Source organism: Vibrio sp. 1CM8B (assembly GCF_023161685.1).
GTDB lineage: Bacteria > Pseudomonadota > Gammaproteobacteria > Enterobacterales > Vibrionaceae > Vibrio > Vibrio coralliirubri.
In genome coordinates this window covers 403,700-519,042 of the sequence record NZ_JALNTU010000003.1, presented here as the reverse complement: position 1 = coordinate 519,042, position 115,343 = coordinate 403,700, and the positions used below count along the sequence as shown (strand labels likewise).

The window sequence follows — 115,343 nt, the reverse complement described above, 5'->3', positions numbered from 1 at the left end:
GACTTTAGTGAAAGCAATGTCTACTTAACCGAAATGCTGGTGACGATTCAAGTGGGCATTTGGGGAACCGTGTTATCGATTCTGTTAGCGATTCCATTCGGCATTCTGAGTGCTGAAAACCTGATGCCGAGCTGGGTGACATTTCCAATTCGTCGATTGATGGACTGTTTACGCGCTATCAATGAAATGGTGTTTGCAATGCTGTTTGTCGTGGTTGTCGGATTAGGGCCATTTGCAGGCGTGATGGCGCTGTTCATTCACACAACGGGCGTGCTTGCCAAGCTCTTTGCCGAAGCGATTGAAGCGATTGAACCCGGACCGATGGAAGGTGTGAAAGCGACAGGCGCGAATCCTATCGAAGTGATTCTTTACGGCGTGATTCCACAGGTGTTGCCACTTTGGATTTCGTACTCACTGTACCGCTTGGAGTCGAACATTCGCTCGGCAACGGTTGTCGGCATGGTTGGCGCGGGCGGTATCGGTGTATTGCTTTGGCAATCTATCTCAGGTTTCCAGTTGCAACAAACTGCCGCAATTATGGCGATTGTTATCGTGACGGTAAGCATTATCGACTTCGTTTCTCAAATCATTCGTAAGAAGTTTATTTAGGCATCTTAGATGTCTATTTAAAAGAACTTGTCTAGATAAGTGATTGAATTTTAGGAAAGGAAACCCTTATGCCCGTTTACTTAGATATTGCCTCAGAGCTGGAAAAGGAAGTCAAAGACCACTTTGTGCCGGGTGACTACTTACCACCTGAATCCAAATTGGCTGAACGCTTTGCTGTGAATCGTCACACGCTTCGCCGCGCAGTCGATGAACTGGTGTCAACGGGCCTGATTCAACGCCATCAAGGCAAAGGCAACATGGTGATTCGTCAGCCAAGTGAGTATCGACTTCACTCGGGCGCACATTTCACCAAGAACCTGATTGAGCAAGGCGCAATGCCAAGATGTGAGGTGCTTCAGTCTCGCCTTATCAATGTATCCCCCAAGATTGCGGGTTACTTGAAGGTGGAAGAAGGGAGCAAGGTTATTCATATCCGTACCCTGCGAAAAACCGGAGATACGCCGAGAACCATCATCGACCACTACCTACCGAACTTGGAGTGGTGGCCGATTCTCAAAAACTTCACCAACGGTTCATTGCACCAATTTATTCAGCGTGGTTTGGAGACTGATTTAGAGCGAAAAGAGACTCGAGTGGGCGCGAAAATCCCAACCAATGAAGAGTGTCGTTTATTGCAAATCAGCACCAGTACACCGCTACTCAAAATTAAAACCACCAACGTAATCAAAGGCACGCAAGTGATAGCGGAATTTTCAAGTTCCAATACCCGTGCCGACGCAACCGAAATAGTAATGGAGCACTAAATGACAGCTTTGAAAGAGCGACAAAAGTGGATGTCAGTACTTGCGCAGAGCCAGTTCTCAGAATTGAAAACGCGCTGGGAAGCATTAGGGCTAGACGCAGAATACGCAATGGTTCGCCAACCAGAGATTGGTTTAGCGCAAGTGCGTGCGCGTATGGGCTCAACAGGCCGCCAGTTCAACATGGGGGATGTCACGATTACTCGCGCAGTCATCAAGTTAACAAGTGGAGAACTTGGTTACAGCTACCTACAGGGGCGAAGTAAGCCTCATGCAGAGCTAGCTGCTGTCGTTGATGCCTTGATGCAAAACGGGCAACAAGCCGAGGTGATTAACGCGCAACTGATTGAGCCGTTGGCTGCGATGAAGCACGAACGAGACAGTCAACGTCGCCAAGAAGTGGCTTCAAGCAAAGTGGACTTTTTTACCATGGTTCGTGGTGAAGACTAGGTTCGAGGTGAAGCTTGCTTTATAGAGAAGAACAGCTTCGCAGGTAAGCAAAAGAACCACAGGTCATTCAAGAATAAGATTAACGAATTAAACAGGTTAGAACGAATTCAATGAGTATGATTTCTCCTGCATTTCAAGATGCAGTTCATGACAGCCAGCAGTGCTTTCGATTGCTGCTCAAGGCGATGTCTGAACCCGGTACCGTCGTAACACTAAATCGTTGCGAAGGCTTTGGTTCAATGATGAGTGCAGCCGCTCAAACGCTACTTTCCATGGCCGACAATGCAACGCCAATCTGGCTATCTTCGACATTAAAAGCTGATCACGCTGTGACTGAAAACATCAAGTTTCACATTGGCGCACCGATTGTCGAACAGACTCAACAAGCGAGCTTTGCTGCGATTTCGGCGCAAGATCTACAGGGTGTTGATTGGTCAGAACTGACATTCAATCTCGGTAACGAAGAGTACCCAGATACCTCAACAACAGTTGTGATAGAGGTTGATAGCTTAACGTCGGGAACTGAACTGTCTCTGAGTGGCCCGGGTATTCAAAGTGAACAAGCTGCGTTTTTTAGCGGATTGCCGGCGGGCTTTATTGCTCACCTTAAAGAACGTCAATCATTGGTGAAGTTCCCATTAGGTGTCGACTTTATCTTTGTGGCGAACCAGCAAGTGCTGTGTTTGCCTCGTACAACTAAAGTGGAGGCGACAACATGTACGTTGCTGTAAAAGGTGGTGAAAAGGCCATTAGTCTTGCGCACCAACTGCAAGCGAAGAAGCGTCGCGGCAATCCTGAATTACCAGAATTAAGCGTTGAACAGATTCAAGAGCAGCTGTCAGGTTCGGTGGACCGAGTGATGACGGAAGGCGGAATTTATGACAAACAACTCGCGGCATTAGCCATCAAACAAGCGGCTGGCGATTTGGTTGAAGCTATCTTCTTGTTGCGTGCTTATCGCACCACGTTACCTCGCCTGATCACTGCGCAACCCGTTGATACCAATACAATGCGAATTGAACGTCGTATTTCAGCAACCTATAAAGATTTACCGGGTGGTCAGATCTTAGGCCCAACCTACGATTACACTCACCGCTTATTAGATTTCAGCCTGCTTGCCGAAGGTGAAACGCCGCAGATCCCTACGCAAGATGTGACTGACTCTGAACCTTGCCCTCAGGTGCTGGGCATTCTCGAAAACCTCAACATGATGTTGACCGAAGAAGATGACCAACAAGTACCAGAAGACATCACCATGAATCCGGTGAACTACCCATGTAACCGCAGCGCACGCCTACAAAACTTGGTGCGCGGCGATGAAGGTTTCTTATTGGCACTGAGCTATTCAACCCAACGTGGCTATGGTCGTAATCACCCATTCGCTGGCGAGATTCGTACGGGCTTTTCAACGCTATCGATTGAGCCTGAAGAGTTAGGTTTCAGTATCGATATTGGTGAAATTGAACTGACAGAGTGCCAGATGATCAATGGCTTTGTTGGTAATAAACAACAGAAAGCCAAACTGACTCGCGGCTACGGCTTAACATTTGGTGCGACTGAGCGTAAAGCAATGTCGATGGCATTGGTTGACCGTTCTTTGCAAGGCGCAGAATACGATGAGCCTGTCGATGGCCCAGCTCAAGATGAAGAGTTTGTGCTTTCTCACTCAGACAACGTAGAAGCCGCAGGCTTTGTCTCTCACCTTAAACTTCCTCACTACGTCGATTTCCAAGCAGAACTGGAACTGCTGAGAAAAATGCATAAAGAGCACGATGAATTGATGGCTCAGCCAGGTAATGACGAACAAGGAGAGCAGTCATGAACACAGCAACGCTTAATGCACCGGTAGGTAACGCTTCAGCGCCATTCAATGCTGAAGAAACAGCATCTCAGAGCCCAGTAGGTGCGACGGGTTACAACTACGGTTACCTTGATGAGCAAACCAAGCGCATGATTCGCCGTGCTTTACTTAAAGCGGTTTCTATTCCGGGTTATCAAGTGCCTTTTGGTGGTCGCGAAATGCCTATGCCTTACGGTTGGGGAACGGGTGGTGTGCAGATCACCGCTGCAATAATCGGCCAACCTGACACGCTAAAAGTGATCGACCAAGGTGCAGATGACACAACAAACGCCGTGTCGATTCGTGAGTTCTTCAAGTCCATCGCCAGTGCAAATACGACTGATAAAACGACGGAAGCGAGCATTATTCAGACTCGCCACCGTATTCCTGAAGTTGATCTTCAAGAAGATCAGATCTTGGTGTATCAGGTGCCGATCCCAGAGCCGCTGCGCTTTATTGAACCACGTGAAACTGAGACTCGTAAAATGCATGCACTGCAAGAGTACGGAATCATGCACGTCAAACTGTATGAAGACATCGCTCGTTTTGGCCACATCTCAACAGCTTACGCTTACCCAGTGCGAGTAAACGATCGCTACATCATGGATCCATCGCCAATTCCTAAATTCGATAATCCAAAAATGGACAATATGGCCGCATTGCAATTGTTTGGCGCGGGTCGTGAAAAGCGTATTTACGCCGTTCCTCCTTACACCAAGGTTCAAAGCCTAGATTTTGAAGATCACCCATTTGAGATTCAACAATGGGACGAGCCATGTGCGATTTGTGGTTCGACGGATACTTTCCTTGATGAAGTCGTTATGGATGACCAAGGCTCACATATGTTCGTGTGTTCAGACACGGATTACTGTCGCGAACAACAGGAGAACAACGCATGAACGCTGTGACGAATATGAAACACGAATGGAACCAGTCAGAGCAGCCTCTGTTGTCTGTCTCTAATCTCACTAAGCTTTATGCGCCGGGTAAGGGCTTTCAGAACGTATCTTTTGACCTTTTCCCTGGAGAAGTGTTGGGCATTGTGGGTGAGTCGGGGTCGGGTAAAAGTACCTTATTGAAGTCGCTTTCTGGCCGTCAAACACCAGACAGCGGTGAAGTGATTTACTTGCGTGGTGACGCGGATAAGCAAATCTCACAACTGGAAGATTTATACCAAATGGCAGAAAGCCAGCGTCGTCACTTGCTGCGTACCGAGTGGGGCGTGGTGCACCAACACCCAATGGATGGCTTACGCGGCCGAGTATCGGCGGGCGGCAACATTGGTGAGCGCTTGATGGCCGTAGGCGAACGTAACTATGGCGAAATTCGTGAGAAATCCGCGAAATGGCTCAGTGATGTTGAGATCCCAACGGATCGAATGGACGACATGCCGACGACTTTCTCTGGCGGCATGCAACAGCGATTACAGATCGCTCGCAACCTTGTGACTCACCCTAAGTTGATCTTTATGGATGAGCCGACTGGTGGTTTGGATGTATCGGTACAAGCTAAGTTGCTCGATCTTCTTCGCCGCTTGGTGACAGAGCTTGAACTGGCCGTGGTGATCGTAACCCACGATCTTGCTGTAGCTCGCTTGCTTGCCCATCGACTCATGGTGATGCGCCGCAGTGAAGTAGTAGAAAGCGGCCTTACTGATCAAGTGCTTGATGATCCTCAACATCCATACACACAACTGCTAGTTTCTTCTGTATTGCAGAATTAAGGACGATGACATGAATACCAAATTAACTGTAAACAACGTCAGCAAAACCTTTGTGCTGCACAATCAAAACGGCGTTGAACTGCCAGTATTAACAGGCGCTAACTTCTCAGTAGACAGTGGTGAATGTGTGGTTTTACACGGTCACTCAGGTTCTGGTAAATCAACGCTGTTACGTGCGCTTTATGCCAACTACCTAGTGGACTCTGGCTCAATTAACGTTGTACACCAAGGCAGCATGCTCGACCTTGCGAAAGCGACACCAAGAGAAATCATCAACGTACGTAAACACACCATAGGTTGGGTGAGCCAGTTCTTACGTGTCATTCCACGTATCAGTGCACTGGAAGTAGTGATGCAACCTATGTTGGAAATGGGTGGCTGCGCGCAAGAAGCACAAGAGAGAGCTAAGTTACTGCTGACTCGCTTAAACGTACCTGAGCATTTGTGGCACTTAGCGCCTGCAACCTTTTCAGGCGGTGAACAGCAGCGTGTAAACATCGCACGTGGTTTTATTGTTGATTACCCAATCCTACTGCTTGATGAGCCAACGGCTTCGCTTGATGCAACCAACAGTGCGGTAGTCGTGAGTTTGATTGAAGAAGCCAAAGCAGGCGGCGCTGCAATCATCGGTATCTTCCATGATGAAGCAACGCGAGATTTGGTCGCTGACCGACTGTATGACGTGAAGCTACAAAAAGACATTTCACCAAAACAACTCACAACAGCGTGTGCGTAAAGGGAGCTGACGCAAATGATTATTACCAACGTAAATCTGGTGCTTGAAAATGAAGTTGTACGTGGCTCGGTTGAGTTGCGAGACGGCGTGATTGCCAACATGTCTGACTCTACTAGCCAGCTTCCGGGTGCCTTTGATGGTGAAAATGGCTTCTTGATGCCGGGCTTGATTGAACTGCATACCGACAATCTAGAGAAGTACTTCACGCCAAGACCAAAGGTAAACTGGCCACCGCTTTCAGCGATGAGCGCTCATGATACTCAGCTGATTGGATCAGGCATCACTACTGTGCTTGATGCGGTTGCTTTAGGTGACTATCGAGATGGCAATCGCCAAGAGAATCTCGACCAGTTTATTAATACCGTAGCCGAGAGCCAGAAACGTGGTTTAACCCGTGCCGAGCACCGCATCCACTTGCGCTGTGAAGTGCCGCACTCGACTACTGTTGGCTTGTTTGAGCGTTACGTGAATATGCCAGAAGTCCAGTTGGTGTCCTTGATGGATCACGCGCCGGGTCAGCGTCAATTTGTGAACATTGATAAGTACCGTACTTACTATCAGGGCAAGTACAACATGACGGATGCCGAAATGGCGGCCTACGAAAAAGACCAAGTTGCTCAGTCACAGCGTTGGTCGAAACAGAATCGTGATGAGATCACCCGTCAGTGCCGTGATTTGAATATTCCAACCGCAAGCCATGACGATGCAACCAGCGCACATGTGACGGAATCTAAAGAGTTGGGCATGGTCATCGCAGAGTTTCCAACCACAGTTGAAGCTGCAAAGCGTTCTCATGAATTGGGCTTGAAGGTAATGATGGGTGCGCCAAACGTGATTCGTGGCGGTTCGCACTCGGGCAACGTCGCAGCGCATGAACTGGCATCTTTGGGCGTGTTAGATATTTTGTCTTCTGATTACTACCCAGTGAGCTTGTTAGACGCGGTATTTACGCTAGTGAATGATGAGCGCAATAACCTCGATGTAGCACAGGCGGTGCAATTGGCGACATTGAACCCAGCACAAGCTCTTGGCTTAACTGACCGTGGTGTCATCGCGGAAGGTAAGCGTGCCGATCTGGTATTAGCGCATCGTTTGGATGATCACCAGCTAGTATCTCGTGTGTGGCGTGAAGGCAAGAAGGTATTCTAATCCATGTCTAAAGGTCATTCATTTGATGTGAATGGGGTGGTGAACGCTGCCCCTAAAGCTGACAAACCGGGTCAGCTTTATTACGTAATTGGTCCTTCTGGGGCGGGGAAAGATTCAATTATCTCAGCGCTACGAGAGCAATTTGTTGAAGACTTGGTGGTCGCTCATCGCTACATCACACGTGCGGCCGATGCTGGTGGCGAAAACCACGTAGAGCTCAGTGATGATGAATTCTTCATTCGCTATTCACGCAATATGTTCGCGATGAGTTGGCAAGCGCACGGCATGAGTTACGGCATTGGCCAAGAAGTGTATCAGTGGATGGATGCCGGTTTGAGTGTCGTGGTTAATGGCTCACGTGCGTATTTGGATGCGGCAAGAGAGTTGTTTGGCGAACGATTAGTCCCTGTTGTGGTGAGTGTTAACCCTGAGGTGCTAGAAGCACGCTTGCGAGTTCGCGGACGAGAGAGTGAAGCGCAGATAGCCCTTCGCTTACAACGCGCGGTAGACTATTGTATCGATTCAGCATCAGGCTCATCGGCTCTCAATAATACGCTGTGTATTGATAATAGCGGCACGCTTGAGCAGAGCATTGCGCAGTTTGCCCGTTTAAAAGAACAAGCTGAAAGGCTCGCAGAACCCATAGGTGGTGTCGCATGAAGCTAACCATGTTAGGCACAGCCAACAGTGCGATGGTACCGGTTTATGGGTGTGATTGTTCGGTGTGTGTTTCTGCCCTTGAAGAACCAAGTTTAAGACGAGAAAAGTCATCAGCGTTCCTGGAACATAATGGCAAGTTTCTGCTGTTGGATGCCAATGTTCCTGATCTTATGTGCCGTTTTCCTGCGGGCTCGATAGACAAGATCTTATTGACCCATTACCACATGGATCATGTCCATAGTTTGTTTGATCTTCGCTGGGGCGCTGGCGATAAGATCTCGGTGATTTCACCGGGTGACCCGCTTGGCTGCGACGATCTTTATAAACATCCAGGTATCTTGGACTTTTCCCTGCGAGCACAAGCATTTAAATCATTTGATTGGCAGGGAATCACCATCACGCCTGTGCCACTCAATCACTCTAAACTTTGTCTTGGTTATTGCTTTGAATTTGATGGCAAGCGCTTGGCTTATTTAACCGACACGGTAGGGCTGCCAAAACAAACTGAGCGTTGGCTGAAAGAGTTTCCTGTTGATTGGTTAATTACCGATTGTAATTACCCGCCAATTGAAGACCCTCAAGCTCGAGCCAGCCTAAACCACAACGACTTCCACCATATTTTAGACATCGATGAAACTTGTCGCCCCACAAATCTTGGCCTGATTCACGTCAGCCACCACATGCTTGGCTGGGCTGCACAACATCCACAAGCCTTTTCAGAGCGACTGCGCATTCTCAACGATGGCGAGGAGATAACCCTATGAGTCAACCTCTTTCCCCTACCTTAAACAGCGAACCTAGCGTTGCTGAAAGTAGTAAGTTACACAACGTTGAACTTGGGCGTTGGATTGAAATCGCCGACCGTTGCGTGCTAAATAACGTGCAAGTCGGAGACTACAGCTACATCCAAAACGACTGTAACCTGATGTTTACCGAGATAGGTAAATTCACATCGATTGCTGCGGCGGTTCGCTTGAACCCGAGCAACCATCCGTGGTGGCGTCCAACGTTGCATCATTTCACTTATCGTCCGGGCAAGTATCAACTAGGTGAAGACCCTACTTCATTGGACGATGAGGTGTTCTCGTGGCGTGAGGAAGACAAAGTGCATGTTGGACATGATGTGTGGATTGGTCACGGCGTGATTGTTCTTCCGGGTATTACGATTGGCAATGGTTCGATCGTTGGCGCGGGTAGCGTGGTGACCAAGGACGTACCGCCATACTCGATTGTGGTTGGTAACCCTGCCAAAGTGCTGCGCCCTCGGTTTGACGACCCTAGCTATGCCGAGCGGTTAGAAAGCCTTGAGTGGTGGCATTGGGACGATGAAAAGCTCGCGGAGGCTTTGCCACTTTTCCAAAAAGATTGCGGCGAATTTTTGAGTCACTTTGAGCAAGCTTAAACTCGATACCCTTTAAATCTGAAAACGAAAAAGCAGCCTAAGTGGCTGCTTTTTGTTTACGATGGAAAGTGAAAATTTTGATTGATTCAAGTAATCAGTTCTTTGATGCTCAATGTTTCGCCAATAAGAAATCTTTAAAATGAATAGCAACGGCGGATGCGGTTGTGGCTGGTTGGTAGTACATATTTAGGCTCCAAATACTGGTGTCATAGCATTCAAAAATAGGCACTAGTGTTTTGTCATTGATGTGATTTTCTACCAAAAATTGCGGTAGATAAGCGATACCAGTTCCGTTAAGCGCGGCTTGAAGCAGTAGATCACTATCATTAACTTCCAACGACTTAGGGATTTTAATTATCTGGCACTCATTGTCCTTAGTGAATACCCAGTCATTACTTCCGGTGAGTGTCGTTGCAAACAGGCATAAATGAGTTTTTAATTCAGAAGGGCTTTGTGGGGTATTGTTTCTAGCAAGATATTCTGGAGAAGCGACGACGACAAAGGGGCTCTGCATTATTTCACGACGAACTAGGTGTAAGTCTTTTTCTCGATAGCCTTGATAGGATGCGTTCGCACTGATCGTAATATCACTGTCGGCGGCATGATCAAGTGCCCATGGTGAAATGTTGAGATTAAAAGTGACCTCTGGGTTAGTGCTGAGATATTCGCTAATGTGATTCATTAAAAAATGATTGGCGTAAACTGGGGTGCAAATTACATCAATATGACCTTTATCGTGTTTTTGATAGTCTTGCATGGTACGCATGATGGTTTCAGATTGGTCAACGAGCACTGAAAACTCATCAAATAAGGTTTGACCCGCAGGGGTGGGCTTTAACAAGCGGTTGTTACGTCGATACAGTGGCATTCCAAATTTTTGCTCAAGTTCCTGAAGCCAGCGGCTACCTGCTGATACTGATATGTTGAGCTTGCGAGCTGCGGCTGAAATTGACCCTGTGCGTACAACGTAAATAAAAAATGCCATTTTATCTAACATCAAAATCTCCTAGATCGAGTCAACGAAAAGGCAGGCAATGTTTAAAAATGCCTGCCTTTAATACTATTTACACCGTTGCTTCTGCTGTTTTGCTTGGAACTTTTTTACCTAATTTTTTAGCCATTACTTTTTCCATGTCTTCAAGGGCAACTCCTTTCGTCTCTGGAACGTACTTAACAACGACTACCATACAAATCAGGGACAACGCTGCGAATACCCAAAAGGCGAAAGCGCCGTTAAAGTTTTCTTTCAGATATGGGTTTTCGTTAAGCATTGGGAAGCTTTGAGTCACAATAAATCCTGTAAACCATTGTGCACCCACGGCGATAGCCATTGCTCTTGAACGAATACTGTTTGGGAAGATTTCTGAGATCATCGTCCAACATGCACAGCCCCAGGATGTGGCATAAGCGACTACATACAAACACAGTGCAAACAGTGCTGCGTAACCTTCCGTTCCGGTATAGAGCACATATCCGACGATTGTCATGCCGAGTGCACAGCCCAAAGTTCCGTATTTCATGAGCGGTAGGCGACCAACTTTGTCGATTAAGTACATACCTAATCCGTTACCAAGAATGAACACCACACCTACAAATGTTGTTTGGAACAACGCGTTCTCGGTACCACCCGCAATAGGTTTTAGAATTTCTGGTGTGTAATACATAATGACGTTGATACCAGTAAGTTGCTGAGCTGCCGCAACAAATGTACCGATGACAAGAATGGAAAAAAGAAGGGGAGAGCGTAAGCTTATTTTACTGTTTTTTGATGCATTTGCAGGGACTAAAGATTTTTGGATCTCGAGGATAACTCTGTCTGCATGTTCTGGGTTGGAAATTCGAGAGAGTGTTTCTTTTGCCTTACCAATTTGTCCCTTGAGTACTAGCCAGCGCGGGGATTCTGGAATCATGATTAATAGACAGCCGAACAGTGTCGCTGGCAATACTTCAGAAGCGAGCATCCAACGCCATCCAACATCAACCAACCAGGCTTCAGACATCCCTTTCGCAATTAGGTAGTTAACGTAGAACACACCAGTTTGGCCTATAACCGCTGATTGTTGAAACATACTGACTGCTCGACCGCGAAAATCTTTTGGTGCAACCTCAGACATGTACATTGGGGACACCACACAAGCGATACCAACTGCCACACCGCCGATGATTCTGAGTAACACATAGATGGTAAATGTAGGTGCGATAGCGGAACCGATGGCGGAGATGATAAACAATACAGCAGACAAAAAGAGTGCACTTCGACGACCGTATTTGAGGGCAACGGTTCCTGCGGATACAGCTCCGATAATACTTCCTAAAACTACGCTAGATACTGCCCAACCCGTTTGAGCGGGTGTTAAACCAAAGTGATCTCTGATTGGCCCAATTGCTCCGGATATTACGGCAGTATCGTAGCCGAGTAGGATCCCCCCTAGCGCGGCGATACAACAAATTCTAACTATGTAAGCGATATTATGTTTGTGAGACTGTGTCCCATTATTAGGTGACATTACATACTCCTTTGTATTGTCCATACACTCTCTTAACCATCAAATAAGTTAGTGCTGGGCGATTATTCGATACTCGGTGAATGTAGGGTTAGAGTATCGAATTAATAACTCGCCAATGAATTTAGTAATAATAATAAATAGATTTGATAAATATTTTTCATTCTAGCGACGTTGAGAATCATAATAGCTCAGAATGACTACGGCTATTAAATTAATGTCTCTTCGGTCAATAATGTTAACCTGATCAAGGTGTGGAAAATATTTTTCAAATGATTGTATTTGTATAACATCTTGTTTTTATTAATATTAATTAAGTGTGATCTGTGCCATTCTTTTTCTTAATCCCCCGTCAATGCTAGCTTTTTCCATATATTTTGAAAAATGGAAAGTTAATTTTTCAAAATGAAAAATATTTTTCATTTGGTTTGGTTTGGATTATATTGAATCTCAGTGAAGCAAACCTGTATGGTCAAATTTTCAAACAGATGCAGTGATACGATCTAATTGAAATTTCATTGGCCTAAGTACATTAAATATAAAAATTTTGGAGTACGACCATGAGCAAAGTTCAATACGGAATTAGCCCTTTAACTTGGACAAACGATGACATGCCAGAACTGGGTGGTGAGATCCCGTTGGAGACATGTTTGAGTGAAATGTCTGAGTCTGGCTTTACTGGTACCGAGCTAGGCACTAAATACCCGAGAGATCCGGAAACTCTTATTCCTTTGTTGAAAAATCACAACCTAGTATTGGCATCTGGTTGGTTCAGCGGAAATTTGATGACATCAACTGCAGAAGAAGAAATTGCAGAAATGCAAGGTCATATCTTGCTGCTTAAAGCTGCTGGTTGCAAAGCGATGGTTTACGGCGAAGTGAGTAATACAGTGCATGGCGACATCAGCAAGCCGTTATCATCTCGCGTGATTTTGACTGAGGAAGAGTGGAAAACTTACGCTGAAAAATTAACTACTGTTGCTGATTATCTGTTGAATAAACATGACATCAAGCTTTCCTTCCACCATCACGTAGGAACGATTGTTGAGACAGAAGAAGATATCAATCGTTTGATGGAAGCTACAGGTGATTCTGTTTATCTGACACTTGATACAGGCCACATTACTTATGGTGGTGGCAACCCTGTCAATGTTATTGAGCGTTGGGGTCATCGTATCGGTCATATGCATTTTAAAGACCTTCGTATTGAAGTTATGAACGCAGCTCGTGATGCTGATAAATCATTTTTAAACGCAGTGCTTGATGGGGTATTCACTGTTCCTGGTACTGGTGATGTGAATTATGACGACGTGTTTGCTGCACTAAAAGCGCGTAATTATGAAGGCTGGCTACTGGTAGAAGCGGAGCAAGATCCTGCTAAAGCACACCCACTTACGTTTGCTAAAACGGCTTACGAGAACATCACGGGTTACGCAAATAAATACGGCTTGTAATAACAAATGGCTTATTGAGGGGCTATCTCCCCAATAAGCCAGAGTCGACACATGGACAATACGTAGTTGGCAAGGTAACTCGGCAATTACGTATCAGAAAGATCGAGGAAGAAGATGAAAACTGTACGCCTAACCGTTGCTGAAGCCTTAGCTAAATATCTTGCAGCGCAGAAAATTGTAGTCGATGGAAAAGAAGAGCAATTATTTGGTGCTGCTTTCGCCATTTTTGGTCACGGTAATGTGACATGTTTTGGTCAACAGCTAAAAAATATCGAAGAAAAAATCCCAACGTGGCGTGGTCAAAATGAGCAATCAATGGCTACGGCTGCCATCGCTTATGCAAAAGCGAATAAGCGTCAACGTATAGGTATTGCGACCAGCTCAATTGGCCCTGGTGCCACTAATATGGTTACTGCAGCGGGTATTGCCCATACAAACCGCCTGCCATTATTACTTATCTCTGGTGATGCTTATGTAAGCCGTCTTCCAGATCCTGTCTTGCAACAGCCGGAAAACTTTGAAGATCCATCGGTGACCTCTAACGACGCATTCAAACCATTGACTCGTTACTGGGATCGCGTGTTGTCGCCTGCCCAATTGATGCATACGCTTCCACAAGCACTAGATACTATGCTTGACCCTGCGACTTGTGGACCTGTTTTTCTTGGATTGCCGCAAGATGTTCAAGGTATTGCTTACGATTTCCCAGAGATATTTTTCGAAGAGAAATGTCATCGTATCCGTCGCCCTGAGCCGGAAATGGTCGTACTAGAAGAAGCGAAAGAGATCTTAATTAAAGCGAAGAAGCCTTTGATTATTTCAGGTGGCGGCGTGCACTACTCACTTGCAACCGATGAACTAGCCGCGTTCGCAGCTAAGCATAACATCCCTGTTGTCGAAACTATTGCAGGCCGTGCCACCATGCTGCAAGACAATCCACTTAATGCTGGGCCTATCGGCGTTACTGGCTCTAACTCTGCTAACCATATGGCTAACGAAGCTGATGTCGTACTTGCGATTGGTACACGTTTACAAGATTTCACTACGGGATCTTGGAGCGTATTCAAAAATCCAGAAATGCAGCTAGTTAGTATTAACGTGGCCAAATTTGATGCGATTAAGCATCGCTCTCATCCCGTTATTGGTGATGCGAAAACCAGTATGACGAAATTATCTGGTCTTTTGGCTGACTGGCGATCAGGTGATGAGTGGTCTTCAAAAGCGAAAGTAGAAGCCGATGAGTGGAAAGCGTTAGTTCAACGTCGTACTCACCCACAAGCCGGTGAATTGCTTGAAGGCACCTCTTCTTATGCTGAAGTGATTGGCAAGCTAAACCGCAGTATGGAAGAGGGTGACACAGTATTAACTGCCGCTGGCGGATTGCCTGCTGAACTGTCCATGAACTGGCAGAATTACCAAATCGGTAAATTTGATATCGACTTTGGGTACTCGTGTATGGGGTATGAGATCGCGGGTGGTTGGGGGGCGAAAATCGCCAACCCAGATAATGATGTTGTGGTGCTTGTCGGTGATGGTTCGTATCTTATTCAAAATTCAGATATTTACTCGTCGGTTCTTACTGGCCACAAGATGATCGTCGTTGTTTGTGACAATGGTGGCTTCGCTGTTATCAATAAGCTTCAAAACAATACGGGTAATGAATCATTCAATAACCTGCTGGAAGATTGTCGCCGCCCAGACGGAGAGTTAGCTCGTGTTGACTTTGCTAAGCATGCAGAAGCACAAGGTGCCATCAGCGAAAAACTGACCTCTATTACCGACTTTGATGCAGCATTTGCAAGAGCGAAAGAAGCTGACCGTACCTACGTTATCGTTGTGGACATTGACCCAGTATCTCCTGCGGCATGGTCGAAATGTGATTGCTGGTGGGAAGTGGGGCTTCCTGAGGTTACGCGTAACGAAGAGACCGCAAAGAAAGTCGCTGATTGGGAAGAGGGCCGTGCGGCTCAGCGTCGCGGTGTTTAATCAAGAATATCCAAAATTAAAATCACAATAACTTTAACCACTGATACATCACTCAATCAGTCGATGTATCAGATAACGGAGCAAGATTATGTTTAATGAAGAACGTCGTTTTGAACAACCTCTACGCTGGGCAATGATCGGTGGTGGACGTGGCAGTCAGATTGGTTATTCACACCGAAATGCTGCACAACGAGATGGACTGTTTAAGCTGGTTGCTGGCGCTTTTGATTTAGATGCTGGGCGCTGCAGAGATTTTGGAACCAACTTAGGATTAGACCCTGAGCGTTGTTATGCGAATTACAAAGAGATGTTCGCAGCAGAAGCACAACGTGAAGACGGGATTCAGGCTGTATCTATTGCCACGCCAAACTCTACGCACTACGAGATTTGTAAGGCAGCACTCGAAGCAAACCTTCATGTTGTTTGTGAAAAACCTATCACGTTTACATCTGAAGAGGCGGAAGAACTAAAAGTTATCGCCGAGCAAAACAATCGAGTGATTGGAGTGATGTATGGCTACAGCGGCTTCCCTATGGTGCAGCAAGCTCGTGAAATGGTACAGCGTGGCGACTTAGGTGACATCCGCGTTATCAATATGCAGTTTGCTCATGGTTTCCATAACGAAGAGTACGAACTTAACGATCCTGGCTTGAAATGGCGCGTAAGCCCAGAAGTATCAGGTCCAACGTATGTGCTGGGTGATATCGGTACGCACGCATTTTACTTGTGCGAAGTAATGACTGGCCTTGAAGTAGACCGCTTAGCTTGTATGCGTCAGAGCTTTATTAAATCACGTACACCGTTAGAAGATAACGCACACGTAATGATGGAATTCAAAGGTGGCGCAGTAGGCACACTTTGGGCTTCTGCGGTAAATGCTGGCTCTATGCACCAACAAAAAATCAGAATTGTGGGCTCTAAAGCATCGATTGAGTGGTGGGATGAACAACCAAACCAACTGCGCTTAGAAGTGCAAGGTGAACCATCGCGTATTCTTGAACGTGGTATGGGCTACTTGCACCAAGATGCGCCTGGCGTCGCTGTAAATCGAGTGGGCGGTGGTCATGCTGAAGGTTACTTCGAATCTTGGGCGAACCTGTACCACCGTTTTGCACTTGCGTTTGACGCGGCAGAGCGTGACGACCAGCAAGCGCTGTCTGATATTTGGTTCCCTGGTATTGATGCGGGCATTGAAGGTGTACGTTTATGTGAGAAGTGCGTTGAGTCTGCGGACCAAAACGCTGCTTGGGTTGAATACAGCAGATAGGAACTGACCATGACAAAGATTGCACTTCCAAAAGATCGCAAGCTGGATGCCATCGTATTAGGCCGAGCTGGCGTTGATCTCTACGCTCGCGAATTCAATACCGACATGGCTGATATATCAGGCTTTAACAAATTCGTTGGCGGCTCTGCAGCAAACATCGCAGTAGCAGTTAGTCGTTTGGGTGGTAGAACAGGCTTTATTGGTTGCGTGGCAAATGACGCGTTTGGTGACTACGTAAAAGGTTATATGCAGGATCAAGGTATCAACCTTGACGGAATGATGACTGATGACACGGGCTCTCGAACTTCTGTTGCATTTACTGAGATGAAGCCAAGCGACTGTACAGTGCTGATTTATAGAAACAACGCATCAGACCTAACCATAAAACCAGAACAGGTGAGCGCAGAGTATATCGCGAGTTCTAAAACTCTGGTTGTAACTGGTACCGCACTTTCAGAGAGCCCAAGCCGTGAAGCTACGCTCATTGCTATGGAGCATGCTCGTCGAGCGGGCACGGTGGTGATTCTTGATGTTGATTACCGTCCATATTCTTGGCGCTCAGATGTCGATGCATCCATTTATTACGGTATTGCTGCGGGTTTATCTGACATTGTCATCGGCAATCGTGAAGAGTTCGACATGATGGAAACGGTCTTGGCACCCGGTAATCAAGATGATGACCAAACGGCAGAACGATTTTTACGTGAAAACACTCAAGTGGTTGTGATCAAGGCTGGAGAGCTTGGTTCTAAAGTGTATTGCAAAGATGGCTATAAGTTTGAACAAGGCATCTTCCGAGTCAAGGTGAACAAACCATTTGGTTCTGGGGATTCGTTTGCTGGTGGTCTTATTTGGACGCTCATCAATGACGGTGAACTTGAGGATGGTGTTCGTCATGGTTCGGCTGCTGCGGCAATTAATGTGAGTGGCGAAAGCTGTACTGAGGCAATGCCAACCAAGGAAGAACTGCTCGATTTTATTGAGAGCCGAGCGTAACGCTTTTGACTTGAACCTTCTTTACAGATCAAGGAATGAGTCAGTCGGATCGGTAATTTTCTCAGCCATTAATACGCTTTGGATTACGAACCATCTCGGTCCGACATTTTTATTCGTTTTGAATTAAATAATAAGAACTATGTTGAGTTGCAACGACGACTCGACGAATGAGGAGAAAGGATTATGGGTAAGCATATACCCCCATTTAATAATCAAAACCAGCCAATCGTTGATGTTAACGATGAGGTTACACCACTTTGTTATTTCAACCAGGTTCACTTAAGCCAGAGTGAGCAACACACTCACACTGTTGAAGGGTATGAGTCGGTAGTTGTACTTGCTGGTGGTACGTGTTGTATCACAGTGAGTAACGGTGTCGATGAGCCTCAAGTCTTTGATAATATAGGTAAGCGTCGCACGGTATGGGACGGTGAGCCTGAATCTGTTTATGTACCGCTTGGTTATACAGCGACTATTGATTGTGTCAGTGAAAGCGCAGATGTGATGATTGCAGGTGGTAAATTTGATGCCTCATTAGAACCGTTCTGCGTTCGAGCTGATGAAGTTGAAATGGTTCAATACGGCTCAGATGATACAAAAACACACCGTAAGATCAAACATGTACTTGGGCAAAGTAATGCTGACAAACGTGGCCGTTTACTTGTCAGTGAGCTATTTACGGTTGGCGCTGGTGGTTGGTCTGGTTTTCCTCCACATAAACATGATGAAGACCGCGTCAAAGAAGATGGCAGCAAAGAGACATTATACGAAGAGGTGTATCAATTCCGTTTCAATCCTGATTTTGGTTTCGGCGCACAGTTTTTATACGAACATGAAGACGATTTTGGTCCTGTTTATCACGTTCGCACAGGTTCAGTAATCGCTATTGATAAGGGATACCACCCGAGTGTAGCTGCGCCGGGCTATGAAATGTATTACTTCACCATCATCGTAGGGAAAACGTCTAAGTCTTTGATTCAGCACTTTGACCCTCACCATGAATATCAAGTTGAAACCATTCCAGGCATCAAGGATATGATCGCCAAGTTTAAGTAGAGGGATACGTTATGTTGGTTAATTTAAACGATTTATTACCTGATGCGGCTGCATCAAATTATTCAGTTCCCTGTTTTAATGTCTTTGGCTTTGAAGATGCTCGCGCAGTCGTAGAGGCTGCGGAAGAAGTGAACAAACCGGTTATCTTAGCGTGTAACAAAGATGTCGTTGATTTTTATGGGGTAGAAACGGCAGCGGCGATGTTTTTAGGTCTAGCGACTAAAAGTACAGTGCCAGTTTGTCTGCACCTCGATCATACCTATGAAGAAGACATTGTATATCGAGCATTAAAGGCCGGCTTTAGCTCGGTGATGTTCGATGGCTCACAGTTGAGCCTAGAAGAGAACATCGCTCGAACTCGCAAAGTCGCGGATGTCGCCCATGCATTAGGCGCTTCGGTAGAGGGTGAAATAGGTTCTGTTCCATACGATGAAGGTCGTGACCATATCAAAACAATAGATACTAGCCCTGCTGATGCAGCTAGGTTTGCTCGCGAAAGTGGTGCTGATTGCGTGGCGATTTCTGTCGGTAATGTCCACCGTCTAACCGAACCAACATGCACTATTGATTTTGGCTTACTTGACCGTATTTCAGCCGAAGTGACGATACCATTGGTGATACATGGGGCTAGTGGGATTCGAGACGAAGATATGGCGAGACTTAAGCAAAGTCGTGTCTCTAAGTTCAATATCGGCACCTGCTTACGTCAAGCCTTAGGTAACAATCTACGCGGCTATATGAATGATGAACCAGAGAAGTTTGATAGAATTTACTTTATGCAAAAAGCAATGCCGTACGTAAAAGATGAAGCTATTCGAAACTTCGAACTTTTATCTTAGAATTAATACCCCAAGTGTTAAAGCTTGGGGTATTATTGATTTATAAACCAATATTTAACGGGAAAGAAGTTAGGTATGGAAGTTGAAACTAACGAGATTGTACATGTGCCTAGTGATTTAGACTCTCTGAAAGAGTTAATCGTCAAACGCTATGACAATTTGAGTCAACGCTTACAGCAAGTCGCGGACTATGTGTTAGCCCAGCCTATGCTAGTTGCCGTTGAGACTATGGCGACCATTGCGGAACAAGCCAATGTCCCATTGTCGACCTTAAGTCGATTTTCAAATGCGATGGGCTTTAGTGGGTTTAGCCAAATGCAGGCTCTGTTTAGAGACCAATATCTAAATAGACCTCGGGATTATAAAGACCGAGTGCGCAAAGCAAGAGACCAAGAAACATATCAACCAGAATCGCCAACCGCTATTTTTAATGATTACGGTGTCGCTAACGTTGAAGCGATAGAAAAATTACAAGTATCAGTTTCACCACAGAAGCTTGAAAGAGCCGTGAGCCTGATGGATCAAGCCGAAACGATATATATACAAGGGATGCGCCGAGCTTATCCGGTTGCTTTTTACCTTTGGTATGCTCTTATGAAATCGGATAACAATGTTGTCTTGCTTGATGACCATGGAGGGATGCTGACCCCTATGATACGTAATATGAACGATAAAGACGTATTGCTTACTGTGACTTTTGCTCCTTATGCTATGGAAACCAGCAATGTCATAGAGTGTGCTCATGACCGAGGTGTCCCTATCATCGCGATCGCAGATAACCAGATGATGGCGCATGGCAGTAAGATGGACGTGTGTTTTGAAGTGGAAGAAGGGGAGGTGATGGGCTTTCGATCGCTGAGTTCTTCGATGTACCTAGCTCAAACATTAGCTGTTAGTTTGATGTGTCGTGAGATTAAATAGCGTTTACCTCAGAATGTTCTAGATAACACTAAAAAGCCGATAGTTATCGGCTTTTTTAATGTTTGCGAAAAACCTAAATAAAGTGACTGCCGAACATAGAAAAAGCTACCGTATTGGCAGCTTTTTTAGCTCAGAATAGTTGGAGTGTTCTGGTTATGAGAACAAACGCTTCATGCCTGAAAACATGCTAGTGGCTGTCTCGTAATGATCGCCTTCCCAAAGTTGATCATTGAGAAACTCACCAGAATAGAACCCGTCATATCCTGTACCTTGAATGGCTGACGTCCATTCTTGTAGTGGAATGTCTCCTTGGCCTAGCAAGCAATTTCTAAGTTCTTTCTCATCGACCCAAGGCGCACCAACTTCAGGGCGGTGTCCATCGGAAAGATGAACATTGTAGATGAGCGATTTATCAATCTTAGCCATATCTTCCGGTGTTGCCCCGCGGCATGCCCAAAAGTGCCAAGTGTCGAGCACAAAGCCAAAGTTATCTCGGTTGACTGCATCATGTAATTGATAATATTGCTCTAACGTAGCAATGGGGGTCCATGCTGCACCTTCGTATTGGAAGCGGATTCCATGCTCTCTTCCGATATCGGTTATATTGCGGATGTTTTGTGCAGTAATACGAATGTTATCTTCAACCGATAGGCCTGTCAGCGCCTCGAAAGCGTTTAACTGAATGGTTGGCGCACCAATGTCTTTGGCAAACTCACACAGAATTTCTGTATCTCTAAATAACTGGTTTTGTGCTTCTTTGGTCGTACTCTCCACACTACCTATAATATCAATTGCAGAAGGCGCAATATTAGCGTCGTTTAGCCTTGTTTTGAGGTCTTGGCTCGTTAAACCAGCATTGATGTATCGCCACAACTTTTCCGTATGGATTTCTAACCCGTCATAGCCTGTTTCTTTTGCCAAACGGATATCGCTAACAATATTATTGTGTAGTGAACACATCCCGTGTAGTGCATAGCGCATAAAATAGTCCTTTGTCAGTCGCCAAAAAGCTTGTGCTGTTGGCGTAATTAATCGCGTTAAGACCATTATCCTCTTTGTGATAAATTTTTTCCATTGGCTTTCCTTTTATCTGTGATACTAACTAGGTAAAAATAAATTTGACTATTTTTAGGTCGATATTGCGTGGATTTGTGGACTTTTATCATGTAGGTTTAATGATAATATTTTTTCATTTTATTGGCTTGGTCTGTTAATTCTCGGTTCCGGAGTAACGGGTTCTGTTAATGAAAAATGGAATATAAATTGGAAATCAGAGGGTCACTAAGATGTGACCGTATTTAGCTATCGTTGTTTATTCACTTAAGCAGCCACTCTACGTCATGAGGGAAAGTATGTTTAACATCGCTTTATTTGGTGCGGGACGCATTGGCAAAGTTCACGCGGTTAATATTGATAACCACCCGAGAACAACCTTGTATTCTATTGTCGATCCATATGTGGGGGGCGCTAACCAACTAGCAAGCCAATACAATGCAAAAATCCAAACAATTGAAGAGGCTATGGCTGACCCCAATATCCATGGAGTGTGCATCGGTTCTGCAACCGACACACACGCTGATTTTATTGAGCTAGCGGCAAAGAATGGCAAGACGATCTTATGTGAAAAACCTATCGACTTAGAATTGAGCCGTGTTCGTGATTGCCTGGGCGTGATTGAACAATATCCAGTGCCAATGCTGGTTGGTTTTAATCGCCGCTTTGACCCTCAGTTTCGTAAGCTAAAAACTCAGCTAGGTGCTGGTGTGATCGGTAAGGCAGAATCGTTGCTGATCACGTCTCGTGACCCTTCGCCACCACCGGCACATTACGCTAAAGCTTCCGGTGGTATGTTTCGCGATATGAGCATCCATGATCTTGATATGGCGCGCTTTATCCTTGGAGAAGATCCAATCTCAATTACTGCACACGGTAGTTGCATGGTTGATGAAGCTATTGGTGAAGCTGGAGATATTGATACTGCTGTTATCGTTATGAATTTTCCATCGGGCGCGATGGCCACTATTTCAAACAGCCGTCGTTCTGGTTATGGTTATGATCAGCGCCTTGAACTGCATGGCGAGAAAGGCTTACTACAAGCGGGCAATATGAAAGAGGATCTCGTTCAGTATTGGGGGGAAAGTGGTTGTGTTAGCGCGAAACCGCAGCATTTTTTCTTAGAGCGTTACGAACAAGCATACATCAATGAATGGGATCACTTCGTTGAGGTTCTAGCAGGTGAAGCAGCGCCGCTTTGCAGTGGTAAAGATGGAGAGTTTGCTCTTGTGCTTGCTGAGGCTGCTTTAGAGTCCATGAACACTGGGGTAACGGTCAAACTCTAACCAAGAGGTTTGTAGATTTAACCACTCGCAAGGTGTTACTGGCTTAGGCAAGGCAGAACTTAGAATTAATCGAGGGTTCTGCCTTTTTTAAATGCGAGTGATACTGCCAAAGATTGTGCAAGGCATAATGAAGCCGATTGTGATCGAAAGGCATCGACACTGGCTTCTTTTACTGTAAAACACACGTCGCTGAATGCCGATAGTGGGCTGACTTGATTATCGGTAATCACGATTTGTTTGGCCCCCGCTTTAGACGCTATTTCACACAGTTTGATCGTTTCTTCCGCATATGGATTAAAACTAATTGATACAACCACATCATTAGGCCCAACCATACTTACCTGTTCTTCAAACATCCCGCCTAAACCATCGATAAGGAATGCTCTACATTCGATATGACGTAGTGCATATGTGAGGTATGACGCCACGCTAAATGAGCGTCTTAGCCCAATTAGATAAATGTTATCAGCATTGGCTAGAACATCGACTGCTTGCTTGAGTTTCTCGGAAGAGGTGAGCTTGGCAAGTTGCATCATTGCATGTGAGTTGGCTTGAGCAAATTCGTATAAAATATCTTCAGGCTCTTCTTGCAGACTGCCATCATTGAGCTCCTTAACTAAACGCGTACGTTGAGTGTAGCTGGCGGTTTCTTCTACAAGGTTTTGACGGAATATTTGTTTCAACTCGTTAAAGCCATTAAACCCAAAGGCATTTGCAAAGCGTATTAGTGTCGACGGTGGAACATCGGCCGCCTTGGCAATGACGGCAACCGTGTCAAAGGCTATGCTGTTTGAATTTTCGAGTACATAATGCGCGACTTGTTGTAGTCGTTTACTCAACGTACTGTGTTGTAGACGAATTTGGTTCTCTAGTTCGTTGAGATTCGTAGCTGCATGCATAAACAACATCCTAAGTTTAACGGCGAAGATGACCGGAAGGTTTTCTATATATCAGAGTAGATAGATGATGTGAAGTCGAGTTGGCGCAAATGAAATATTTATTTCACTTTAGATGATATTTAAGAAAGAGACATAACAATCACGCTCTAAACAAAAAAATGCCACGAGAGTGATGAGCTTACGTGGCATGGAAAACCTCATTTGAGGACCCTACATTCAACTTGTTGTATGAGCGATTTATTTATGGTTAACATAAACGCTTAGCGCTTCTTGCGAATCACATCAGCATTCTTAATCAAGATGTTAAAGTCAGCGTAAAGTGCACAGCGGCTACTCATCTACGTATTTATTTACTTTTCTTTTGGCGCTTCATATCAAAAATAACGGCTACGACAATCACTAAGCCTTTTACTACTTGTTGCCAATAGGCTGATACATTGAGTAGGTCGAGTCCGTTTTGTAGTACTCCCATAATCATGGTGCCTACGATAGTTCCTTGGATTGTTCCTATTCCGCCGGCATGCGATACCCCACCAACAGTGGCAGCAGCGATAGCATCAAGTTCATACATGTTACCTAAGCCAGGTTGACCTGAATTGATTCGAGCCGTCAAGATAAGCGCAGCAATACCAGCCAGAAGACCAGCGTAGACGTAGACAAGAATTTTGTATTTGGTTACGTTGATGCCTGATACGTAAGCTGCAGTTTCGTTGCCTCCGATTGCATAAGCATATTTACCAAACCTGGTGTAGTTGAGTAGCACATAGGTGAACAAGGCCATAACGAGGAATATCACCACGGGCACGGGGATCCCCGCTATGTTTCCTTGTCCGATCCATTGGTATGAATCGATTAAGCTACTGATAGGGCGACCGTCTGAATAGAGTAATGCAGCCCCGCGAGCTATGATCATCATGCCTAATGTTGCAATGAACGGGGGGATACCTGTATAGGCGATTAGCGCACCGTTAATCAAGCCACAGAGAGCTCCCACACCTAGTGCAACCAAAATAGGGACAATAACAGGCAGCTCAGGCAGGTTGGGGTACATTCTCATCCCCCAATCGAGGGTTTGAGCTGTGCTCGCTGAGACTACAGCTGCAACCGCAAGTACTGAGCCGGATGAAAGGTCAATACCGCGAGTGATGATGATGATTGTTACACCTAAGGCGAGCAGGCCGATACTGGCCATCTGAGTCATTACATTAAGTAAATTGGCAACGGTGAGAAACACCGGAGACAGAATACTCATGACAATACACATGCCGACAAAGACGACGTAGATCGCGTACTTGGATAAAAAACGTGTTTTTTTGCCAGTTTCGGGCTGTTCTGAAGTGGCTTGAAGAAGTTTAGCTATCATAACTACTTTCCTTGATATGTTGGATTAGCTTATTGTTTTTAGTTGAACGCCAATGACATGACTTGCTGTTGTGAGGCTTCGTGACCGTCGAGCTCACCTTTAAATTGCCCATCGTGCATGACGAGAATACGGTCGCTCATTCCAATCACCTCTGGTAACTCAGATGAGATCATGACCAAGCTTTTACCCATGCCGGTGAGTAGGCGCATCAATTTATAGATTTCAGATTTGGCGCCAACATCAATGCCTCGAGTTGGCTCGTCGAGAAAGAGAATGTCTGGTTTAGTTAGCATCCAGCGCGCGAGTAATACTTTTTGTTGGTTACCACCACTCAAGTTATCGATGGCTTCAGACATACCTGGCGTTTTTACTTTGAGAGTCGAACATTGCGTTGAGCAGTCTTTTTGCATTTTTCTTACATCAAGTAGGTTAACGACTCTATTGCGATAAGCATCAAGGTGGGCGATGGAGGTGTTAGCGAAAATATCCAGCATCAAGTAAAGCCCGGAGTGACGTCGGTCTTCTGTTAGGAAGGCCATTTTGTGATTGATAGCATCGGTTGGCGTTTTGATTTCTACTTGATCGCCGTTGATCCAAATCTCACCGACATCTTTTTGTCTTACGCCAAACAGAGTTTCAATTAATTCGGTGCGCCCAGAGCCAACAAGGCCAGCGATGCCAAGAATTTCACCTTCATGCAGCTTGAAGCTGATGTCACTGAATTGCCCCTCAACAGTTAGATTTCGGACGTCTAATCTGACTTTTCCCGGTTTGGCGGTGATCGGTGGATAAACATCGCCTAAATTACGTCCTACCATCATGTGAACGAGTTCGTCATTATTAGTCGATGAAGCTTCTCTCTCACCAATAAAATTGCCATCTCGAAAGATTGTAATGTCATCACAGATACGGAATATTTCGTCCATTTTATGGCTGATATATACGACCGCCACTCCCTGAGATTTAAGTAGTTCTATGATCTCAAATAGGTGGTCAACTTCTTTACCTGTAAGGGCTGAAGTTGGTTCATCCATGATGATCACTTTCGAGTGATACGAAATGGCCTTTGAAATCTCGATCATCTGCATTGTGGCTACCGTGAGCTCACTCATAGGCGTTCTAGGGTCGAGTTGCAGGTCCAATTTTTCTAACAGCTTGGTAGTGTCGCTGTACATTTTTCCGTGATCGATAAGGTTGAATGGTCCTTTGGTCGGCTCTCTACCTAGCCAAATGTTTTCTGCAATACTTCGGTGAAGTATTGGGGACAACTCTTGGTGGATCATCGATATTCCAGCTTCAAGGGCATCTTTAGCACCACTGAAGTTAACTGGCTGACCTTGATAATGGATGGTGCCGCTATCTCTTTGGTAAATACCAAAAAGAACTTTCATTAGGGTGGACTTACCTGCGCCGTTTTCACCCATTAAGGCCATGACACGACCTTCTTTTAATGTGAGTTGCACATTATCAAGGGCTTTCACTCCGGGAAATGACTTTGATATTCCACGCATTTCTAGTAAGGCTTGACTCATATTTACTGCTCCGATTGAAATGATCTATGCACGAACCTTGTTAGTGGGGTGGCACATAGATCATATGAGTGAAGAGGGCGTTAGCCTTGCTTAGCTTTGAATTCTTCTAGGTTGTCTTTGGTAACAAGCTCTGCAGGAATCCAAGTGATTTTCTCGCGTGGCTGATTTTTGATACCACTGATTGCGGCATCAATTGCGCCCCGAGCTTGGCCACCACCATCTTGGAATACAGTGGCGTCAAGAGCGCCATTTTCAATTGCCATTAAGCCATCAGGAGTTGCATCAACGCCGACCACAATCGTGTCATCGAGTTTCCCTGCAGCACGCAGAGCTTGAATTGCACCTAGAGCCATATCATCGTTATTGGCAATAATTACATCGAGTTTATCTCCCGAATTGATCCAGTTTTCCATTACGACCATTGCTTGCGAGCGTTGCCATAGAGCGGTTTGTTTGCGAGTGATGTTGAAATCAGGCTTATCTTGGAAGTAATCTTCGACGCCTTCTGTACGAAGAATTGCAGCTTCAATTGTCATCATGCCCATCAGAATTCCAATGTTTCCACCTTCACTTTTATCTGCGACGTACTTAGCTTGTTCTTTACCAAATTGCAGCTCTTCAGAGCCAACGTACGCAACACCTTCAGGTAAATAAGAAGGGCGACGGTTGAGGTAAACGAGCTCAATTCCGGCATCTAGAATCTTGTCCGTCATAGGTTGGGTCGCGTCAGTATTAACGGGTACTAAAATGATGCCGTCGACTTGTTGGATAATGAAGTTTTGAACTTGGCCAAGCTGTTTCACTGTGTCTTCCTTGGCGTCCACAAAAATGAGCTCAACGTTATCTTGCTTTTCAGCGTATGCCGTCATGGAGTCTTTCATGTTTACAAGAAATGTATCGTCGAAGTTGGGGATCGCGACACCTATTGTGACGACATCACTTTTTGTCTCTTCACCACCACAGGCAACGAGGCTGAGTAAACCTATTGCAATGAACCCTGTTTTTACTCGTCTTGCTGCTGAGCGTTGGAAGAGAGTGGTTTTGTGAGCAAAACGACGTATGAACTTTGAAAATGTGTTGGTTATCGATGACATGCTATGTCTCCTTGTTGTTATCACTGCTTCTGCCAATTACAAAATATTTTGCGATTGAATCTCCGAGAGTGCGTTCTTTCTCCTAGAGATTTGGCAACTTTCATTCCTTTAAGTAGGCGTTTTAAACTTCCACTTCGATGAAAAATATTTTTCATTTTTATCGTGAGTAACTATATATTCAGAATTTTTTTTTAGCCATTAGATATAATGCGCAATTGTTATAATTGTTACATAGATCTTGTGGTTGTTAAGTTTTATGGTGAGGCTGTCTTTGTTTAACTTGTTGATTTTTATTGATTTACAATTAAACCTCTCATTTTGATTATGGCTAAGTCATTGATTTTAATTGTTAAAAAAATATAATGATTGAAATTGTTCGAATGAAAAAATAAGTGAAAAATATTTTCTGACTTTTCCTTTGTTTCTGAGCTTAAAGTCTGCTTTTACGATTAAATGTAAACTCGATCACTTTAATGAATCGTATGTTTCGTTTTTCTTTGATTTTGGAATTTTTATTTCATATAAAGGGAGAGAGCAGTCTACAGGTGAGATTTATTTCTATGGCTGAGTTTTAGTTTGCAGAGGTGACAGAGTTTCCTCTTCGTAAGCGATGAAAGCTGAATATAAGCGAACCAATTTGTCTACAAGGAATGGGATTATGCAGTTACAAGATAAAACACTGGATTTGATTTGTTTGGGGAGAGTGGCGGTTGACCTCTATGGGCAACAAATTGGTTCGCGATTAGAATCTATGGGGTCATTTTCGAAATATTTAGGAGGGTCGTCGGGCAATGTTGCTTATGGGACAGCAAGGCTTGGATTAAAGTCATCAATGCTTGCTCGTGTTGGTGATGAGCATATGGGGCGGTTTGTTCGCGAGGAGTTGCGATCTGTAGGGGTTGATACTCGCCATCTCATCACCGATCGTGATCGTTTAACAGCTTTAGTATTGTTAGGCATAAAAGATGAAGAGACGTTTCCATTAATTTTCTATCGTGATAATTGTGCCGATATGGCGCTCAGTGTGGATGATATTTCAGAATCTTACATAGCCTCTGCACGATGCTTAGCGATTACAGGTACTCACCTTTCCAACCCGCAGACCCGAGAGGCGGTATTACTTGCCTTAAAGTATGCTCGAGAGCACGGTGTTAAAACTGCGTTGGATATCGACTATCGGCCCGTTCTTTGGGGATTAACTAGCCTTGGCGATGGCGAAACTCGCTATATCGATTCTGCTGAAGTAACGCATCAACTTCAGCAAGTGTTACCCCTTTTCGACCTTATTGTTGGTACAGAAGAGGAGTTTCATATAGCTGGTGGTTCCACAAATATAGTTGCGGCTTTAAGGTCGGTTCGAACTGTTAGTCAAGCTGAACTCGTGTGCAAAAGAGGCGCGTTGGGTAGTTCTGTTTTTTCCAGCGATGTGCCAAGTTCACTGGATGAAGGTATCACTGTCGAAGGCGTTAAAGTGGATGTTCTTAATGTACTTGGTGCGGGTGATGCCTTTATGTCTGGCCTGCTACGAGGTTACCTCAATGATGAAGGTTGGGAGAAAGCTTGCGCTTATGCCAACGCGTGTGGTGCATTAGTGGTATCACGCCATGGCTGTGCGCCAGCTATGCCTACTAAAGAAGAGTTAGATAATTATTTAGCTCGTGCTCAAGATGTATTACGACCAGATCAAGACAGTCAACTAAACCATTTACATCGAGTTACGACACGTCAAACTCAGTGGGATGAATTATGTATTTTGGCATTCGATCACCGTAGTCAGTTTGAACAAATGGCGAAAGATGTTGGCGCTGATCTTGACCGTATTTCGATACTGAAGCAGTTGATCTATAAGGCATCGCTAGATGTCTGCCAAGAAGAGAATCTGTCTGGACAGTTTGGCTTGCTTTGTGATGGTACTTTTGGTCAGCCAGTCCTTAATACTGCAACCGGCACAGGTACTTGGATTGGCAGACCGGTAGAAGAACCTGGATCTAGACCTTTGCAATTAGAGCATGGCGACATCGGCAGTCAGTTGAGAACTTGGCCACTTGAACATGTTGTGAAGTGTTTGGTTTTTTGCCACCCAGACGATGACATTGCCTTGCGTCTATCACAAGAAAAGACAGTAAAAGAAGTCTATGACGCGTGTTGCCAATCGGGGCACGAATTGCTGCTAGAGGTTATTTTACCTAAGGAAATGACTTTGGGGGATAAGCAGTATCTTACGTTGATGAATCAATTTTATTCCATTGGTGTTAAACCTGACTGGTGGAAATTACCGCCGCTTTCGGAGTCGTCCTGGAACCAAGTGGAGTTGTTGATACAAGACAATGACCCACATTGTCGAGGCATATTGATTCTTGGGCTGGATGCGGAATTAGATGAGGTACAAGCAGGATTTAATGCCGCAGCAAATTGTTCTCTGGTAAAAGGCTTTGCGGTTGGGCGAACAATATTCGGATTGCCATCAAGTCTGTGGCTAGCGAATGACATAAATGATCAGGAGCTCATTGCCCAAATCAAATCGAACTATTCGAGCTTGGTGAGAGCGTGGCAACAGCGCAATGTATCTACATCTTGTCAGTCATCTTTACAGTCTCGTCTTAAATCACAAGGCGCACCTTCATTGATTTCAAACTAAAGGACCCAGTTATGAAAACCGTATTTAATTTTATTAATGGTGAAATAAGCGACTATCAAACGGAACGCGTTGCTCCGATCTTTGACCCAGCAACAGGCCTGCAAACAAAGCAAGTTGTTTTAAGTAATGAAGAACAAACGGCACAAGCTATTGAGTCCGCTCAACATGCTCATCTGGGGTGGGCTAAAACATCACCATTGAAACGTGCCCGTGTGTTGTTTGCATTTAAAGCCTTAGTCGAGGCTAATCTTGACCGTTTAGCTCGCTTGATCTCTAGTGAGCATGGGAAGGTCTATTCAGATGCCGTTGGGGAGTTAGCTCGAGGGCTCGAAGTGGTAGAGTTTGCATGTGGCATCCCACATCTACAAAAAGGCGAGCACTCATCTAATGTTGGCACTGGCATAGATAGTCATTCATTAATGCAGCCATTGGGCGTGTGCGTTGGCATCACACCATTTAATTTCCCTGCAATGGTTCCTATGTGGATGTTTCCTGTAGCATTGGCTACAGGTAATACATTTGTTTTGAAACCTTCGGAAAAAGATCCGTCACTGGCCATAGAACTGGCTTTGTTACTTAAAGAAGCAGGGCTACCCGATGGTGTCTTCAATGTGGTAAATGGCGATAAACGAGCTGTGGATGTATTGCTTACCGATGAACGTGTACAAGCGGTCAGCTTTGTTGGTTCTACACCGATTGCGGAGTACATCTATACCACAGCTTCTGCTCATGGTAAGCGTTGCCAAGCATTGGGTGGTGCGAAAAACCACTGCTTAGTGATGCCAGATGCTGACCTAGATATGACCTCTCAAGCCATCATGGGAGCGGCATATGGCGCTGCGGGTGAACGTTGTATGGCATTATCTGTGGTAGTGGTTGTCGGGGATGAAACAGCCGATCGTTTAACCGATAAATTACAAACGCAGATACAGTCCATGCGAGTCGGGCCTGGGATTGTTGAAGGACGGGAAAACGATATGGGTCCTGTTATTTCAGCTGCTCATAAACAAAAAATTTGTGATTATATTTCTGAGGGAGAGCGGCAAGGTGCTTCACTTCTGGTTGATGGACGATCGCTTGAGGTTAAAGGCCACAAAGAGGGGTATTTTGTTGGGCCGACTTTGTTTGACCATGTCTCCCCTGAGATGACAATTTACAAAGATGAAATTTTTGGTCCAGTGTTGGTGATTGTGCGAGTGCCTAATTATGCAACGGGCTTAGACCTAATTAATCGACACGAATATGGTAATGGTACGGCTATTTTCACTCGAGATGGTGAGGCTGCGCGTCAGTTTCAAGAAGAGGTGTTGGCTGGGATGGTGGGTATCAATGTCCCTCTTCCTGTACCAATGGCATTTCATAGTTTTGGCGGGTGGAAACGCTCTATCTTTGGGCCTTTAAATATGCACGGTAATGATGGGGTTCGTTTTTATACAAGAATGAAAACGGTCACGAGTCGCTGGCCTGCCAGCGTGCGATTGGAAGAGCACACTAGCAGCTTTAACTTTCCGACGATGTAATCGGAGCTATTGTTTTAGGTAGTTTCACAATAAGCAGTAGCCATTTAGGTTACTGCTTTTTTGTACTAAAAAAGGAAGATACGCAGTTACTGCATTAGATGATGCGTTTAATTAATCGAAAGGATCGGTGCTTTTTAATCGACAACCTTGGTGCAGCCGTGAACACAGTAAAAAAGCCCATGCTGTAACAGCATGGGCGAATATGACGTGGAGCAGTCATAACAAATAAAAACGCAGTAACACGATTTACTATTTAGAAAATTTAATGTTTTGGAAGTGGCATAATGTTGAGAGGTGTCGGGATTATCAAGGTTGCTTCTGTTGCTTGTTGCACTTCTTCAGGGGTGTAGCCAGGGGCTATCTCCGTTAATATCATTTGGGACTTATGAATGGATATCACGCCCATCTCTGTGATGACCATATCGACCTGATTAAGGGCGGTTAATGGCAGAGAGCAGGTTTTAAGAAGCTTGTGTTTACCTTTCGCCGTGTGCTCCATTGAAACGATGACTTTTTTCGCGCCTACGACTAGATCCATAGCGCCTCCCATCCCTGGGACCATTTTCCCAGGGATAATCCAGTTAGCAAGATTACCTTGCTCATCGACTTGCAGGGCTCCGAGAACCGTTACGTCGACATGACCACCGCGAATAATAGTGAAGGAGTCGGCACTGTTAAAATAGCTTGCGCCTTTGGTTGCGGTAATCGGTTGTCCACCGGCGTTGACTAAATCGGCGTCAGTATTACTGTCGTCAGCAATAGCATCAATACCGAGTAATCCATTTTCAGATTGCAGTATGAGCTCGACTTCCGAGTCAATTTCATTTGCAACCAAAGAGGGCATGCCGATCCCCAAATTCACGACGTCGCCGTCATGCAGTTCTTGAGCCACTCTCCAAGCAATATTTCGGCGTATTACTGCCTTATCGGTAATCTTGCTTGCCAAAGGCGCATCGCCATAAACAGGTTGAGGTTTACAAATAATATCCGTCATTATTTCGCTTCCTTTTGATAGACGTGATCTACATATAGACCTGGGGTATGTACTGACTCTGGTTCGATGTCGCCAACAGGAACAAGTGTTTCAGCTTCAACAATCACAAGGTCGGCAGCGGTCGCCATTAATGGATTGAAGTTTTGAGTGGTTTTCTTGTAAAACACATTTCCTTTGGTATCGACAACTGAACCGCGTATAAAAGCAAGGTCCGCGCGCAGAGGTTTTTCTAGTAAATAATCTTCCCCATCAATATTGATAACTTGTTTACCCTCAGCCACCATAGTGCCAAGGCCTGTTGGGGTGAGAATGCCGCCAAGTCCAGCGCCTCCTGCGCGAATACGCTCGGCTAATGTACCTTGTGGCACCAGTTCAACATCTAGCTCTTGATTGTTCATTTGGTGCCCCGTTTCTGGGTTGGTACCAATGTGAGAGGCATAGAGTTTTTTGATGAGTTTTGCTGCAATAAGTCGACCGGAGCCTGTGGTTTGAGTCCCTGTATCGGTCGAAATTAGTGTGATGTCTTGGATGTTGTGCTCGAGTAGTAGGTCGATAAGGCCCTCTGGTGCGCCATTTGCCATAAAGCCGCCAATCATGATGGTCATCCCATCATGCAATTTTTCCGCAATCTCGTTGGCACTAATTTTTTTTCTCATAATTCGCCCCTATACAGAGTTGGCTTATCGCCTTGTCTAACTTAATTTTTGGTATGACTGCTGATGATGATTTTTACGCAGTCATGCTATTTATTTTTTACTTTGTCGTATAGTACTTAGCTACGAACAACGTTTGATGATTACGGCAGTACCCATGCCTCCACCGATACATAAAGATGCTAAGCCATAGTCTTGTTGCTTTCTCTCTAGTTGATACGCCAAGCTGACAAGAATACGGATCCCAGATGCACCAAGTGGATGACCTAAAGCAATAGCACCACCGTTATGGTTTGTGCGTTCTAGGATCCAACTTTGATCAACGTTGTGTTTCTCTGCGAGCTGCTTTGTAACGCCGATAGCTTGAGCTGCAAAGGCTTCATTAAGCTCAAAATACTCGATGTCTTGCAGTGAAAGATTGGACTTTTCCAGTGCATTAGCGATCGCGGGAACGGGACCTAGCCCCATAATTTCCGGAGATAAACCTGCTTGAGCGTAGCTAACGATTTCTGCCATCGGCTTTAGTTGGTATCGCTCCACGGCTGATTTGGATGCCAAGATGATCGCGGCAGCACCATCGTTGATACCCGAGGCATTTCCTGCTGTAACAGTGCCATCTTTTTTAAACGCTGGGCGTAAACGACTAAGACTCTCTGATGTGCTATCGGTCTTTGGATATTCATCAAGCTCGACGGTGTATTGTTTTCGACGCAACGATACTTCTATTGGTTCAATTTCACTTCTAAAACCGTGGCTCTCTAGTGCACTTGCTGCGTTTAGCTGACTTTTGAGTGCAAACTCATCTTGCTCTTCACGTGAAATAGATAAGGATTCTGCAATGTTTTCTGCAGTGATACCCATGTGATACTGATTAAACGCATCGGTTAAACCATCGGTAATGATGGTGTCTTCTAACGAAATATTTCCCATACGAACGCCACTTCTAACTTTGTGCGTTTGTACAAATGGGGCTTGAGACATGCTCTCCATTCCGCAGGCAACAACGATCTCTGCATCACCCGCTTTGATATGGCTTGCCGCATCCATGACCGTTTTCATCCCACTTCCACAAATCATATTGAGTGTGTATGCAGGGACCGTTTCTGGAATACCGGCTTGAATTGAGGCTTGGCGCCCCGGTCCCATACCAATACCAGCACTGAGTACATTACCGACTATCACTTCATCAATAAGCGTAGGGTCGATATGACATTGACTGATTGCACCTTTAATTGCAGCAGCGCCTAGTGTGGGTGCAGAAACTGAAGATAGTGCGCCGTTGAAGCTGCCAATCGGTGTACGTTTCGCTGCAACAATGTAGATAGGTTCCATCGTAATATCCTGTATCAAGGTAAAGCTGAGTAAACAGTTCAATGAGGTGCTGAGAGTTCGTAAATACACAAAACGCAGCGTGCGGTTATTCTTTGTTGATGAATTCATTCTAAGGGCACAGAGAAGGAGGTGTTATAGCCGTTCGTAGAAACGCGGTTTGCATAAATGCAACATGAGGCTGCAAGTAATTGGCGTATATTACTTTAGCGTTATTTCTGCGAATTAACGCTAAATCGAATGGAGAATAGTCATGAATAGCTTAATTGCATGCGCACCTTGTTGTTGGGGCGTGGAGTCTGCCACTAACGTCCATAATCCATCATGGAATACCGTTGTCTTGGAAAGTAAAGCTGCTGGATATCAAGGAATAGAGCTTGGCCCATTTGGATATATGCCTCTAGAGGGAGAGCTTGTTAATACGGCGATCAAAGCTAATGGTTTGGTGATCTGTGCTGGTACACTTTTTGAACCGCTTTCATCTTTGGAACATAAAGAGGGCATCTTGAACCGAACACATGATTTATGCTCGATGCTTCAGCGTATTGGCAGCAAAAAGCTGGTCGTGATTGATTGTGTAAATGATGTGCGCAGTGCATGCGCTGGATTGAGTGACGAAGCTCCAAGATTAGGTAACCAGCTCTGGGACATAATGATGCAAACCATTCGTGATATTGCTGCTATCGCGAAACATTATGATATTCGTCCTGTCGTTCATCCTCATGCTGGTGGCTATATAGAGTACCGTGATGAAATTGACCGAATGTTGGTTGATTTATCGAGTGAAGAGGTTGGGCTCTGTTTAGATACTGGTCATCTGTATTATGCCGCCATGGATCCAGCGAAAAGCCTAATTGAGTACGCATCTCGATTAGAATATGTTCATTTCAAGGATGTCAATGACGCCGTGTTTTCCGGTGTTATCGAAAGCAAGGTAGGTTTCTGGGCTGCTTGCGCACAAGGAGTGATGTGTCCTATAGGTGAAGGTGCGATCAATTATGCCGAAGTACAGTTGGCTATCAATGAAATCGGTTATTCAGACTGGATCACTATAGAACAAGAGCGTGATCCCCAAAATTCTGATGGAACGTTAGCCGATATCAAACGCAGTCGATTGTTTTTGAGTCAAAAAGGGTTTGGTTAATGGTTAGGAATGGCATTGCTAAAACAACCTTCTTCAACAAAGGGTACAGCACATGCTCATTGTGACTGAACCTTGGTTTTATGTGACTGCGATTCCCGCCGTGTTGATTTATGGAATTGGCAAGGGGGGATTAGGCGGTGCGCTAGGTATTATTGCTGTTCCCCTTATGGCAATAACCATTGCACCTACTCAAGCTGCTGCCATCTTATTGCCAATATTGTGTGTAATGGATGTGTTTGCGGTAAAACATCATTATCGTAATGCTGATTATTCAGTCATTAAGAACATGCTTCCAGGGGCGGTTCTTGGCGTCATCTTGGCTGGGTTGTTTTTGAGTATCACACCTGAGTCTGGATTGAAGTTACTCATTGGTCTTCTTTCCCTGCTATTTTGCGGTCAGTATTTACTCTTGGGTGTGGATGAGAAAAAAGCGGGTGGAAAAATAAGTGCGTGGTTTTGGAGTACGTTGAGTGGTTTTTCTAGCACTGCGATTCACGCGGGCGGTGGACCAGCAAGTATTTACATGTTGCCATTGAAACTAGACAAAGTTGTTTTGGTAGCGACCATGGCTGTATTGTTTGGCTTAGTCAATTTAGCCAAACTTGTTCCTTATGCTGCCTTAGGTGAATTCGATACGATCAATATGATGACGGCATTGATTTTAATGCCTCTCGCTCCTGTTGGGGTTAAGTTAGGAGTGTGGTTGTTGCATCGCGTTAATCAAATATGGGTGTATCGACTGTGCTATTTATTTCTCTTTATCTCGGGAATGAAATTGACCATCGATGGTTTGAATCTTTGAGTGTTTAGAGTGTTATTGAGAACCATAGTTATGTAAAAAAGCAGCCTAAGTGGCTGCTTTTTTGATTCATAATGCTCTAGCTGTTCAATTACCTATTTGGCTAGCTTGGCTTCGACTTGCCCAAGAGCGCGTTGGTACATAAACCATGCACAAGTGCCGGCAAGTACATTACCTACCATGGCACCCCAGAATAGGCCTTCAATGCCAGCAAGCTGCGAACCAACCCATAAACAAGGTAAGAAGAAAGCAAACAGGCGCAGTGCTGATATCGTCAAGGCAGTATAAGACTTGCCTAAAGCGTTAGAGATAGAAACCATTAACATACAGATACCCAGTGGTCCTAAGCTAATAGGAACGATCAATAGGTGGTAGTTCAAAATGGTCGAGACTTCGTCTTCGCTGGTCATGAGACTTGCCAACCCGCCAGAGAACACCCAAGTTATTAGTGCGATCACCAATTGGAACCCTAATACGAACGTCACGGCAATCTTGACGAGCTTGCGTATGTTTTCTAGGTTTTTCTCTCCCAACATGCGTCCAATCATTGGTGGCATCGACATAGTAAGAGCAAGCACGGCAACAATCGAAAAGAATTCAAAACGTGAACCTAGCGCCCAAGCCGCAACGGCTGCTGTGCCGTAGCTTGCAAGCAGTTTGGTGGCGAGCATAGAAGAGACTGGTGGCAGCAGTTGACTGATCATGGCTGGTCCCATGATGTTTCCTATAGAGCGAACACTTTTGCCGATATCGAGATCGTGCCAGTCGAATGTCATCCAATGCTTCTTAGTCACCTTAGGAGCAACGATAAAGATACCTGCACCGAACGCCAAGATGGTCGCAATCGCGGCTCCGTTGATACCCATGTCGAGCGTGAAGATGAAAATCGGGTCCAATATCAAGTTGATAATACTGGTCGCGATCATCATCGAACCGGGCAGCATGGTATTACCATTGGCACGACACACACTGTAGAAAAAGTAGAGCAGTGCGCCTGTCCAAGAGCTTACAAGCCAATATATCCAGTAAGAATCAATGATCGGCAATACCGTCGGTGGCGCATCCAGGAGTTGTAAAATAGGACCACGAAGTAGGTAGATGATGACGGAGAACAGCGCGACACTCACACTGCCCATCGCAACCACTAATCCGCCGAGCTGTTTGGCATAGCGTATCTCGTTGGCGCCAATCGCTCTCGCGATCACAGCCGTTGTCGCGATGCCTAGTCCGACTTGAATCCCGATAATGATCATTTGAATTGGCAGCGTGAAGCCTTGAACCGCGAGCGGCAGCACGCCTAGCTGGCCAATAAAAGCACTGTCTACGAGCTGGAAGCTCATCAGGGAGAGCACCCCAAACAGCATTGGCCATGTCATTGTATAGAGTTGTCGGCCAAGAGAAGGCGAGGGAGTTGCGGTAGTAGAATTCATAACACTCTTATCAGTCTTGAAGGTAGGTTTGTCGTAGTGACAATCCACTCAATGAAGAATTGCGTAAAGGATAACGTAACGTCAGCTCGATACCAATAAATGTTACCCGATCTAAACATATTACCTATGCATGTTTTCAGTAGGTTCGGTGCATTCTGCACTGTGACTTTATGGAAGCACCTCTCAAACCTTATTTATTTTATAGACTTATCGAAGTTGGCTAATGTAATTATCAAACCCATAAACTAATATCGTTGGAGAGAAAAGGAATTGCGAGTCAGCAAGCACATTTTTAAATGCATATTGGAGAGGGAGCCAAAATATGCCAGGGACAGAAGAAATTCAGATCAGCCAAGAACAAGTGAGAAAGAACAAAGCTAAGGTTCTGGCGAAGATAAACCAGCAAGGGATTATGTCTCAGGGCTTTCGTTTGGTTAACGTCAAAGACTACCAACAGAAGTTACAAGCTCTAAAACAGAAAGTCGAAAACTTCGATTACATGAATGACGCCAATAAGCAGCAAGATCAGGTCATTCTCGACATCATGACTCAGAAAGAGAAAATTCATAATTACTTGGATGAATCGTCTAGCCAGAAGTTAGGGAGCGGTAACCTAGATTTTGGTTCTCGAAATCAGGTCGCGAATGCCACGCTTAAGAAAAAGCAGCTGTTCATGATGTTTATGGAAACGGTTGAGGCGCAAGAAGCGCTCAGAGAGTTTGCTGTTAAAGTCGCTTCAGTATGTAACGGCACACTCAAACAGCCTCCGGGTGCTTATCTAGGCGTAAAAGATTTCCACGGCGCGCTGGATAAAATTACCAATCGAAAACGTCACTACGATATTGGTGATCTCAAAGATGCCGCTCGTATGACCATCGTATTCGAGAATATGGACGATATGATCGTAGCCAAGGCGATGATCATTTTGACCAAAGAGTTTATTGAGCTAAAACACCACCAGTCTGCGATGAAAGATCGCTACGGTACAAGCCAAGGCGACAATGCAAAATTCAACTGCGGAGCAACAGACGCCGGTTACAAAGACATTAAGTTCTTCTTAAAAATGGCCAACGGACATATCGGTGAATTGCAGCTCAATACCAAGAATATGATGGTAGCGAAAAAGAACGGTCACATCATCTATGACATCCTTCGAGATGGAGGCAATCTTGATAAGGCATTCACCATTACCAATACTGAGGTGCTTGCCAAGATAAGTCGTAATATGAGTGAAAAATGGTTCAACTTTATGAACACTCGAGTACCTAAAGCGAGAGATGATTTGATGGCTGTACAGCAGTTGGTTGATCGCTTGAGAGCGAACCTTGGAAGGGGGCAGAACTCACTTCAAGTCAGCTTAGAAGAGATAACGATATTGTCTCGTGTCAGCCTCTATATCTATGAGCAAGGTGATAACGCCAGAGCTTTATTAGAGTAGTAAACTGGTACTGAGAGCTACTATGAGTCCGGTTATTTGACCGGACTTTTTTGTTTTTGAGCCTCGGATTTTAATAACCTCTTTTATTGCTTCGATAGCTCGGAGCAGTGATTCCCACCCAACCTTTGAATGCACGATTGAAATTACTCAGGTCGCTGTAACCCACTTGCCAACTGATGTCTTGAACAGAAAGGTTGGTATCTTCAAGTAGCTGTTTTGCTTTGGTTTTTCGAACCTGTTCTTTGGCTTGTTTAAAGAGAATGTCTTTGCTTTTCAGGTTTCTTTGCAGCGTTCGTTTTGTCATGCCGAGCATGGTCGCAAACCACTCAATATTGAACCAAGGTAGAGTCGCATAGGTGTCTATTAATATCTCGACAGCGTGATGCCAATCTTGGGTACTATTTCGTTCTGAAATGGCACGATAATCATCGGGCAGCGGAATCGAGAACGCACCGTATTGCTGTTCAAACTGAATATCAGAATCAAAGAAATGCTTAGGTAATTTACGTGCGCCGTTGTGCTTAGAGACCAACTTGGCGTGTGATGGTTGCCAGCGACTGTCAATGAACTTACGGCATAGGCTAATCACGGTCAGAGCACGAAACCATTCGGCTTGTTCAAAACCTGAGGTCGATGGGTGATAGCAACTTCGATGACACAGCCACCACAAGCCATCGCTTTTTTCCGTCCATATGGTGACGTGATTACTTAAGGTCGATATTTCAGTAATCAAGCAACGTACCGCTTGCTCTAGTGACGTGCATTGGTCAATTTTTCGGTCTAGCTCAGGTGACAATTGCTCTAGAGAAGCTCTACGTCCAACCTCAATCCCTATCGAATAACCAAACTTCCGCTCAAGGCCATGAATGAAGCGAATCACGTCTTGTGTAGGAAGCCATTGATTGGATTGTGTTAGTTCAATGGGTAGACCGCACGCATCGGCGACGGTACGCCAATCCAGTCTATGTTTGTCACAATACTGAATATATGGAGCAATGTTACTGGTCGAAGTGAGCAATATGCTGGTGGTGTTCGATGATGCTTTCATTGTCTTGTGTCTACCATTAAATGTCACCAAGTGACCTAATTAAGTGTAGCGCATCTCCTTATACTTCTCCTAACCCAAACAGGAGACCAATTATGAAACTCAAACACATTGCCGTTCTAGTATCTTTAGCGACCGCATCATCATTTGCTCTTGCAGCAAACCCAGTTGAAGAAGCTCTGAAAGTTGAAGGCGCTCAAGTTACCTTGACCGTGAAGGAGGCGAGCACAGCATTTACCCCAAGTTTTACTGACTCAGCTCGTGAGTTATTCAATAACTTTCATTGGCAGATGGGCGGCGACCACAGCGTTTACTACAACATGCACATGAGTGAGTTTCTACCAACGGCACTGGCGGCTCCAAACGAAGAGTACAAGCCTTTAGTTAAAAATATCGACCCACGACTCGCTGCACTCAAAGTTGATACTGAAAGCAAAGGTCAGTTGACAATGGATCAGTACTTGGCGGATGAACAGTTCCGTACTCAAGGCTTTATGCTAATTCACAAAGGGGAGATCGTTTACGAAGCTTACCCGGGTATGAAGCCGACAGATACGCATGTTTGGGCATCTACAGCGAAAACCACGGTTGGTACTGTGATTGCGATGTTAGTGGAAGAGGGCAAAGTCGACCCTGAAAAAGAGATTGCTGAATATGTTTCTGAATTGAAAGGAACGAACTGGGATGGCATCACAGTACACCAAGTTCTGAACATGTCGACCGCGCTAGACAATGAAGAGACATTAGAGTCTATCTTGAACCCAGATTCTGATGTGGTGCGTTTCTTTGCGGCATCGTTTAACTCACCAAGAGCAAAAACGGGTGAGATGGAAACTTGGATGGAAGTGGCTCAAGGTGCACAGAAACTGGAAGGTGAACAAGCAGGTGACCATTTCCGTTACGCATCTATCAACACCATGGTGCTGACTAAGTTAGTTGAAAACGTTGAAAACAAAACTTGGACTCAAGTATTCGAAGATCGTGTTTGGTCAAAAGTGCACGCACGTCAACCAATGCAATTCAACTTGACGCCAGATGGTATGGCGATCGCGGTTGGCTTGGTTTCATCAACGGTAGAAGACATGGCGCGCTGGGGAACACTATTTACACCTAGTTGGAAAGCGGTGGCTGATGAGCCAGTGGTGTCACAAGCTGTGATTGATCGTATCCGCAACGGCGGTGATCCAAAAGCATTCGTAGGTACTAGCAAAGAGAGCAGTTCACTGCACGCGTACAACGAAAAAGCGGACTACAACGCATACCAGTTTGATTTCATCTTCAACGATGGTGCGATGTCGAAAAGCGGCAACCTAGGCCAATTTATTTACATCGACCCTGCGCGTGACTTTGTGGGTGTGATGTTCTCAACCAACCCATACCACTCAGGTTTTGGTGAGAACAAAGGCCCAGCACTAATGCGCTCTGCGGCTAAGTTGTTGAATGACAAGTAATGTCCGTGGCTGAGCAAGGTAGAAACTAGAAACAACAGCCAATAAAGAAAAAGCCAGTCGCAATGACTGGCTTTGTTGACTCTACTTTTCGGTGTTTCTATTTGAGTGATTAAACGTTACTTGTTGGCAACGTTACCTAGCTTCAACCACGTATCGATAACCGTATCCGGGTTTAGTGAAACAGAGCTGATGCCTTGCTCCATTAACCACTCTGCTAGGTCGTCATGGTCAGATGGGCCTTGGCCACAAATACCCACGTATTTACCCGCTTTGGTTGCCGCATCGATCGCCATTTTCAGCATTGCTTTCACGGCTGGGTTACGCTCATCGAAGAGGTGTGCCACATCGCCTGAATCTCGGTCTAGGCCAAGCGTCAGTTGCGTCATGTCGTTTGAACCGATAGAGAAGCCATCGAAGTACTTCAAGAACTCTTCAGCCAAAATTGCATTCGATGGTAGTTCACACATCATGATCACTTTCAGACCTTGGTCGCCACGGCGTAGGTCGAACTTAGCCAGAATGTCGATAACTGATGCCGCTTCGCTTGGCGTGCGAACGAATGGAATCATGATTTCAACGTTCTTAAGACCCATCTCGTTACGAACACGTTTGATCGCTTGAGTTTCTAGCTCGAAACAGTCTTCGAATACTGGTGAGATGTAACGAGATGCGCCACGGAAGCCCAGCATTGGGTTCTCTTCATGTGGTTCAAACGTTTTGCCGCCTACAAGGTTGCTGTACTCATTCGACTTAAAGTCAGACATACGTACGATCACACGCTTAGGCCAGAATGCAGAAGCGATAGTCGCGATGCCTTCTGTTAATTTGCTTACGTAGAAATCGATTGGATCTTTGTAGCCGCGAATACGTTCGTTGATTTCCGCTTTTAGCTCATCCGTTTGCGCATCGAAGTTAAGCAGTGCTTTAGGGTGAATACCGATCATCTTGTTGATGATGAATTCTAGACGAGCAAGGCCAACACCTTCGTTTGGAATCTGTGCAAAGTCGAAGGCACGATCTGGGTTACCCACGTTCATCATTACTTTGGTTGGTAGCATTGGTAGCTCATCAACCTCAGAACGTTTGATTTCAAAGTCGAGTTCGCCGTTGTAAACGTAGCCTGTTTCGCCTTCTGAACATGACACTGTCACGGTATCGCCATCGTTTAGGCTGCTTGTTGCTGTACCACAACCAACAATTGCTGGGATACCAAGCTCACGAGCGATGATTGCAGCGTGACAAGTTCGGCCACCACGGTTAGTAACAATCGCAGAGGCTTTTTTCATAACAGGTTCCCAATCTGGGTCTGTCATGTCTGTTACCAGTACGTCGCCTTCTTGAACCAGTGACATTTGGTCTAGTGAATCAACCAAGCGAACTGGGCCAGAACCGATGCGTTGACCGATAGCACGACCTTCAACCAAGACATCCGCCTTATTGTTTAGCTCGTAACGCTCGATAACGTTTTGATCGCTTTGAGAACATACGGTTTCTGGGCGAGCCTGAACGATGTAAAGCTTGCCGTCGATGCCATCTTTCGCCCACTCAATGTCCATCGGACGTTGGTAGTGCTTCTCAATGATCATCGCTTGTTTTGCTAGCTCTTTGATCTCTTCATCGTTGAGTGAGAACTCGTTACGCTCTTGAGTGTCGGTGTCGATGATATCTACTTGCTTACCGATCTCTTGATTGGTCGAGTAGATCATCTTGATCAATTTAGAACCAAACGTCTTTTTAACGATTGGGTAGTGACCCGCTTCTAACATTGGCTTGTGAACGTAGAACTCGTCTGGGTTCACAGCACCTTGTACAACCATTTCACCCAAGCCCCAAGAAGAGGTGATGAATACCACTTGGTCGAAGCCAGACTCAGTATCAAGCGTGAACATCACACCTGAAGAGGCTTTGTCTGAGCGAACCATGCGCTGGATACCCGCAGACAATGAAATGCCACGGTGGTCAAAGCCTTGATGTACACGGTAAGAGATAGCGCGGTCGTTAAACAGTGACGCGTAAACGTGCTTGGTTGCTTCGAGTACAGCGTCGATGCCTTTCACGTTAAGGAAGGTTTCTTGTTGGCCTGCAAAAGAAGCATCTGGAAGATCTTCTGCGGTTGCCGATGAACGAACCGCTACAGACAATTCTTCGTTGTCTTCAATTAGCTCGCGGTAGTTCTCACGGATGTCTTGCTCTAGTGATTCTGGGAAGGGTGCATTTAGAACCCATTGTCGAATCGTTGCACCTGTCTTACGCAGTGCGTCAACGTCTTCAACATCAAGTTCATCAAGTAGTTGGTGAATGCGCTCATCAAGACCTTTGTAATCAAGAAAGTCGTTAAACGCATAAGAGGTGGTAGCAAAACCATTAGGTACAGAAACACCAGCATTGGACAGGTTAGAAACCATCTCGCCCAGTGAGGCGTTCTTACCGCCGACTTTGTCGACATCTTCCATGGATAGGCCATTGAACCATAGGGTATTATTTTGCATTTATTTCTCCAGAAACATAGCAAGCATTGTAGGGATTTAAAGGCAAACGATTACGTATCAGTTTAAAAAAATGTATATTATTTTTTAAAGCTGTGGGGGACGTAATAGTCAGCAGGGTTTCGTTATATATATTATGGTTCCCATCCTACTCAAAATAATTTTAAACATTAAATAAAAAATGCAAATTGATATCCAAAGTCGTGATGTATTCTATGTTTCTGATGGAACGGCCATAACATGTGAGACTTTAGGGCATGTTGTTCTAGGTCAATTCCCTTTCAAAGCCAATGAAAAAACCTTCCCGTTTGTGGAAAGTGAGGACAAACTTTCTGATTTATTAAAAGAGATTGAAATTTCGTATCGTGATACCGGATTAGAACCTCTAGTGTTCTTTTCGATTGTGATACCTGATATCAAAACCAAATTGCTAGAAGCGCCCGCGCACTGTTATGACGTGTTAGAGAGCATCGTGCAGAAAGTACAGGATGACATTCAGATGGCGCCTGTTCCTAAGTTGCAGCGCTCACGCAGTGTAAACAAGGACTCGGTGAAGTATTTCGACCGTATTGCTGCGATTGAGTACACGCTCGCGCATGATGATGGCATCACGCTAAAAGGGCTGGAAGAAGCCGACATCATCTTGTTGGGTGTTTCTCGAAGTGGCAAAACACCAACAAGTTTGTATATGGCGATGCAGTTTGGCTTACGCGTAGCAAACTACCCATTTATCCACGATGACTTAGCGCGCTTAAAGTTGTTGCCCGAGTTTGAGATCTACCGACATAAGCTGTTTGGTTTAACCATTGATGCAGAAAGGCTCACTGAAATTCGTGAGAACCGCTTAGCAGGCAGTGAATACGCCAGTGACTCACAATGTTTGTATGAATTGCAAACGGTGGAGGCGATGTTCCGCAGAGAGGCTGTGCCGTACATTAATACCTCTTCGCTATCGGTTGAAGAAATTTCGACACGAATCTTGGAGCGAACGGGTTTGAGAAGGCGTCTACTGTAAGACAAAACCTTAGAGAAATAGAATGGCCAGATAAAAGAAAATCGAAGCTCGCAGTTTACACCTGAGAGCTTCGATTTTTTGTTTATGCTCGTTGTAGTCGCTTGCGAATCAGAGCTTGTTTTCTTAATCAGAGCTTGCTTTCTTAACCAGAGATAGCTTTCTAGCGAAGTAAAGACAGCTTTAGCGTTTCGCTTTTCTTTTCTAACCAGCGTTCAAGTGCTGGTGGCCAACTGATGCTTGGTTCTACGCAAAAGCCACGAAGCATCGAGAAATACACCGCTTGATCGACTAGAGGCAGTGATGACTCACCATTTTCTAGATCCAGTAATAGTTCGGCATCTTTCAGTAATGGGTTAATCAATTGAACGTACTGAGGCGTCTTTTCTAAGAGCTCTTCAAAGTTAAAACCTTCGGTCTCTTTACTGGCACGCCAAGCTTCTTTAGCTCCAGCAGAGCGATATTCAGCCAAGTCGAGGTTCCACCAACGTGGGCGACCAATCTGTTGAGTAAGAGGGAATGCACGAGTTTGGAACGCCGTCACTTGCTCTGATGGCACACGCTGCTCATCGCTTGATTTCAAGTCCATGAAGTACGCGATGATATCTAGGCTCTCAGCCATGATAGAGCCGTCGTCTTTTTGTAAGACGGGTACCATTTTTTTACCGATCAGATCGATAAGGGTTTGGGCATCATCATAATCGACAGAAACAAGCTCAATGTTCAAGCCTAGCGATTGAGCAATGTAGGAGACTCTTGCACAGAAAGGGCAGTGGTCGTAAATGTAAAGCTTCATAGCTTCCCTCGTTCGGGTCTTTCTTAGTATAAGATGATGCTAATGTACCAGAAACTTTCGCAGACAATAAGCCTTTGTTAACAAGAACTATTCACTGCGATTAAGTGCTCGGGGATATCAAGAAAACGATGGGAATAAGTATTGAATGTAGAAACTCATTGCCTAATTCTATTGTCAGTGGGATGCCGTTTTATCGTAACGAGTAAGCGAATGAGAAAGCTGGTGGGTAAATGACGGGCATAAAAAAGGCTCTGGCTGCTCACTCTAATGCAGAAGAGTGAAGTCAGCCAAAGCCTCAATTTTGTTACTTTTAGTAGAGTGACTACTAAAAGGGCAGAGTGGTTAAACTATGCTTTTTTAAGATCTTGCGCTGGGTAAGTAAGCGTCATTGCGCCTTCTACCGTTGTAACGTGAACGTAGCCGCCACCAGCACTTAGGCCAGTTACTACCATTTCACCTAGTTCAACACCTTTTGTTGCTACAACGCGATCATCAACTGAAAACACTTTACACACCTTCAATAAATTAAATAAATACGATAGATATCGAACGCGGATTTAAACAGATGGGACCCCAATCAACTAATCCGATTATTTGTCGTAAAGATTAAATTTAGTTATGTATAAATCAGTATGTCTTAAAAATCAGATTGTTAACTTACACAGTGCCTTTATTTATCCGCTGGATACACGACACCAACTTGTTGGCGCATCTCTGTAATTAACTTGGCAACCGTTAAAGCGCGCAGTTGGGCCAGTGCTTGTGTTGTGTTGTCGCCAGCAATGCAACTAGCAAAAGCCTGCGCTTCGTAACTCATGGAGTTTTCGCTTTGTGCTTGAGTAAGGTTTTCTACTGTGCCATCGCGATAGCGGATCTTAACGTCGGTACATTCAGCGATGTGATCGATGATGATCGCCCCTAATTCACCTTGGATCTCGCTTGGTGCATAAGAGTCGCTGACTTTTGAGTGAGCAAGCGTTACGTCGAATTCTGGGTACTGGAAGATCGCACAGCCATGCGCATCGACACCTGAATCAAGTAGCTTTGCAGAAGCCTGTGCATTTCCAGGTTTGCCAAATAGCGCGACTGTCGCGGCAACACAGTAAAAGCCAATATCGACCAATGAGCCGTTAGAAAAAGCTGGATTGAAGGTGTTTGGGTTCTCGCCGTTTAGGTACTTTTGGTAGCGCGATGAATACTGGCAGTAGTTGATGTGTGCCTTATGTACCTTGCCAATCTTTTCTAACCCAAGTTGAATTTGCTTAAAGTTCGGTAGGAATTGAGATTTATACGCCTCAAACAGCACTACACCGTTCTTCTGAGCGACCTCAAACATTCGTGTTGCTTCTTCGATATTCGATGCGACAGGCTTTTCACAGATGACATGCTTACCGTGTTCCATCATGAAGATAGATTGCTCGCAATGCAGTGAGTTTGGTGAAGCGATGTACACGGCCTCAACAGTGTTGTCATTGGCCAATGCGTCGAGTGAGTCATACGTGGTTTCAACGTCAAATTCTTGGGCGAACTGTGCCGCGCTGTCTAGATTTCGAGAGTAAACCGCAGCAAGTTGCATCGATTGAGATTCGTGAGCAGCTTGAACAAACTTTTGTGTAATCCAATTGGTTCCAATTACAGCAAACTTAATCATATAGGTATCCAGTCGTTGGTCGTCGTTAGTATATTGATTCTGCAGAGATAGTAGCACTCAACGGCTGGTAATGTGCCTGAGATTTACGGAACAATTTCCCTAAACATAGTGCCTAATATTAATAATCAGCCTTTACAGAGCGTCTGAGTTGACCAGTGTAACGGTGCACAACTAAGCCATTTTTGCTAAGGTGTTATTGAATTCAAACAAGGTGATGATATGCAAATTCGGACGGCCAAGGTAACTGATATTAACGCGATCTTAGCGCTCTCTGAGCAGATAAACCGTCAACATCATCTTGGTGCGCCTATGGTATTTGCGCCAGCGTCACAAGGTTTGGCCGACAGTGAAGAGTATTGGTTAGGTTTGATGCTTGACCCACTTGGCGCTTTCTTGGTTGCAGTCGATGAAAAGCAAGTCGTCGGCTTTTTAGCGGGTAAGGTAACGCAGAACAAAGGCGTCAGTTTTATTCAGTCGCACAAGGTGGCAAGGGTCAATACGATTGTGGTGAACGATCAGGTTCAGAGCCAAGGTGCTGGCCGAGCGTTAATGAAGTCGTTTAATCAATGGGCGCAAGCGAGAGGGGCAATAGAACTTAGGTTGGAGGTAATGGAGTTTAATCAACAAGCTCAGGGTTTCTATGAGTCTTTAGGAATGGAAACTCAGTCACGAACCATGTCCATGCGTTTTGAGGAGATCTAAAGGTGCGTCTGTTTCTGCCTTTATCACTGTGTTTACTGTTTGTGGCTTCGAACGCGAATGCTGAGCAAGTCGTGGTCGAGAAAATAGTCTCTGACGCGACCGCTATCGAAACCATCGTATTCGAGTCTGCACCGGCTCATTCTCAACGTGTCTCAACGTCTTCATCTAACTCAACCTCTTCCACCAGCTCAAACTCCAAGCATGTGATTATTGTCGATGATGTTCTTAACAGTCGCTCTGATGAAAAGGTAGCTCAGCTTTCTCAAGGGTCATCGAAACGTCCACCTCAAAGTTCCTCTCGACAGTTTTACAACGTACCAGATAGCGCTTCTGAGATGGAATTGCTGTCGCAAGTGGTTACTTTAGTAAAAGTCGATAAATCGAAACGTAGGATGTATCTGCTTAAAGGTGAGGAGGTGATTCAGGAGTTTCGTATTGCGCTAGGCAAACAACCGAAAGGGCATAAACGCTTTGAAGGGGACAACCGAACGCCTGAAGGGGAATATCAGCTCGATTATGTGATGGAAGAGTCGGACTTTTATCGCTCAGTACATATTAACTATCCGCAACCTTCGGATATGCAATGGGCAGAGCAAAATGACGTAGACCCCGGAGGAAACATCAAAATCCATGGCATCAAAAATGGTGAGCGTCGTTCGCCGAGCTTTATCCAAAGCTTTGATTGGACGGATGGCTGTATCGCATTAACCAATCAAGATATGGATGAGTTTCTCCAACTTGTAAAAATGGGTACCCCTATCCATATCGAATGGTAGTCATTGGTACCCACTTTTCTTAATCACTTTCCGCAGTCAATTAGCGCAATCAATTCGCGAAACCAACTTCTGAAAGCAACTTCCAAAATTAACCGCTAAAGCCAGTTATAGTAAGACTCGACCAGCACTGAATATTGCAATCACAATCAGCAATGCAATGGTGACTGGCTTAAACTTCGCTCCACCAAATCTCTCGAACAGTTTAGAACCCACATAACCGCCAAACATGCTGCTTGGTAGAAGCGCGAGAGTCAGCCAAACTACATCGCGGTCGACTAACCCAGCGATAGATGCCGAAACAAATGCAGTAGAATCTGCCAATACAAAGAAGGCTATCAAGCCAGCTCTGGCAATGTGCGGAGCGACTGGGCTTGCCAATGCATGAGTGCCAATTGGAGGCCCTGACATCGAAGCCGCGCCGTTCATTACACCCGCAAGGCTTCCTAGAATATAGGGAGCAAATCTAGGTTCGCTTTTGTACTGGAAACCTTTGTAGATCATAAGTGCAGACGCAAAAATGAAGGCACTGATGATCAAGATGATCGTGTCTTGGCTAACGGATTTAAGCAGAAGTAAGCCGACTGGTGTGAAGGCAAAACAAGGGATAAATACCTTTAAAACCCAGCGCCAGTTAACGTGTTTTCGAACTTTAGGCAGTAATTGAACATTGCCTAGGAGATCGATCAACATGAAGACAGGAACCAGTTCGATAACAGGCACGAATAACGCACTTAATGGCAATGCCACTAAGGTGAAACCGAAACCTGAGAAGCCACGAACAATAGCGGCGAAAATGAAGATTGCACCCAAAATTGGGAAGGTTGGACTAAAAATGAGATCCATAAATTAAGTAACCAATGAAGCTGTCTAAATAGAGCGAGCTAATGAAACCAAGTGAGTAGCGGAATGTACTCCTACTCACTTGTGTTTGCTACCTAATTTTAAGGTTTCCCGAGAGTTAATTTTAAAGTCTCTCGGGGTTGTTTTTTCAGTATTCGTTTTGTCAATTTATAGAGGTGAATTGATTCGGAAAATCAGTGAATACGGCATCTACTTTTGAGGTGAATTTGAAGTGAGACGGATCGTTTACTGTGTAGCACCATGTTTGGATGTTTGCTTCACTCAGTGTATCAAGATCGCTCTGATTCACATGCTCGTAGTTCATGTGACAGCTGAACGCTTTAACCTCGTCAATCAACATCAAGTCGGCTTGAGTCAGTTGCTCAGTGATCACACCAACTCTGTATCTCGGCAGGTGACGGGCCATTTCAGAAACCACTTGATGGCTGAAACTTGAAAGCAGCACTCTGTCGGTGTCTAGATTTGAACGAATCAACTCGGTATGCAGCAAATCAACGACATGAGGCGCTTGATGTCGACTGTCGACTTTGATTTCTAAGTTCACGCTGAGATCATGCTGCTCAACAAGCGCGAGCAACTCTTCCAACGTCAATATTCTTTCACCAGCGAACTGCTCAGATTTCCAACTGCCAAAATCGAGCTGACGCAGTTCTGCAAGGGTATGTTCGTCGATACGACCCTTGCCATCGCTGCAGCGCTCAAGGGTGTGGTCGTGACAAACCACAAGTTGATCATCCTGAGTTGGCTGAATATCTACTTCAATCCATTTCAAGCCGAGTTTAGCGGCTTGTTCAATGCTTGCTTTGGTATTTTCTGGGTGAGTACCTGCTACACCCCGATGACCTACGATGATAGACGACATAATTAATCCTTCTTAAAGACGCACCGTAAAAACGCATTAAATATCAGTGTACTCGATTAAGCGAGAGCCGTCGTTATGCTTGTCGCCTCTTCGCGTGACTCTTGTGAAGTAAAGTTATTCGGCTGAATACGCTTCCCACGACTGTCAAAAATATGTAGGTTGGATTTATCAATGCTTAATCCGAGCGGCAGTACTTGGCATAGTGTCGTTTCTGGTGTGACGGCGATAAAGGGTTGGTCGTTCACAAAGCCATGAACTAATTGATTCGGCCCCAACGGCTCAACCACACTGATACGCAGTTCGAGAGGCAAGGTGTTCATCTTTAATTCGGAACAAACCTCAGAGTGTTCAGGGCGAATGCCAAGCGTGATAGTCGCGTCCTTAACGTGCGCGTACTCTGGTAGATACATTTGTTGATCGCCGATTTCAAGATAGCCATCATCGAGCGTGGCAGTTAAGAAGTTCATCGCGGGGCTACCAATGAAGCTTGCCACAAAGGTGCTGGCAGGCTGGTGGTAGACCTCTCTTGGTGTGCCGACTTGTTCTATCTGACCTTTGTTGAGAACCACAATTCTATCTGCCAGTGTCATGGCTTCGACTTGGTCGTGGGTCACGTAAACACTGGTTACGCCTAGCTCGCGTTGCAGCTTTTTGATTTCTAATCTCATGTGAGAGCGCAATGAGGCATCTAGGTTAGACAAAGGCTCATCAAACAAGAACAGTTGAGGGTCGCGTACGATCGCTCGCCCCATAGCAACACGCTGGCGCTGACCACCCGAAAGCTTGGCTGGTTTGCGGTCTAGGTACTCTTCGATTTTCAGTGTCTTGGCGACTTTCTCAATCTTCTCTTCAATCACGTGTTGGCTGACACCTCGGTTCTTTAAACCATAAGCGAGGTTTTTGTACACCGTCATGTGAGGGTAGAGTGCGTAATTTTGAAAGACCATTGCGATATCGCGTTGAGCTGGCTTTTCGTTATCAACACGGCGGCCACCCAAGTGAATCTCACCGCCAGAGATGCTTTCCAACCCCGCAATTGAACGTAGGATAGAAGACTTGCCGCAGCCCGATGGGCCAACCAACACAAGAAATTCACCCTTTTCGATCTCAAGCGAGACATCTTTCACTGCACGATGACCGTTCTCATAAGTCTTTACCAAGTTTTTGATGCCTAACATGGTAGGTGCTTTGTGCGTATGGTTGTGAGTGGCTTGGGTGTGCCCTAACGTTTGTTTTAACTTTGGCATCGGGGTGTCCTCTGATTTTTGCGGAGAAGCTGGGTGAGACGTCTTGTACTCATCGAGTGATTGAATGCGGTTATCGGTCATTTGAGTTGTGTCGTTGCTATTTTTCACTTTCTACTAGCCCTTTTACAAACCAACGCTGAAATACAACCACCACTAAAACGGGTGGCAACATAGCTAAAATCACCATGGCAAAAACATAGTCGTAGCGCGGTAAACTGGTTTCATTGATGTTGTTGAGTACTTGTTTGATGCCCATCACGATGGTGTTGTAGCCTTCGTCCGTGGTCATCATGATTGGCCACAAATATTGGTTCCAACCCACCACAAACATGATGATGAAGATCGCGGCGATCATGGTTTTAGACAGTGGCAGTAAGATGTCGACAAAGAATCGAAACGGACCTGCGTTATCCAACTGTGCTGCTTCCAATAATTCATCGGGGATGGTTTTGAAGAACTGTCTAAAAAAGAAGGTTGCGGTGGCTGACGCGATCAGAGGTAGAATTAAACCTGTGTAGCTATTAAGCAGCCCAAGCCCAGCAACCACTTCATAAGATGGGATAATACGAACCTCTAGTGGTAACAGCAGGGTTACGAAGATCAGCCAAAACCAAGCCGTGGCGTAAGGCAGCCTGAAGTAGACTAAAGCAAACGCGGCCATCATCGAAATGATGATCTTACCGATCGCAAAACCTAGTCCCATGATCATCGAATTGGCGATCATTTTGCTAGCGGTGACTTCACCACTGAAGCCCATGCTTTTGTTCCAAGCTTCGCTATAAATGGCTGTAAAGTTATCGCCCGGTAACCACTGCAAGCCATCGCTGACAATGGTGTTTGGGTTATGCGTCGAGCTGGCGAAGATTAGCCAAATAGGGACCAACATGAACAGCATCCCAGCAATTAAAATTAGGTGGTCAGAGATCTTATTACTTTTCATAAATAACTCCTGTCGCGTTAAAACCTAGCTGTAGTGGGCTAGTAATGAACACGCTTTTCTACAACGCGAAACTGGATAAATGTAAGAGTGAGTACCAGTAGTAACAACACAACAGATTGTGCAGAGCTGCCGCCTAAATCTGCGCCAACAAACCCATCTCGATACACCTTGTACACTAACGAAGTAGTGCCGCCACCCGGGCCGCCGTTGGTCATGGTGTCTATGACGCCAAAAGTTTCAAAGAACGAGTAAGTAAGGTTGATGACCAGCAGGAAAAAACCAGTTGGTGCGAGTAGCGGGAAAGTAATGGTCCAGAAACGTTTTGAGTCGCTGACGCAATCGAGCATCGCCGCTTCTTTTACGGCGTAAGAGATCGATTGAAGCCCAGCCAGAAAGTAGATGAAATTCACCGAAACCTGTTTCCACACTGAAACCAGAATCAGAGCAAACGTGGCATCTAAAGGGTCGGTTTGGAAGCTAAAGTCCCAGCCTATAACCGCAAATATCTCGGTAAACACGCCAATGTGTGGGTTAAACAAGAAAGCACCGATTACGCCTGCAATCGCAGGAGCAACCGCGTAAACCCAAGTAAGAGTGACCTTGTAAGCGCCTTGTCCGTGAATGATGTTGTCGGCTTTAACCGCGAGCAGCAGCGCTAAGGCAAGCGATAAGAAAGAGACCACGATTGCGAACATTAAGGTGAAGCCAATCGAGTTCAGATACTCGCTCGATTCGAATAGCATCTGATAGTTTTCGAACCATACGAATATCGATGAGGTACCCCAAGGGTCTTCTAGCATGAAGGACAGGTAAACTGCCTTTGCCGCAGGGTAGATAAAGAAAACCGCAATGATGAGTATCTGAGGCGCCAAAAATAGGTAAGGCAGCGGAGAGTGAAAGAATTGCTGACGTCGTTCCACAGGGTAATCCCCAAAATTAGTGACTGTTATCACTGTTAGTTACGGTGAGCACTAGCGCTATAGCAAAGGAATGCATCCAGTTGAGTTGTAGTTTTTGGATCAAGAAATGGCGCTAGTGAAGAATCTCCTCACTCCTTGCCATTACGTTTTTAATGACGCAGTGACAAGTGGTGAGGAGCAATGAACAGCTTTGGGTTGTTAAGCCTTTAGCTCAGTAATCTGCTTTGGTTAAAAAGCAGAATTAGTTCATTGTGCGAGCGAAGCGTTTCAGCAGTTTGCTGCTCTCATCTTCGACTTTATCTAGGCTATTCTCGACGCTAGAGCGGTCGGCGAAGATATTGTCGAACTCACGATGCATCACTTCACGAATTTGAGGGTAGTAACCTAAGCGGTAGCCCTTAGTCCATTCGCCCGATTTTAGGCTTAGCTGCTTCACGCCCACTTCTGCGTCTGGTTGTTCGTTGTAGTAGCCAGACTCTTTCGCTAGTTCATAGGCAGCCGTTGTTACAGGTACATAGCCAGTGGTTTTGTGCCAGTAGACTTGAGTTTCAGGCTTAGTCAGGTAATCAAAGAACGCTGCGACACCTTTGTCTTGTTGTTGGTCATGACCATTGAGTGCAAACAGAGCTGCGCCGCCAATGAAGGTTAAGCCTGCGTCTGGGTTAACCGATTTCCAGTATGGAAGGTATGTGGTGCCGAGTTCGAAAGGTACGCGGTTACGTAAGCCACCGAATGAGCCTGAAGAACCCATCCACATCGCCACTTCTTGGCGCTCGAAAGGGGTTTGGTTTGCATCCCAGTCGCTGCCGTAATACTTGTAGTAACCGAGATCTGACCATTCTTTCATCTTGCTAACGTGCATCATCATGTCTTTGGTGTTGAACATGATTTTAGTGGACAAGCCATCGTAGCCGTTGTTTTGGTCCGCGACCGGTAGATTGTGGCGAGACTTAAAGTTCTCGAACATGATCCACGGTGTCAGAGATTGAGAAAACGCGATGTGTCCTTCTGCCTTCAGCTTCTTAGCAACCACTTCTAGTTCTTCATAAGTTTTAGGCGCGTCTGCGCCCACTTCCGCGAGAAGATCTTTGTTGTAGTAAAGAACCGGTGTTGAACTGTTGAAAGGCATACCAACCATCTTGCCTTGGTTGTCGGCATAGAAGTTACGAACGCCAGCTAGGTAGTCGTTTGAATTAAAGTTGTAGCCCGACTCAACCAGAATATCCTGTACCGGTTTCGCGACGCCTTTCGCGTTCATGATGGTTGCTGCGCCTGCATCGAAGACTTGCAGAATATTGGGTGCTTCACCTGCTCGGTATGCCGCGATACCCGCTGTTAAGGTCTCTGTGTATGAACCTTTGTAGATTGGCGTGATCTGGTAATCATCTTGTGACGCATTAAAGTCGGTCGCAATTTTGTTTACTGTTTCTCCAAGCTGGCCGCCCATTGCGTGCCACCAAGTGACTTGAGTCGTTGCGAACGCTGGCATTGCCGCTGTCGCAGAAAGAACGCCTGCCAAAATTAGCTTATTCATCTTCGTTTCCTTTTGGATGAAATCGATGTCGAGGTATTGGATTAGAGTGTTAACGAGACGGTAGGGGTGTCGTTTGAAGCTATCTTGAACAGGGCGTATTTCACTTACGTGGCTAAACCGTTTCACTGATATGAAAGATTCATTTCGATTTCATTTAAGAGAAAAGTTATTGATGATTTGGATATTTACTACGTGTGGTTTTTGAGAGGTTTGTTGTTGAATGCTTGCTTAATATTTGTTCAATAAAAAAGCCTCTCGAAGGAGAGGCTTTGAATAAGCTAGAGCTTGTAACAATCGGCTTTGTTTTAGTGTGCGATATCGAGTTGGTTGTCTTTCACGCCGTTAATGCGGAACCAACCTGCAATACTGAATCGCTCTGTGTTGGTCGGCAGTACCTCGTGTGGGAACTGTTCAGACAAGAACACAAATAAGCGGCCTGACTTTGGTGGAATGGTCGCGATGTGGTTGTCTTTTAGGTCGTAAACCACAAGCTCACCTGCGTCGTCTTCTGTCCACTCGTCGTTCATGTAGAAGACGGTAGTCAGACGGCGGTTCTCATTGCCCTTGAAGCAGTCTAAGTGCTTCTGGTAGAAGTCGCCTTTTTCGTATTTAGCAAAGTGTGCTTCGTACTCGAACAGACCCAAAAAGAACGCTTGGTTTGCTGCTAAACGAATTTGTTCCATCTTGTCTAGAAACAGAGATGCTGGCTGACCCATATCGCGGCGCACCCATTGAATCTTGTCGCTACGGATGGTCGACTCTCGCGTTACTTCATCGTTACGGCCAATCCTAGCCTTTTTCCAGTTCTCTGGAATGCAATCCCTCAATGCCACCACTTCTTCTTGAGTTAAGAAGTCATCCCAAACGAAATAACCTTGGGTAGAAAGAGCATCGATTAATTGGTTCATGTATAGCACTCAGACAATAAATTAGAGGCGCATATATAGTCCTAATAACTCAGGTCAACAAATCACATGTTTTGTCGTTACGACAAATGGTGCTGGAGGCTTGAATCGCAAGGCCTATAGAGCAAGGTTTACGGCAATGCGGGCATTTGATAATGCTGAAAATATCGGATGAAATTGATGGCAATCTTTGGAATCTGTTCCCATTGTTCTGAGTTGAATTGGATTTGAGCAATTTAGTGGATTCCAATAGAAATCTTGATTCGAGTTCTCTATCCGGTTTTAGATTGTTGCTTTTAACAAAATGATCACAATTGAAGTTGGATTTGCTATTGTATAGGTCTGACCAGTTGTTTTATCACAAGGAGCGGTTTTGCAGCTGCATACCATCAAAGGCTATATCCAAGACATGTATCTCGTAGAGTACCCAGATAGGTTGCTGTTACTTGATGGCGCGTGCCGTGCGGATATTCCTCACCTTAAAGCTTTCATTGAAGATGAACTTGTCCGTGAATTTAGCGACCTACACACTGTGGTTGTGACGCACATGCATCCCGATCATGCAGGCGCTGCGCATACGCTCAGAAAGCTGACGAACTGTAACTTGGTGGCAGCAAACCGAGATAAAGACTGGTATTACGGCATTGATGGCATTTTGATGCACCTGACCGACTTAGCGCTTGCTAGGTGGATGGCGAACCGCTTAGGCAAGCCTAAAGCAAACCTATGGTATTCAAGAAAGTTAAAGCCGGATTACAAGCTGTCTGATGGGGATAGCATTCCAGGGTTTGATGATTGGCTGGTTCTTGAAACGCCGGGCCATACCGACAGAGATCTCTCTGTTTATTGCCCATCACACAGCGTTGCTTATGTGGCGGATTTAATGGTCGAGGTTAAGAAGAAGCTGATTCCGCCGTTTCCTATCTTTCACCCTAATAAGTATCGAGCGTCTGTATCGCGCATTTATGACATGCAGCTCGATACCTTGCTGGTGGCACATGGTGGGCAAGTCGATTTCAGTCAGAAGGCTTTTGAACATCTGCTGATGAGTGCCCCAAGAAGGCCTGTTACACATTGGCGAGTGACGAAAATCAAAACCAAGAAATTACTGTTATCGATTTGGCGATTTGGTTTTCAATCTCATAGTAAATCGAAGAAATAGATCAGAAGTCTGAATGCAAAGTCGTGTATTCAGAGCTGAAAGTAGAAATAGAAAAATAGATAGCAATAAGGCCAGTCATGAGACTGGCCTTATTTAGTTATAACCTGTGGAGCGGTTACGATGACTCTGATTAGTGAGTCAGCAGGAATTCACCCGCTGGATCAACAATCACTTTGTCACTCATGCCTTGACGACCAAGCAGCATCATATAAGTCATATCTTGACGGTTGCTTAGCGTGATATCGATAGGCCATTCCTGACCGCCGATTTTTAGCATGGTTTCAATCACACAACGGTGTTCAACTTCGCCGTTCGATGATTTGATTCTTTTACTTGTTTTCAGTTTCGCCTTGCAGCGTACAGTCTCTTCTAGGTGGTAAACGTCTGGGTGAAGATCGAATTCAACGAAGTTCTCACCGTCTGTTTTTACACATAGTAGATTGTCTACGTGTAGAGAAGAGGTTTTAGCCCCTGTATCAACACGTGTATGTAGTCCAGTTATCCCTAACTCTGGTAAGCAAAGTGCTTCTGTATTCCCTATGATCATTTTATTGTTCATGTCATTTCCAATCATGAGTTAACGGCGTTAAATCAGCCTTTGCCACGAGTACGGTTAGCGTTTGGTTTTGCATTTTTTTCGATGAATTCGAAAATCATGTCTGCTACATCTTTGCCCGTCGCTTTCTCAATACCTTCTAGGCCAGGAGAAGAGTTAACTTCCATTACAACAGGGCCATTCTTAGATTGTAGAATATCAACACCACATAGGTTTAAACCCATGATTTTCGCAGCATTGATTGCTGTAGCGCGCTCTTCTTTGGTTAGTTTAACCAGTTGAGCTGTACCGCCACGGTGCAGGTTAGAGCGGAATTCACCTTCACCAGCTTGACGCTTCATCGCTGCAATTACTTTGTTGCCAACAACAAAACAACGGATGTCTGCGCCATTTGCTTCTTCAATGAACTCTTGAACCAAGATGTTCGCTTTTAGGCCCATGAATGCTTCGATAACGCTTTCTGCTGCTTTGTTTGTTTCAGCTAGAACCACACCGATACCTTGAGTACCTTCAAGAAGCTTGATAACCAGTGGCGCGCCACCTACGTTTTTGATCAAGTCTTGAATCTTGTCTGGGCGGCTAGCGAAACCTGTTTTTGGTAAGCCAATACCTTTGCGAGACAACAGTTGTAGTGAGCGCAGTTTGTCGCGAGAACGACTGATTGCAACTGACTCATTGATACAAAAAGTGCCCATCATTTCGAATTGGCGAACAACCGCAGTTCCGTAAAAGGTAATGGAAGCGCCAATACGTGGAATAACAGCATCGTATTGAGGTAGCTCTTCACCCATGTAGCGAATCTTCGGATTGTTACTCGCGATATCTATATCACAGTGCAGCGTGTCGATAACATCGACCTGGTGACCACGTGCTTCTCCAGCCGCTTTTAAGCGAGAAGTAGAGTATAGATTTTCGTTGCGAGAAAGAATTGCGATACGCATGGCGTTTCCTTAGTTAATACCTGATTGGTAACTGCAAATAAATTAGTTGTTAGCTGAGCTTTCAGTTTTTCTGAGGCAACTTGCTTGCTTCGGGGCGAACCTTAAGGCTTTTCGTTTAACTAAGAAAACGAATTAAATTTGTCGAGTCGACAACAGAAATTTATCGAGTGCGTGAGCGATTGGTACAACTGGGTTGAGAGGGGATTTGGAATGGAAAAGCGAGTTGAGACCTAACTCATATTGGGGGTAGGAGCATATTAGGTTGTACTCAACTCGCGTTAACTCGGTGCTTAAAAGTGTACTAATAACGCCAGTTACATAGCTCTATAAGTGTTCGTAGTGCTTCTCTTTCGAGCTTGCTACAGGTGCTTTTTAGCTTATTAAGATAGTATTTTCTCATGATGATTACTTCTCTTGTATTAGGCTTTGGTGGGAACTCAAAGTTCCTTGCTGACCCATTAATTATGGTCATTTAACAGGAAGTAATAAACAGATGGATTTTTATTAGGTTGTTCCTGTTTTTGTCTTTTATCAGCACTTAAAGACAAATGTGTTTTATAATCGGCTTTATGAGGAAGGGTTGTTTCTAAAAGGTTCATTATTTGTCTGATCTAAACATGATGCGTTACTACACTCGGCTGGATTCATTCGAGCCAAACATCCCACATTCGGTGACTTTGACTGAGGTGGCAGACAAGCTGTTTACCAGTTTGCGCCATGCACGAACCTTACTCGGCAAGATGCATCAAGCTGAATGGGTGGTGTGGGAGCCAAAAGTCGGCAGGAATCAACGTTCTAACCTGACATTGCGCTTTAGCAATCAACAACTGACTCAACACGTTGCCAGCAAGCTTATAGAGCAGGGCAAGTACGAAAAAGCGCTCTCTATTTTGGATAATGACCGCGCAGTGTTTGGCTCTCTTCTCCAAGAAACATCCGGTGCGACGATGCGCGAAGGGTTACTGCACGTCCAATTAACCTACAAACGTAAGTTCGAAGATCTGTTTCCGCACCATATTCATCGTAGTAGTGAGCGATTTTTGATCAGGCAAGTGTTCAGTTGTTTAGTGACTTGTAATGGCAAAGGCGAGTTGAAGCCTGAACTGGCGCATCATTGGCAATATGATGCTGAAAAGCTCGTTTGGACTTTTTATCTGCGCCCGGGACTTACTTTCCATGACGGGCAACCTGTGGATGCTAAGCAATTAGTTTCAATGTTTTCTGCGTTGCAAACCTTACCTTTCTATCAGACAGAGCTAGCCCATGTCGCTTCGGTTTACAGTGAACAGCCATTGAGGATCAGCTTTCAACTCAGCAAAGCAGACACCGGCTTTGCTGGTTTACTTGCTGGCGTTAAATATTCGATTCAACCCGCAGCGCAAGTTACCCGTGAACCGTCTCCATTAAATTCTGTGTCCCATGCTGTTATTGGTACTGGTCCATTTAAAGTGGTTGAGACCAACAATGAACGAATCAAACTCGCCGCATTTGAACACTATTATGGTTGTCGCTCGTTAACCGATGAGGTGACCATCTGGCAGTTTGAGGAATCAATGACGGGCACTGCTCGTTTCGATGATAGCCAAATGCACGTATCGCCTTATGAAGATTCATCGTGCTTCCATCAATTAGGGAAAAGCGATGCGAAACTTGTTTCATCAGACACAGACGGCCTTCGTAGCCGAGTCGAGGATGGATGCTTGTTTATCCTGTTCAATCAGAACTCAGCGGCTAGCCGACTAAATAATGAACAGCGCAAATACCTTTCAGAACTGACCAACCCACAAGCGATTTTGTCTCAGTTGGAACACAACAAGGGTCTGTTTAGTGTTTCTTTAGCTCAAAACATATTGCCAAGTTGGCAGAAATTGTATCGAACGCCTTCGAAAGAGGCACAACTACCGGAAAAGATGAGTATTGCGGTTTACGACTATTATGCGTTGTATCGATGTGCGATTTGCGTGTCCGATATACTCAAACGATATGGTGTGGAAGTTGAGGTGAACACCTACAGTTTTCGAGAGTTGGCGCAGCTCTCTCAGAGTGGCGAGTTAAAGGAGGACTTGGTGCTGTGTAACCTCAACCTCGATGACAATGCCCCGTCTTCGCTGTTCTCGTGGATGATGAACGATCCTGTTTTGCACTCTGCTTTGGGAGAGATGAACAGCGATTGGCTCAAGCAGCGCTTGGATAGTCATAAAGCATCCGTGGAACTGCCTAATTACTTGGCAGAGCTAGAACCTATCGCGTCTACTCTGATCTCAGATTATTGGTTAGTGCCTATGTTCCATCACTTACAGACCGTTCGTTTCCAAGGGATTCTGAAAAACGTAGCCATCACCAACTGGGGATGGCCAGATTTCAAGAATGTATGGTCTGCTGATTAACTTTTCTTACTAGCTAAATAACTAAGTTAACTCGTTGCCAAAGTTGGTTTTTCCAAAATCGACTTTGACACGCTTACGTCTAGATAAATTAAAAATTACACTCATTGGTTTACTTTTTGGTTTTGGCATGTAAACTAGTCGGTGTAGTTTATGTGTTGGGTCTATCCCAACCGATGAAGAGATACCAATGAAAAAATATCTATTACCGATTTTAGGAGTACTTGTCGTGGTCGCTATCGTAAGCACAGGTTCACAATCAAACGACAATCTAGATAAGCTTCCAAAGAAGTTTGCTAACAGTGAGTTGGAATACAAATCGGGTATGTCTGATATTTTTTCAATCTTGAAAGCATACGTGACTGTGGAAAGAAACGAGCCAGTGCCGCGCGCTGCATTGCCTTTGATTCCAATGACAGCTGAGCAATTGATCGAAGAGCAAGATGACGTTGCTTACCGCTTAGGTCACTCAAGCGTGATGATGAAGCTGGATGGTAAGTTAGTGATGACTGACCCTGTGTTCAGTGATCGTGCATCACCGGTGCAATGGATGGGACCAAAGCGTTTTCATCCGACACCAATCACACTGCAAGACCTACCCGATATTGATGTGGTGGTGATCAGCCACGATCACTACGACCATTTAGACAAAGGTGCCGTTAAGGTGCTCGCCGACAAAGTGGGTATGTTCTTAGTGCCATTAAGAGTTGGCGCACTGTTGGAAAAGTGGGGCGTGGATAAAGAGAAGATCATCGAATTGAACTGGTGGGAATCGGCAACGGCCTCAGACATTGAGTTCACGTTAACGCCGACACAGCATTTCTCTGGCCGTGGCTTGCTTGATCGTGACCAAACACTGTGGGGCAGCTGGGTGATTAACGCTTCAGACAAGAAAGTCTTCTTTAGCGGTGATTCTGGTTACTTCAGCGGCTTTAAAGAGATTGGCGACCGTTTCGGGCCGTTTGATTTAACCATGGTTGAAACGGGCGCGTATAACTCACTTTGGTCGGATATTCATATGTTCCCAGAGCAGAGTGTTCAGGCGCACATTGATCTGCAAGGTAAGGTGATGATGCCAATCCACAACAGTACCTTTGATCTTTCTATGCATGATTGGCAAGACCCAATGGAACAAGCACTGGCGATAAGCAAAGAGCGAGATGTACAAATGGTAAGCCCTGTGATGGGTGAACGTTTGGTGATCTCAGAGCCTGTACCTGTTCAGGCATGGTGGAAACTGGCATCGAATTAGAGCTGTAACTAATTAGAGCTGTAACTAATTAGAACGGGTATCTAATGAACACTCTCATCTAAGTTAGAAGTCACCATACCGCTAATCTATATAAAGCCAGCTGATACAAAAAACGCCACTGATCATTCGATTCGGTGGCGTTTTTGCGTTTTATTTTGAAGATCAGCTCTCTAAGTTCTGCGCCATTTTCTTCGCAATTTTTCTGAATTGCTCTAACTCGTCTTCGGCCATGCCTTTGGTCATTCTCTTCAGCATGTCTCGATCGATATCCGAGACCTTACTCATGATCTCTTGACCCTTATCAGTCAGAACCAATAACTGGCTGCGCTTGTCTTCCGGGTTCGGAGACTTTTTCACAAGTTCCTGATTGATCAAGGCATTAATAAGCCGAGTGACCTGTGCTTTATCACGATCTAGGAAGTGTGCGATATCGATAGCGGTACATGGAGACTTCTTAGTAATGATCTTCATGACACGAATGTTCATAGGTGCAATCTCTGAGTCTAAGCTCTCAATCTGTTCGCTCATTTGACGTTTCAAAGAGTGCACTAAACGAAAGATAGACTCTAGCGATGTGTTATCAGACATAAACGATCCTTAGAAATATAGTTGACATTGTCAACTACTGTATTTATAGTTGACATTATCAACTTAATTGTTCGTAAATTCAAGACAGGAAATAGATATGACGATTCAAGCAACTCTAACGCCAACTCTTCCTGAGCAAAAAGGCACACCGGTTTTATACAAAATTTTGGTCATGATGAGCTTAATGCTGACGATTGGCGGCAGTTTAACGGCCGTGATGACTTACATGAATGTCGGATTCGGCGAGGCATTTATTGGCAACTGGCTTTCTTCGTTAGCCCTTGTTGTCGTGATCATGATGCCAATAGGTGCAGTGATGATGGCTTTAGTAACCAAAGCCGTTGCTAGAGTGTTCACAACTTATGGCGAGAAAGTTCGCAACCTGATCGTAGGACTGATCATGGCATTCATTATGGAGTCCATGATGGCATTTGTAACAGCGGCAAATAATATTGGATTTTCGGATACATCGGCGTTTACCAGTGGATGGTTTAATGGATTTATTGCCGCGCTTCCTATTGGCCTTACGATCATGGTCGTAATGTCGATGACGGTTAAACCTAAGCTAGAACGATTCATGAAGAGCTAGCCAAAACATTTCACAGCATTGTAGGAGATCCACATGAAAGCATTTACAGGCAAACACAATAACTACCGCATCACTATTGAAGAAGTGAGCGTTAAAGAAGACCGCGAACTTCAAACCATGCAGTTTGAAATTGAAGACAGAGAAAACATGTTCGCTATTGTTGAGAAGATCAAACAAGACAGCGGCTTAGATGAGCAATCAGCAGCACGACTGGGTGTGAGTATCCGCTTACTCGGCCCATTGATGATGCAAGATAGAAAGCATCCTCTGTTTGTTAATTTTATGCCTCACTTCAGAGACTTCATGCAGAACCTTAAGAAGACCTTGAAAGGGCAGTAAAGCCTAATCATCAGTAACACATCGAAAAGCCAGTAACGAACTTACTGGCTTTTGTTGTCTTTAAATCAAAATAATTTCAGTTGTTTGCGTCTAGAATGTGGGAAAATTGATGGCTGAATTTTCGGTGTAGCACCGTTGTTGAATTGTCTATTCAAGCTTTAAGAAATCCGATATTATACTGGTCATAAAACTAAAAGTGGTATTATATGACAAATGTATTTAAACAAGCAGCTGAAGAACTGTTGAGTCGTCGCGTTGCTGGCACCAAAGCACCAAGATTGGACGAGCAGTACCGTCCGAATAACTTGGAAGATGCGCTAAAGATCCAATCTTCAATGATCGATTTGAAAAGCGATAAAGTCGGCGGTTGGAAGTGCTTACTTCCTCTGGCTGAAGACAAGTTTGTTGTTGCGCCAATCTTCTCGGGCAGCGTTCAACAAGGCGAAGTTTGTGAACTGTTTGCAGACAACGACGTGGTACGCGTTGAGCCTGAAATTGCATTTACGCTTGCTAAGAGCCTGCCTGCAAGCCAAGAAGGCTACAGCGAAGAGCAAATCAACGAAGCGATTGGTTCTTGCCACATGGCACTTGAGCTAATGCAATCTCGTTTTGCGGATGACAGCGGCGCTGAGTTCTATGAAAAGCTGGCCGATGGCCTAGTAAACCAAGGTCTATTCATTGGCCCTGAGATTGATCGCGAACAAGCGTTCACTTCTGCAGAAATCAGTATTGAAGTGACCCAAGGCGAGCAAGTTCAAGTATTCGACGGTAAGCACCCGAATACACTGCCACCAAGCCCAATTTACTGGCTGATTAACTACATGACGCGTCGTGGTGTTGATTTCCAAGCGGGTGAAGCCATTATCACGGGCTCTTACTGCGGTATCGTGGAAATGGAATTCGATAAACCAACTACCTTCCATTATGAAGGTATTGGCGAATACCAAGTAACGTTCAAGCAGAAACGCTAACTTCTAGCGACGCACTATCTGTTATCGAAAGGCTGTTTACTGATGAGTAAATAGCCTTTTTTATTACGTGATGCTCAATAGGGTTCTTATTACTTTGCATTAAATTAGGCGTTTAGACGTCTAGACGTTGACAAGTTCTAAGTGTGACATTAGTCTGCTCTCCTTCCTGTTCTATTGTGTTGTCGTTCCATGTCCAATTCAAAAAATTCTAACGCGGTAATTGCCCCTTCGGCAGTGGCGCTTATCCCTCTGATCGTTTTCCTTGCGCTGTTTATTGGCGTGGGTACATACCTGTCGCTACAAGGCGTCGATTTTGCTTTCTATCAGCTTCCAGCTCCGATTGCGGCTCTGCCTGCCGTGATGTTAGCGTTGCTATTGAGCAAAGATAAATTGAACCGTGCGATCGAGCAGTTCTTAGGTGGCGTGGGTCACAAAGACATTATTGCAATGTGTATGATCTACCTATTGGCGGGCGCTTTTGCTGCTGTGGCTAAAGCTTCTGGTGGCGTGGATGCGACGGTAAACCTTGGTCTATCGGCTATCCCAACGAGCATGATCCTGCCGGGCATCTTCCTTATTTCGGCGTTCATTGCGACCGCAATGGGCACATCTATGGGTACTATCGCTGCGGTAGCTCCTGTGGCACTAGGCATTGCAGATTCAGCTGGCATGAGCATTCCTCTGACCGCTGGCGTGGTGCTAAGTGGCGCTATGTTTGGTGACAACCTTTCTATCATCTCAGATACCACGATTGCCGCGACTCGCTCGCAAGGCTGTGAGATGAGAGACAAGTTTAAAGAGAACATCCGTATTGCACTGCCTGCTGCACTTATCGCGATTGTTATCTTTGCTTTCAACAGCACAGCAACTCAAGTTCCTGAAACAGGCTCAATTGAATGGCTGAAAGTCCTTCCGTACATCACTATCCTAATCCTTGCGGTATCGGGCATGAATGTGTTCGTTGTGTTGACGATTGGTATCTTGCTAGCGGGTGGAGTGAGCCTAGGTTCTGTTGAGAACTACGGCTTGACGGATTACGCTCAAGACATCTATGCAGGCTTTGGCAACATGCAAGAGATCTTCTTACTGTCGATGCTGATTGGTGGTTTGAGTGAGTTGATGCGTCGCCAAGGTGGATTAGCGTTTCTGACTAACTTAGTGAGTGGTTTGATTCGTGCATTTGGTTCTTCTCACTCTAAGCAAGCGAATGGCCGCGCAAGTGAGCTAGGCATAGCAGGCTTGGTATCAATGGTGAACCTATGTACGGCAAACAACACGGTAGCAATCATTGTTTCTGGTAGTGTTGCTCGTCAATTAGCAGAAGAGAACGATGTGTCTCCACGCCGCTCTGCAAGCTTATTGGATATCTTCTCGTGTGTGATTCAAGGCGTATTGCCTTATGGTGCTCAGGTGTTGCTATTGGGCTCTGTGTTTAACCTATCGCCGCTAGAGATCGTGTCTAACTCTTACTACTGTTTCGCGCTTGCAATCGTGGCTGTGGTCGCTGTGTTTATTAAACACCCTGCGCGTAAAGTGGCTAACGCTTAGTAGTAATTGACCAAACTGAGTGCTCGCTGACTCTAATAAGAAGGCTCCGAAAGGGGCCTTTTTTGCGCCTGAACGAATTGTTTGGAAGTTAATTCTGATTTGAACATAGACAAAACCGCCCATGTGGACGGTTTTGAGCTTTATTAAAGTTGGCTTTCAAGTTCGCTGGCTGTCGCGACATTGCTGTAACCAAAGCTCAATGCGGCCATGAATGCTGCATGGACATGCGCAGCTGGAACCTTAATACCGTTGAATTCCATGTCTAAGGTTGTGCAAGCATCATGCGCTACGTGACATTCGTAGCCTAAATCGGTTGCTGCACGAGTCACCGCATCAATACACATGTGGCTCATTGCGCCAACGATGATCAGTTTCTCAATGCCTTGACCTTTTAGCACCTTGTTCAGTTCAGTATCTCTAAAGCTATTGATTTCATGCTTTACGATAACAGGTTCACCCTCTAGCGGAGTCACGCTGTTGTGGATTTGAGCACCGTCTGAATCTGGCAGGAAGAAGGGTGCTTCATTGGTCGGAAATTCATGGCGTACATGAACGATTGGTAGTTGCTTGTCTCTGAAAGCCTGTAATAACTGAGCACCTTTTTCGGCTGCCTTTTCTGTTTCAGACAGTGCCCACTTTGCACCTTCGTATGAAGGGAAATAGTCATTTTGAAAGTCGATAAGTAGTAATGCAGTGTTCTTCATTGTCTATACCTTTGTATTTGGTGTGTTGCGGTGTAGGGATATTATGAATACTCTGTAGTTTTTATCGCACGTCAAAAATGACAGACTCTATGGCAATAGTGACAAAATCAGTTGTGGTCGAAATCATCGACTATCCAGGCTCTTTGCAAAGTGCCGTGTTCGGAGTGAAAGAGTTTCTTCAGTTGGCGAATAGCATTGAGTCTTCCAATGAGCAGGTTCAGTTTCATGTTGAAATTAAGCCTCACGACGACTTGTCTATGTCGACCAACGGATCACTTGAGAACTCAAAGGCCGACATTATTCTAGTGCCGCCAAACTTAGATGGTAGATACTACCTAGAACCAGATGAAGGGCTATTGGACTACCTTGTGCAGTCTCATCAACGTGGGGCGATCCTGTGTTCTGCTTGCGCAGGTGTGTTTATTTTGGCGGGAACGGGTTTGTTGCAAGGACGAACCGTGACAACGCATTGGCAAGCTCAGCAACAATTCTCAGAGCAATATGCTGAGGTCGATGTTGATGTCGACAAAATCTTGATCGATGACGCTGACATTATTACTGCGGGTGGTTTGATGTCGTGGATGGATCTCGCTTTGTTTATTCTGACTAAATACACAACACCGACCAATACTCGTAATCTCGGTAAATACCTAGTGCTTGATACGGGCTTGAGAGAGCAGCGCTACTATCAGAGTTTTGTGCCGAATTATGCTCACGGCAATGACAAGATTGTGTCGGTGCAGCGTTTTATTCAGAAGCATCATCATCTCCCTTTGTCGCTCGATCAATTGGCAGAAGAAGCCTTCATGACTCGAAGAACCTTTATCCGACAATTTACTAAAGCGACCAGTTTTACGCCTATCAATTATATCCAACACGTGCGTATTCAAAGTGCATGCGAGTTATTGGAAAGCTCCCACAAACCAGTTGAGCAGATTAGCTACCTAGTTGGCTATGAGGACGTAAACAGCTTCCGAAAAGTCTTCATGAAAATCATTGGCTTAACACCATCAAGGTTTCGCTCTAGATTTCTCTCTGAGGAATGATCTTTATTAGCCACCATTCCTCAGGCTTAACGACTGGTACTGTCAGTGATTATCTTGGAAGGGTCTAATTCAGCTTATTAGTCACGAACTCTTTGTTTCTGACCATCAGCCACATCAGGCCGCCTAGCGTACCGATGGATAATTGAATAAAGCCTAGGTTTTCAATCAGTGACTCTGGGCGTATTGAAACCAACACCATGCCAAGCGAGCCACAAATCATGCTGAAGAACTGAATTAATGCGACGGCAGAGCCTGTGTCATGATCTTGTTGGTTCAGCATCAAGTTGGTTCCCGGTACCCGCATGATGATCGCCATCAGTGTCGCTGGTGCAGCGATGAACATAAAGAACCAAGGGGATAGGTCACCAATGGTTAGGGTGAAGATGCCGGCAAGCGCCAGCAAAGCAAAACATCCTGAGATGACCTTTTGAACCGGCATTCGGTAGGACAACTTCATGTAAATTGTTGGACCAAATGAGGCGCACAATGCATTGAATGCGAACGCGTAACTAAACTGTTGTTCGGTCAAGCCAAAGTGATCGATGTAGATATAAGAACCCGCCGCAAGAAAGCCCATTAATGCCATCGGTATGATAGAGAAAATGACCAGTAGCTTGAGGAACGAGCTGTTTTTCATGACCACGCCCATTCTTCCCCATGAACGGAACATAGAACCTTGGTATTTGGTTTCGAGCGTTTCTCGATAGCAGCAAGCTAAAACTGACGCAAATGCACCAAAAATGGCGAGGGTGACGAACATCATTCGCCAAGACGCAATTTTCAGTAAGAAGGCACCAAATACAGGCGCAACCATCGGCGCGATGATCACCAGTGACATGATAGTCGCCATGATCTTTTCACGTTCTCGGCCATCATAAAGATCTTTGACAATGGCGGTAGCGATAACGGTGATTGCACTGCCAGCAAAGGCTTGGAATACACGAGCGCCAATTAACTGTTCGATGCTATTGGTCATCGCGCACAATATGCTCGCGACCATATAGCCCACTAATCCAATCAATAGGATCGGCTTACGACCAAATTTTTCGCTGAGCGGCCCCCAGAACAAAAGACCGATGGCGTAAGTAACGAAGTAACTGCTCAGGGTTAGGTTGACCATGGATCGGTCAGTATTAAACACCTCTACCATCTGCGGAAGTGCAGGTAAGTAAAGGTCGATGGTCAATGGAGGGAAAGCACTTATTATGACGAGAAAAAATAGCATACCGGTCTTTCCCAGTACTGGTTGTGGTCTCTTCAAGGTGGCTCTCCGTTGTCCAAGATAGGTTTTTAATTGGTGTGATATTGCTATACAGAAGGTTAATGCACGTCAGACAAGAAGGATAGAGTCGTTCAGGAATATGCTGAAAGTATCGATGAACTGATCTCTAATGAGTTCGAATCTACGAAGTCGGTCTGCGCTCTGAATTGTATTACAAAACATTATTGCTTTTATAGCTAACGAGTTCAATCAGTTAGTAGCAGTGTAGCGTGTAATCGCCAGCGACACATTGTAATGATTATCGACTTGGCTTGTTATCTTTTCTTTGGGCGTTTTTCGACTAAGCCGTTACGCTCTAAACCACGTCGAACGCTGCTGCATAGTTTACCAAAGCGGCGCAGTTCTTCGAAGTTAGGGCCTTGGCCAATGGAAATACTGTGCTCCCAATACATTAACTCACTGTCGACCATCTCAAGTAGTTTCTTAGAGCAACCCGAGCAGTTTCCTTTTGGACCACAGATAAACGTCTCCGACTCGTAAAGTGGGAGTTCGTTTTTAACTTCTTCAATTAAGTTAAGCATTGCCGAGTTTAAGTCTGGCTTTTTGGATGTCAGTGGCTTCAAGCTTGGTGCTTGAGTCGCAATTAATGGGGAAGTCAGTTTGTTAGGTTGTAAATTCAAAGCAGCTGATGACATATCAAAGGCCTCAAGGAGAGAAGAAGGTGGGCATGCTACTCTTCACGACAAAGTGAATCTTGATGTAGTGCAATAAGCGTGGAGATATACCCAAAAGAGGTAGGAGCCACAAGTGGTTGTGACTCCTTATCAAAGCTCGGTACTAATGAGAGGTTTTAGAATTCAGCGTCGAACTGAAACTCCATCCACTCTTTGGTCACAGGGTGGTGCAGCGCAAGTCTTTCTGCGTGTAGGTGCAGTCGGTCGGCTTTATTGCCATATAGGCCATCACCGACGATAGGCATGTTAAGACCTTCTTCGTGTGAACAGTGAACACGCAACTGGTGTGTACGCCCTGTTTTAGGGTGCAGGTAAACCTTAGTGGTTTGCTCGTTTCGCTCAATCACTTCCCATTTGGTTTCTGCAGGCTTGCCGTGTTCGAAGCAGACAATCTGACGAGGGCGGTCATACAAATCACCACGCAATGGCAGTCGAACATAGCCTTCATCTTCTGCTAGAACGCCTTCAATCATTGCCACGTATCGCTTCTCGACTTCACGAGTAATGAACTGCTTCTGTAAGCTCTTGTTCGCACGTCGAGTGAGGGCAAATATCAGAATGCCAGAGGTTGCCATGTCCAAACGGTGAATAACGAATGGTCCTTCAACATCGGGATGCATTTCTTGAACACGTGTGTAGGCGGAATCTTTGATGGTTTTACCCGGCACGGATAGAAAACCTGCTGGCTTGTGTACTACCACGATGTGATCATCTTGGAACAGAATATCCAGCTCTTTGCCTTCAGCTGGGTTCTCTAGCAATGGGTTTGGATCGACTTCTAGGCCTTTCATCATATGGCCTAAAATCGGTACACACTTACTTTGGCAAGAGGCGTAGTATTTCTTGTGCTTACGGATTTCCGACTTTGGAGAGCGACCCCACCAAAACTCAGCCAATGCCAGTGGCGTGTAACCATTTAAGTACGCGTATTGCAGCAATTTAGGCGCAGCGCATTCGCCAGAGCCAGCTGGTGGTATCTTGTTTGGCGTGTTTTCAAAGATCTGGTTAAGGTCTTCAACGTTTCCTTCCGCATTTTGGAAAGCGTATTGTGAAAACAATTTGTGTTGAAGCTGATGAGAAATGTGTGCTCTTTGCTCTTTTAGCTCAGCCAGTTGAGTGGTGAACACATCAACTTTAGCCTGCAACACTTGCAGAGTCTGCTCCCAGTTGAGCTTTAGGTATTTCTGCTGGTTCTTGTCGGCAACGCTGGCTTTGTTTAGCTCATTGTTCAGTTGTTCGAAGGCTTGTTCATCAAGGTTTTCTTTACCTTGTTCACGTTGTTCTTTACGCGTTTTTCGGCCTTCGATAATCGATAGGCGCTGAGCTTCAATCTCTTGCTCCGCTTGCGCTTTTTGCTGTGCCAGTTGCTTGCACAATTCAAGGTATTCAGTATTTGCTTGCAGCGCTTTAAATTCAGCGTTTACAGCCATCATGTCGGCTGTGTCTTGATGGAAAAAGCTGTCACTGCTCAGCATGTCGAACACGGGCGGTACAAAGTGAGGCAATAGATTTTGGTCGGCGATCTTTCCAGAGAAAGCAGAGAAGTAACCCAATTCACCTTCAGGGCTTTTCACCAGTAACACACCAAACATTTTGCCGCGACCAGCGTCAGAATCCAGTCCGAAGTCATGCTGCCAGTCGGTTTGAGTTTCTAGATACTGTTGAAGCTGATGAGAAGCGATTTCACACAATGGGTGTGGTTCGTAGTAGAACGGGAATGTGAAACGCTCAGGCAACGAATATGACTCGATCGGCTGTTGAAAACGAGTGAAGCAATGCTCAGGTGTGTGGCTGTTTTCTGAGTCGTGCGTTGGTTTTGATGAGTGCATAGTCGTATTAATACTTATATCGTGGTGATAAATGGTTGTGAGTCTACTGTGTATGTTTAGAGACGTTAAACACAGTACAAGGCGGCGATTCTACTCTTTATCGAAAAGCGCCTCAAATAAGAAATGGTTCTATTACTGGATAGCTAAGCGAGACGGTTAACACTGAGCCTATGAGTTATGGCTTGAACGCCATTAATTGATGAGTAACTTCTCGTTTTTAACCATAGAAGACAATTTAACAAACCAAGGGTGGTAGCCTTGCCGCACTCTTATGAAAACTAAGGTAACGTTATGATTCCACTCAATACTTCGATTGTCTCCGGTGTCGCTATTTCAGAGATCGACGGACAAATGAAAATGCTACTAATGAAGCGTGTGAAGGGCGAGTTTTGGTGCCATGTCGCAGGCTCGATTGAAGCAGGTGAAACAGGCTGGCAGGCTATCGTGCGCGAGTTTGAAGAAGAGACCCAAATTAAAGTGGAAGCTTTGTATAACGCGCAGTTTCTGGAGCAGTTTTATGAGGCGCACGTGAATGTGATTCAGCTAATCCCTGTCTTTGCAGTGCTATGCCCGCCCAACCAAGCGATTGAACTTAATGACGAGCATACGGACTACCGTTGGTGCAATTTAGAAGAGGCAAAAGCGTTAGCGCCATTCCCCAACCAACATGCGGTCTACGATCATATCTGGTCGTATTTTGTCGACAAACCAGTAAACCCACTTTACCGAGTGAAATTGAACTAAAACTGGCTGTTTAAGCTCTAGGACTTACTAAGGTAAGGGGTTAAAAAGGCGCTCACTTGCGCTTGGCACAACCCCACATCCACCTTCACGCCGTGCGATTCAAGGATCGCAACTCCACGACCATTATTACGAGGGTCTGGGTCTAGCATCGCCACGACTACGTGTTTTACACCTGCTTTAACCAATGTATTGGCGCAAGCGGGTGTTCTGCCGACAAATGAACATGGCTCTAATGTCACGTAAGCCGTAACCCCTTCCATTTCTCCGTCCGTTTTGTCGTTATAGTTATTGAGTGCTTCAACCTCGGCGTGGTTGCCACCTACCTTCTGTGTATACCCAACAGACACCACCTTATCGTTCTTTACCAAAACGCAGCCTACTGGCGGGTTTGGTTGGCAATCAGGTAGGGCTTGGCGCGAAGCTTCAAGTGCTTGCAGCATGTATTGTTGGTTCATGGTCGTTACTCAGTATGACGAGGGCGCAGCAGTTGATGAAGTGCGCGTTTGATTTGATAAGTGGGGCATGTTCGATCTGATTGGGATTTTAGTCAATGGTTTTAGCTTTGAATTCGAAAGCTAGTTCACTGTGACTAATCGTTAACTTGGGCCACTGGGTTAGCCAATATTTGGATTGTACTCTTTGATCAAAGATATCTCGGCTACGCTTTGGGTTGAGTGTGATTTGCAAATCAAACAAACTCTCTAAACCAAAAGATGCAAGACACTCGATGTCTCCATTGAGGCTTTGCTTTACGGCGACGGAGGTCTCTTTCTCTGGCCAGTAACTCATCGCATCCAATGAGCCTTGGTAAGGTTCATCCCCATTTCTAGTGTGCATGTAGGCTTGATTGCGAACTTGCCAATTCAGTTCGGGTAACCGTTGTTTAAGCAGAGCCTCGTATCTAAGATCTGATTCGTAAGAGGTATCAATGGGATCAAAGTAGATCACATCAATATCATTGAGTGGGGTCGGGGAGGCATAACCATGCAGGTGATCCCAAACGAGGTTTCTCACAAAGCCCGCAGCGACATAACACTGCGGTAAATCCAACTTAGCGACACAGTTTAAAACCTTCATTCGTAAGGGATCTTGTTTAATCAACGTGACGATGCGTTTGGCTAGCGGATGTATCATTATGATGTCGGAACATCAGTGACTTGGTAATGACGTGTCACGTTCTGGGAGATTTCACCCCATTCAGAGGCTTTTACTCGCTGTTGGTGGGCTTCGAATGCTTCTCGGCTAGTGAATTCTTCATACACTTCAAAGCGATTGGGTTGAAGGGTGCTTTGACTGATTCGAAAGACGATACAACCAGGTTCTTCCAGTGTCAGTTCTTTGTGCACAACTAAGGCTTGTGTCACTGCTTCTAGGTCGTTGTCTGGCACTAGAATATGCCCTTGCAGAATTACTTTACTCATAATTACGTCCATTTAATTACGTCTATTTAATTTTGTCCATTACGGCTTTTTTCTATCAAAAGCTCTATCCGTTACAAACATAATCCCATTTTGATGTTGTGACGTATAGGCTAATGTGGCGATTATTTGTTCACAGTGAATGCATGTCTAGTTACGCCGTAACTTTAGGGGCGATGTAATCAATAAATGATAAGACACTGGAACTAAATCCGCATTGGTCCGGTCTATTAAATTAGTATCATTGAACTGTATTGATACTGAAATGAATTTGTCATCTGAGAGAACTAACCTTAATTTTGAACAGCGGCTCATAGGATTGAATTGAGCCATAGTTGATATCTAGGTCATACTTTGATGTAAATGGTATTCAAAACTCTATATATTTTGTGATTTGTATCATTGATCTGGGCATCAAACACCGTTAGATTCGAATGGTTGGCAATAAAAATAGCTCATGAAGAGCAGTTAAAGAAAAGGAAATATCCCTTATGAAAAAAATGAGAAGAGCACAGCTTCATCGCGTTCGTATCCAATACTGGAAAGACACGTCAAAAGAAGCATCAAAGAAATAAGCTTTAAATCGTAAAGCTTTAAAAGCTGAAAAGCTTAATCAAATGTAAAACGCAACAAACTGATTTCATTAGCACTCTCAAGGACCTTCATCTGGTCGGCGACTAGCGAAATCATCCCCAAAGAGCTGGCAGGCATTAACAACAATGCAATTCAATGTCAGCTCATTAATACCTCCCCTACGTTTATCTTCGTTTGTTAAATCTGTTCTCCAAATTAAAACTTGTTTGTTCCTTGTTCTCGTATCCTTGTATTCGTTAAAGTCCTGATAATAAAAAAGCCCCTGATTTCTCAGAAGCTTTGATTTAGATTTTGGTATCTGATGTGACTGCCCGATAAAGGCTAGTGCTTAGGATAGACTCTAGCGTTGGAACAGCGTCTTTAAGCTCACATCGTCCGTTCTATTTAGTTTTAGGCTCAGCAGATAACCGCCAACGCCAATCAGTACATAAATACTTAACGATAAAACCGGCGCTTCAACAATCGCGCTGAATGGGTTGCTTGCTGTGAGTACCTTCATTGGCAGTGATGCGATGAGAGATAGGAAGTCGTTGATACCATGGAAGCCAAATACAGCGACAGAGAGGAACTTAATCGCATAGCTTGAGATAAAAATGACAAGCAATGGAGAGTTCACCAATTGCGAAATCGCTAGGGTCACAGTTGCCAGTGGTAGTAAAACCAGTGCAACTAACATCATTCGTCCGAAGAACACCAACCAGTTACTCAGCACATACAATAGGGATTGCTGCTCAACCAGCAGCGCCAGTTGTTGCTCGCTAGACACGTTCAATATCCAGAATAGGAAATCGGCGAACAGCACGAGCAACGCACAGATTGCGGGAATAACCACTAAACCGAAGCCGAGTTTCACACCGTGAGTCATTGCGTTAGATACCGGCATACTTCTCCAAAACATCGAACTGCCTTCTTGGCGCTCTTTACGCAGCGTTTTAGGGATGTAAAGCGTCGATAGGATCAGTGAAATAAGGCCCGCGCCAAAGTAGATCACTGAATTGAGGTCTTGTGCGAACTCTCTGTGGATGTCGCTCACGTCACCGTTCACTTGCATTTCGAAGAAAAACTCATGCTGAGCTGCGCCATTGAAGAACAGACTAACGAACAGTAAGAAACCACATAACGCGACAAACAGAGGCAATCGAGTGTTAATTTTGTGCTCGATGAGTTCTTTTTCTAGCATGTAAAAACTTGGATGCATTATGCCTTCTCCGTCTGTGTTGCAAGGAATAGATCTGCGAGACCAACGTTATAGATGTTACCCAGTGACTCAACCTGCGCTTTGTACTGACCTTCTAATAACCACTTAGTGGTGCCAAGGCCTGATTGCGAGGTCAGTGGGTTGAGCTTCTGTATCTCGCTTGAATGGTTATTTGCGACTTCGATAATGAAATAGTCGTTCTCGATGTCTTCCATGCTCTTTTGCAGCACACAATGGCCTTGTTTCAAAATCAGCACATCCGTTAATAGGTGTTCAATCTCTGAAACCTCATGGCTTGCAATGATCATGGCGCGTTCACCGTCGTGGAACCACTCGAGTAGATGGCGATAAAAAGTATCGCGGTACAGTAAATCTAGGCCAAGTGTAGGCTCATCTAAGATCAACACTTGAGTGTCTGTCGCGATGATGATCGCAAGGTGAAGTTGTACCTTCATTCCCTTAGAAAGTTGCTTGATAGTCGAAGAGAGCTTGATGTTGGTGCTGCTTAATGTCTGCTCTGCTTTTTGCTTGTTGAAGCTAGGGTGTACACCTTGGGTATATCGAAGAAGTTGTTTAACGGTCATCCACTCGGGTAACACGTTAACATCTGAGATGTACGACAAGTGCAGCATGAGTTCTGCATGCTGGTGGATAGGGTGGTAGCCATTAACCTCTATCTCACCTTGATAGCTGTGTCCGCCAAGCAGTGATTTGATCAGAGTCGATTTACCTGCGCCATTGTGGCCTAGCAGTCCAAGCACTTGCCCCGGTTTTAACTCAAAGCTGATGTTCTCGACACCCACTTGATTTGAATAGGTTTTGGTTACGTTTTTCACGGAAAGTAAAGTACTCATGACTTGTCCTTTATATGTTGTGCTAGCTGTTTCACGAGTTCTTCGACACTCATATCAATGATGCTTAGCGTCTCAGCGATGGCTGGGATCTGTGTGTTGATGAATGATTGGTGTGCAGACTCTTTCAATTTTTGAAGTGCCCCTTCGGCCACATACATGCCTTGGCCGCGTTTTTTCTCTACCAAGCCTTCATCCACCAGTAACTGGTAGCTTTTCATGACAGTAAGGTGGTTGATCTTGAGATCGGCAGCAACCGCACGCACAGAGGGAAGTGCTTGTAGCTCTAGCCAAACACCTTGAAGAATTTGGTCACTGATCTTGGCGGCAAGCTGCCTAAAGATCGGCTGGTCGTCTTTCCATTCGGTCATAATTAAAACTGCATGGTGATATACATGTATATAACACTAACCTATTTATTCGAGTTGGCAAGGATTTTATGAAAATGCATCGGGTATTTTTATGTTTGGATAAAGCATGTTTGGTGGGGAGGGCACTTGAAGCCTACATCCTTGTGGGCTCTCAAGCAGTTGTATAAGCGACGAATATTTGAATAGGGAATGGTTGCTGATCAAGATTCCTATTAGGCTGGACCTATTGCTCCTTTGAGTCATTAGGCCTGCTATACAGGTAACCTTGATGTAAGTTGTAGCCTAACTGACACAAGATATATTGCTGCCTACGCGTCTCGACACCTTCATAGATCATTGTGATATTTGATAGGCGTCCAATCTCCGAGATATTAAGTAATACACCCTGATGGTGTTCTCCTGACTCGATATCCTTAACAAAACAGCGATCCAGTTTTAGATAGGTAGGAGAGATGACATTGATGATTTCGATGTTGTTATTACCCGTACCGAAGTCATCTAGAGCGATGGTGATACCAAGCTTTTTGATATCCTTAATGTTATCGATAACCTCACACCCATAGCCAATGTTCGAATATTCAGTAATCTCTACGACAAACTCATTCGCTTCCATCGCGGCTAAATGCTCTCTGAGCCTTGCGAAGTTCGACCCTACCAAAGCACTCGGGCACACGTTGACACCATAGATCTCATGGCTGTTGTTTAACTTCGCTTTTCTAACCGTCTCGATGAGCAAAATTGTATGAAAGGTGAGTAAATTGGTACGTCTCATGGTGTTGATGAAGCTTAAAACGCCAACGTTACGCACACGAGATAACAACTCGTAATAGAGAACGCTGTTGTCTTCGGTGTTGATGATCGGCTCTTCTTCAAAGGAGATGTGTTTCCAACGAAACAGGTAGATCACAAAGCCCAGAATATAGGAGCGATAAAGCAGGGTGGCGAGTATCAGAGAAAGTGCAATCCACAGCGCAACTATATCGTCACTGTAGAAGGTGATGGTCGCACCGGTTGGCAGGGATGTTTGATAGATAGATTTACTTTCTTCGCCAAGGTTTAGGATGTAGTAACCATTCTTCTGGATGGAGATAGAATCGACTAACAGAGGCAATAATGAGTTCTTGTATCGAGCTTCGATAGAGCGTTTAGATATTCGAACAATCATCTCGATGTCGTGTTCGGTATCTATGAAGCGTGAATAGGCAAAATCAGCGCTATCGTAGAAGTCGTCTACCTGATCGAGCTCTATCATCTTAGAACGTGTTTTTGAGATATAGCATGAGCCATAAGGTGTGGTCATGACGACAGAATCAAGGTTGAGCGAGTGCCTTAGCGAGTGCACAGCCCCGTGGCTATCGCAACCGTAGTCCATGACTTCGGCTGCAATATGTTTGGTGTTCTCACTGTATTCATTCGCAATCTTCGTCGTATAAAGGATTTGGAAAAAGTAGACAACGAATAGGAAAAAGGAAGAGATGGTGAACACGGCTATCAGAGCCTTGATCAGCTCTCGATGATAGGTGTTGAACATCAGTTTCAACATCTCGAACTGGCTGGGCTTGAACTGGTTGATGTCGTACTTTGGTGCGATACGGTTGGTTGAGCTTTTATCGAGATCGATAAAGTAACCTACCTTGTAAAGGTTAGAGATAAGTTCGCTATTATTATCAACCTTCGCTTTTTTACATAAGCTTCGATATTTCTTTCTTATAGAAGCAATAATGTTTTTTAACGCGTATAAGCTAAACTCTTCGTCAAAGTGTAGTTTAAAAGATTCTTCAACATCTCTTGCAGATTGAGGGTTTGATATTGACGAGTGTTCAATAAGATATTTGAAAACAAAACTCTCTTTACTATTAAGAGTTTCCTCTGATATCTTATTACTGTCTCTTTTTATGTATATTTTTTCTTCATTGTAGATTAGTTGCAAGCTCTCATTATTGTTATTTATATTGAAAGAACAGTGCATAGCTCAACTCCTAAGCGATAGTTATTATATTTTTGTGATGGATATGTGATGGCTGGGATTTTCATTCAACACAAGAGTTCGATCTAAATAATATAACCAAAATGTCACCATTTTCTCTCAAGATGTTGATACTAATCGCAGAATTTGGGCTTTAATGAAAGGTTATGGAGATGTTCACCCAAAAGTTGAATTTATAAATGAAAGCCAATGATTTACAAGGGGTAAGGGGGATTTATCCATTTGTTTTGGTATTTATCCATTTCACAGCTTCTACGCGGTAGGTTTAGCGACTGAATTTAGAGGTTTCTAATGTAGCTTCTGATAGTATTCATTCAGATTATCGATGTGTCAGATTTATCAGAATTTTTCAGGATAAAATTAAATTATGTCAGTTTATGTGATATTAATATAATTTAATTTTCTTATTGGTTTGGTGATTAAATTAAATTGGTCAATGATAGGATTTATTATATTTGTTGAATAATTGACTTTAATTTATTCTCTTACGTATTTTAAATGATGAAACTTTAAGGTGGGATATTTAAAATAGGGAAAGGATGATTTTTATCATGAGGTGTTGATTAAAGGATTTTAATGGGATTATTATTGACACATGTATCAAAAATGTGTCCATGTAAATATTCATCGGCTAGTGATGAAAATAAGATATGAATGAGGTTGGTGTTATACCATGAGCACTACCTAAAAGTGTAAGCAGTAACAAGTTAGATCAATTAGTGTTATTTTTGAGTAAATGTTAGCGCAACCACATGATATTCAAAGATCTGTTGCGATATCTGTATGCTAACTATGAAAGCATGCAATCGTTGAGTATTTAACATGCACCATCAAGCACCACGATTTGTGGTTCTTTTTCTGGCTGATAAAGCACCTGACAAAAGTCTCCTTCTGGCGAATAGGTGTAGTTTTCGGTGTCGAAAGAGATGGCGGCTACTCTTTCTGCATTGCTGCCAGAGTCTACTTCTTTGTTGATAACATGAAGCTCTGTTGCGTCGATATTGAGCAGTCTTCTTAGCGAATCAACATAGGCGATTGGATAGCCGTGGCAGACGTAGTAGGTCTCAATCTCCGTCTTTTCAACATAGTTGCACTCATCCTCAACGCCAGCAATTGCTGACTTCGCGTAGATCATATCGATACCCGTGCGAAGGTTACCAGCCACATCGTGTATTTTGCTCGCCCGAGCACTTCCTTGAACGTCTAAGAACTTGACCATAGCTGTCGCCGAAACGACCGCTAAAATTAATACAGAGATGATGAGCTCTAAGAGAGTGAAGCCGTTTTGTCTGTTCATGGTTATCGATTATTTGCTCTGCTAAAGGGACGGAATGAGGGTAATCTAAATACCAAAGTCATTACAGTTAGTACGTATAATGGTTTGGTGTTTTATTGGGTGAATTTCTAAGTGATTTTCTTTATAAACAATAGCTTAGTTTCTTTTCTCTTACTGTTAAACGCTATGTAAGCATACGTAAGCGTGCACACCCACAGCAGCCGATTGTTTACGAAACATTAAAACGACTTAATTTATTGATAAATAAGTCTTTAATTGTAGGATTGTCGACCACTCAAAAACTGACTTTCGACTTCATTTGAGGGAATTGGCTTACTAAATAAAAATCCCTGAAGATACTCGTATCCACAATCGATTAAGAACGCTTTTTGCGTTTCGGTTTCGACACCTTCAGCAACCACTTTTAACCCCAATTTTTCACAGATAGCGTGGGTGGCTTGGACAATCGCTTTGCTCCCTTTATGTGAACCGTGGACGAAGCTTTTATCAAGTTTTACGGTGCTAATTGGTAAGTCATGCAACATCGACAGTGACGAGTAGCCTGTACCAAAGTCATCAAGGTGAAGTTCAACACCCAATTTAGAAATATCGCTTAATGCTTGCCTGACTTCACCGTGCTTGAAGATCATGGAAGATTCGGTGATCTCAAGGGCGATGCTTTGAGGTTGGATATTGTAGAAGTTCAACATTGCTAATAGCTGCTCGGCAAAGGTAGCGTGCATCTGAATACTCGAAATATTGATACTCATCATCAACTCACTATCAAACTCACGTTGCCATACTGATAACTGTTTTAGTGCAGAGTTAAGAACCCATTTCCCGAGCGGTACAATCTGTCCAGTCTCCTCCGCTAAGCTAATAAACTCATCAGGGCCGATGTTACCTAGCTCTCTATCTGACCATCGAAGCAAGGCTTCAAACCCTTTCACCTTGTCGCTGTTGGTGTTCATGATCGGTTGATAGTGAAGGTTGAGATCGTCTTTTTCTATGGCGCGTGCCAGTCGGTGGCGGATCTCTACTTTGCGATGCAGGGTTTGCGCTAAGTCTGGGGTAAACGTTTGGAAGCGGTTTCGACCATTCGCTTTTGCAAGATGCATCGCCATGCCTGCTTGCTTTAGCAATGTTTCTTGGTCAACCGCGTTATCAGGGAAATGCGCAGTACCTATGCTGCAACCGACAGACAAACTGCCGATGCCTCTGATATGGAAACTTCGGTTTAATGCATCAATGATACGAGAACAGAGTAGTGGGATATTTTGATTTCGACAGGTGTGGGCAATAACAATGAATTCGTCGCCACCAAATCGCCCGATCATGCATTTCTCATCAACCAACTGTTTAAGGCGTTCACCAACCTGTTTGAGTAGTTGGTCTCCGACAGTGTGCCCATAAGTGTCATTAACTAATTTGAAGCCATCAAGGTCGACAAACATCAATTCAAACGGTGAGCGATAGGCAATGCTGGTTTCTAGAAGCTTGGTGATCCCACGGCGATTATAAAGCTCCGTTAAACAGTCGTGTTCAGCGTTGTACCTGGCTTTTATCAGTTTCTCTTTTTGCTTAGTTGTACAGGTTAGGTTTAACAGCAATTCGCTTTTATCAAAGAGCCACTTTCCTTGCACATCAAAGTGGTGTGTCTTGCCATCTATTTCGCAGCTGACTTCTTCTAATATCTCTCGGCCTTTACGCACGGTAAACAGCCATTGTGCTGCTCTCTCTTCACTCGAAACGAATTCGGATAGAGTGCTAAACGGTGAGCCGTAGTTGTGAAAAAATGCGGAGTTAGCACTCACTACGCTTCCCGATTTATTAAACAGAAGGGAGAGGTTTGCACCATCAGAGCAAGCGAGGTCGTGCCTTAAGCTTCCTTCTTCAGCGACGACTTGTACCAACATACCCGTTCGACTATCGTGCAATGGGATCCCAGAAAACAGACATAATGCACGCTTCGAAATGTAGTTGGGAGTGAAGTTCCACCATGTCTTGATGCTTTCGTTGCGTAGAAATTGCCTTTGGTACTCTTCCAATGTCGCTTCGATTGCTTTTGACATCTCGACACTAAAGTCGCGAGATGTCAGCTCAAATAGAGATTCAGACTCCCACAGAGGAAGGGCGCTGCTGTTTGCCCAAGTTATTCTCTTATTATCAATGTCATATATCCAAATTGGACACTGGAGATGCTCGAAGGGTTGATAACTTGTCATCATATTGAACTCGGTGAACTGATATTTTGGTCGAACAGCAACCACCGAAATCATGTGTTCGGTGGTCGCGTCTCAAATTTAATTCTGGCCTTTAATCGCATTAAGAAGCTGTTTTGAAGAACCGTAATGATCTACAGAACAGCAAAGTGCTACAGAAGAAACAGCGTGTTAAAGGTTCAGTGAGCGGATGATTTTGGTCAATTTACCTTCAGGGGTACTTTCGACGACGTAGCCTTTCTTATCATCAAAAATCTCTCCGTCGATGAAGTGCCAACCATTTGGTTTTTGGATGATCTCTTTAGGAAAGTTCTCATCAAACATAGAGTGGTTTGGATAGACCGTTTCGATAGCTTCAAATAATAGCTGTGCTTCATCTTGGTTGGTCACCACGAACTCTTCTTTCAGGCACATCGTCAACTCAGGTAGAGGTTGAGTGGTGAAGGGTTCTGTCATCGAGCCCAATACACCGTTATGTGCGTAAAAGCGGTATGAGCCAGAACTACTCTCGCTTCCGTCTGGTGACTTAATGTAAGGCGTTGCACTGTAGAACTCACAGTTGAAGACCATCTTTTGAATAATGCTGTTTTGTGGTGTTTCCTGAATGTCTATCCAAGAACTGACTTGCGCTTGAATCTGGTTCACCATTTCTTGTTTATTGGTGTCTGCCATGACTGGTGTTGAAACTAAAGCGGTGGTGGTCAGTAACAGTGAAAGCGTTTTATTCATCTTAAAATGGGCCCTGTGGAAGTGATTATTGCGTAATGTTGAATCTATTCATTAATTGGGTAAATGTTACTTTAAGAAGGTATTTCTTAACAGGATCTACCTCACGATGAAAAATGGAAAGCTCTGAGTGTGGGTCTAGGTAATCGATTACCTTTACTTGTAAGTCTATTTGTTTGAATTTTTAATCTAGTAAAATTGAGATTTGCAGTGCTATTAACTGTTATGTCATTGGTGTATGGATAGTTGGTTTGATTGGGTTTTGTAAACACCTCAAATGTAAGTGCGCGTAAGAAAATAAAGCAAATGTAAGCGGGCGGTAGGCGATTAAAACACAGCAAATAATGTGCTCTGAAGGAGAAAACCTTGATAAACCAAGGCGCACCGGTTGTTGCTTCTCTATTTTGTAAACGTGTATGTACAAAAGTGATTACTATGTTTTGCGTACGGTAAATCTAGGGCTCTGATCGCAATATTGATGATCTATGATCAGTATATATACTGCCCTCGCTTTTAATAAATACTGGTGATAGGAATGTCGAAAACCAAAGTGCTCATTGTTGAAGATGACCAAGAGATAGCTCGTTTAACGACGCTTTACCTCGAAGCCGAAGGTTACAATGTTAGCGTTGTTCATGAAGGGAACTTGGCACTTGAAGCGATTCGCAGTATTGAACCGGATTTAGTGCTGTTGGACTTGATGCTTCCAGGGATGAGCGGCGCGCAGATTTGCCGTCAAGCTCGTGAGTTCTACAATGGAATGATCTTAGTGCTAACGGCCTCTGCCGATGAAATGAGTGAGGTCAGCTTATTTAAGTTTGGCGCGGACGATTACGTTGCCAAGCCGATTCGTGGCCATGCCTTATTAGCGCGAATTGAAGCGTTATTGCGTCGAGCCACTCCCGTAACAACTACCCAAGAAACCACGGCTGAAAAACAGTGCGATATTGTAATCAACAGCTCTGCTCAAAGTGCCACGCTCTATGGCCAAAACCTCAAGCTTACTTCTGCTGAATTTGAAATCTTAAACCTTCTCGTTAATAACATCTGTCAGGTCGTGACTCGAGACCAGTGCTGTCAGCTATTTAGAGGAATTGATTACGCGTTTAATGATCGCTCGATTGATATGCGCGTGTCTGGGTTACGCCGAAAGCTGCGCATTCACGCAAAAGACAAACAGTTGATTCGTACGGTTCGCAACAAGGGATACATGCTGGTTGCGTAAGTTCATTGCTACGAAGCTTCGCTCGGTTTCGATGTTTGCTCGCTTATACCTTGGGATTGTGACTGGGATGTCGGCAACGATATTTTTGTTTTTGAACCTTGGTGAAGGGCACATGCGACGCACCGAGATCGAAACCTTTCTCAATGATGGCATCTACTTTGCGGAGCAGTATGTTCGTCAACACAATCAAGAAAACTCACTCTATAAAGAGCTCGATAGAACAGGCTACCAACAATTTTATATCTTCAATTTACGCCTGTTGGAGAATTGGTCGGGCGAGGCGCCTTGCCAACAATGTGAGTTATACACAACCTTAAATGGTGTGCCGATATATCTTAGTGATGACAACCTCTATTCGGCCGTGTTTCAGTTACCAAACTCTAAATTTAGTTTTGGGTTCAGTGAGGTAGGGGACTTTTTCTCTCCTGACATTGAATGGTATGAGGATTCAGAACGACACTTTTTGTTAGGGCTGTTGTTGGCTGTGATTGTGGCGATCGGAGCAAGTGTTTACTTACCTGTGAGGCGTTTTCAAGAAAGAATAGAGTTGCTCGTCGAGAAGCAGAAACAGTTTGGTAAGGGCAAGCTTAGTACTCGATCTGACATGGACGACATCCATCCTGTTTCTGATTTGGCCAGCAGTTTTAACTTCATGGCTGAAGAGATAGAGAGCAAAGTAAAACAAAGTCATATCTTCGCTCAAGCTATCCCACACGAAGTGAGAACTCCGCTAAGTCGTATTCAACTGGCGACCGATATCCTAAGAAGGGGAGCACCCGATAATCATCAGGTTCTTTTCGATGACATTGATACCTACATTGAGGATATCAACGAGCTCACGTCAGAAATCATCATGCTGTCGAAGTTGAATGTCATGGATAACTCTTTCTTTGAGCTCGTTAAAGTGACCTCCGATCTTCGTGAGTATTGCCTAGACCGAATTCGTTACTCGAAACTAGAGAATGCCACCTTTGAATCTAAGGTACAGCTAGAGTGCAAGATTAAGTGTGACTGTTCAATGGCGCGCTTGGTGTTTGATAACGTTCTCAAGAATGCTGGCAATTACACACAAGACAAAGTGTGGATGACGTTAGATGAGAACTCAGAAAACTGGCTGGTGGTGATTGAAGATAATGGTTCTGGAATACCGGAGAATAAGCGTGATGAGGTATTTCTACCGTTCTCTCGATTAGATTCAAGCAGAGCGTCGACCACCGGTGGATTGGGGTTAGGCCTCGCGATTGCTCTATCGGCGGCTAAAAAGCTTTCTTGGGATATCAAAATTGACGACAGCAACTTTGGTGGCGCCAAGTTCAGTATCGTGATTCCTAAAATCGCATAAGCTGTAGCTTTAAGAGCTCTTCAGGCTCGTAAAATAACAAAGCCACGGACTTATGCTGTGGCTTTTTCAAGCTAGTTACTTCTTACAGCGATGAAGGCCATAAATAGCGTGGTCAACGATGCGACCATTCAAGTTCTCGTTACGTGTAATGATACCTTCTAACGTGAAATGTAAGCGCTCACATACCTTGCGACTGCTCTGGTTGCCCGTTGCTGCTGATATCTCGACCTTTTCCATATCTAACTCATTGAAAGCAATATCAATCAGCTTCTGGACAACGCGTGTCACAATCCCCTTTCCTTGGTATGTCTCAGATAACCAATAACCTATCGTCACCTTTTGCTTATCATGATCAATGGTATTGAAACTACAGTTACCGATGACCTTGTCTTTATAGATAATCGCACATGTCATGCTTTTACCTTCCGCATAATCGTGCAGCGAGCGTTGGATGAAGATCCTAAAATCTTGCTCAGTTTTACAATGTGGCGGCCACACAAGCCATTGGCTTAGGTACTCATTCTGGCTTTGTGAGATCTCTGCGTAATGAACAGCGAAACTCTCTTCAACCAATGCGATGGATAGTTCGTCATCAATAACTGTTTTAAACATGTCTTTCCTTTTCTTATGGCTACTGATTTTAGTGAATCTTAGTCGGCAGTATATAATGTCGCATGATTTTTAATATGCAACCATTTGTAGCACGGAATTTTCGTGATACGTTAGATCTATCACGAAACTCATTAAACCTTACAATAGTTGTGTATATAATCATTAAGTATGCATTAGTATTAGCGGCCTAAATATATAAAAACTATAAAAAATCTAGGCTTAATTAATGAATCAACATTGCCAGGACGTGACCGTAGACCTAAGGAAGGCTCTATTTGGTATTGCTAAGGCGCTTGATAACGTCGGTTTCGAAAGCAAAAATCATGGACAGAGGGTGGGTTACATCGCGTATCGATGTGCTCTGAGTGTGGGATGGGAAGAAGAACAAGCGCAACTTGCGTTCTCATTGGGATTAATTCACGACTGTGGTGTCTCTCAAATTGATGAGCAACGTAGTTTGGTTTCAGGGTTCATTCCTGACTCGAGTTACCACCATTGTCAAAAGGGCTACCAAATTCTAAAAGAGTGCCCGGTTCTTTCTATATTCGCTAAGCCAGTGCTTTATCATCACACCCCTTGGGTTGAGTTAAAGGCTATTCATATTAGCGAGTTAGAAAAAGAGTTAGCAGCCATCGTTATGCTTGCCGATAGGGTCGACTACTTGTATGGCATCACTTCTTCAGATCGTTATGGAAACCTCACACCCGGTGGCAAAGCCAGCATTATTGAACTCTTAACAGAACAAGCGGATGAAATGTTCGAATCCAACCTTGTGCAACATATGTGCGAATTGGTCGATTTGGATGATTTCTGGTTCTCGATGGAGATCCCTTACATTGAAAATATGAGGGATAACTTTGAACCTGTGCCTTTCTTCTCTCAGCAAATGTCGTTGGATGAGACGGTCGCCTTCGCTGAATTTATTGCCAATGTTGTTGATACCAAGAGTTCGTTTACCTTTAAGCACTCGCTGAAGGTAGGGCAGCTCTCTGAATACCTCGCCAAGCAGATGGGTTATTCATACACCACTCAGCGTAAACTTTATTTAGCGGGTTTGGTTCATGATATCGGTAAACTGCAAACCCCTAACGACATTCTGCATAAGCCGGATTTACTTACTGAAGAAGAATATTGCTGCATTAAACGCCACGCTACGGACACGCGATTCGCTCTGCAGGAGCTATTCAGTTCTCCTCAGGTTTGCCAGTGGGCATCTAATCATCATGAAAGGTTAGATGGCTCAGGCTACCCGATGGGTAAAACGGCGGAAGAGCTGGATCAACCGAGTCGAATTGTTGCTGTGGTGGATGTGTTCCAAGCGTTGACTCAGTCTCGCCCTTATCGTGCGGGCATGACGTTAGAACAGACGATGGCTATTTTGAGAGACCATGTTGAAAACTATAAGTTAGATCGAGAAGTGTTTGAATGTCTTGAAAAACACGCACAGTACTGCTTTGAATTATCGACCGATAAAAGAATGTACGCGTTTTAGTGCCAGTGAGTCTTTTAGATGTGTGATTCCCTAAATCACGCTCGATGAAAAATGACTTAATACCAGAAACAGAAAAGCGATAGCCGAGGCTATCGCTTTTTTAATTGGGGGTCTTATCAGGATCTTTGGGGCTAGATTAGTAGCGCTTTAAGATCTCGATGATCGCTTGCTCAGTTTCCGCTGCGATAATGGCATCAATGTCATCATCATTTTGGAACAACTCTGATAGCGCCATAATCGTATGGATGTGGCTATCTGAGTCCATTGCCGCCAGAGTAATTGAAAGGTAAACGTCACCGTTGTCTTCCGACTCTAAATCAACACCCTTCTTGAATACCGTTACTTGCAATGATGCTTCGTTCACACCATCTTCAGGACGAGCATGAGGCATTGCAATCTTTGGAGCTAGAACATAGTACGCGCCGATGTCCTTGTGCTTTTGCTTGATAGCTTCAACATAGCTTGCTTCAATTTTGTTGTTCGCTAGCAGAGTTGAGCAGGTCACATCAATTGCGGCATCAACTGTTAGGTTTTCTTCAGAGTTGATGATAACGCCTTGGTTACCAATTAAATCGAATAGGCTCATGAAACAATCCACCCTAGGATAAGACCAACCACACCGAAGTCGAAGTCCGCAAATGTTGTTGCTTCAAGACCTAGGCCGCCTAGTACTGGAAGCAGTAGCATTGGTAGGAAAGAGATACATAGACCTTGTGTGAATGAACCTAGAATTGCACCGCGAAGACCGCCTGTCGCGTTACCGTAAACGCCTGCTGCACCACCTACGAAGAAGTGTGGAACTACGCCAGCTACAATAATTGTCCAACCAAGGGCACCTTGTACAGCCATCGCTAGTAGACCAGCAGCGAAAGAACAAAGGAAACCGATAAGTACCGCGTTTGGCGCTACAGGGAATACCATTGGGCAGTCTAGAGCAGGTTTCGCGCCCGGTACTAGCTTGTCAGAGATACCTTTAAATGCAGGAACGATTTCAGCAATTAGCATCTTCACACCTTGCAGTACGATGTAAACACCACCGGCAAAGATAAGAGATTGCATGAAAGTAAATACAACCCAGTTTTGACCACTTGATACTGTTTCTACAAACTCGCCGCCTGCGATAATAGATGCAAGCATGAAGAAGATAGCCATCGTTGTTGCTACGGCTACTGGTGTATCACGTAGGAACATCAAGCTTTTTGGAACTTGGATGTCTTCAGTTGTTTTCGATGTGTCACCGAACTTGCTACCAATGAAGCCAGATACGATGTAAGAAAGGGTAGAGAAGTGACCGATAGCCAGCTGATCAGTACCCATCACCTTTTCTGTGTACTTTTGACCTAGAGCTGGCATCACAACCATCAATGTACCCACAATGATCGAGCCGATTGCGACGAGTGCCGTGCCTTCAATGTTTGCTGTAGATAGAATTACTGCCACTAGCATAGACATGAACATTGTGTGGTGGCCCGTTAAGAATATATATTTTAAAGGAGTAATACGAGCCAATAAAATATTCACAACGAACGCGAAGAACATAATTAGAGCCATTTCATAACCGAATGCTTCTTGTGCTAATGCAACAATTGCTTCGTTATTTGGAATAACACCACTTACGCCGAATGCTTCAGTAAATACAACTGAGAAATTATTTAGTGCGCCAACAAGAGCACCTGCACCGAAACCTAAAATTAGGAAACCCATTACGGTTTTAATGGTGCCTTTCAGAATGGTAGAAATATCAGCTTTCTGTGCAACAAGGCCAATAAAAGCTATTAAACCTACCATGATTGCCGGCTCTTTTAATAAGCCGAGCATGAACTCGAAAAAGTTTTGCATAATTTTGACCTTACATGAAAGTTTTTAGTTGTTCTTCAATTGATGCTTTGTCAAAAATATTTTTCAGGCTGATGATGTTCTCTTTACCAGCATCTTTTAGTTGGTTGGCAACATCTGTTGCTGCAACCCAAATATCCGCATTGCTTGATGCTGCAGATGATAGATCTTCGTGATCAACTTCTGCTTCAAAACCAATTTTCTTAGCGACTTCTTTCACTGCCATTTCCATCATTAGAGAAGTACCAAGGCCGTTACCGCAAACTACAAGAATCTTTTTCATAATATTTGTCTCAATTGGATTTTTGGGGTTGAGAAACTTCGTTCTCTTATTGTGTGAGAGCATAGTAATGGAAATATTCAGATTTCAATAAGATCTTCATCACAAAGCTAAAATGAGATTGTGATGGAGATCTCGTTAATTTGTAGTAAAGATCCAGAGTGAGACTTTGATCAAATTTAACTTTTCACTCGAATATGCAACGTATTTTATTGAGAAAGGCAGGCTTAATTAGTTTTTATATCAGAATATAAATCTATAGAGGCTTTATTGTAGAAAATAGAGAATTAATCGTATCGACCGTAGTCAGTAAGCATTTTCTTAAGCATGCTATTAACGTCTTTGGTTTTTTTATTTCTTTTCGTCAACTGGCTAAGTGAGGTTGGTTTTGGGGAGGCAATACTTTCACTGTCGACTTCTTCAGTTTTATCTTTCATTTTCTGCACTGCAGGCAATAACATTCTAATTTCTTCATTATTTGCATTGGTCAGTACAACAATATTTTCAGATTCAACTTGAGTAATGGTTAATATTCCGTGTTTAACAGATTCAACCTTTTCTCCAATCATAATTGATTCAGGTGCGACAGAGCGATCGGTTAGTTGGCCTGTACGTAATTTCGCCGCACTGATAGCACGGATATTTCCGGTGTTTTCAAACGCGACAATAACAGTATAGGTATTATAATATTCAACTACTGTCACATAGCCGTGTCTATTTGTTTTGAATCTAGCTCCATTGCTCATATCGTGCGGAGCTTCCATTTTCTTCACGTGTTTCCTCTCTTAGTCTCGATGGCTGTTATATCTAATCAGCTCTATTGGTATTTTATAGATAATTACTTGGTGAGATCATACAAAGTATATACGCATCTAAACTTAAGATGAATCTTGAAGTCTCGGGAAATGAGGCAGAGCACAGAAAAGTAGTAAGAATCACACAGAATTAACCGAGTGATTACGCTCACACACTTAAAGACTTAACATTACAAATTCAACTCCCTACAAATTGTCTACAGTTTTGAAGCTCGAAAACGACGACAAACAATACATTTTGTTTAATCCTTGACCGCGCGATCGTTTGCGTTAAAAAATGTGATGAAAGTCTCACTTAACTGTTTATACTTCTCTTCCGGTTTTAAGCCGGTGCTTAGCCAATACAAGCCGTCACATGGATATGTGAATGACCCCACGGACCGGACCAGCTACGTTCCACTGCTTGTATAAGGTGATTTTTTACATGAACAACTCGTTGTTACAGTCGCTAACTCTGTTAGCTCCTTCATCGCGTAGCGTTTTGCTTGCGGTTCTTTGTCCTGTTCCTTTGATGTCATTTGCTTGGCTCATGTTCACTCTATAAGGATTACTAGGACACATTATGAATATTCTATTTGGTTTTGTCGGTGTTATTGCACTGATTGCTTGCGCGTACCTGCTATCTGAAAGTCGTTCTTCGATTAACTGGAAAACGGTCTCTCGTGCTCTATTACTTCAGATTGGCTTTGCTGCTCTAGTGTTGTATTTCCCATGGGGACAGTTGGCGTTAACAAGCCTGAGTAACGGCGTTTCTAGCCTGCTTGGTTTTGCAGATGCTGGTATTGCTTTCCTTTTCGGTGACCTTGCTACTGAAGGCTTCATTTTCGCGGTTCGCGTACTTCCAATCATTATCTTCTTCAGTGCTTTGATCTCTGCGCTTTATTACTTAGGTATCATGCAGAAAGTGATTCAAATCCTGGGCGGAGCGGTGCAAAAACTGCTGGGTACAAGTAAAGCTGAATCTCTGGTTGCGACAGGTAATATCTTCCTTTCTCAGGGTGAGTCTCCTCTTCTTATTCGTCCTTTTTTAAAGTCTATGACTCGTTCTGAACTGTTTGCTGTCATGGCAGGTGGTATGGCGTCGGTAGCCGGTAGTGTACTTGGTGGTTATGCTGGTTTAGGTGTTGAACTTAAATACCTTATTGCCGCAAGCTTCATGGCAGCTCCGGGCAGCTTGTTAATGGCGAAGATCATTGTTCCTGAACGCAGCACACCGAGTGACTACGACCACATTGAACTAGATAAAGCAGACCAAAGCAACGTGATTGATGCATTGGCAAGCGGCGCGATGAACGGTATGAAAGTCGCAGTGGCTGTTGGTACTATGTTGATTGCATTCGTGAGTGTGATTGCGATGGTCAACACAGGCCTAGAAAGCCTAGGTGAGACGTTCGGTTTTGCGGGTATTACGCTGCAAGCTATCTTTGGTTACCTGTTCTCACCACTAGCGTGGCTGATTGGTATCCCGAGTGATGAAGTATTGATGGCGGGTTCTTACATCGGTCAGAAGATCGTAATGAACGAGTTTGTTGCTTTCATCGATTTCGTTGAGAACAAAGCACTGCTATCTGAACACAGCCAAGTGATTGTGACATTTGCTCTATGTGGTTTTGCTAACATCGGCTCTATCGCGATTCAACTGGGTTCTATCGGTGTGATGGCGCCAGAGCGTCGTGCTGAAGTTGCTAACCTAGGTTTGAAAGCAGTAGCAGCTGGTACGCTAGCAAACCTAATGAGCGCATGTTTAGCGGGTATCTTCATCCTGCTTTAAGCTAGATTCAGTTAAAGCGGACACTTTTCTTGCGGATTCAACGTGAGAAGGGTGTCCGCTTTTTTGTGCCTGATCGTTAAGTCTGGCCATTACGTCATTGGTTATACGGTGGGTAACGCTCACTCGGAAGAGTAATAGAGGCAACCTCTTTTATCCGATATACTTGTGTATCATCGGGTTGCGATTAAGAACACTAGGTTGTGATTCAGAACAAAGGCAACCAAGTCCAATAAATCAAAGGTTTTTCCATGAATATGCGCGTTATCATCGGTCTTATTGCTACTTTCATTGGCTTGTTTACGATGGTTTATTTTATTGCTGGTGGATCTCAGTTTCCTATCTATCAGTGGCCACAAGAGGCTTATCTCGGTTTGGTGTTTAGCGTCGTGTGGGGTACTGGAGTAGCAGCATCGGTCGCGTACTTCTTCTCGGCACTGGTGTTTGTGACTGCCGCTGTGGTGTGTTATGCGATTGGATACAAGATCGGTGGTCTGTTTTCGAACGACTCTAAAGTCTAGCTGATTTGATCATATGATTGAGTAGTATGTAATGCATTGGCGTGATCGTTTTAAGGTGTATTGGTATCACCGAAAGCAAACCAAGCGTTGGAAAGGGGATAAGGCAAAGTCTTTAGGTTGGACCAATGAAGAGAGTCAGTTGTGTCGCTTCGAAGTGATTGCTCGTTCGGCTGATTTCGAAAATAAGAGTGTTTTGGACTTAGGGTGTGGCTATGGGGAATTGTTCGAGCTGCTCGACAGCATCTACCGCATTCAATCTTACACCGGTGTTGACCAACACGCAGGCTTCCTCAAAAAGGCCAAGCAAAAGTACACAGAAGCTCGCTGCCAATTTATTGCGGGTGATATGAGCAAGATGCCTCTTGAAACCCATGACGTGGTTATTGCTAGCGGCTCATTGAATTACATTTCTCGAGATTCTGATTACCTGACGAATATGATTACTCGGATGTTTGACCTAGCGAATCAAACCGTCATATTTAATCTTCTCGACTCTAGCCAGTACCCTTCGCGCAATACCTTGATGAGCTATCATCCTCAAGGTGTTTATCGCTTTTGTAAAACGCTGTGTGACGATGTCTCTCTGATAGAAGGCTATGCTGAAGGGGATTTCACGATAGTGATGAACAAGGCTGTCTGAGCGTTTTAGCTTTATGCTTTGTACGCGCTATTGATATTTTTCAGGTATTAAAAAGCCGCACGCCTTAAAGGTGTGCGGCTTTTTGGTTTTTGTCGTCTGGCTTAAGTGTTCTATTTATTCTCAACGAGCCCGTAAGGAATCGTTTTAAATATCTTTGGGTTCCCTTTGAAGGTTGGTGCTTCATTCACTTGTTGCCAGTCAAGCAACATGATTGCCAATACGTTACGGTGCTCTCCGTATTCAAGGTCAAAATCACCGGTGATTGAAGGGATCATACCGCGCTTCTTATCAATCGAGGATTGGATAGCAAGTCGAGTCTTCTCTACAACTGGATCATCTTCAAGGCCTGCCAACAGGAAAGTTAAGCCAACCTCGGCAATGACATCTTCTTTCGCACGAAGCAATATCGTATCGATGTTTTCTCTGAAGTAATCGTAGATCCATTGATGATCTTGTTCGCTTACTTGGTGTTGATAATATTCCGAATCACCAAAGATCACGTGTGTCATACCATAGATCTTATTGCCGTATTGTTGGCTAGAGAGCTTCTTGTCTTTATCGTCTGGGTACGCTTTTTTGAAGGTGTCGACGAACTCATCAACCACATCTTGTTCACCTAGCTGGCGTAGCCAGTAGACTTGATTGGCTAATTGAGCTGCCCACGCTTTCACCATGTCTTCATTGGTAACGTATCGTGAGAAGTCATAGCGACGAATGATTTCACGTAGTTTGGCATCGTTCTTGTGTTCTAAACCGTATTCATTGGCACGAGCCATAGAACCAAGAAGGTCAACGCCTAGGTAAAGGTATTCTGGCATGTGCTTGGTGATGTTGTAGCGTCGAACACTGCGTTCATCGCTATCGCCAACATAAGATGCAACGCGCTTTTCTGAGTAGAGCACGATTTGTTCCATGGTTTGAACGTCATTCGACAGGGTGTTGAGCTTGCTTGCCACTCGTGCCATGTCACTCCATACCGCAGCAGAATACTTATCATCTAATGTCTGGCGATACATGCGCAGTCCGTAGTGACCCTCTTTGAATGCAGGCAGGGTGTAAAGTTGGCTTTCGTAGGTAGCGCGAATGAGGTCAGCAGATTGCTTGAAAGATTGTTCTTGAGAATTGAGCGAATCGGCTTGGGATTGAATACTCGATACATTTGTCGCCAGAGCGTTCTCTTGTGCGTGAACAGCGACCGTAATTGAGGCCGATAGTAATGTGCACAGTGTAATCGTTTTTAGCTTCATGTCGTGAGGTACCAAGCTGATTAATAGTCTATGTAAAATAACATCGATGAATCCTTTAATGTAAGGTTTGAGTCAATACAATGTAAGCTTTATAAGGTTTACTAACCCTTTTTGATTAAGTAATTAGTATAGTTAACAGACCTGAAGTGATGAATGGCACAATATTTGATAGATAGTAGACGTTAGTATAGATTTTTAATGACTTAGCGGCATACTGGAGCAATAAGCCAGAAATGAGCCGTTATCAGGCAGTATATAGAACAAAAGTGTTAGAGGTTCGTAAATGCCAAGTGGTTCTAGCAAGCAGTGGTCTGCCAAAATAGTATCTGTTCTTTTTTTCCTTACGATAGTTGGCGCGATTGAGTTTTTTCACGCCAAGCAATTAATTTTTCTTAAAAACGAATCGTATTCAGAGGCAAAAAAGCAACTATCCATTATTCGTTCTCGGATTGAAGTCGCGATCGTGTCGGATATGTATATCCTCAATAATTTCTCGACTTTAGTGACCATTAACCCTGATGGTGAAGTGAAAAACTGGGACAAGATTGCTGAGAATATCATTCAAGATGGCTTCCATATTCGACTTATCGCACTCGCCAAAGACGACATTCTAAATTTTGTTTACCCTCTGGAAGGTAATGAGCAGGTTCTAGGTATTAATTATCGCGATCACCCAAACCAATGGGAGTCTGTAGAGATAGCTCGTAATCTTGGCAATACGTTTATTGCGGGTCCCTTTGAGCTGTTTCAAGGAGGGCAAGCCCTTATTACACGTACTCCGATCTTCCGAGATCCGCCTTTCAATCAAGATTACTGGGGTGTATCTAGCGCTGCTATTGGCTTAGACGAGCTGTTTGAAGATGTCGGAATCGGGAAGATCGAGAACAAGTATCAACTTGCGATACGTGGTAAAAACAGTTCAGGTAAAGATGGCGCTGTCTTTTATGGTACTCAGGATGTGTTCGATAATGCGTTTGCCACCGAACAGGTAAGTTTCCCATATGGTGGTTGGTACCTTGCTCTTTCTGGTAACGAATATGTATTGATGGATGAACCTTGGTACCGAATCCAAGCGGTAAGGCTAGTGGGTTATTCCATAATGCTAGTGCTGGCGTTTGCCTTCTTTACGATTTATCGCCTGTACCGTATTGCAGATAGCCGCTCAATGCATGATGAGCTAACGATGTTACCGAATCGTCGATACTTTATGTATAGCCTCAAGCAGGCCTTTAAAACTACTCAAAAACAGCGAGCGAGAACGTTTGCCGTTGTAAATATCGACCTCGATGGGTTTAAAGCGATCAATGACACTTATGGTCATGCAGCTGGCGATCAGGTATTGATCGAGTGTGCAAACCGAATTAGGAGTGAACTACGAGTTTCAGATATCGTCGCAAGGATAGGCGGTGATGAGTTCTTGGTCTTGTTGCCACGCATCATCGATGATCAACACGTATCTTCAATCGTGACTAAACTACGAAAGGCGATATGCTCGGCGCCAGTTGTGTACGAAGCGCACTCTATTTATCTCAGAATCAGTGTGGGTTGGGTTATTCACAATAGTAACTACAATGATGTCGATGCGCTCTTGAAAGCCGCTGATGAAAAAATGTACGAACAGAAGCGACAAGTTATCTAGGTTGAATTTTAGCTGCGATTAGAATTTAGTTGCTGAATGGGGGGAAAAGCCTCAGAATACCGCGCTTTGCTCCGTATCAATGTATTTGATGAGCAAAAGCTGAAGCAACGCACTTTTTAACGTGTTGCTCATACTAAATGTTATTCAACTGAGAAAATAATCTATGAGTTTTACCTCCCTTGGCCTTTCTGAACCGATCCTTAAAGCTATTGAAGCACAAGGTTACGATAAGCCATCACCAATACAAGAGAAAGCCGTGCCAGCTGTCCTAACGGGCAAAGATGTTATGGCCGCTGCTCAAACAGGTACAGGTAAAACTGCAGGCTTCACGCTACCTATTCTTGAAATGTTATCGAAAGGTACTCGCGTACGTCAGAACCAAGTTCGTGCGCTCGTGCTAACGCCAACTCGTGAGCTTGCTGCGCAAGTGAATGGCAGCGTAGTGAAGTACGGTATTAACTTACCGCTGACTTCGACGGTAGTGTTTGGTGGTGTGAAGATTAACCCTCAGATGCAAAAACTGCGTAAAGGCAGTGACGTGTTGGTGGCAACACCTGGTCGTCTACTTGACCTATACAACCAAAATGCAGTGCGTTTTGACCAACTAGAAATCCTAGTGTTAGATGAAGCGGACCGCATGCTAGACATGGGTTTCATCCGCGATATCCGTAAGATCTTAGCTTTCTTGCCTAAGAAGCGTCAGAACCTACTGTTCTCAGCGACGTTCTCTGATGATATCCGCAGCTTAGCGAAAGGCTTGGTGAACAATCCTGTTGAGATTTCAGTAAGCCCTGCAAACTCAACGGCAAAAACGGTTGAGCAAAGCATCTACCCAGTAGACAAAAAGAAAAAGAGCGCAATGCTAGCGAAGCTAATCAAAGATAACGATTGGCGACAAGTGTTGGTGTTCAGTAAGACAAAACACGGTGCTAACAAGCTTGCTCGCTTCCTTGAAGAGCAAGACATCACTGCTGCACCTATTCATGGTAACAAGAGCCAAGGTGCACGTACTAAAGCCTTAGAGAACTTTAAAACAGGTAAGGTACGAGTACTTGTTGCAACTGATATTGCTGCTCGTGGTATCGATATCCCACAACTGCCTCAAGTAGTTAACTTCGATCTTCCTCATGTATCAGAAGACTATGTACACCGTATCGGTCGTACTGGCCGTGCTGGTGAAGTAGGTAAAGCGATTTCATTGGTTTGTGCGGATGAAGTGGGTGAACTGTTCGGTATTGAACGCCTTATTCAACAAGTGCTAGAGCGTCGTGAACTGGAAGGTTTCTCTCCAGTAAACAAGTTACCTGAGTCTCGCTTGGATTCACGTCCAATCAAGCCAAAGAAGCCGAAGAAAGCAAAACAGCCACGTGAGCATGCTGATGGTCAACGCTCTGGTGATAACGCTCGCGGGCACAAGCCAGCAGGTAAGAACAAGCGTCATGTAGCAGGCAATGGTTCGGCGCCAAAGCGTAAACCAACATCTGGAAAGAAACCGGCTGAAAACAATTCAGCTGCGACAGGTGAAGATAAGTCAGTAAGAAACAACGGCAGCAACTTTAAGCGCGGTAGTGCGGGCAATAAACCTGCTGCAAATAACGCGGGTGCTCAGAATACTCTAAGCAAACCAAGCGGTGCGGGTAAATCTAACGGTACTGGTAAGCCAAACAACGCGGGTAAACCTGCAGGCAAGCCGAAGAAGTCTGGTTACGGCGGTAGCTACGGCCCAAGCAAGTCGTCAAATAAGCCTACAGGCAACAAACCTTCACCGTCGAGAAGCCGCTCTAAGCCAGCTCCTCAGAAGTAATCTTTGCTGAGATATTGAAGAACAGGAGTCGCTTTATAAAAAGGCGTCTCGTGGGTTAAGTTCTTTCTGTCATAGAAATCGAATAAGCGCGAATATTGAATCTCAATGTTCGCGTTTTTTCATGGGCGTTGTTTAGGGGGTTGTTTATGTTGAGTAGCCGTTTATGTTGAGTAACCCTAGGGGGAGGTTTATTGCTGTTTAAAGTAATTGAATCTAAGGGAAATATGACATTTTTGGGAAGGGTAATGAATCTTTAATGATTTATTAATAACAACATAATCACTAGCGTTTTTGTTGAATTTCGCAATTTGCAATTCCAGTTTGCAAAACAAACAAGGATATCCGGCCAATACGTGTCCAGATGCGTAGTAAATACGTGCTTTAAAAGTTGGCACGTATGCTGCATTATTAATGGTGACCCTTCTTAAGCCGAGGGTCACCTAGCCAACTGACGTTGTTAGTGAACCTTTTTTGTTCACACAAAATATATGACCAATCACCCTTATTGTGATTGGTTTTTTTTTGCCTGAATTTTAGGTTCTATTTTTTGTTATTACTTTTTTACTCACCACACTTCGAGTAACAGCTTGGTTGGCGTGGGCATTCTCCACCTCTGGAGCAGATAAGCCTCGCCTCTGTCTCAATCCCACGTTCAATCCAATTTATATTTAGAATCTTGGCTATTGTCGTGAGATCTTTCTTGATGTTACGCGGAATTGCCACAGAGCCACCATTGTTAACGCATGACGCTTTTAGCTGCTCTGCTATGTCTCTTGAATTACCGCCTTGAGCATCAATCGCAGGGTTGAGATCTATACCAGCACACAACACACGATTGTTACCCGCAGGATCCGTCATATTGATGGATTCACAGCAGTAGATCCTTGGCTCATCACCCACGTTCAAAATGGAGATTTGAGCCGAGCTTCCCGCTCGAGGTTCTGATAATCGACGGAACACAGCCCAATGTTGACATGGGTCAGCGACCGTTCTCATATTTCCCCAAGGCAGTGGAATCCCGTTCCCGCGATATACCGCCTTGAGTTTCCCCGGCCCATAAGCATCAAAGTAGTGCCAGTGAGGGTAGGGCGATACTACAGTCATTCGACGCATCGCAACAGAGGGGGAAACCCCTGCTCTTTTGTGAACGTCGATTTCGTAACCAGTGCGGTCGAGTAGCTGCCTAAACGGGACTTTCGGGCACAGAAGTGCGCCAGCAAAGAAGCTGGACTCAAAGTCTCGCCATGCTTGAAGAATGTCTTGGGAGTTGAGCTGCGAAGAGCCTGATATCTGGTTGTCATCCCATGTGTTGTTGTTACCGACCGACAACACACTCTTTAGGCCTTCTTTGCTGTGCAGAATGCAATGGCCGATATAAACCGAAAGGTCGTATTTCAGACGAGTTGGGTATTCTTTAAGAATCTCGTTTAAGAAGATAGTACCGGGAGGCTCAAAGAAGGAGGTCACTAACTGCTTAGCGTTAATTCCGAGCTCATCGACTACGTCTTGCGGCGTGCGCGTCACCCAGCGGATGTTGATTCCTAGGCTTCTAGCGATGTCTATCAGGTCTTCGACACTGAGGTTAAGACGTTTTAAGCCTACCTCTTCCGCAGCGCGCTCAAGGTCAGGGAAGTGGTTCTGATTGCTCTCTTGGTGTGCTCTAATCAAGAGGTGCGCAAACTGGCGGCCTGAAATGCCCGTTTGTGACAGCATCTCAGGAATCGCAATTTGCAGGATGTCGTTTGAGAATAGGAAGCTCGGCTCGAGTGCCATGCCACTTATCCCACCACGATTCCCCTTATCAGGAGCAATGGCTTGCTGTTCAGATTCGTCGTCGAGGAACCACGTTGGATTCTTCTGAAAGACCTGTGCAATCACTTCCAGCATATCGATGCTTGGAACCCGCTTTCCCCGTTCAATCATTGAAAGGTAAGAAACGGAAGGTGCATATTCTGGGTCGATTCTAATACAACGCGCAGACAGATCTTCCATCGTTAAATGGTTACGTTTTCTTAGGTTACGTATTTTCGTCCCTAGGAAATGTGACTGACGAACTAAACTTTTTGACAAGGCCATATTTGTAAAATTCACATTGTAAAATTTTTGTTGTGAAATTGTATGTAAAAAAGCGCTAATCTACAAACTAAGCAATTCACAAAATGACAAATAAATTAAACGTTAGTTTGGAATAATTGCTCTAGGACACATTTTTGCTGTAGAAATCGGTGGTTATCACCGGACTGGTCAAGAGGGAAAGACTATGAATATGCTTACATTCGATAAAACAGAAATCCAAAAACAATCAAAGCCATTTATCGCTGAAGCTGTCTTTGCCGTGGAGACAATCAGTGCCAATCAGCAAACTGAAAAGCAAGTGAAAGCAAAGCAGCTGCTTGATCGACTATTCCCACTAGAGAATGGCTCGCATCAAGACGTAACCAGCTACGTAGTTGATTACCGTCATATTATGGCTTACTTTAAAGATGGTCAGCACAGCGGTTTGAAGCACCCTAAGCAGTTTGTAGCTTATATGGGTGAGAAGAACGACCCAGACTCTATCTTGTTCCGAGATGGCAGTGGCAGTCACCTAGAGGTGATGTTTGGTTGCCATAAAGGGACAGGTTGTATTGAGCTAGTAGAAATTGATGATATTCAGCTGGAATCATGCACCACGTTTGGCCAATCGCCAATGGAAGCAACAACCATAATGCGTGAAGAGACCATTGCAGCGATGCGCCACTGGATCAGTTTGATTCAAGGTGACGCAAAGGGTAAACCAAAGGCATGCAGTGAAGACAAAGAGTTCAGAGCAAAGAGTGGTGAAGATTACTGCTTGAATTATTGCTTCCAGATCTAACGGTGAATCCTAGTTAGTTAAAGTAATTTACACAGCTAAAGAAAAAGCCCCGAAGATAATGTCTTTGGGGCTTTCTAGTCTCAATACGAGCCGACTAATATGTCTATAAGAGCATTGTTGGTGTGTTTTACAAAGGCATGACTCGGTTACGGCCAAGTGATTTCGCTTCGTAAAGTAGCTTATCAGCACGTTCGATCAGCGATTGAGCTGATTCGCCGGGTTCAAGTTCAGCGACACCAAACGATGCAGTGATACTGCCGACTTGTTCACCACTGCGGCGATCTTTAATCGACAGCTTTTCTAAAGAGCGACGATTGCTATCAGCGAGTTGACGAGCAATACGCAAAGACTTGTTAGGCACAATTAGCGCGAACTCTTCACCACCAAATCGATAAGCAGAAATACCTTCACGGCAACTTAACTTCAGCTTACGAGCGATCCCTTTAAGAACCATATCGCCAAACAAGTGGCCATAGGTGTCGTTGAAATTTTTAAAGTGGTCGATATCGAGAAGAATCAGACACAAAGACTGTTGTGCTTCACACAAGGTTTCTATGTCACGGTCGAAAGAGCGACGGTTATAGAGTGTGGTTGTACTATCGAAGAGCGCATCTTTCTGCACTTCTACCAATTGAGTTTTCAGCTTGGTGATCTCTGAGGTTGCAGAGTTCAACTGAGAGTTTAAAAACTGAGTAGAGTGACGAATATGACGAGATTCAGACACCAGCTGTCGAACCAAGGACATGACTTCATCAATAGATAAACTTTCATTATCAACTCGAGCCAAGTCCTCGAAGCTTTTATCGATCATGTCAGAAAAAGCGGAGGTGTCGGTCAGGGTGTCATTCATTGAATTGGAAACTTCAGAAACTAACAGTTCCAAATTAGCGCGAAGGTCATTGATATTGGTTTCGGATTTGCTGGCAACATAATTGTTGTATAGCTGCTCACCCACGGCAGGAGGACAAATACCGTAGTGTTCTAAAACACCATCCATGTCTTGAGTCAGCTGGGGAATAGCGTTATCAACATAGGTGTACCAAAGTGCGTAATTTGCAGGTGTCGTTGACACCCTGTTCTTCATCATAAGAGGCACCGCTTTTTTTAGATTTGCGGTGGATTTCTGAAATTCGTCTTTGTTCATTATTTTTACTGCAGATACCAAAACAACTAAGCCACTTGCGAACAAGGTTAGCGGATTTCGAAGGTCTTTGCTTTAAAAATTATATGATTAATGGATGAGGATTGGATAAATAACTCATTTTTATTATGAATATCGATTGCGTATTCATAAGTGCATTCTAATGGATTGTTCTTTAACCATATTTGGGCTTATCAAACTTTCAGCATAGAGTGAGTTCGTATCAAAACATTAGTGAGAAATGAGTATTGTTGTCTAGGGAAGTGCATACAAAAAGTGAAGTAGATTGATCGTAGAGCTTTAACAGAGAGAGTTTAGGTTGAGGGGGCTTTGCAGGTGATTTTCAGTTGTTCAGAATTTACGGGGGAAGCTTGTATCGAGAGAGGAAATGTTTATGAGCAGGCATAAAAAAGCGCCGATAAAAATCAGCGCTTTAAAATTCTTTTTTAGCTAAGAGCTAATTATTGAGCAACAACGTTTGCTGCTTGTAGGCCTTTTTGACCGTTTTCAACTTCGAAAGAAACCTTTTGGCCTTCTTTCAGAGTTTTGAAGCCTTCAGAAACGATTGCACGGAAGTGTACGAATACGTCAGCGCCGCCGTTGTCTTGAGAAATGAAACCGAAACCTTTCTCTTCGTTAAACCATTTTACAGTGCCAGTATTTGTGTTAGACATAATTTGTCCCTTATTCATAAATTTTCTAAGTTGTTGATTGCATTTAATGCAATGCGCTGATAATTGAATTATTTAATATTGCTAAGAAATAAGGAAAAACTACTTACAAAAACGGGTAACGATTTTACATGTCAATTTTTTACTATTCATCTAACTTAAATAACTCCGGCTAACAGAGCGAGAGCATGTTAACACAGTCTTTTGAGATGTACACGCATTGCTTAAGAAATTTGTGCTTTTTTTGTCATACCGTGCGAATGTACAAGATTTACACTGATTTAGTGATAGTTTTGTCGCTTCGTCCAACACAACAAAAGGAAGCATCTCAGCTTCCTTTTGATCATTAGTATAGACGATATTAACGCTTAAAGTTGATATCTTCAGTTTGATCTAAATTTATTTTTGTTTTCGCTGGTTGAGTCTCTGCAATCACCTTACCGTGGCGTATTGAGTACTGCACTGGTACTTGGCGGCGCACTGCATCAAAGCCATTGTCAGCAGGAAGAATCAGCAAGCTACCTGGCTTACCTTCTTCGATGCCGAAGTTGTCTTGAATGTTCAATGTGCGAGCAGAGTTCTTGCTGATCAAATCAAGTGAGTTGTTGATTTGGTCGTAGCCCATCACCTGTGTCACATGCAGTCCCATGTGCAGAACTTGAAGCATGTTCGCTGTGCCCAGTGGGTACCATGGGTCAAACACATCATCGTGGCCAAAACAAACGTTGATGTTTGCTGCTAGCATCTCTTTAACGCGCGTTACACCGCGGCGTTTCGGGTAATCGTCGAAACGGCCCTGCAAGTGAATGTTCACTAACGGGTTTGCCACGAAGTTGATACCTGACATCTTCAATAGACGGAACAGGCGAGATGCGTAAGCACCGTTGTATGAGCCCATCGCAGTCGTGTGGCTAGCGGTTACTTTCTCGCCCATTTCAAACTTATGAGCAAGAGCTGCTAATGTTTCCACAAAGCGAGACTGTTCGTCGTCGATTTCATCACAGTGAACGTCGATCAGACAGTCGTACTTGCGTGCAAGCTCAAACACATAATGCAGAGATTCAACGCCGTATTCACGAGTGAATTCGAAGTGAGGGATAGCACCGATAACGTCAGCGCCGATCTTCACTGCTTCTTCAAGCAACTCTTTGCCGTTAGGGTATGAAAGGATGCCTTCTTGAGGGAATGCAACGATCTGGATGTCGACCCACTCTTTCATCTCTTCACGAACTTCAACCATCGCTCTTAACGCAACGAGTGTTGGGTCAGACACATCAACGTGTGTACGAACGTGTTGAACACCGTTAGCTATCTGCCATTTCAGTGTTTGCTTGGCACGAGACTTTACGTCTTCGATTGATAGCAGTTCTTTGCGCTCAGCCCAACGCTCAATACCTTCAAACAAAGTGCCAGAGATGTTCCAGTTAGGCTCACCAGCAGTTTGAGTAGTATCTAGGTGGATGTGCGGTTCACAGAAAGGAGTAACTGCAATGCCACCTTCAGCATCAAGGATGTCACCTTGATGATTGATTTGTGCGTCATTATCGAGAATGCGAGAAAATTGACCATTTTCAATCAGAATCTGTTTCAAGCCCTCTTGGTCTTGAAGTTTCGCGTTCTTGATTAATAAGGTTGTCATAGTGTGTCCTTAAGCGGCCTGAGATTTCAGAGCTTTTTTGTTCAATAGAGGATTAAGCACGAGGTAACTGATTGCACCACCTAACACTGCGTTCAAAGGAACAACGCCAGGTAGGAAGTGACCAGCGGCTACGCCAGTTGCTACCGCGATAATGCCAGCCCAGTTAACGGTTTGGAACTCTGCATTTGCAAAATCTTTGTAACGTTTACGGTTCGCGAAGAAGTCGGCGATGATTACGCCACCAATTGGTGGAATTGCCAGCGAAAGGAAGGTTAACCAACCAACGAAGTTGTTGTATAACCAAAGCGCGAAAATCGTACCGATAATGCCGTTAATGATAGACATTGTAGTACTTGAGCGACCTGTGATGTTAGATAAACCCAAACCGGATGCATAAAGTGCATTTTCATTGGTTGTCCAGATATTCAAGCCAAGCACGATGATAGCTGGAAGCAGTAGACCTTGCGCGATCATCACATCTGAAATATCAGCCTGACCGGTTGCTGCTGCGCCTGCCGCGCCGAAGATAAACATCAGCGAGTTACCGATGAAGAACGCGACCATAGTAATCAATACTGCGCTTGCTGGCTTTTTACCAAAGCGAACGAAATCGGCAGTCAACGTACCCGCACTTACAAACGAACCAACAACCATTGCAAGCGCCATTGAGAAGTCCATTGGCGTCTCTGGTTTAATTAGTTGCAGTTGCTCTAGTCCGCCAACACTATCTACGGCAGTCAGTACTGAGTAACCACCCAGAATCGCAATCGCAGGCACCGCAATCGCTGAAAGTACCATTAGTGCTTTAATGCCAAAGTACACCGTACCCGTCATTAACAAGCCAGATACGATAATCAAGGTGTTGGTATCAATGCCCGTTGCTTTTTGTACTGGAATAGCAAACATCGCAACACCCACACCAAACCAACCGACTTGTGTACCACCAAGCAGCGAAGAAGGAAGCCATGAGCCTTTAGTACCGAAAGAGAAACGAGCAAGAAGGTGAGTAGAGAGGCCAGTAGATGAGCCGATGTAGCCAAGAAAAGAAGTGTAAATACCGAGGATTAGGTTACCGATGAGAACGGCGAGGAAGAAATCGTTGAATGAAAGACCTGTCCCGAGTGAACCACCTGTCCACATACTTGCAGAGAAGAAAGTGAGTCCAAGCATTACCATGGTGAGTGAAGCGACTCCTTTCCTAGCCGATGTAGGAACCGGCCCTAGACTGTAGTTATTATCAGCAGCCATTTTTTACCTCCGCAAATGATCAAAATTAAAATTAACGGTCGCCGTATTGCAGGCAAACGTGCGCATTATGGTGATATAAATCACATAGTCAATGCTAATTTTATCAATAAGGGCGATTTAAAATCAGTTATTACAGTAATTATCTTGTAAAACATAAGGTTATTTTCTGCATTTATTTCAAAAAAATAAATAGAAAACGTTTTCTATAACGCGTTGGTTATCTGCTGTTATTGGTTGGCTATGAATGTTGATTATTATACGTTTGAATGGGTGTCTGTATCGAAGAGGAGGGCGGTCGGCCAAGCAGCAGGCAAAAAAATAGCCAATCGCAATAATCGCAATTGGCTTATATATTTTGTGAACAAGAATAGGTTCACTAACAACGTCAGTTGGCTAGGTGACCCTCGGCTTAAGAAGGATCAATATATACATAGCAGTTAGTGTGCCAACTTTTAAAACCACGTAAAACGGCAGTTTTATAGCAATCTGGTGCGTATTTGAGCGTTTAATTTGCGTTTTTGTAATGTCTAATTGCAAAATGCAATTGCGATTTGCAAATTTAGAGTGTTTGTTCGTTTTTCGAGTTTGTGTTCTTTCTGGCGACGAATAGTGAAATAAACAAAAAGCCCGGCGATCTAAGAGCGCACGGGCTTGGGTATTGCTTCACCAATAGGAAGTATTAGATGGAGTAGAAGAAGTACAGTTGAGACTTCATTCTAATGATGATCCCGCGTATTACGTCTAGGAACGCCATAAAGCTGATAGGCTTCTCACCGCTTACCCAGGCTAATCCGACAGAGCCAACAGGAATATCGTAACCCTCTGCCTCATCAATTTTTAAACGAACAAAGTGGTGCTTGTTCTGAAGATTTTTGCCTGTGGTAACACGAACCTGCTCATCGATACCCAGCAAACTTGCTTGCGCTTCACCAGTGGCTTCTACAATGCCTTCTACGGTTGCAGAGAACACTTTTCCTGGGTATACCGCTGTCGCAAATTCCGCAGGTTGACCGACCTTAATATTACGAATCGCTTGGTGGTTCACTCGCATCAGCACGTACTTCTCTTCGGTATACATCTGGATACGAGGCATCATTGAAACGCGCTGACCCTCACGAAGAATAAAGTTCGTTACAAAGCCGTCAGTCGGTGCCGTGACTTTGGTGCTGTTCAAGTCCCATTGTGCTTGTGCCAGTGTTGCCTTTGCTGAATCGACCTCCGTCTGTTTCTTGCTCACATTGGTTTCAGCTTTGTGGATGTTTAATTTCGCATTCTCGGCATCGACTTCTTTCTTGCTGAGCTGAGATTCCAATGTCGTAACGTTATACGTCGCTAAGTCTACCTTTGCTGTTTGTTGGTCGATGTCAGTTTCAGTGATCGTATGTTCTACCACTTTGTTTTGTTTTTGGTAACGATCAAGCGTCTTAGATTGCAGTACTAAGTCTGTTTTAGCCGAATCTATTTGTGCGACTGAAGCTTTGATGTCTTCAAGCGCCGATTGATAGCTGACTTTTGCAATGCTCACTTCTTGGCGAGCTGTATCTAAAGCGACCTCGGCAGACTCAAGTTGAACGCTGGCTTTGTCTCTTGCGATGACATATTTGGTGTCATCAATCTCGTAAATTAGCTGCCCTTCAGTCACATCTTGGTTCGGATGGATGTGGACTTTGGAAGTTTTTCCCGACACATTAGTTGAATCTGGACGCAACTGAATATGTGGAGACTGAACCACTGAGCCTCCAGATAGATCCATCGGAGTAAAGTTGAGTAGGCCAACCCATACAAACAGCAACCAAGATGTACCACCTAGGTATGCAAACGCCTTGGTGCCTTTGTTCCAAGGCATACCAACAAGTCTGAGTAAGTAAATGAACAGTGCCCAAATTGCCAAGCCTTCTAACATGTTTGGCTCTCCTCATCTTGCTTGTCGGAAGTTGTTTGCTCCTTGGTTGTGGTTGGTGACTTCCATGTGTCTCTTAGATTGATGATGGCTTTTTCCATATCAACGAAGGCCAAAATTACTGCTAGTACCCATACCCAGTGCCATACAAAACCAATCCATGTTAATGCGGTGATCAAACCGAGTTGTTGATGCTCTTTACTGTGAGCCTTGTTGATTGGTAATTCATGCACACGCCAGAAGCCGTAACATGCAGCAGCGATGGTTGCGACTAACACCACGCCTGCAACTACGTGTAGTGCGGTATCTGCGCCGGTTCCGACAAATGGGACACTAACTAAACTCATTGATATACCCTAGGTTAAATTGAGCGCCGAGTGTGATTGATATCAGATTTAGAAGTTGAAAATTTACCAATTACTTTAATAATGATGTCATTATGATTTGATCTGTAATAGTGACTTCTAAGTATGGTGGCTAATGAACAATTGTAACTTCTTAAGAGCATTGGGTATTTTGGGTATTTACCAATACGCAACGACTAATAAGGCTGTGAATACTGAGCAATTAGGTATTCCTAAATCGGTGTTTAATAACCCGATGAACCTTATCCCCGTAAGTGAAGTGGACAAATGGTATGGCTTGCTTGAACAACAAACCGACGATTCCGATATTATCTTGAAGCTGGCTGATAGAGTGGATATTGAAAGGCTAGGCCCTCTCTCTAACTGGTTTTTCTCGGGGCACGATCTGGCGTCGTCCATACGCCGAGTTAACATCGGGTTGCACTGTTTGCAGTCTGGGGCTTTCCTATATGGCGCTCAAGTCGGTAATTTCATCAAATGGTGCTATGACAATTCTGCTTATACTGAGGTGGGTAAGGTTCATGACTCGATTCGAGTTGCCATCTTTATGATGAAGATATTAAGGCGTTACTTGGGAGACGACTTTACCCCCGCAGCCGTCTCTATCGCAGGTTATCGCGAGAACACTCAACTCTATCAAGAGTATTTTGGGTGCAATATTCAGTGGGGCCAGCCACGAACTGAAATCTGGATACCAAGCCAGTCGAGGTTATCGATCAATCAAGCCCCTTCGATCGGCAAGATGAGCTTGGCCATGAATTTTCATGACTTAGATAATTACCTCAACATGCCTGATGCCGCGGATGAGCATAAGGTGACCTATGAGATGATCAATTACAGTCGCCATTTCGGCCTGCCAACACTGCATAAAGTGTCGAGTTTACTTGGGCTATCTGAGCAGCAGTTCCAGCGACGATTACACAAATTGGGTGTTAACTTTTCTACCATCATGGGATACGCGTTAAGTAACGTGGCGGTGGAGCTATTGTTGTATTCAGTGCCAGTGGAAGAAGTGGCGACGAGGTTAGGTTATACCAACGTCGCGAGCTTTAATCGGATGTTTAAGAAACATCGAGGCTTGACGCCCAAGCAATATGTGGAGCGCTTAAAAACCGGCCTGTAACTATACAGAGCTAACTTATGGTTCGCTTATGGATCAGGCTGGACAAGTAAACCACAGCCCAAGTACTCAAAATAAAAGGGGCGGTGAGTGGCAGTAGTGACAGTTCATGAAAGCCAAGTGTAACAAGGCAGCTCAAAAGAATGCCTAATAGGATTAACGGCCAAGGGATCCGCGGATAGAGCACAAGTGCTAGAGTGGCAAGAATGGCGTTGTACCCATAAAGACCTTGCTCAATTAGCGCGCCAGAAGCACCGATCATCTTACTAAAAATGGTGCTAATTATTACTGCTAGCACAACCCAAATGGCATGCTTTAGGTTGTTAAGTGCGATGGCAACCAAGATAACTAGCCCCGACAATGCATTTTCGATGAAGCTGACTTGGCTTATTCCCTTTAACAACGGGATAACCACTGTCGGCAGGTTGAACCATGAGTTAGCCTCAATACTGATGAGTGGCATCAGTGCGGAATCAGATGTCGAAAATGCTGACAGCTCAAAGGTTGATTGGATAATATAAATCAACCAAGTGGTGAAGATAAAGGCGCTAGTGTAACCGCGATATTTCTCAAAACTGAATACGATGTGGGCAATCGGCACTGTGAGTACTGCACCTAACACAGTCACTAAAGCCAATAATGGTGTGACACCAAAAAAGTTACCGATAAATAAACCAATTAAAGCCCCATTTAACGCATACATACCACTATCAATATCGTAAGCTGCCTTGTTGGTGTTGGTGTTGGTGTTGGTGTTGGTGTTGGTGTTGGTGTTGGTGTTGGTGTTGGTGTTGGTGTTGGTGTACATATAGCAACAGAAGGCTAATACATAGCTGCAACTGGCGCTAAGCAAAGTAAGAAAAGCCAGTGCAAGTGACTCTATAGAAATGGCAAGCAACAGTAAAATCGACGTCATGACAGACGGTGTGAAATAGACTTGCCCAATGCCATTGAGCAAGCCTTGAAATGGTAGAATATCCTTGTTCGTTTTCATCGTCTGATTACATTATTGAGTCATGTTAAATTTTTGTAAGTCAGATTGTATACAATTTTATCAAGTTCACCATCTTCGCGTGTTAATTCTGATACCAGCGTTCACCATAAGCTTGTTGGTAATCTGGTGTTTCAATGATGCCTTCTTGCTCTGGAACGGTTTCTAATGGCCCAACAACCGTTCGATAAGGCAATACGCCAGCCCATACTGGAATGTCCATATCGGCTTTATCATCATTCACTCCATGTTTACCAATCTTCACGGAAGCTTCTGTTAAACGTATCGCTAACAACTCGGTCGCGGTGAGTTCTTTTTCATTACTGAGCCTGACTTCATCGGTTCTGCCCGGCGCGATTTGCTCAATAAAGATATTCAACAAGCGATCCTTTTCTTGATTGTCATCGATGACTGAAAATGACCCCAATACCACAGCAGAACGATAATGCGCACTGTGATGAAATGCCGAACGAGCCAACACCCAACCATCGAACAAGGTGAATGTTAAGCAGGTGGGTTCTCCCTTTTTTAGCCCTTTTAGTAGGCGACTGTTTTTAGCCCCATGAATGTAGACCATATTATCCACTCGCCACGCGAGCATCGGGATAACCATTGGGCCTTGTTCGCCCTGCAATGCAATGTGTGCGATTAAGCTCTCATCAATAATTTGGTGCAGTTTCTCTTGTTCAAATACGGCTTTGTGAGCCCCTTTTTTAATCGTGGTTCTTTTCGTGTTAGATAACATAATCGCTCCTTAATCATTGCCTTTTGATTAATGTAGCGATTAACTGGTCTATTAAATAGAGCCACTTTTAAAGACTATTTGGATCCAGTTATGCAACCTATCGATGTCGGTGACCTACAGTTAGTCGAACAACACGACACGCGTCAAACCGCCTTGTTCCACGCGATAAGAGAGAAGATCGTTCACGATTTATGGAGCAAGGGCAGTAAGTTACCTTCAACTCGTAAGCTAGCCGTCGAGTTATCGGTGAGTCGAAATACGGTGATTTACGCGTACGAACAACTGGTCACCGAAGGCTATATCGAGAGTAAGCAAGGCTCAGGGTTTTATGTCTCGGTTGAACAACCAGAACACTTTCTAAGTTTGTCTAAGCCAAACAGTATTCAGGATCCGAAGGTCAAACAAACAGTCAGTAAACCGAGTGCAAACATAGCGACACCGAACGACATTAACTGCAGCTTTGCCCCCGGAGTCCCTGACTTAGATGCGTTCCCTTTTGCGAAATGGCAGAGGCTGCTGCAACGCCACTCTACACGTCAGAACATTGCAGGCAATCAAGAGGTTCAGGGAAGTTTAGCCTTGAGAGAAGCATTGAGCGGGTACCTTGCAAGCAGTCGTTCAGTTCACTGTAATACCGACAGAATCATTATCACTGCAGGTGCGCAGCAAGCCATCTCAATCGGATTAATGGCGACGTTAGCGATGGGCGACAAAATTCTTGTGGAGGAACCCGGTTATCGACAAGTGCATAAGATTATCGATCTGTTGAGACTAGAGCTGGATGGTGTAAGTGTGCGTGAAAAGGTGGGGCTAGATATTGAAAAAGTGTTGGCTAGCAATGCTAAGGCTCTGTATGTCACGCCGAGTAACCAATACCCAATGGGCACGACCCTTAATACTGAGCAACGCCTTAAACTGATCGACTGGGCCAATCAACATCAGTCATGGATCATTGAAGATGACTATGACAGTGAGTTCCAATTTGCTCATCGCCCTTATACCTGCATGCAAGGGTTGGCGGGAAAGTTGGGGTTCGATGATCGCATCATCTATGTCGGCTCTCTGAGTAAGGTGATGTTCAATGGCCTTCGATTAGGGTACTTAGTGGTGCCAGAAAGTCTGGTGGAGAAGTGTCTTGAGATCAAAGACGCGTTAACGGGAGACACGGCATCCCACACACAGGAAGCTTTGGCGGATTTTGTTCGAGAAGGCGACTTACTGCGTCATATTAGAAAGATGCGTCGGTCATACAAACTCAAGTATGAAGCCATGATAGAAGCGATTGAAAGCGAGTTTCATGGCGATCTTGAAGTGATCAGTCAGGCGGCAGGGCTACATGTGACCGTGAAGTGGTATCAAGGTATATCTGAACATGAGTGGAGCCGACGAGCTGAGCTTGAAAATATCATCATTCGTCCGTTTGATTTTTATGAGTACGGTTCGAGTGATGCTCGTGATTGGAGTGGGGCGGTGCTGGGGTTTGGAAATATACGGTTGGCTGAGATAAAGCCGAAGATCAAACAGATCGCTCGGCTTTTTTATCAGTGATATTGGTAGGTATCGTTTACAGCTTGTCGACAGAAACAGTGGGTTTACCTAACCACTTTCGCCAGGGGAGTGACAATGTCACAAAAATAGTCACGGCATAGAGCATCGACCAACTTAAACAGATAAACACCAAGGTACAGATGACCAATGAAAGCATGGCTGTGTATCTAGATGCGCCTGTCAGTAATCGGCAAGCGGCTAACATTGCGAGCAGATAAACCAGAACAAAAATACCGTTGGCGAGCTTGAGAAAGAACTCAAGGTCCAAGTTAGAGAGTTCACCAATCACACACGAGATAAGCACGACAAAGCCAATGGCTAACGTTGGGTAAAGCGGTACGCCGTGGCTGGTCAGTTGAGCCATTCTACTTGAAGGACTGTGTTGGCGAGCTTGAGCCCAGATCATTCGTGATAGGCTTTGTGTATAAAGGTTCAGACTAGCAAAGCAAGCAAAGAACCCCAGCACGCTGATGACGGTTTTGAAGCCATTACCAAACAGTTGTTCTGTTACCCAAGGGATGGATGCTGCATCGAATTCAGGTGAACCGAAAGCACCCAGTTTAAGAATCACCACTGAACAAGCCCAGTACACTAACCCCGCAACAAAACAGCCTGCAATGATGGCGATTGGGAAGTCACGTTGTGGATTTTTGAATTCCTCTCCCATGTGAGCAAAAGCTTCTATTCCGACAAAGCACCAAAACATGACAGCCAAAGCCGCGCCGATAGACCACACCGAATCGGACGAGATGGCTGGAAGAGCCACATCGGCTACCGTGATGTCGGCTTTCCAGACAAAAGCGCTAACCAAGGCAAAAATCGACAACGCAATCACGGTTTGCAGTCGGCCAGAAGACTTACTGCCCAGCAAATTGACGGCAATAAGCAGGGCTACAGTAAAGGATTGAGCCCCCAATGGTGTATCGAGAGGTGCGGGTAACAATTGTTGAGCAAAACCACCTGCCAATGCAATCGCCGCTGGAATACCGACAGGAATAACACTCACAAACAACCACGCCACGCTTGTTTCTAATCGCTCGCTAAACGCCTGACGCACAAAATAAGCAGTACCACCCGCATTCGGGTAGCGTTTTCCTAATGCTGAAAAGGTTAGTGCAATCGGGCAAATAGCGATAAACAGGATTAACCAAGCGAGAAGAGACAACTGTCCTGCAATGCCTGCTGCGATCGCAGGGATCATAAATAATCCCGTGCCTAGCAAGGTCGTCGAGAGCTGTCCTATTCCTGAAATAAGCGTGATTTCTTGTTTGAGTTGTGTCATTCGCTCTCCTAGCTATTTGATTCTGGTCACGGTCTTCCAGTAACTTTCTTCTGGTGGTGTGAAGTTATGATTGAGAGCATACATTGTCGACATCAATAATACAGCTAGCGAAACGTCGTAAGACACCGTCATTTTAACGGTATTAATCCGATTCAGCGTGAAAGTGTCGGCTGTCAGAATGGCTGTTATAAGTCGGAAAGTTGTGTCAAATTAGGCGTTATAAATAGAACAATAAATGGAAAGAATCAGAAGCATGGATAAATTTGATCGCCAGATTTTGGATATTCTCAAAACCAATGCACGATGCTCAGTGAGTGATATCGCCCGAGATGTCAGCCTCTCACGTTCGGCTGTGAACGCCAGAATCAAGAAACTGGAAAGCGACAAAGTGATTACGGGCTACTGCGCTCAAGTGGCAGAACCCAACCAAACGAAGAATGTGTGCGCTTATATCTTGTTGAAGTTCGACATGTCGAGTAGTGACCATAGCTGTGAGTCTTACGCGAAACAAATCCAGAGTATCGAAGAGGTGCAATGGTGCCACTCGATTAGCGGTGAGACCGATATGATGCTTTATGTTGAAGTTGAAAGCATGGAGAGCTTGAACCGAGTTCGCGATCAGCTGCAAAGCTACCCAGATTTGCGCCACT

General features: G+C 44.5%; 106 protein-coding genes (2 of these 106 running past the window's edge). 50 read left to right on the top strand and 56 right to left on the bottom strand.

Features of this window, described 5'->3' with window-relative positions; all coding sequences use genetic code 11:
* The 12 genes from phnE to MSG36_RS08700 all read left to right on the top strand — a co-directional run.
* Nucleotides 1-609, top strand: partial view of a phosphonate ABC transporter, permease protein PhnE gene (phnE, locus tag MSG36_RS08755; RefSeq protein ID WP_048612996.1) — the 3' portion only. The gene continues 171 nt to the left of window position 1, outside the view; only the last 609 of its 780 coding nucleotides appear in the window; its start codon lies beyond the left edge, outside the window; it ends in the stop codon at nt 607-609.
* Nucleotides 610-677: 68 nt separating this feature from the next.
* The gene (gene phnF / locus MSG36_RS08750; RefSeq protein WP_248367299.1) at nt 678-1,373 is read left to right on the top strand and encodes a phosphonate metabolism transcriptional regulator PhnF; all 696 of its coding nucleotides are present in this window, start codon (nt 678-680) and stop codon (nt 1,371-1,373) included.
* On the top strand, nt 1,374-1,820 hold the full coding sequence (phnG, locus tag MSG36_RS08745; RefSeq protein ID WP_086967488.1) for a phosphonate C-P lyase system protein PhnG: 447 nt from the start codon (nt 1,374-1,376) through the stop codon (nt 1,818-1,820).
* 110 nt (nt 1,821-1,930) lie between these two features.
* Nucleotides 1,931-2,551 (top strand): phosphonate C-P lyase system protein PhnH, encoded by a 621-nt coding sequence (phnH, locus tag MSG36_RS08740; protein WP_086967490.1) that lies wholly within the window; start codon nt 1,931-1,933, stop codon nt 2,549-2,551.
* Nucleotides 2,536-3,642: a carbon-phosphorus lyase complex subunit PhnI gene (locus tag MSG36_RS08735; RefSeq protein ID WP_248367297.1), complete on the top strand. Its 1,107-nt coding sequence runs from the start codon at nt 2,536-2,538 to the stop codon at nt 3,640-3,642. Before phnH ends, MSG36_RS08735 begins: the two co-directional genes overlap by 16 nt.
* Nucleotides 3,639-4,559 (top strand): alpha-D-ribose 1-methylphosphonate 5-phosphate C-P-lyase PhnJ, encoded by a 921-nt coding sequence (locus MSG36_RS08730; RefSeq protein WP_086967494.1) that lies wholly within the window; start codon nt 3,639-3,641, stop codon nt 4,557-4,559. The genes MSG36_RS08735 and MSG36_RS08730 overlap by 4 nt, the downstream gene beginning before the upstream one ends.
* Nucleotides 4,556-5,383 (top strand): phosphonate C-P lyase system protein PhnK, encoded by an 828-nt coding sequence (phnK, locus tag MSG36_RS08725; protein ID WP_248367295.1) that lies wholly within the window; start codon nt 4,556-4,558, stop codon nt 5,381-5,383. The genes MSG36_RS08730 and phnK overlap by 4 nt, the downstream gene beginning before the upstream one ends.
* Before the next feature lie 10 nt (nt 5,384-5,393).
* Nucleotides 5,394-6,119, top strand: coding sequence for a phosphonate C-P lyase system protein PhnL (gene phnL, locus MSG36_RS08720; RefSeq protein WP_048612810.1), 726 nt, complete (start codon nt 5,394-5,396; stop codon nt 6,117-6,119).
* A gap of 15 nt (nt 6,120-6,134) precedes the next feature.
* Complete coding sequence (gene phnM / locus MSG36_RS08715) at nt 6,135-7,268, top strand: alpha-D-ribose 1-methylphosphonate 5-triphosphate diphosphatase (RefSeq protein WP_061038548.1); 1,134 nt, start codon at nt 6,135-6,137, stop codon at nt 7,266-7,268.
* 3 nt (nt 7,269-7,271) lie between these two features.
* Nucleotides 7,272-7,928 (top strand): ribose 1,5-bisphosphokinase, encoded by a 657-nt coding sequence (gene phnN, locus MSG36_RS08710; RefSeq protein ID WP_248367293.1) that lies wholly within the window; start codon nt 7,272-7,274, stop codon nt 7,926-7,928.
* Complete coding sequence (gene phnP / locus MSG36_RS08705; RefSeq protein ID WP_248367290.1) at nt 7,925-8,692, top strand: phosphonate metabolism protein PhnP; 768 nt, start codon at nt 7,925-7,927, stop codon at nt 8,690-8,692. Before phnN ends, phnP begins: the two co-directional genes overlap by 4 nt.
* Nucleotides 8,689-9,330 carry a DapH/DapD/GlmU-related protein gene (locus tag MSG36_RS08700; protein WP_248367288.1) on the top strand — a complete coding sequence of 214 codons (642 nt, stop codon included), beginning with the start codon at nt 8,689-8,691 and terminating at the stop codon, nt 9,328-9,330. The genes phnP and MSG36_RS08700 overlap by 4 nt, the downstream gene beginning before the upstream one ends.
* A 109-nt stretch (nt 9,331-9,439) precedes the next feature.
* On the opposite strand, the gene MSG36_RS08695 is transcribed toward MSG36_RS08700, so the two are convergent.
* Together MSG36_RS08695 and MSG36_RS08690 are read right to left on the bottom strand one after the other, a co-directional pair.
* Entirely contained in the window at nt 9,440-10,327 is an 888-nt protein-coding gene (locus MSG36_RS08695; RefSeq protein ID WP_050633234.1) for a LysR family transcriptional regulator, read from the bottom strand.
* Nucleotides 10,328-10,394: 67 nt separating this feature from the next.
* Entirely contained in the window at nt 10,395-11,837 is a 1,443-nt protein-coding gene (locus MSG36_RS08690; protein ID WP_048612815.1) for a sugar porter family MFS transporter, read from the bottom strand.
* A gap of 557 nt (nt 11,838-12,394) precedes the next feature.
* Between MSG36_RS08690 and iolE the strand changes: the two genes are divergently transcribed.
* The 7 genes from iolE to MSG36_RS08655 all read left to right on the top strand — a co-directional run bounded on the left by iolE (nt 12,395) and on the right by MSG36_RS08655 (nt 20,353).
* Nucleotides 12,395-13,288: a myo-inosose-2 dehydratase gene (gene iolE / locus MSG36_RS08685; protein WP_048612816.1), complete on the top strand. Its 894-nt coding sequence runs from the start codon at nt 12,395-12,397 to the stop codon at nt 13,286-13,288.
* 114 nt (nt 13,289-13,402) lie between these two features.
* On the top strand, nt 13,403-15,274 hold the full coding sequence (iolD, locus tag MSG36_RS08680; protein WP_050633232.1) for a 3D-(3,5/4)-trihydroxycyclohexane-1,2-dione acylhydrolase (decyclizing): 1,872 nt from the start codon (nt 13,403-13,405) through the stop codon (nt 15,272-15,274).
* A gap of 88 nt (nt 15,275-15,362) precedes the next feature.
* Nucleotides 15,363-16,541: a Gfo/Idh/MocA family oxidoreductase gene (locus MSG36_RS08675; protein WP_048612818.1), complete on the top strand. Its 1,179-nt coding sequence runs from the start codon at nt 15,363-15,365 to the stop codon at nt 16,539-16,541.
* A gap of 9 nt (nt 16,542-16,550) precedes the next feature.
* Nucleotides 16,551-17,537 carry a 5-dehydro-2-deoxygluconokinase gene (gene iolC / locus MSG36_RS08670; protein ID WP_248367286.1) on the top strand — a complete coding sequence of 329 codons (987 nt, stop codon included), beginning with the start codon at nt 16,551-16,553 and terminating at the stop codon, nt 17,535-17,537.
* Between the two features lie 183 nt (nt 17,538-17,720).
* The gene (locus MSG36_RS08665; RefSeq protein ID WP_050633230.1) at nt 17,721-18,593 is read left to right on the top strand and encodes a 5-deoxy-glucuronate isomerase; all 873 of its coding nucleotides are present in this window, start codon (nt 17,721-17,723) and stop codon (nt 18,591-18,593) included.
* Between the two features lie 11 nt (nt 18,594-18,604).
* Nucleotides 18,605-19,432 (top strand): class II fructose-bisphosphate aldolase, encoded by an 828-nt coding sequence (locus MSG36_RS08660; RefSeq protein WP_048612821.1) that lies wholly within the window; start codon nt 18,605-18,607, stop codon nt 19,430-19,432.
* Nucleotides 19,433-19,507: 75 nt separating this feature from the next.
* Entirely contained in the window at nt 19,508-20,353 is an 846-nt protein-coding gene (locus tag MSG36_RS08655; protein WP_017111576.1) for a MurR/RpiR family transcriptional regulator, read from the top strand.
* Nucleotides 20,354-20,506: 153 nt separating this feature from the next.
* Here MSG36_RS08655 and MSG36_RS08650 read toward each other — a convergent pair whose 3' ends face one another.
* Complete coding sequence (locus tag MSG36_RS08650) at nt 20,507-21,334, bottom strand: sugar phosphate isomerase/epimerase family protein (RefSeq protein WP_248367284.1); 828 nt, start codon at nt 21,332-21,334, stop codon at nt 20,507-20,509.
* Between the two features lie 371 nt (nt 21,335-21,705).
* On the opposite strand from MSG36_RS08650, the gene iolG reads away from it, so the two are divergent.
* Nucleotides 21,706-22,692, top strand: a complete 987-nt coding sequence (gene iolG / locus MSG36_RS08645; protein ID WP_248367282.1) for an inositol 2-dehydrogenase — start codon at nt 21,706-21,708, stop codon at nt 22,690-22,692.
* 65 nt (nt 22,693-22,757) lie between these two features.
* Here the strand turns inward: iolG and MSG36_RS08640 are convergent, their stop codons facing one another.
* The 4 genes from MSG36_RS08640 to MSG36_RS08625 all read right to left on the bottom strand — a co-directional run bounded on the left by MSG36_RS08640 (nt 22,758) and on the right by MSG36_RS08625 (nt 27,580).
* Nucleotides 22,758-23,591 (bottom strand): MurR/RpiR family transcriptional regulator, encoded by an 834-nt coding sequence (locus MSG36_RS08640; RefSeq protein WP_061038540.1) that lies wholly within the window; start codon nt 23,589-23,591, stop codon nt 22,758-22,760.
* Nucleotides 23,592-23,937: 346 nt separating this feature from the next.
* The gene (locus tag MSG36_RS08635; protein ID WP_061038539.1) at nt 23,938-24,954 is read right to left on the bottom strand and encodes an ABC transporter permease; all 1,017 of its coding nucleotides are present in this window, start codon (nt 24,952-24,954) and stop codon (nt 23,938-23,940) included.
* A gap of 38 nt (nt 24,955-24,992) precedes the next feature.
* Nucleotides 24,993-26,486, bottom strand: coding sequence for a sugar ABC transporter ATP-binding protein (locus MSG36_RS08630; protein ID WP_061038538.1), 1,494 nt, complete (start codon nt 26,484-26,486; stop codon nt 24,993-24,995).
* Between the two features lie 80 nt (nt 26,487-26,566).
* A complete protein-coding gene (locus MSG36_RS08625) occupies nt 26,567-27,580 on the bottom strand; it encodes a sugar ABC transporter substrate-binding protein (protein WP_086967521.1) in 1,014 nt (337 codons plus the stop codon).
* A gap of 658 nt (nt 27,581-28,238) precedes the next feature.
* Between MSG36_RS08625 and iolC (MSG36_RS08620) the strand changes: the two genes are divergently transcribed.
* Nucleotides 28,239-30,218 carry a 5-dehydro-2-deoxygluconokinase gene (gene iolC, locus MSG36_RS08620; protein ID WP_248367352.1) on the top strand — a complete coding sequence of 660 codons (1,980 nt, stop codon included), beginning with the start codon at nt 28,239-28,241 and terminating at the stop codon, nt 30,216-30,218.
* Nucleotides 30,219-30,229: 11 nt separating this feature from the next.
* Nucleotides 30,230-31,738 (top strand): CoA-acylating methylmalonate-semialdehyde dehydrogenase, encoded by a 1,509-nt coding sequence (locus MSG36_RS08615; protein WP_248367280.1) that lies wholly within the window; start codon nt 30,230-30,232, stop codon nt 31,736-31,738.
* 262 nt (nt 31,739-32,000) lie between these two features.
* Here the strand turns inward: MSG36_RS08615 and MSG36_RS08610 are convergent, their stop codons facing one another.
* From MSG36_RS08610 to MSG36_RS08600, 3 genes are all read right to left on the bottom strand, one after another.
* The gene (locus MSG36_RS08610) at nt 32,001-32,732 is read right to left on the bottom strand and encodes a 3-oxoacid CoA-transferase subunit B (protein WP_205627810.1); all 732 of its coding nucleotides are present in this window, start codon (nt 32,730-32,732) and stop codon (nt 32,001-32,003) included.
* Nucleotides 32,732-33,388: a CoA transferase subunit A gene (locus MSG36_RS08605; protein ID WP_048612829.1), complete on the bottom strand. Its 657-nt coding sequence runs from the start codon at nt 33,386-33,388 to the stop codon at nt 32,732-32,734. The genes MSG36_RS08610 and MSG36_RS08605 overlap by 1 nt, the downstream gene beginning before the upstream one ends.
* Nucleotides 33,389-33,508: 120 nt before the next feature.
* Complete coding sequence (locus tag MSG36_RS08600) at nt 33,509-34,717, bottom strand: acetyl-CoA C-acetyltransferase (RefSeq protein WP_050633221.1); 1,209 nt, start codon at nt 34,715-34,717, stop codon at nt 33,509-33,511.
* A 250-nt stretch (nt 34,718-34,967) separates the two neighbouring features.
* On the opposite strand from MSG36_RS08600, the gene MSG36_RS08595 reads away from it, so the two are divergent.
* Nucleotides 34,968-35,858 (top strand): TIM barrel protein, encoded by an 891-nt coding sequence (locus MSG36_RS08595; protein WP_248367278.1) that lies wholly within the window; start codon nt 34,968-34,970, stop codon nt 35,856-35,858.
* A gap of 52 nt (nt 35,859-35,910) precedes the next feature.
* Nucleotides 35,911-36,660, top strand: a complete 750-nt coding sequence (locus MSG36_RS08590; protein WP_081090204.1) for a sulfite exporter TauE/SafE family protein — start codon at nt 35,911-35,913, stop codon at nt 36,658-36,660.
* A 92-nt stretch (nt 36,661-36,752) separates the two neighbouring features.
* Here MSG36_RS08590 and MSG36_RS08585 read toward each other — a convergent pair whose 3' ends face one another.
* On the bottom strand, nt 36,753-38,087 hold the full coding sequence (locus MSG36_RS08585; protein WP_248367276.1) for an MATE family efflux transporter: 1,335 nt from the start codon (nt 38,085-38,087) through the stop codon (nt 36,753-36,755).
* 322 nt (nt 38,088-38,409) lie between these two features.
* On the opposite strand from MSG36_RS08585, the gene MSG36_RS08580 reads away from it, so the two are divergent.
* Nucleotides 38,410-39,525 (top strand): hypothetical protein, encoded by a 1,116-nt coding sequence (locus MSG36_RS08580; protein WP_048609044.1) that lies wholly within the window; start codon nt 38,410-38,412, stop codon nt 39,523-39,525.
* Nucleotides 39,526-39,595: 70 nt separating this feature from the next.
* On the opposite strand, the gene MSG36_RS08575 is transcribed toward MSG36_RS08580, so the two are convergent.
* On the bottom strand, nt 39,596-40,573 hold the full coding sequence (locus MSG36_RS08575) for an AraC family transcriptional regulator (RefSeq protein ID WP_050621784.1): 978 nt from the start codon (nt 40,571-40,573) through the stop codon (nt 39,596-39,598).
* Between the two features lie 92 nt (nt 40,574-40,665).
* Between MSG36_RS08575 and MSG36_RS08570 the strand changes: the two genes are divergently transcribed.
* Nucleotides 40,666-42,021, top strand: a complete 1,356-nt coding sequence (locus tag MSG36_RS08570; protein WP_086774573.1) for a serine hydrolase domain-containing protein — start codon at nt 40,666-40,668, stop codon at nt 42,019-42,021.
* 116 nt (nt 42,022-42,137) lie between these two features.
* On the opposite strand, the gene ppsA is transcribed toward MSG36_RS08570, so the two are convergent.
* Entirely contained in the window at nt 42,138-44,510 is a 2,373-nt protein-coding gene (gene ppsA / locus MSG36_RS08565) for a phosphoenolpyruvate synthase (protein ID WP_248367273.1), read from the bottom strand.
* Nucleotides 44,511-44,688: 178 nt separating this feature from the next.
* Between ppsA and MSG36_RS08560 the strand changes: the two genes are divergently transcribed.
* Nucleotides 44,689-45,522 (top strand): pyruvate, water dikinase regulatory protein, encoded by an 834-nt coding sequence (locus tag MSG36_RS08560; protein ID WP_048612835.1) that lies wholly within the window; start codon nt 44,689-44,691, stop codon nt 45,520-45,522.
* A 160-nt stretch (nt 45,523-45,682) separates the two neighbouring features.
* Here MSG36_RS08560 and grxB read toward each other — a convergent pair whose 3' ends face one another.
* From grxB to MSG36_RS08545, 3 genes are all read right to left on the bottom strand, one after another.
* Nucleotides 45,683-46,315, bottom strand: coding sequence for a glutaredoxin 2 (grxB, locus tag MSG36_RS08555; RefSeq protein WP_248367271.1), 633 nt, complete (start codon nt 46,313-46,315; stop codon nt 45,683-45,685).
* Between the two features lie 347 nt (nt 46,316-46,662).
* On the bottom strand, nt 46,663-46,821 hold the full coding sequence (locus MSG36_RS08550; RefSeq protein ID WP_004733064.1) for a hypothetical protein: 159 nt from the start codon (nt 46,819-46,821) through the stop codon (nt 46,663-46,665).
* A gap of 164 nt (nt 46,822-46,985) precedes the next feature.
* Nucleotides 46,986-47,966 (bottom strand): Gfo/Idh/MocA family oxidoreductase, encoded by a 981-nt coding sequence (locus MSG36_RS08545; protein WP_248367268.1) that lies wholly within the window; start codon nt 47,964-47,966, stop codon nt 46,986-46,988.
* 219 nt (nt 47,967-48,185) lie between these two features.
* On the opposite strand from MSG36_RS08545, the gene MSG36_RS08540 reads away from it, so the two are divergent.
* Together MSG36_RS08540 and MSG36_RS08535 are read left to right on the top strand one after the other, a co-directional pair.
* Nucleotides 48,186-48,668 carry a GNAT family N-acetyltransferase gene (locus tag MSG36_RS08540; protein ID WP_248367265.1) on the top strand — a complete coding sequence of 161 codons (483 nt, stop codon included), beginning with the start codon at nt 48,186-48,188 and terminating at the stop codon, nt 48,666-48,668.
* Nucleotides 48,669-48,670: 2 nt separating this feature from the next.
* Complete coding sequence (locus MSG36_RS08535; protein WP_248367263.1) at nt 48,671-49,444, top strand: L,D-transpeptidase family protein; 774 nt, start codon at nt 48,671-48,673, stop codon at nt 49,442-49,444.
* A 105-nt stretch (nt 49,445-49,549) separates the two neighbouring features.
* Here the strand turns inward: MSG36_RS08535 and MSG36_RS08530 are convergent, their stop codons facing one another.
* The 7 genes from MSG36_RS08530 to MSG36_RS08500 all read right to left on the bottom strand — a co-directional run bounded on the left by MSG36_RS08530 (nt 49,550) and on the right by MSG36_RS08500 (nt 56,716).
* Nucleotides 49,550-50,287 (bottom strand): sulfite exporter TauE/SafE family protein, encoded by a 738-nt coding sequence (locus MSG36_RS08530; RefSeq protein WP_048612840.1) that lies wholly within the window; start codon nt 50,285-50,287, stop codon nt 49,550-49,552.
* Between the two features lie 160 nt (nt 50,288-50,447).
* Nucleotides 50,448-51,167: a glycerophosphodiester phosphodiesterase family protein gene (locus tag MSG36_RS08525; protein ID WP_248367261.1), complete on the bottom strand. Its 720-nt coding sequence runs from the start codon at nt 51,165-51,167 to the stop codon at nt 50,448-50,450.
* A gap of 56 nt (nt 51,168-51,223) precedes the next feature.
* Nucleotides 51,224-52,522, bottom strand: a complete 1,299-nt coding sequence (gene ugpC / locus MSG36_RS08520; protein WP_248367259.1) for a sn-glycerol-3-phosphate ABC transporter ATP-binding protein UgpC — start codon at nt 52,520-52,522, stop codon at nt 51,224-51,226.
* Nucleotides 52,512-53,354, bottom strand: coding sequence for a sn-glycerol-3-phosphate ABC transporter permease UgpE (gene ugpE, locus MSG36_RS08515; RefSeq protein WP_048669553.1), 843 nt, complete (start codon nt 53,352-53,354; stop codon nt 52,512-52,514). Before ugpE ends, ugpC begins: the two co-directional genes overlap by 11 nt.
* 38 nt (nt 53,355-53,392) lie before the next feature.
* The gene (locus MSG36_RS08510) at nt 53,393-54,274 is read right to left on the bottom strand and encodes an ABC transporter permease subunit (RefSeq protein ID WP_017071586.1); all 882 of its coding nucleotides are present in this window, start codon (nt 54,272-54,274) and stop codon (nt 53,393-53,395) included.
* Between the two features lie 241 nt (nt 54,275-54,515).
* On the bottom strand, nt 54,516-55,808 hold the full coding sequence (locus MSG36_RS08505) for an extracellular solute-binding protein (RefSeq protein ID WP_048612845.1): 1,293 nt from the start codon (nt 55,806-55,808) through the stop codon (nt 54,516-54,518).
* 305 nt (nt 55,809-56,113) lie between these two features.
* On the bottom strand, nt 56,114-56,716 hold the full coding sequence (locus MSG36_RS08500) for a 2OG-Fe(II) oxygenase (protein ID WP_050621773.1): 603 nt from the start codon (nt 56,714-56,716) through the stop codon (nt 56,114-56,116).
* A 370-nt stretch (nt 56,717-57,086) separates the two neighbouring features.
* On the opposite strand from MSG36_RS08500, the gene MSG36_RS08495 reads away from it, so the two are divergent.
* Nucleotides 57,087-57,875 carry an MBL fold metallo-hydrolase gene (locus MSG36_RS08495; protein WP_248367257.1) on the top strand — a complete coding sequence of 263 codons (789 nt, stop codon included), beginning with the start codon at nt 57,087-57,089 and terminating at the stop codon, nt 57,873-57,875.
* A 130-nt stretch (nt 57,876-58,005) separates the two neighbouring features.
* On the opposite strand, the gene MSG36_RS08490 is transcribed toward MSG36_RS08495, so the two are convergent.
* Together MSG36_RS08490 and rimK are read right to left on the bottom strand one after the other, a co-directional pair.
* Nucleotides 58,006-58,434 (bottom strand): RimK/LysX family protein, encoded by a 429-nt coding sequence (locus tag MSG36_RS08490; protein WP_019824668.1) that lies wholly within the window; start codon nt 58,432-58,434, stop codon nt 58,006-58,008.
* Nucleotides 58,435-58,466: 32 nt separating this feature from the next.
* A complete protein-coding gene (rimK, locus tag MSG36_RS08485; protein WP_019824669.1) occupies nt 58,467-59,372 on the bottom strand; it encodes a 30S ribosomal protein S6--L-glutamate ligase in 906 nt (301 codons plus the stop codon).
* A gap of 602 nt (nt 59,373-59,974) precedes the next feature.
* On the opposite strand from rimK, the gene MSG36_RS08480 reads away from it, so the two are divergent.
* Both MSG36_RS08480 and MSG36_RS08475 read left to right on the top strand, forming a co-directional pair.
* Nucleotides 59,975-61,759: an SgrR family transcriptional regulator gene (locus tag MSG36_RS08480; protein WP_248367255.1), complete on the top strand. Its 1,785-nt coding sequence runs from the start codon at nt 59,975-59,977 to the stop codon at nt 61,757-61,759.
* A 187-nt stretch (nt 61,760-61,946) separates the two neighbouring features.
* The gene (locus MSG36_RS08475; protein ID WP_248367253.1) at nt 61,947-63,008 is read left to right on the top strand and encodes an MBL fold metallo-hydrolase; all 1,062 of its coding nucleotides are present in this window, start codon (nt 61,947-61,949) and stop codon (nt 63,006-63,008) included.
* Nucleotides 63,009-63,170: 162 nt separating this feature from the next.
* Here the strand turns inward: MSG36_RS08475 and MSG36_RS08470 are convergent, their stop codons facing one another.
* A complete protein-coding gene (locus tag MSG36_RS08470; protein WP_017060573.1) occupies nt 63,171-63,596 on the bottom strand; it encodes a MarR family winged helix-turn-helix transcriptional regulator in 426 nt (141 codons plus the stop codon).
* A gap of 97 nt (nt 63,597-63,693) precedes the next feature.
* Here MSG36_RS08470 and MSG36_RS08465 point away from each other — a divergent pair, with 97 nt between their 5' ends.
* The 4 genes from MSG36_RS08465 (at nt 63,694) to MSG36_RS08450 (ending at nt 67,043) form a co-directional block, all read left to right on the top strand.
* Nucleotides 63,694-64,185: a DUF2798 domain-containing protein gene (locus MSG36_RS08465; protein ID WP_248367251.1), complete on the top strand. Its 492-nt coding sequence runs from the start codon at nt 63,694-63,696 to the stop codon at nt 64,183-64,185.
* A gap of 33 nt (nt 64,186-64,218) precedes the next feature.
* The gene (locus tag MSG36_RS08460) at nt 64,219-64,524 is read left to right on the top strand and encodes a DUF3861 domain-containing protein (protein ID WP_017069212.1); all 306 of its coding nucleotides are present in this window, start codon (nt 64,219-64,221) and stop codon (nt 64,522-64,524) included.
* Nucleotides 64,525-64,730: 206 nt separating this feature from the next.
* On the top strand, nt 64,731-65,495 hold the full coding sequence (locus MSG36_RS08455; protein WP_248367249.1) for a hydratase: 765 nt from the start codon (nt 64,731-64,733) through the stop codon (nt 65,493-65,495).
* A 189-nt stretch (nt 65,496-65,684) separates the two neighbouring features.
* Nucleotides 65,685-67,043: a Na+/H+ antiporter NhaC family protein gene (locus tag MSG36_RS08450; RefSeq protein WP_248367247.1), complete on the top strand. Its 1,359-nt coding sequence runs from the start codon at nt 65,685-65,687 to the stop codon at nt 67,041-67,043.
* A gap of 143 nt (nt 67,044-67,186) precedes the next feature.
* Here MSG36_RS08450 and MSG36_RS08445 read toward each other — a convergent pair whose 3' ends face one another.
* Entirely contained in the window at nt 67,187-67,747 is a 561-nt protein-coding gene (locus tag MSG36_RS08445; protein WP_248367245.1) for a cysteine hydrolase family protein, read from the bottom strand.
* A gap of 89 nt (nt 67,748-67,836) precedes the next feature.
* On the opposite strand from MSG36_RS08445, the gene MSG36_RS08440 reads away from it, so the two are divergent.
* Nucleotides 67,837-68,793, top strand: coding sequence for a helix-turn-helix domain-containing protein (locus tag MSG36_RS08440; protein ID WP_248367243.1), 957 nt, complete (start codon nt 67,837-67,839; stop codon nt 68,791-68,793).
* Nucleotides 68,794-68,857: 64 nt separating this feature from the next.
* Here the strand turns inward: MSG36_RS08440 and MSG36_RS08435 are convergent, their stop codons facing one another.
* From MSG36_RS08435 to MSG36_RS08425, 3 genes are all read right to left on the bottom strand, one after another.
* Nucleotides 68,858-70,018, bottom strand: coding sequence for a multidrug effflux MFS transporter (locus tag MSG36_RS08435; RefSeq protein ID WP_248367240.1), 1,161 nt, complete (start codon nt 70,016-70,018; stop codon nt 68,858-68,860).
* Nucleotides 70,019-70,329: 311 nt separating this feature from the next.
* The gene (locus MSG36_RS08430) at nt 70,330-70,710 is read right to left on the bottom strand and encodes a hypothetical protein (RefSeq protein ID WP_017064884.1); all 381 of its coding nucleotides are present in this window, start codon (nt 70,708-70,710) and stop codon (nt 70,330-70,332) included.
* 155 nt (nt 70,711-70,865) lie between these two features.
* The gene (locus MSG36_RS08425; RefSeq protein WP_248367237.1) at nt 70,866-72,578 is read right to left on the bottom strand and encodes an RluA family pseudouridine synthase; all 1,713 of its coding nucleotides are present in this window, start codon (nt 72,576-72,578) and stop codon (nt 70,866-70,868) included.
* A gap of 291 nt (nt 72,579-72,869) precedes the next feature.
* Between MSG36_RS08425 and MSG36_RS08420 the strand changes: the two genes are divergently transcribed.
* On the top strand, nt 72,870-73,322 hold the full coding sequence (locus tag MSG36_RS08420; protein ID WP_248367234.1) for an NUDIX domain-containing protein: 453 nt from the start codon (nt 72,870-72,872) through the stop codon (nt 73,320-73,322).
* 17 nt (nt 73,323-73,339) lie between these two features.
* On the opposite strand, the gene MSG36_RS08415 is transcribed toward MSG36_RS08420, so the two are convergent.
* From MSG36_RS08415 to MSG36_RS08370, 10 genes are all read right to left on the bottom strand, one after another.
* On the bottom strand, nt 73,340-73,777 hold the full coding sequence (locus MSG36_RS08415; protein WP_248367231.1) for a bifunctional diaminohydroxyphosphoribosylaminopyrimidine deaminase/5-amino-6-(5-phosphoribosylamino)uracil reductase RibD: 438 nt from the start codon (nt 73,775-73,777) through the stop codon (nt 73,340-73,342).
* Between the two features lie 88 nt (nt 73,778-73,865).
* Nucleotides 73,866-74,456 carry a nucleotidyltransferase family protein gene (locus MSG36_RS08410; RefSeq protein ID WP_248367228.1) on the bottom strand — a complete coding sequence of 197 codons (591 nt, stop codon included), beginning with the start codon at nt 74,454-74,456 and terminating at the stop codon, nt 73,866-73,868.
* On the bottom strand, nt 74,456-74,743 hold the full coding sequence (locus tag MSG36_RS08405; protein ID WP_248367225.1) for an antibiotic biosynthesis monooxygenase: 288 nt from the start codon (nt 74,741-74,743) through the stop codon (nt 74,456-74,458). Before MSG36_RS08405 ends, MSG36_RS08410 begins: the two co-directional genes overlap by 1 nt.
* Before the next feature lie 931 nt (nt 74,744-75,674).
* Nucleotides 75,675-76,532, bottom strand: a complete 858-nt coding sequence (locus MSG36_RS08400) for a hypothetical protein (protein WP_248367222.1) — start codon at nt 76,530-76,532, stop codon at nt 75,675-75,677.
* A complete protein-coding gene (locus tag MSG36_RS08395; RefSeq protein ID WP_017060586.1) occupies nt 76,532-77,386 on the bottom strand; it encodes an ABC transporter ATP-binding protein in 855 nt (284 codons plus the stop codon). The genes MSG36_RS08400 and MSG36_RS08395 overlap by 1 nt, the downstream gene beginning before the upstream one ends.
* Entirely contained in the window at nt 77,383-77,754 is a 372-nt protein-coding gene (locus MSG36_RS08390; RefSeq protein ID WP_017060587.1) for a GntR family transcriptional regulator, read from the bottom strand. Before MSG36_RS08390 ends, MSG36_RS08395 begins: the two co-directional genes overlap by 4 nt.
* A 223-nt stretch (nt 77,755-77,977) precedes the next feature.
* Nucleotides 77,978-79,723, bottom strand: coding sequence for an EAL domain-containing protein (locus MSG36_RS08385; protein WP_248367219.1), 1,746 nt, complete (start codon nt 79,721-79,723; stop codon nt 77,978-77,980).
* Nucleotides 79,724-80,558: 835 nt separating this feature from the next.
* Entirely contained in the window at nt 80,559-81,038 is a 480-nt protein-coding gene (locus MSG36_RS08380; RefSeq protein WP_048608977.1) for a type II secretion system protein, read from the bottom strand.
* 251 nt (nt 81,039-81,289) lie between these two features.
* Nucleotides 81,290-83,296 (bottom strand): EAL domain-containing protein, encoded by a 2,007-nt coding sequence (locus MSG36_RS08375; protein WP_248367216.1) that lies wholly within the window; start codon nt 83,294-83,296, stop codon nt 81,290-81,292.
* A gap of 114 nt (nt 83,297-83,410) precedes the next feature.
* On the bottom strand, nt 83,411-83,968 hold the full coding sequence (locus MSG36_RS08370) for a hypothetical protein (RefSeq protein WP_248367214.1): 558 nt from the start codon (nt 83,966-83,968) through the stop codon (nt 83,411-83,413).
* A 532-nt stretch (nt 83,969-84,500) separates the two neighbouring features.
* Between MSG36_RS08370 and MSG36_RS08365 the strand changes: the two genes are divergently transcribed.
* Together MSG36_RS08365 and MSG36_RS08360 are read left to right on the top strand one after the other, a co-directional pair.
* Complete coding sequence (locus tag MSG36_RS08365) at nt 84,501-85,190, top strand: response regulator transcription factor (RefSeq protein WP_048608971.1); 690 nt, start codon at nt 84,501-84,503, stop codon at nt 85,188-85,190.
* On the top strand, nt 85,183-86,532 hold the full coding sequence (locus tag MSG36_RS08360) for a HAMP domain-containing sensor histidine kinase (protein ID WP_248367212.1): 1,350 nt from the start codon (nt 85,183-85,185) through the stop codon (nt 86,530-86,532). The genes MSG36_RS08365 and MSG36_RS08360 overlap by 8 nt, the downstream gene beginning before the upstream one ends.
* A gap of 75 nt (nt 86,533-86,607) precedes the next feature.
* Here MSG36_RS08360 and MSG36_RS08355 read toward each other — a convergent pair whose 3' ends face one another.
* Entirely contained in the window at nt 86,608-87,144 is a 537-nt protein-coding gene (locus MSG36_RS08355) for a GNAT family protein (protein WP_146492734.1), read from the bottom strand.
* Nucleotides 87,145-87,370: 226 nt separating this feature from the next.
* Here MSG36_RS08355 and MSG36_RS08350 point away from each other — a divergent pair, with 226 nt between their 5' ends.
* Nucleotides 87,371-88,636, top strand: coding sequence for an HD domain-containing phosphohydrolase (locus MSG36_RS08350; protein ID WP_146492735.1), 1,266 nt, complete (start codon nt 87,371-87,373; stop codon nt 88,634-88,636).
* Between the two features lie 136 nt (nt 88,637-88,772).
* Here MSG36_RS08350 and MSG36_RS08345 read toward each other — a convergent pair whose 3' ends face one another.
* From MSG36_RS08345 to MSG36_RS08330, 4 genes are all read right to left on the bottom strand, one after another.
* Complete coding sequence (locus MSG36_RS08345) at nt 88,773-89,222, bottom strand: PTS sugar transporter subunit IIA (RefSeq protein WP_029405610.1); 450 nt, start codon at nt 89,220-89,222, stop codon at nt 88,773-88,775.
* Entirely contained in the window at nt 89,219-90,475 is a 1,257-nt protein-coding gene (locus tag MSG36_RS08340; protein ID WP_146492736.1) for a PTS ascorbate transporter subunit IIC, read from the bottom strand. Before MSG36_RS08340 ends, MSG36_RS08345 begins: the two co-directional genes overlap by 4 nt.
* A 10-nt stretch (nt 90,476-90,485) precedes the next feature.
* On the bottom strand, nt 90,486-90,755 hold the full coding sequence (locus tag MSG36_RS08335) for a PTS sugar transporter subunit IIB (RefSeq protein ID WP_017064872.1): 270 nt from the start codon (nt 90,753-90,755) through the stop codon (nt 90,486-90,488).
* 284 nt (nt 90,756-91,039) lie between these two features.
* Complete coding sequence (locus MSG36_RS08330) at nt 91,040-91,516, bottom strand: hypothetical protein (protein WP_146492768.1); 477 nt, start codon at nt 91,514-91,516, stop codon at nt 91,040-91,042.
* Nucleotides 91,517-92,129: 613 nt separating this feature from the next.
* Here MSG36_RS08330 and MSG36_RS08325 point away from each other — a divergent pair.
* From MSG36_RS08325 to MSG36_RS08315, 3 genes are all read left to right on the top strand, one after another.
* A complete protein-coding gene (locus MSG36_RS08325) occupies nt 92,130-93,338 on the top strand; it encodes a NupC/NupG family nucleoside CNT transporter (RefSeq protein WP_146492737.1) in 1,209 nt (402 codons plus the stop codon).
* A 248-nt stretch (nt 93,339-93,586) separates the two neighbouring features.
* Nucleotides 93,587-93,856, top strand: coding sequence for a hypothetical protein (locus tag MSG36_RS08320; protein ID WP_146492738.1), 270 nt, complete (start codon nt 93,587-93,589; stop codon nt 93,854-93,856).
* 31 nt (nt 93,857-93,887) lie between these two features.
* A complete protein-coding gene (locus tag MSG36_RS08315; protein WP_146492739.1) occupies nt 93,888-94,496 on the top strand; it encodes a class I SAM-dependent methyltransferase in 609 nt (202 codons plus the stop codon).
* A 110-nt stretch (nt 94,497-94,606) separates the two neighbouring features.
* Here the strand turns inward: MSG36_RS08315 and MSG36_RS08310 are convergent, their stop codons facing one another.
* Nucleotides 94,607-95,743, bottom strand: a complete 1,137-nt coding sequence (locus MSG36_RS08310) for a DUF3541 domain-containing protein (protein WP_146492740.1) — start codon at nt 95,741-95,743, stop codon at nt 94,607-94,609.
* A 283-nt stretch (nt 95,744-96,026) separates the two neighbouring features.
* Between MSG36_RS08310 and MSG36_RS08305 the strand changes: the two genes are divergently transcribed.
* On the top strand, nt 96,027-97,382 hold the full coding sequence (locus tag MSG36_RS08305) for a diguanylate cyclase (protein WP_248367210.1): 1,356 nt from the start codon (nt 96,027-96,029) through the stop codon (nt 97,380-97,382).
* A gap of 163 nt (nt 97,383-97,545) precedes the next feature.
* Nucleotides 97,546-99,186 carry a DEAD/DEAH box helicase gene (locus MSG36_RS08300; protein WP_048617026.1) on the top strand — a complete coding sequence of 547 codons (1,641 nt, stop codon included), beginning with the start codon at nt 97,546-97,548 and terminating at the stop codon, nt 99,184-99,186.
* A 561-nt stretch (nt 99,187-99,747) separates the two neighbouring features.
* Here MSG36_RS08300 and MSG36_RS08295 read toward each other — a convergent pair.
* Nucleotides 99,748-101,178 (bottom strand): DUF3612 domain-containing protein, encoded by a 1,431-nt coding sequence (locus tag MSG36_RS08295; protein WP_052879983.1) that lies wholly within the window; start codon nt 101,176-101,178, stop codon nt 99,748-99,750.
* A 268-nt stretch (nt 101,179-101,446) separates the two neighbouring features.
* Here MSG36_RS08295 and MSG36_RS08290 point away from each other — a divergent pair, with 268 nt between their 5' ends.
* Nucleotides 101,447-102,043 carry a malate synthase gene (locus tag MSG36_RS08290; RefSeq protein ID WP_050644064.1) on the top strand — a complete coding sequence of 199 codons (597 nt, stop codon included), beginning with the start codon at nt 101,447-101,449 and terminating at the stop codon, nt 102,041-102,043.
* Between the two features lie 127 nt (nt 102,044-102,170).
* Here the strand turns inward: MSG36_RS08290 and MSG36_RS08285 are convergent, their stop codons facing one another.
* The 6 genes from MSG36_RS08285 to MSG36_RS08260 form a co-directional block, all read right to left on the bottom strand.
* Nucleotides 102,171-103,187: a GGDEF domain-containing protein gene (locus MSG36_RS08285; protein ID WP_050649709.1), complete on the bottom strand. Its 1,017-nt coding sequence runs from the start codon at nt 103,185-103,187 to the stop codon at nt 102,171-102,173.
* Between the two features lie 458 nt (nt 103,188-103,645).
* Nucleotides 103,646-103,858 (bottom strand): cold-shock protein, encoded by a 213-nt coding sequence (locus MSG36_RS08280; protein ID WP_004740083.1) that lies wholly within the window; start codon nt 103,856-103,858, stop codon nt 103,646-103,648.
* A 358-nt stretch (nt 103,859-104,216) separates the two neighbouring features.
* On the bottom strand, nt 104,217-105,494 hold the full coding sequence (locus MSG36_RS08275) for a cytosine deaminase (RefSeq protein WP_017064864.1): 1,278 nt from the start codon (nt 105,492-105,494) through the stop codon (nt 104,217-104,219).
* Between the two features lie 9 nt (nt 105,495-105,503).
* Nucleotides 105,504-106,742 (bottom strand): cytosine permease, encoded by a 1,239-nt coding sequence (gene codB / locus MSG36_RS08270; RefSeq protein ID WP_248367208.1) that lies wholly within the window; start codon nt 106,740-106,742, stop codon nt 105,504-105,506.
* Between the two features lie 679 nt (nt 106,743-107,421).
* Nucleotides 107,422-108,645: a biotin/lipoyl-binding protein gene (locus MSG36_RS08265; RefSeq protein ID WP_048608932.1), complete on the bottom strand. Its 1,224-nt coding sequence runs from the start codon at nt 108,643-108,645 to the stop codon at nt 107,422-107,424.
* Nucleotides 108,639-108,989, bottom strand: coding sequence for an MFS transporter (locus MSG36_RS08260; protein WP_017066493.1), 351 nt, complete (start codon nt 108,987-108,989; stop codon nt 108,639-108,641). Before MSG36_RS08260 ends, MSG36_RS08265 begins: the two co-directional genes overlap by 7 nt.
* A gap of 133 nt (nt 108,990-109,122) precedes the next feature.
* On the opposite strand from MSG36_RS08260, the gene MSG36_RS08255 reads away from it, so the two are divergent.
* Nucleotides 109,123-110,130, top strand: a complete 1,008-nt coding sequence (locus MSG36_RS08255) for an AraC family transcriptional regulator (RefSeq protein ID WP_248367206.1) — start codon at nt 109,123-109,125, stop codon at nt 110,128-110,130.
* A 10-nt stretch (nt 110,131-110,140) separates the two neighbouring features.
* On the opposite strand, the gene MSG36_RS08250 is transcribed toward MSG36_RS08255, so the two are convergent.
* Nucleotides 110,141-111,121, bottom strand: coding sequence for an urea transporter (locus tag MSG36_RS08250; protein WP_248367205.1), 981 nt, complete (start codon nt 111,119-111,121; stop codon nt 110,141-110,143).
* Nucleotides 111,122-111,203: 82 nt separating this feature from the next.
* Complete coding sequence (locus tag MSG36_RS08245) at nt 111,204-111,863, bottom strand: pyridoxamine 5'-phosphate oxidase family protein (protein ID WP_248367203.1); 660 nt, start codon at nt 111,861-111,863, stop codon at nt 111,204-111,206.
* Nucleotides 111,864-111,953: 90 nt separating this feature from the next.
* On the opposite strand from MSG36_RS08245, the gene MSG36_RS08240 reads away from it, so the two are divergent.
* Complete coding sequence (locus MSG36_RS08240) at nt 111,954-113,411, top strand: PLP-dependent aminotransferase family protein (RefSeq protein ID WP_248367200.1); 1,458 nt, start codon at nt 111,954-111,956, stop codon at nt 113,409-113,411.
* 16 nt (nt 113,412-113,427) lie between these two features.
* On the opposite strand, the gene yjeH is transcribed toward MSG36_RS08240, so the two are convergent.
* Nucleotides 113,428-114,693, bottom strand: coding sequence for an L-methionine/branched-chain amino acid transporter (yjeH, locus tag MSG36_RS08235; protein WP_248367197.1), 1,266 nt, complete (start codon nt 114,691-114,693; stop codon nt 113,428-113,430).
* Nucleotides 114,694-114,946: 253 nt separating this feature from the next.
* Between yjeH and MSG36_RS08230 the strand changes: the two genes are divergently transcribed.
* A protein-coding gene (locus MSG36_RS08230) for an Lrp/AsnC family transcriptional regulator (protein WP_048608920.1) crosses the window boundary here: on the top strand, nt 114,947-115,343 show its 5' portion. Its footprint extends 65 nt past the window's final position; only the first 397 of its 462 coding nucleotides appear in the window; its start codon is at nt 114,947-114,949; the stop codon falls past the right edge of the window.

Bases quoted from the DNA above. Each gene is read 5' to 3' on its own strand.
- phnF (WP_248367299.1), top strand. From the start codon at position 678: ATGCCCGTTTACTTAGATATTGCCTCAGAGCTGGAAAAGGAAGTCAAA.
- phnG (WP_086967488.1), top strand. From the start codon at position 1,374: ATGACAGCTTTGAAAGAGCGACAAAAGTGGATGTCAGTACTTGCGCAG.
- phnH (WP_086967490.1), top strand. From the start codon at position 1,931: ATGAGTATGATTTCTCCTGCATTTCAAGATGCAGTTCATGACAGCCAG.
- MSG36_RS08735 (WP_248367297.1), top strand. From the start codon at position 2,536: ATGTACGTTGCTGTAAAAGGTGGTGAAAAGGCCATTAGTCTTGCGCAC.
- MSG36_RS08730 (WP_086967494.1), top strand. From the start codon at position 3,639: ATGAACACAGCAACGCTTAATGCACCGGTAGGTAACGCTTCAGCGCCA.
- phnK (WP_248367295.1), top strand. From the start codon at position 4,556: ATGAACGCTGTGACGAATATGAAACACGAATGGAACCAGTCAGAGCAG.
- phnL (WP_048612810.1), top strand. From the start codon at position 5,394: ATGAATACCAAATTAACTGTAAACAACGTCAGCAAAACCTTTGTGCTG.
- phnM (WP_061038548.1), top strand. From the start codon at position 6,135: ATGATTATTACCAACGTAAATCTGGTGCTTGAAAATGAAGTTGTACGT.
- phnN (WP_248367293.1), top strand. From the start codon at position 7,272: ATGTCTAAAGGTCATTCATTTGATGTGAATGGGGTGGTGAACGCTGCC.
- phnP (WP_248367290.1), top strand. From the start codon at position 7,925: ATGAAGCTAACCATGTTAGGCACAGCCAACAGTGCGATGGTACCGGTT.
- MSG36_RS08700 (WP_248367288.1), top strand. From the start codon at position 8,689: ATGAGTCAACCTCTTTCCCCTACCTTAAACAGCGAACCTAGCGTTGCT.
- MSG36_RS08695 (WP_050633234.1), bottom strand. From the start codon at position 10,327: ATGTTAGATAAAATGGCATTTTTTATTTACGTTGTACGCACAGGGTCA.
- MSG36_RS08690 (WP_048612815.1), bottom strand. From the start codon at position 11,837: ATGTCACCTAATAATGGGACACAGTCTCACAAACATAATATCGCTTAC.
- iolE (WP_048612816.1), top strand. From the start codon at position 12,395: ATGAGCAAAGTTCAATACGGAATTAGCCCTTTAACTTGGACAAACGAT.
- iolD (WP_050633232.1), top strand. From the start codon at position 13,403: ATGAAAACTGTACGCCTAACCGTTGCTGAAGCCTTAGCTAAATATCTT.
- MSG36_RS08675 (WP_048612818.1), top strand. From the start codon at position 15,363: ATGTTTAATGAAGAACGTCGTTTTGAACAACCTCTACGCTGGGCAATG.
- iolC (WP_248367286.1), top strand. From the start codon at position 16,551: ATGACAAAGATTGCACTTCCAAAAGATCGCAAGCTGGATGCCATCGTA.
- MSG36_RS08665 (WP_050633230.1), top strand. From the start codon at position 17,721: ATGGGTAAGCATATACCCCCATTTAATAATCAAAACCAGCCAATCGTT.
- MSG36_RS08660 (WP_048612821.1), top strand. From the start codon at position 18,605: ATGTTGGTTAATTTAAACGATTTATTACCTGATGCGGCTGCATCAAAT.
- MSG36_RS08655 (WP_017111576.1), top strand. From the start codon at position 19,508: ATGGAAGTTGAAACTAACGAGATTGTACATGTGCCTAGTGATTTAGAC.
- MSG36_RS08650 (WP_248367284.1), bottom strand. From the start codon at position 21,334: ATGCGCTATGCACTACACGGGATGTGTTCACTACACAATAATATTGTT.
- iolG (WP_248367282.1), top strand. From the start codon at position 21,706: ATGTTTAACATCGCTTTATTTGGTGCGGGACGCATTGGCAAAGTTCAC.
- MSG36_RS08640 (WP_061038540.1), bottom strand. From the start codon at position 23,591: ATGCATGCAGCTACGAATCTCAACGAACTAGAGAACCAAATTCGTCTA.
- MSG36_RS08635 (WP_061038539.1), bottom strand. From the start codon at position 24,954: ATGATAGCTAAACTTCTTCAAGCCACTTCAGAACAGCCCGAAACTGGC.
- MSG36_RS08630 (WP_061038538.1), bottom strand. From the start codon at position 26,486: ATGAGTCAAGCCTTACTAGAAATGCGTGGAATATCAAAGTCATTTCCC.
- MSG36_RS08625 (WP_086967521.1), bottom strand. From the start codon at position 27,580: ATGTCATCGATAACCAACACATTTTCAAAGTTCATACGTCGTTTTGCT.
- iolC (WP_248367352.1), top strand. From the start codon at position 28,239: ATGCAGTTACAAGATAAAACACTGGATTTGATTTGTTTGGGGAGAGTG.
- MSG36_RS08615 (WP_248367280.1), top strand. From the start codon at position 30,230: ATGAAAACCGTATTTAATTTTATTAATGGTGAAATAAGCGACTATCAA.
- MSG36_RS08610 (WP_205627810.1), bottom strand. From the start codon at position 32,732: ATGACGGATATTATTTGTAAACCTCAACCTGTTTATGGCGATGCGCCT.
- MSG36_RS08605 (WP_048612829.1), bottom strand. From the start codon at position 33,388: ATGAGAAAAAAAATTAGTGCCAACGAGATTGCGGAAAAATTGCATGAT.
- MSG36_RS08600 (WP_050633221.1), bottom strand. From the start codon at position 34,717: ATGGAACCTATCTACATTGTTGCAGCGAAACGTACACCGATTGGCAGC.
- MSG36_RS08595 (WP_248367278.1), top strand. From the start codon at position 34,968: ATGAATAGCTTAATTGCATGCGCACCTTGTTGTTGGGGCGTGGAGTCT.
- MSG36_RS08590 (WP_081090204.1), top strand. From the start codon at position 35,911: ATGCTCATTGTGACTGAACCTTGGTTTTATGTGACTGCGATTCCCGCC.
- MSG36_RS08585 (WP_248367276.1), bottom strand. From the start codon at position 38,087: ATGAATTCTACTACCGCAACTCCCTCGCCTTCTCTTGGCCGACAACTC.
- MSG36_RS08580 (WP_048609044.1), top strand. From the start codon at position 38,410: ATGCCAGGGACAGAAGAAATTCAGATCAGCCAAGAACAAGTGAGAAAG.
- MSG36_RS08575 (WP_050621784.1), bottom strand. From the start codon at position 40,573: ATGAAAGCATCATCGAACACCACCAGCATATTGCTCACTTCGACCAGT.
- MSG36_RS08570 (WP_086774573.1), top strand. From the start codon at position 40,666: ATGAAACTCAAACACATTGCCGTTCTAGTATCTTTAGCGACCGCATCA.
- ppsA (WP_248367273.1), bottom strand. From the start codon at position 44,510: ATGCAAAATAATACCCTATGGTTCAATGGCCTATCCATGGAAGATGTC.
- MSG36_RS08560 (WP_048612835.1), top strand. From the start codon at position 44,689: ATGCAAATTGATATCCAAAGTCGTGATGTATTCTATGTTTCTGATGGA.
- grxB (WP_248367271.1), bottom strand. From the start codon at position 46,315: ATGAAGCTTTACATTTACGACCACTGCCCTTTCTGTGCAAGAGTCTCC.
- MSG36_RS08545 (WP_248367268.1), bottom strand. From the start codon at position 47,966: ATGATTAAGTTTGCTGTAATTGGAACCAATTGGATTACACAAAAGTTT.
- MSG36_RS08540 (WP_248367265.1), top strand. From the start codon at position 48,186: ATGCAAATTCGGACGGCCAAGGTAACTGATATTAACGCGATCTTAGCG.
- MSG36_RS08530 (WP_048612840.1), bottom strand. From the start codon at position 50,287: ATGGATCTCATTTTTAGTCCAACCTTCCCAATTTTGGGTGCAATCTTC.
- MSG36_RS08525 (WP_248367261.1), bottom strand. From the start codon at position 51,167: ATGTCGTCTATCATCGTAGGTCATCGGGGTGTAGCAGGTACTCACCCA.
- ugpE (WP_048669553.1), bottom strand. From the start codon at position 53,354: ATGAAAAGTAATAAGATCTCTGACCACCTAATTTTAATTGCTGGGATG.
- MSG36_RS08505 (WP_048612845.1), bottom strand. From the start codon at position 55,808: ATGAATAAGCTAATTTTGGCAGGCGTTCTTTCTGCGACAGCGGCAATG.
- MSG36_RS08500 (WP_050621773.1), bottom strand. From the start codon at position 56,716: ATGAACCAATTAATCGATGCTCTTTCTACCCAAGGTTATTTCGTTTGG.
- MSG36_RS08490 (WP_019824668.1), bottom strand. From the start codon at position 58,434: ATGAACAATAAAATGATCATAGGGAATACAGAAGCACTTTGCTTACCA.
- rimK (WP_019824669.1), bottom strand. From the start codon at position 59,372: ATGCGTATCGCAATTCTTTCTCGCAACGAAAATCTATACTCTACTTCT.
- MSG36_RS08475 (WP_248367253.1), top strand. From the start codon at position 61,947: ATGAAAAAATATCTATTACCGATTTTAGGAGTACTTGTCGTGGTCGCT.
- MSG36_RS08470 (WP_017060573.1), bottom strand. From the start codon at position 63,596: ATGTCTGATAACACATCGCTAGAGTCTATCTTTCGTTTAGTGCACTCT.
- MSG36_RS08465 (WP_248367251.1), top strand. From the start codon at position 63,694: ATGACGATTCAAGCAACTCTAACGCCAACTCTTCCTGAGCAAAAAGGC.
- MSG36_RS08460 (WP_017069212.1), top strand. From the start codon at position 64,219: ATGAAAGCATTTACAGGCAAACACAATAACTACCGCATCACTATTGAA.
- MSG36_RS08455 (WP_248367249.1), top strand. From the start codon at position 64,731: ATGACAAATGTATTTAAACAAGCAGCTGAAGAACTGTTGAGTCGTCGC.
- MSG36_RS08450 (WP_248367247.1), top strand. From the start codon at position 65,685: ATGTCCAATTCAAAAAATTCTAACGCGGTAATTGCCCCTTCGGCAGTG.
- MSG36_RS08445 (WP_248367245.1), bottom strand. From the start codon at position 67,747: ATGAAGAACACTGCATTACTACTTATCGACTTTCAAAATGACTATTTC.
- MSG36_RS08440 (WP_248367243.1), top strand. From the start codon at position 67,837: ATGGCAATAGTGACAAAATCAGTTGTGGTCGAAATCATCGACTATCCA.
- MSG36_RS08435 (WP_248367240.1), bottom strand. From the start codon at position 70,018: ATGCTATTTTTTCTCGTCATAATAAGTGCTTTCCCTCCATTGACCATC.
- MSG36_RS08430 (WP_017064884.1), bottom strand. From the start codon at position 70,710: ATGTCATCAGCTGCTTTGAATTTACAACCTAACAAACTGACTTCCCCA.
- MSG36_RS08425 (WP_248367237.1), bottom strand. From the start codon at position 72,578: ATGCACTCATCAAAACCAACGCACGACTCAGAAAACAGCCACACACCT.
- MSG36_RS08420 (WP_248367234.1), top strand. From the start codon at position 72,870: ATGATTCCACTCAATACTTCGATTGTCTCCGGTGTCGCTATTTCAGAG.
- MSG36_RS08415 (WP_248367231.1), bottom strand. From the start codon at position 73,777: ATGAACCAACAATACATGCTGCAAGCACTTGAAGCTTCGCGCCAAGCC.
- MSG36_RS08410 (WP_248367228.1), bottom strand. From the start codon at position 74,456: ATGATACATCCGCTAGCCAAACGCATCGTCACGTTGATTAAACAAGAT.
- MSG36_RS08405 (WP_248367225.1), bottom strand. From the start codon at position 74,743: ATGAGTAAAGTAATTCTGCAAGGGCATATTCTAGTGCCAGACAACGAC.
- MSG36_RS08400 (WP_248367222.1), bottom strand. From the start codon at position 76,532: ATGCATCCAAGTTTTTACATGCTAGAAAAAGAACTCATCGAGCACAAA.
- MSG36_RS08395 (WP_017060586.1), bottom strand. From the start codon at position 77,386: ATGAGTACTTTACTTTCCGTGAAAAACGTAACCAAAACCTATTCAAAT.
- MSG36_RS08390 (WP_017060587.1), bottom strand. From the start codon at position 77,754: ATGACCGAATGGAAAGACGACCAGCCGATCTTTAGGCAGCTTGCCGCC.
- MSG36_RS08385 (WP_248367219.1), bottom strand. From the start codon at position 79,723: ATGCACTGTTCTTTCAATATAAATAACAATAATGAGAGCTTGCAACTA.
- MSG36_RS08380 (WP_048608977.1), bottom strand. From the start codon at position 81,038: ATGAACAGACAAAACGGCTTCACTCTCTTAGAGCTCATCATCTCTGTA.
- MSG36_RS08375 (WP_248367216.1), bottom strand. From the start codon at position 83,296: ATGATTTCGGTGGTTGCTGTTCGACCAAAATATCAGTTCACCGAGTTC.
- MSG36_RS08370 (WP_248367214.1), bottom strand. From the start codon at position 83,968: ATGAATAAAACGCTTTCACTGTTACTGACCACCACCGCTTTAGTTTCA.
- MSG36_RS08365 (WP_048608971.1), top strand. From the start codon at position 84,501: ATGTCGAAAACCAAAGTGCTCATTGTTGAAGATGACCAAGAGATAGCT.
- MSG36_RS08355 (WP_146492734.1), bottom strand. From the start codon at position 87,144: ATGTTTAAAACAGTTATTGATGACGAACTATCCATCGCATTGGTTGAA.
- MSG36_RS08350 (WP_146492735.1), top strand. From the start codon at position 87,371: ATGAATCAACATTGCCAGGACGTGACCGTAGACCTAAGGAAGGCTCTA.
- MSG36_RS08345 (WP_029405610.1), bottom strand. From the start codon at position 89,222: ATGAGCCTATTCGATTTAATTGGTAACCAAGGCGTTATCATCAACTCT.
- MSG36_RS08340 (WP_146492736.1), bottom strand. From the start codon at position 90,475: ATGCAAAACTTTTTCGAGTTCATGCTCGGCTTATTAAAAGAGCCGGCA.
- MSG36_RS08335 (WP_017064872.1), bottom strand. From the start codon at position 90,755: ATGAAAAAGATTCTTGTAGTTTGCGGTAACGGCCTTGGTACTTCTCTA.
- MSG36_RS08330 (WP_146492768.1), bottom strand. From the start codon at position 91,516: ATGGAAGCTCCGCACGATATGAGCAATGGAGCTAGATTCAAAACAAAT.
- MSG36_RS08325 (WP_146492737.1), top strand. From the start codon at position 92,130: ATGAATATTCTATTTGGTTTTGTCGGTGTTATTGCACTGATTGCTTGC.
- MSG36_RS08320 (WP_146492738.1), top strand. From the start codon at position 93,587: ATGAATATGCGCGTTATCATCGGTCTTATTGCTACTTTCATTGGCTTG.
- MSG36_RS08315 (WP_146492739.1), top strand. From the start codon at position 93,888: ATGCATTGGCGTGATCGTTTTAAGGTGTATTGGTATCACCGAAAGCAA.
- MSG36_RS08310 (WP_146492740.1), bottom strand. From the start codon at position 95,743: ATGAAGCTAAAAACGATTACACTGTGCACATTACTATCGGCCTCAATT.
- MSG36_RS08305 (WP_248367210.1), top strand. From the start codon at position 96,027: ATGCCAAGTGGTTCTAGCAAGCAGTGGTCTGCCAAAATAGTATCTGTT.
- MSG36_RS08300 (WP_048617026.1), top strand. From the start codon at position 97,546: ATGAGTTTTACCTCCCTTGGCCTTTCTGAACCGATCCTTAAAGCTATT.
- MSG36_RS08295 (WP_052879983.1), bottom strand. From the start codon at position 101,178: ATGGAAGATCTGTCTGCGCGTTGTATTAGAATCGACCCAGAATATGCA.
- MSG36_RS08290 (WP_050644064.1), top strand. From the start codon at position 101,447: ATGAATATGCTTACATTCGATAAAACAGAAATCCAAAAACAATCAAAG.
- MSG36_RS08285 (WP_050649709.1), bottom strand. From the start codon at position 103,187: ATGAACAAAGACGAATTTCAGAAATCCACCGCAAATCTAAAAAAAGCG.
- MSG36_RS08280 (WP_004740083.1), bottom strand. From the start codon at position 103,858: ATGTCTAACACAAATACTGGCACTGTAAAATGGTTTAACGAAGAGAAA.
- MSG36_RS08275 (WP_017064864.1), bottom strand. From the start codon at position 105,494: ATGACAACCTTATTAATCAAGAACGCGAAACTTCAAGACCAAGAGGGC.
- codB (WP_248367208.1), bottom strand. From the start codon at position 106,742: ATGGCTGCTGATAATAACTACAGTCTAGGGCCGGTTCCTACATCGGCT.
- MSG36_RS08265 (WP_048608932.1), bottom strand. From the start codon at position 108,645: ATGTTAGAAGGCTTGGCAATTTGGGCACTGTTCATTTACTTACTCAGA.
- MSG36_RS08260 (WP_017066493.1), bottom strand. From the start codon at position 108,989: ATGAGTTTAGTTAGTGTCCCATTTGTCGGAACCGGCGCAGATACCGCA.
- MSG36_RS08255 (WP_248367206.1), top strand. From the start codon at position 109,123: ATGAACAATTGTAACTTCTTAAGAGCATTGGGTATTTTGGGTATTTAC.
- MSG36_RS08250 (WP_248367205.1), bottom strand. From the start codon at position 111,121: ATGAAAACGAACAAGGATATTCTACCATTTCAAGGCTTGCTCAATGGC.
- MSG36_RS08245 (WP_248367203.1), bottom strand. From the start codon at position 111,863: ATGTTATCTAACACGAAAAGAACCACGATTAAAAAAGGGGCTCACAAA.
- MSG36_RS08240 (WP_248367200.1), top strand. From the start codon at position 111,954: ATGCAACCTATCGATGTCGGTGACCTACAGTTAGTCGAACAACACGAC.
- yjeH (WP_248367197.1), bottom strand. From the start codon at position 114,693: ATGACACAACTCAAACAAGAAATCACGCTTATTTCAGGAATAGGACAG.